Source organism: Anoxybacillus sp. FSL W8-0104, assembly GCF_038004465.1.
In the GTDB taxonomy this organism is placed as follows: Bacteria; Bacillota; Bacilli; order Bacillales; family Anoxybacillaceae; genus Anoxybacillus; species Anoxybacillus flavithermus_G.
This window is the reverse complement of record NZ_JBBOQU010000001.1, coordinates 1,632,911-1,748,253: the sequence shown is the minus strand read 5'-3', so window position 1 is coordinate 1,748,253 and position 115,343 is coordinate 1,632,911. Positions and strand designations below refer to the sequence as shown.

The following is a 115,343-nucleotide window of genomic DNA, read 5'->3' as shown; positions in this document are numbered from 1 at the left end:
AATGGATTTCTCATCTCATTACATTTATTTTGCTAGCCGTTGTCATTGAATTGATTTTACCAAACGGTTCGTTTCAAAAGTATGTAAAAATGGTCGTCGGCCTATTGTTTATTTTCATTTTATTTTCTCCGCTTCTTCATTTGTTTCACGGGAACGTAGATACGTGGTTTGCTTCCATTCAGCGACAACAAAACGAAACGATTGAAAATGACATTGAAAGAAAGAAAAAAGAAATACAAGCCTCGCAACGTGCATATATTTTAGAACAAATGGCTGTCCAGCTAAAGAACACAGCGGCTGAGGAGTTGATGCGCACATATGGGTTAACGGTGACGGACGTTTCATTAACGATTGGGGAATCAGACCAAATCCCACCTCCGATTGAGGCAATTACGGTAGAGTTGGCAGAAGAAGCGACTTCTGTTGTCAAGCCCATTCGCATTCAATCATCACCATCAACAACGGAACAACATGACGACATTGCCCGCTTTTTAGCGCATATGTGGGAAGTGGATCCAGAGATGATTACGATTCATCTAGAAAGGAGGGAGTAGGGAGGGGTGAAACAATGGATTGAAAAAAACGGATTGATCGTCATCCTTTTCGTTTTCGGCTTATCGTTTATGATTTTTGGCAACGTGTTCAACTTTTCTTCTTCCAAACAAGTTCAGCAAGAAGCAACTCAAGCTGTATTTCGCCAATCAGATGAAGAAAAAAAATTAAAGCAAATTGCCGACTATGAAGAACGATACGAACAACAACTAAAAGAAGCGCTTGAAGCGATTGTTGGCGTTGGTGAAGTAAAAGTGATCGTAAATGTTGATGCCACAGAGCGAAACGTACTTGAAAAAAATGCAACCGTTCAAAAAAAGCGAACGATGGAAGAAGATAAAGAAGGAGGAAAGCGTCAAATCGAGGATGAATCAACAGACGAAAAAATTGTGATCGTGCGCAAAGGGGACGAAGAAACACCTCTCGTTTTGCAAACGAAAAAGCCGGAAATTCGTGGTGTGCTTGTTGTTGCGAAAGGAGCCGATCAAGTGCAAGTGAAAAAATGGATTGTCGAAGCAGTGACGCGAACGTTGAACGTTCCAAGCCATCGCGTTGCTGTTTTACCAAAAAAGTAAGGGGGAGAACATATGTTGAAAAAACAAACGGTTTGGTTGTTAACTATGTTTAGTTTAGTTGTCGTTTTATCGGTGTATTATGTAACAAGTCCTCAGCTTACAGAGCAAGTAGCGTTTGAACAAAAGGAAGAGGCAAACAATGAAAAAGGTTTAACACCGACGGATGAAGCGATGAAAGAAGAAGTCGCAAATGAGGAAGACGTGACTGTTGAACAAACGAATACAGGAAGCGACGATCTATTTACGGCGCTTCGACTCGAAATTGAGGATGAGCGAAGCAAGTTACGTCAAGAACTCAATGCCATTGTCGCTTCCAATAACGTATCTGCCGAAGAAAAAAGCAAGGCGATTGATCAGTTGCAACAACTATCGAACATTGCAGAAAAAGAAGCAGTGTTAGAAACGTTAATTAAATCGAAAGGATACGACGATGCGCTCGTTCGCGTTCACGAAAATCAAGTGCATATTACAGTAAAAGCAAAAGAACATTCGAAAAAAGCCGCGAATGAAATCATTCAGCTCGTTCAAAGCGAACTCGGCCGCGTACAAGACGTAGCTGTTCGTTTCCAAAAATAACCGGAAATCCGGTTATTTTTTTTTCGGTTGAAAATAAATTTTATAATACTATATAATAATAATTGTTTTTATGACCAGATATAAATTTTCTAACATTTTCTTATCATTTTATTGAATAATGGAAAAGGTGTGTCGTATCATGGTATTGTATAATCTTTTCTACAAATGATGGGGCGAGGGGTGTAAGTCGATGTTGAAAATTCAAGAAATTCGCGAATTAATCCGATTAGTAAACGAGTCAAACATTGTGGAGTTTGTATACGAGCACGATGGCTCCAAAATTAAAATGAAAAAAGCTGGAGCAGCTGAACAAGTCGTCGTTGCTCCACCGAAAGTAGACGTGCCGCCGGCAGCTGTCGTTCAACAACAGACGCCGGTGACACCAGTCGTTGAAAAGGTGGAAGTGAAAGAAGAAGCGAGACCGGAAAAACAAGTTGTTGCAACAGAAAACTTACATACGATTACCTCGCCGATGGTCGGTACGTTTTATGCAGCGCCATCGCCAGATGCAGCACCGTACGTAAAAGTTGGCGATAAAGTGAAAAAAGATACGATCGTATGTATTGTTGAAGCAATGAAATTGTTTAACGAAATCGAAGCAGAAGTCGATGGAGAAATTGTAGAAGTGCTTGTGAAAAATGGCCAGCTCGTTGAATATGGACAACCTTTATTCCTTGTGAAGCCTGAATAAAGGAGCGATCGAGATGATAAAAAAATTGTTAATCGCCAATCGTGGGGAAATTGCTGTTCGAATTATTCGGGCGTGCAAAGAACTTGGCATCGAGACGGTTGCTGTATTTTCAGAAGCCGATCGTGAAGCGCTTCATGTTCAATTAGCAGACGAAGCATATTGTATCGGTCCAAAAACGTCTAAAGACAGCTATTTGAATTTCACAAACATCATGAGTGTGGCAACGTTAACCCAATGTGATGCCATTCACCCAGGATATGGTTTTTTAGCTGAAAATGCTGATTTTGCTGAGCTATGCCGTGAGTGTAACGTAACGTTTGTCGGACCAAGTCCGGAAGCGATTACAAAAATGGGAACGAAAGATGTTGCACGTGAGACGATGAGACAAGCTGGAGTTCCGATTGTTCCTGGTTCACAAGGAATTATTGAAAGCATTGACGAGGCAATTGCGCTAGCGAACGAAATCGGGTATCCTGTTATTATTAAGGCAACTGCAGGTGGCGGTGGAAAAGGCATTCGAGTCGCTCGAAATGAGCAAGAGCTCATTAAAGGAATTACGATCACACAACAAGAAGCAGCAACAGCGTTTGGAAATCCAGGGGTGTATATTGAAAAATACATCGAAGATTTTCGTCATGTGGAAATTCAAGTGTTAGCCGATTCATATGGAAATGTGATTCATCTTGGTGAGCGCGATTGTACAATTCAACGTCGTTTGCAAAAATTACTAGAAGAAACTCCATCTCCTGTACTTGATGAAGAAATGCGGCAAAAAATGGGGGAAGCAGCTGTCAAAGCAGCGCAAGCCGTTCAATACACAGGAGCAGGAACAGTTGAATTTATTTACGATTATCGCAATCGCCAGTTTTATTTTATGGAAATGAACACGCGCATCCAAGTAGAACATCCTGTGACGGAAATGGTGACAGGTGTCGATTTAATTAAAGAGCAAATTCGCATTGCCTCTGGTGAGAAATTAACGCTGAAACAAGAAGATGTGACGTTTAACGGTTGGTCTATCGAATGCCGTATTAACGCGGAAAACCCTGCGAAAAACTTTATGCCATCGGCTGGGAAAATTCAAATGTACTTGCCTCCAGGGGGATTTGGCGTGCGGGTGGATTCTGCTGCTTATCCAGGTTATACGATTCCGCCGTATTACGATTCGATGATTGCCAAACTGATCGTTCATGCACCGACGCGCGAAGAAGCGATCGCACGTATGAAACGCGCATTGAGTGAGTTTGTTATTGAAGGAGTTCATACAACGATTCCGTTTCATTTGAAATTGCTCGAGCATGAAAAGTTTGTCGAAGGAAACTTTAATACAAAGTTTTTAGAAACATACGATGTAATGAACTCTTAATGATAAAGGAGGGCATTTGTTATGTCTGAACACGTATTGGAAATGGAAAATGGCCACAACGGTCTAGGAAAAGTAGAAATTGCACCGGAAGTGATTGAAGTCATCGCCGGCATTGCGGCATCTGAAATTGAGGGTGTAGCACAAATGCGCGGCAACTTTGCTGCCGGTGTTGTAGAGCGATTAGGGAAAAAAAATCACGGTAAAGGTGTAAAAGTCGACTTAACAGACCGCGGCATTATCATTGATATTTATTGTGTCATGAACTTTGGTGTGTCCATTCCAACCGTCTCACAAAAAATTCAAGAAAACGTTCGTCAAGCATTGTTGACGATGACAGGGCTAGAGACAGCTGAAGTGAACGTTCATATTGTCGGCGTTCAATTCGAGTCATCGAAACAAGAATCGGAAGTCGAATAAAGAAGAGGGGGCAATCTCGTTTACGGGATCGCCCTTTTTCCATAGGTGAGTGTTTTCTTTCGTCGAAATATGTTATGATCATGATATAATTTTCGACAATATGATAGAAAGGGTTTTGGTCATGAAGCGGCATACAGCAAGAGAAAAAGCGTTACAAGCATTGTTTCAAATTGACGTAGGAGGCATTGAGCCACACGAAGCGGTTGCGAACGTCATTGAAGAAGAAACAGATCCGTTTATGGAGATGCTTGTTTTTGGTGTAGTTAAATACCAAAAAGAAATTGATGATTTATTGCGCCAACATTTAGAAAAATGGACGTTAGAGCGTGTCGCAAACGTCGATCGCTCGATTTTACGTATGGCTGTATTCGAAATGAAATATATGGATGATATCCCGTTGAGTGTAAGTATGGATGAAGCTATTGAGTTAGCCAAAGTATTTGGCGATGAAAAATCAAGTCGCTTTATTAACGGCGTGCTTGCAAAAATAAAAGAAACATTGTCTTAAAAGAATAAGGGGGAGAAGGATTTATGGCAGCACAAATCATTAACGGTTTTGAATTAGCAAAAGAAAAGCGAGCGCAGTTAGCAAAAGAAGTCGAACAGTTAAAACGAGAAGGTATTGAGCCAGCGTTAGCTGTTATTCTTGTTGGAGATCATCCTGCTTCACAATCGTACGTAAAAGCGAAGCAAAAGGCATGTGAAGAAATTGGAATTCGTTCTGTTTTGCTGACTTTTCCAAATGACATATCCGAATCGTTTTTGCTAGGGCAAATTGCTCGTCTAAACAAAGACCGCTCAATACACGGCATTTTAGTGCAATTGCCGTTGCCACCACAAATTAATGAGCTACATGTGATTGAAGCCATTGCGCCCGAAAAAGATGTCGATGGTTTCCATCCGTTAAACGTCGGACGAATGATGACGGGGCAACAAACGTTTTTGCCTTGTACACCATATGGTATTTTATATATGGTTCAATCTTTGCAAGTTGATATTACAGGAAAACATGTCGTTGTCGTTGGACGAAGTAATATCGTCGGCAAGCCGGTCGGTCAACTATTTTTGCGCGAACATGCGACAGTCACATATTGCCATTCCCGAACAAACGATTTAGAAGCGATCACACGCCAAGCAGATATTTTAATTGTTGCGGTCGGCAAACCGAAGCTTATTACGTCTTCTTATGTGAAAGAAGGAGCAATTGTAATCGACGTCGGTGTGAATCGACTAGAAAACGGAAAGTTATGCGGAGATGTCGATTTTGATGATGTAAAACAAGTAGCAAGCTATATTACCCCTGTGCCAAAAGGTGTCGGACCGATGACGATTACGATGCTGTTGCACAATACAGTGCAAGCAGCGCGTGAACAACATAAGTAAGCGAGGTTATTTTTGTGGCAGACATGAGGTATGTAACGGTTGCGGCATTAACGAAATACATTAAGCGGAAATTTGAAGTTGATCCTCATTTACAAGATTTATGGATTAAAGGTGAAATTTCTAATTTTACATATCATTCTCGTGGACATATGTACTTTACGTTAAAAGATGAACAAGCGCGCATTCAAGCCGTTATGTTCGCAGGGCATAATCGCCAACTAACATTTAAACCAGAAAACGGAATGACTGTGCTTGTTCGCGGTGAAATCTCCGTATACGAGCCAAGCGGAACGTATCAAGTATACGTAAAAGAGATGCAACCGGATGGTGTTGGTGCGCTTTATTTAGCGTATGAGCAGTTAAAAAAGAAACTAGAGCAGGAAGGGCTATTTGCTAAAGAGCATAAAAAGCCGATTCCGAAATTCCCGCAACATATTGGTGTTGTAACATCGCCAACGGGGGCAGCGATTCGCGATATTTTAACGACGATTCGCCGCCGCTATCCGCTCGCAAAGGTGATTCTATTTCCGACGCTCGTTCAAGGGGAGCAAGCTCCGTTATCGATCGTTCAATCGATTCAAAAAGCAAATGATATCGGATATATTGACGTGCTCATCGTCGGACGCGGTGGAGGTTCGATTGAAGAACTTTGGGCGTTTAATGAAGAAATCGTGGCGCGAGCGATTTTTGCCTCGCGCGTTCCGATTATTTCTGCCGTCGGACATGAAACAGACTATACGATCGCTGATTTTGTTGCGGATTTGCGTGCGCCGACGCCGACGGGGGCGGCGGAACTTGCTGTGCCGCATGTCGCAGATTTGCTTTCGCGTGTATCCGACCAACAAGCTCGTCTCATTCGAGCGACGAAAGAACGGTTAAATGCGGAACAAAAACGGCTTCAATCGTTGCGTTCATCGTATGCGTTTCGCTATCCGAAACGGCTTTACGAACAAAAAGAGCAGCAGTTAGATATACTTGTTGACCGATTGCAACGACAAATGAACGATATGTTAAAACAAAAAGAACATAAACTCCAACAGTTGCAACTGACACTGTTTGCACATCATCCACAATCGCGAATCGAAAAAGCGGCTGATTGCATTCGTACGTTACAACAAACAATTGTTCGTAATATGAACGATGTGATGAAACAAAAAAAATGGTCGCTTGTAACAACGATGACGAAGCTCGATGCGCTCAGCCCATTAAAAATTATGGAACGTGGCTACAGCCTCGCGTATGATGAGCAAGAAACGCTCATTAAGACAGTAAAACAATTGCAAACAGGGGATCGTGTTCAAATCCGCTTTCAAGACGGGCGCGCACATTGTATTGTTTCAAATACTGAGGAGGAGAACGTATGACGTTTGAAGAAGCGATGAACAAACTTGAAGAAATTGTGCAAAAGTTAGAAGAAGGGGACGTTCCGCTTGAAGAAGCGATTCATTTTTTTCAAGAGGGCATGAAATTATCGAAGTTTTGTCACGACAAACTACAACAAGTGGAAAAACAAATGGAATTTATTTTACGGGAAGATGGACAGCTTGAACCGTTTACAGTGCAGGAGGAATAAACGTGGAACGGTTATTGCGACAATATAAAGAGCAAATTGAACAGCAGCTACCGACGTATATTGAATCGTTGCAAGCACCTCAAACAATTAAAGAAGCGATGCTCTACTCGTTGCGAGCAGGAGGAAAACGGATTCGCCCTCTTTTGTTGCTCTCAACGTTACATGCATTTCGTAAACCAATTGGCATCGGTATGTCTGTTGCCTGTGCGCTTGAAATGATTCATACGTATTCACTTATTCATGACGATTTGCCGAGCATGGATAACGATGATTTACGGCGGGGTAAACCGACAAATCATAAAGTATTTGGTGAAGCGAATGCGATTTTAGCAGGCGACGCGTTACTGACATACGCTTTTCAAGTAGTTGCAGATGACAAAACCATTTCATCGGATGTAAAAGTTCGTCTTATTTCTGAATTAGCAAAAGCAGCTGGACCCGAAGGAATGGTTGGCGGACAAGTAGCCGACCTTGAAGGAGAAGGAAAAACAATTAGTTTGCAACAATTAGAATACATTCACCGCCATAAAACTGGAAAGTTGTTGCAATATAGCGTTCGAGCAGGTGCGATATTAGGTGAAGCAACAGAACAACAATTAACGTTGTTAACATTATTTGCTGGCCATCTCGGTTTAGCGTTTCAAATTCGCGATGACATTTTAGACATTGAAGGAGACGAACAAAAGATCGGAAAAAAAGTAGGAAGCGATATTGAAAACGATAAATCGACGTATCCTTCTCTTTTGACGCTTGATGGGGCAAAGAAAAAACTTTGCGATCATATGAAAGAAGCGCGCAAACTTCTTGATGAAGCAAAAATTGATGCGTCGCTATTACATTATATTTGTGATATTGTCGAAACACGCGATCATTAAGAGCATTGAGGAAAGAAGAAACATGTGGTATAGTGGAAAAGAAATGTTAGCCGTTCACACGTTCGTGTAAGCGGCTCTTTTTTGCGTACAAACATGTTTATCTGTATAATTAAAATACATAAAATTGTATGATATCAGGTTTTAGCTTACATGAAAGAGAGTGATCGCGTTGGATGTTACAGCGATTCGAAACCCAAAATTTTTAAAGCAAATGTCAAATGAACAACTCGTTCAATTGAGCGAGCAAATTCGACAATTTTTAATTGAGAAATTATCGAAAACAGGTGGACATATTGGTCCGAATCTCGGAGTCGTTGAATTGACGATTGCGCTTCATAAAGTGTTTGAAAGCCCGAAAGATAAACTCATTTGGGATGTTGGCCATCAGTCGTATGTGCATAAAATTTTAACTGGGCGTGCTAGTCAATTTGATACGTTGCGACAATATAAAGGATTGTGCGGCTTTCCAAAACGTAGCGAAAGCGAACATGACGTATGGGAAACGGGGCATAGCTCGACATCGTTATCTGCTGCAATGGGTATGGCGATTGCACGCGACTTAAAAGGAACGGACGAATATATCGTTCCGATCATTGGGGACGGCGCGCTCACCGGGGGAATGGCGCTAGAAGCGTTAAACCATATCGGACATGAGAAAAAAGATATGATTGTCATTTTAAACGATAACGAAATGTCGATTGCTCCAAACGTCGGGGCGCTTCATAATGTACTTGGTCGCCTGCGAACAGCTGGAAAGTATCATTGGGTAAAAGATGAATTAGAAATGTTGTTAAAGAAAATTCCAGCTGTCGGTGGAAAGCTTGCTACAACAGCGGAACGTGTCAAAGACAGCATTAAATATTTGCTCGTTTCGGGCGTATTTTTTGAAGAACTCGGCTTTACGTACTTTGGACCGGTAGATGGCCATAACTTTGAAGACTTATTTGAAAACTTACATTATGCAAAAAAGGCGAAAGGCCCTGTTCTTGTTCACGTCATCACGAAAAAGGGAAAAGGATATCACCCAGCGGAAAGCGACAAAGTCGGAACGTGGCACGGAACAGGACCGTATAAAATTGAAACGGGTGATTTCATCCAATCAAAGCAATCTGCTCCATCTTGGAGTGCGGTTGTGAGTGAAACAGTGCGCAAATTAGCGCGCGAAGACCGTCGCATTGTTGCCATTACGCCTGCGATGCCTGTTGGTTCAAAATTAGAAGGGTTCGCAAGCGAATTCCCTGAGCGTATGTACGACGTCGGTATTGCTGAGCAACATGCTGCCACGATGGCTGCTGGTTTAGCGACGCAAGGAATGAAACCGTTTTTAGCAATTTATTCAACATTTTTACAACGGGCGTACGACCAAGTTGTTCATGACATTTGTCGCCAAAACTTAAACGTGTTTCTTGGTATTGACCGTGCAGGGCTCGTCGGTGCGGACGGCGAAACGCATCAAGGTGTGTTTGACATCGCCTTTTTACGCCACATTCCAAACATCGTATTAATGATGCCAAAAGATGAAAATGAAGGGCAACATATGGTATATACGGCCATTCAATACGATGACGGCCCGATTGCGATGCGTTTTCCGCGTGGCAACGGTCTTGGTGTGCCGATGGATGAGCAATTGAAAAAAATTCCGATCGGTACGTGGGAAGTGTTGCGTGAAGGAATAGACGTTGCCATTCTAACGTTCGGTACGACGATTCCGATGGCGCTCCAAGCAGCTGAACGTCTTGCAAATGAAGGCGTTTCTGTACAAGTCGTCAACGCCCGTTTTATTAAGCCACTTGATGAAGCGATGTTGCATACGCTACTGCAACAAAACATGCCGTTACTTACAATTGAAGAAGCGGTACTTCAAGGTGGATTTGGTAGTGCTGTAATTGAATTTGCTCATGATCACGGGTATCATGGGGCGATTATTGATCGAATGGGCATTCCGGACCGTTTTATTGAACATGGCGGTGTGTCGCAACTTCTTGAAGAAATTGGACTAACGACAGAACATGTAATGGAACGAATTTGTTTATTGACTCCGAAAAAAAGAAAAAGGGCATGAGAGATGAAAGGGAAGAAAGAACGTTTAGATGTATTACTTGTCGAACGCGGATTGGCTGAAACGCGCGAAAAGGCGAAGCGAACAATTATGGCTGGCCTTGTGTATTCAAACGAAATGCGGCTTGACAAACCAGGGGAAAAAGTTCCCGTGGACATTCCGCTAACGGTGAAAGGAAATGCGCTACCGTATGTGAGTCGCGGTGGGCTAAAACTTGAAAAAGCGTTACAAATGTTCGCGCTTGAAGTAAAAGATAAGATTATGGTTGACATTGGTGCATCGACAGGCGGATTTACGGACTGTGCGTTGCAAAATGGAGTGAAGTTGTCGTACGCTCTTGATGTGGGATACAATCAGCTCGCATGGAAACTGCGCCAAGATGAACGTGTTGTAGTCATGGAGCGGACGAACTTTCGTTATGTGACGCCGAGTGATTTTCAACACGGCTTACCAAACTTTGCAACGATCGATGTGTCGTTTATTTCATTAAAATTAATTTTACCCGTCTTAAAAACGATTTTAGTGCCGCATAGCGATATCGTTGCTTTAGTCAAACCGCAATTTGAAGCGGGAAAAGAGTTTGTCGGAAAAAAGGGGATTGTCCGCGATGCACGTGTTCATGTGCACGTACTTGAAACAATTACTGCATTTGCGCAACAAGAAGGGTACGACATTATTGGGCTAACCCACTCGCCGATTACAGGCGGTGACGGAAATATTGAATTTTTGCTTCATTTACGTTGGGAAGGCAAAGAAGTAGGAGAAAATCGCTTGACTGTTTCTCCAGAAGAAGTAGTTGCCAGGGCACACAGCGAGTTGAAAGAAAATAAAGAACATGCGGGGGAATAACGATCGGTTATTCCCTCTTGTTTGCTCGTCTGTCGTTCGGTAACATAGAAGTATAAATATGCATATGTTATACACACGAAAGAGGTGTTTTCGTTGAATAAAGGACAACGTCATATTAAAATTCGTGAAATTATTTCAAATCATGATATTGAAACACAAGATGAGCTTGTTGATATGTTGCGCAAAGAAGGTTTTAACGTCACGCAAGCAACGGTGTCTCGTGACATTAAAGAACTTCATTTAGTAAAAGTGCCGATGATGGATGGGCGATATAAATATAGCTTACCTGCCGATCAACGATTTAATCCGCTCCAAAAGTTAAAACGAGCGCTCATGGATGCATTTGTAAAAATTGATGGAGCAGGTCACCTGCTCGTTATGAAAACGCTGCCGGGAAATGCGCATGCTATCGGTGTACTGCTCGATCATTTAGAATGGGATGAAATTGTTGGCACGATTTGTGGTGATGATACTTGCTTAATTATTTGCCGCACGCCAGAAGATACAGAAGTTATTTCAAAACGATTGTTGGACATGCTGTAATAAAGGTGTGAGCGTAAGATGTTAGCGGAGTTATCTATCAAAAATTTTGCCATTATTGAATCCCTTTCGCTTTCGTTTGAAAAAGGATTAACCGTTTTAACTGGAGAAACGGGAGCGGGAAAATCCATTATTATTGATGCCATTCATTTGTTAATTGGCGGACGCGGCTCAGCAGAATTTGTTCGATACGGCGAAACAAAAGCAGAAATCGAAGGTCTTTTTTTGCTTGAACAAGATGATCACCCGTGTTACAGCAAATGTGCCGAGCTTGGCATCGATATAAGCGATGGGATGATTGTGCTTCGTCGAGAGCTAACGATAAACGGAAAAAGCGTCTGTCGCGTAAACGGAAAATTAGTCACGATCGCGACATTGCGTGAAATTGGCTCCACACTTGTAGATATTCACGGACAACATGAGCATCAAGAATTGCTTGATGAAAATAAGCATTTATATTTATTAGATGAATATGGAGGCGAGCGTATTCGTGACGCATTAAAGGAATATAAAGCTTTATATGCGGCATACGAGCGAGTCAAGCGTCAACTGCAAAAGTTAAATGAGAATGAGCAACAAATGGCGCATCGTTTAGATTTATTAACTTTTCAGTTAGATGAAATTCAAAAAGCAGAGCTACAGTTAGATGAAGATGAACAGCTAATGGAAGAGCGGCGAAAAATCGTTAACTTTCAGAAAATATACGAGGCGTTACAAAGTAGCTATGAAGCGCTTTACGGGGAGCAACGCGGACTTGATTGGATTGGATTAGTGATGAATCATTTAGATCATGTGAGCGAAATCGATTCATCGTTGAAACAAGCCCAAGAAGTTGTATCGAACTGTTATTATTTGTTAGAAGAAGTGGCCCATCAACTGCGTGAGCAATTAGATCAATTAGAATACGACCCCCTTCGGCTTGACGAAATTGAAAGTCGCTTAAATGAAATTAACCATTTAAAACGCAAATACGGTCAAACGGTGCGTGACATTTTAGAATATGCGGCGAAAGTGGAAGAAGAAATCGAAACGATTCAACATCGCGACGATCATATTCATAAATTACAAACTGAGCTTCAATCCATTACCGCTGATTTATTAGTTGAAGCGAAACATATAAGCGAATTGCGTATGCAATATGCGAAACAACTGATCGACGACATTCATCAAGAGCTAAAAGATTTATACATGGAAAAAACGACGTTTGATGTTGTTTTTCGAAAACCTCAAGGAACGTACGATGATCCATTGCTTGACGGAACGCCTGTAAAGTTGCAATCAAACGGAATAGATGAAGTTGAATTTTACATTTCGACAAATCCAGGCGAGCCGTTAAAACCGCTTGCGAAAGTTGCATCAGGCGGAGAATTGTCGCGCATGATGCTTGCTTTAAAAAGTATTTTTTCTAAACATCAGGGCGTCACTTCCATCATTTTTGATGAAGTCGATACCGGTGTAAGCGGTCGCGTTGCTCAATCCATTGCGGAAAAAATTTATCGCGTGGCACGCCATTCGCAAGTATTATGCATTTCGCACTTACCACAAGTGGCAGCGATGGCGGATACGCATTTATTTATTGCAAAAGAAACGAAGGATGGACGGACAACAACAACGGTGGAAGCGTTAAACGAACAAGAAAAAATTAACGAAATTAGCCGGATGATCTCTGGAGTGGAAATTACAGAATTGACGAAACAACATGCGCGTGAGTTATTGCAATTGGCGGCAAAAACGAAAAACGAAACAGCTTAAATGCCAACATTGGCATTGTTTTTTCGTTTCGTCCGGTTATATTTCGATTGTTTCAGGCAACATTAAATAGTGTAGGATTCGGTGTGTACGTAGGAACGAGGAGAGTGAAGACATTTGAATTTTGACAAATTAAGAAAAGGAATAGGTGCATTTCTCCTTGTTTCTTTTATCGTTCTAACTATGGCAACACCATTTCAAAAGTATGTAAATATTCCAAAACAAATTGTATTATTTCAAGGACAAACGGCTCATGTGCCTGCATCTGGCTCTGTCCAAGCTGTAACAACAAACGCTGTTTCTGTTCGACAAAAAGAAAAATTAGCGATTAGTGGAGAACATGTCGGGGAAAGCGATGTCGTTTTACAAATGGCAGGATTTCCAATTAAACAAGTAAATGTAAAAGTATTGCCAGATTTCAAAATCGTTCCAGGTGGCCAATCGATCGGTGTGAAATTAAATACGGTTGGTGTTCTTGTCGTCGGTCACCATTTAGTGGAGACGGAACAAGGAAAACAATCTCCCGGGGAGAAGGCTGGCATTCAAGTAGGGGACGCGATTACCCACATTAACGGACAAAAAATCGAAAAAATGACGGATGTTTCTCCATTCATTGAAGAGGCGGGAAGAACGGGTAAATCTTTACGATTAACCGTTGCTCGTGATCACCATACGTTTGAAACAATACTGACTCCGTTGAAAGATAAGCACGATCAGGCGTATCGTATCGGATTATACATTCGCGACTCAGCAGCAGGAATTGGAACAATGACGTTTTTCGATCCGAAATCAAACATATATGGAGCACTCGGACATGTCATCTCCGACATGGATACGAAGAAGCCAATTATCGTTCGGGATGGAACGATTGTTAAGTCGACAGTGACGGCGATCGATAAAGGAAGAAACGGAAGTCCTGGTGAAAAACTGGCGAGATTTTCGGCCGATAAACAAGTGATTGGCGACATTAAAACGAACAGCCCGTTCGGTATTTTTGGTAAACTCTCAAAACCGATTCAAAATGGTATTTTTGACAAACCGATGCCCATTGCTCTGTCGACAGACGTAAAAAAAGGTCCAGCAAAAATATTAACCGTCGTCGAGCAAGATCGGGTGGAAGCGTTTGATGTTGAAATCGTTAGTGTGACACCGCAAAAATTCCCAGCTACAAAAGGAATGGTCATCAAAGTAACCGATCCACGACTATTAGAAAAAACAGGTGGAATCGTTCAAGGAATGAGTGGAAGTCCGATTATTCAAGATGGAAAACTTGTTGGGGCTGTGACACATGTATTTGTTAACGATCCGACATCCGGCTACGGCGTGCACATTGAATGGATGTTGCATGAAGCTGGAATTAACATTTATGATCGAAACGAACAAAAAGCGAGCTGATATTAGCTTGCTTTTTGTTTTTCCACGCAATTTGTCATGTTTTATCATGACACGACGTAAACATGTAGTATAAAATAAAAGAAACAGCATGCGCGAATGCTTTATGAAAAATATAAATTATTTGACTAATTTCGCAAAAGAAAAAGGATTTTCATCCATTGTGTCGAATTAAGCACGTGTGTGATAAAAGATCATTGCTTTAGGGAGGAAGGGTTTCGTGAGTACAATCAAAGTGTGCATTGTAGATGATAATCGTGAGTTAGTGCATTTGCTTGAAGAATACATTACAAGCCAAGGGGATATGGAAGTCATTGGCGTTGCATATAATGGACAAGATTGTTTGCAACTGTTGCGTGAGCGCGATCCTGATGTTCTTGTTCTCGATATTATTATGCCTCATTTAGACGGCTTGGCTGTATTAGAAAAGTTGCGCATGTTCAAACAGCCATTGCCAAACGTCATTATGTTAACAGCGTTTGGTCAAGAAGATGTAACGAAAAAAGCAGTTGAACTTGGAGCTTCTTACTTTATTTTAAAGCCGTTTGATATTGAACATTTAGTGAATCAAATTCGTCATGTATGCGGCAAAAAGCCAGCTGTATTAAAGCGACCGCTCCTTTCGCCAATTCGTGACGGAAAGCCAAAAAACTTAGATGCAAGCATTACGAACATTATTCACGAAATCGGTGTTCCTGCACACATTAAAGGATATTTATATTTGCGTGAAGCGATTGCGATGGTATACAACGATGTTGAATTGCTTGGATCAATTACAAAAGTGCTTTACCCAGACATTGCGAAAAAATACAATACGACAGCTAGTCGCGTAGAGCGAGCGATTCGTCATGCGATTGAAGTCGCATGGAGCCGTGGCAATTTAGAGTCCATTTCGTCTTTATTTGGTCATACGGTCAGCATGTCGAAAGCGAAACCGACAAATTCCGAATTTATTGCGATGGTTGCTGATCGGCTAAGACTTGAACATAAAGCGAGCTAATAAAAATAAGGTAGTCGAACGGCTACCTTTTTTGTTGTTCCTTTTTTTCGATTTCAAGTAACTTTTGGATTAATATGTGCTGAGGCATGTGCATAATTTGTTCTAGTGGGACATTTAATGCTTTTGCTAGCTTTTGGGCGGTTTCTAACGAAATTTGTAACGGTCGCATACATTTCACTCCTTTCATACGTTAAGTATAAAACATTTTTTAAGGTGGGAAAAGGATGACACATATTTTTGCTCATCGTGGATCAGCAGGAACGCATCCAGAAAATACGATGATTTCGTTTATGGAAGCGGCACGTGTGGAAGCGGACGGAATTGAACTTGATGTACAACTCTCGAGAGACGGTGTGGTTGTCGTCATTCATGATGAAACAGTGAATCGAACGACAGACGGAACAGGATGGGTAGGACAAATGACGTATCGGCAATTACGGAAATTAAATGCTAATTATAAATTTAAAAAATACGGCTTTTGTCCCATTCCATCGTTACAAGAAGTGTTTGAGTGGGCGAAAAACACGTCGTTACTCATCAATATTGAACTAAAAAACAACCTGATCCCTTATGAACGGTTAGAAGAAAAAGTGATTGAACTCGTTGAACGATACGATTTAGCATCGCGTGTCATTTTTTCCTCGTTCAACCACGAAAGTATGGCAACATGTCACCAATTGGCTCCCCATATTGAAACAGCGCTACTATATATGGAAAAGTTGCATCGGCCGTGGAGCTACGCTCATACGTTACAGGCGCTAGCGCTTCATCCGTATCACCCAACTGTAGATCGGGCTTTTGTTGAACTCGCTCACGCTAACGATTTGCTCGTCCGTCCTTTTACGATCAATAAAGAAGCGTTGATGAAAACGATGTTTCAATATGGAGTAGATGGTATATTTACCGATTTTCCAGAAAAAGCGCAAAACGTACGCGAAAAAACGCTTCGATCACTCTGAATCGAAGCGTTTCTTTTTTTGGAAGCGTGGTTGCACTTTATTTCGTTTTCGATCGCGATGCAAAATAAATCCTGCAATAAAGCCAAGACCGACAAGAAAACAAAATAAGCCAAGCAAAAACTGGACAATAAGTGAAGGAATAGGTGCGTGTAAAATATAGAATATTGTATCACGCATCCATTTAATTCCCAATGCTGCTATAAATCCGGGAATAAGTAAAATAAGTAGGGCGATCATTCGTTGCATAAAACAAAACCCTTTCCGTTTGTTCTGTTTTCATCATAAATGTTTTTGATGGTTTGTCAAGAAGAGAAAAACAATGTATGATGAAAGCGTCTGCAAAAAATTGCAAACGAATAGGTGATGGGAATGAAAAAAGTATTAATTGTCGGAGCAGGCAAAGGTGGGAGTGCGCTATTAAAAATGTTTCATGAAACAAAACTGATGGATGTTGTGGCGATTGTCGATCGAAACGACGATGCGCCAGGGATAAAGGCTGCGCGTGACATGGGTATTCAAACGAGCAACCATTGGCGTGATGTGTTAACGGACGACATCGACATCATTGTTGAAGTCACAGGAGACGACGAAGTGTTTACTACGTTGCGTAAAGCAAGCGCTGCGCATACGGTCGTCATTCCGGGTGATATTGCCTATATTATTGCACAACTTGTCGAAGAAAAAGAACAACTTATTGCTACGTTAAAAACAGCAACAACGAAGCATGATTTAATTTTTAACTCTACACATGATGGAATGATTGTTATTGATGAACGTGGTTTTGTAACGCATATGAATCCAAGTGCAGAGAAGATGATTGGAAAAAAGAAAAAGGAAGTTATAGGATCACATATTTTGCATGTCATTCCAGCTAGCGGACTACCACGTGTATTACAGACGAGAGAAGTCGAGTTGAATCAAGAATTGTTATTAGAAAACGGAAAAAAAATGATTACGACACGTATTCCGTTAATCGACGAAAACGGCGAATTATTCGGCGCTTTTGCGGTATTTAAAGATATTACAGAAGTTGTTCATTTAGCGGAAGAAGTAACAAATTTAAAAGAAATTCGCACGATGTTAGAAGCCATTATTCATTCCTCAGAAGAAGCCATTTCTGTTGTTGATGAATACGGAAAAGGTATTTTAATTAATCCGGCGTACACAAAGTTAACGGGCTTATCAGAAGAAGAAGTGATCGGAAAACCAGCGACAGCAGATATTTCAGAAGGGGAAAGCATGCATATGAAAGTGTTAAAAACACGGCGGCCAGTAAGAGGTGTGCGCATGAAAGTCGGACCGAAAAAGCGAGATGTCGTCGTGAATGTAGCCCCGATTATCGTTGATGGGGTATTAAAAGGGAGCGTCGGTGTCATCCACGATGTATCTGAAATTGAACAGTTGACCTCTGAGTTACAACGCGCTCGTCAAATTATTCGTACGTTAGAAGCGAAATATTCATTTGATGATATCGTCGGCACGTCTGAGGAAATGATGTTAGCGATTGAACAGGCGAAATTGGCAGCGAAAACACCAGCAACCATTTTGCTTCGTGGTGAATCCGGGACAGGAAAAGAATTGTTTGCACATGCTATTCATAATGCGAGTGATCGAAAATATCACAAATTCGTTCGTGTCAATTGCGCTGCCATTTCTGAATCACTACTTGAAAGCGAATTGTTTGGTTATGAGGAAGGAGCGTTTTCTGGTGCAAGACGCGGAGGAAAAAAGGGACTATTTGAAGAGGCAAACAACGGAAGCATTTTTTTAGATGAGATTGGCGAGTTATCAGCTAATATGCAAGCCAAACTATTACGGGTGCTGCAAGAAAAAGAAATTGTGCGCGTAGGTGGCACAAAGCCGATTCCGATTAATGTACGTGTCATTGCGGCAACAAATGTTCACCTCGAAAAAGCGATTGCCGATGGGACTTTTCGTGAAGACTTATACTATCGGTTAAATCGCATGCCGATTTACATCCCGCCGCTACGTGCTCGAAAGCAAGATATTCCAGCTTTATGTGAACGACTCATACAAAAACTAAATCAAGACTATGGACGTAATGTGGAAGGGATTACAGATGATGCGCTCGCTTATTTACTCTCTTACGATTGGCCAGGCAATGTGCGTGAGTTAGAAAACGTATTAGGGCGCGCCATGATTTTTATGAAATATAACGAAGTCATCATTGAGCGTAAACATATTTCATTGTTGCATAAGCCGAAGGAGCAAGAACATCTTTCTTCTCCCGAATGGTCCAATGACCATAAGCCGTTAGCAAAGCTAGTCGAGCAGTATGAAGCGAAAGTGATTGAAAGCGTGTTACATGCATGCCAAGGAAATAAAACCGCAGCCGCCAAGCAACTCGGTATTTCGATACGAAATTTATATTACAAACTTGAAAAGTATGGACTTGATAAAAAGAGCATGCAATAATGTTCATAGTATGCAAAAATCTGCAATAAAAAATAAATAAAAGTAAAGCGTTTTCAATAAAAAAGAAGTTGGCACGCCCTTTGCAAGAATATAAAGCGACGAAAAAACAAAGGGGTTGAGCAGATGAGATGAAGCTACAATCGTTGGTCACCAAAGCAACCCAATTTCCTAAAGCAACGGTAGCTGTTGCGGCAGCAGAAGACGAAGAAGTGTTAAAAGCGGTCGCACAAACGCTACAAGCAGGATTCGGGCGATTTATCTTATATGGCGATGAATCCGTTTTATCACGCCTCGTTGCTGAACACGTCCAAGATGTCGGTCACGACGCTATCCGCATCGTTCACGCTTCGACAAACGAAGAAGCAGCCCATATGGCTGTGAAAGCGGTGCATGAAAAGGAAGCAAGTGTCTTGATGAAAGGGAACGTACCGACAGCAACGATTTTAAAGGCGGTGCTAAATAAAGAATATGGACTTCGTACAGGCCGTGTTTTATCGCATGTTGCTGTATTTGATGTGCCGAATTATGAACGTCCTATTCTTGTTACTGACGCAGCGATGAATATCGCACCTGATTTACAACAAAAAGCAGAAATTATTATGAACGCAGTACAAGTGGCAAAAGCAATTGGCATCCATACGCCGAAAGTTGCACCACTCGCCGCTGTTGAAGTTGTCAATCCAGCGATGCCGGCAACGATTGATGCAGCCGCATTGTCCCTTATGAATCAACGAGGACAGTTGAAAGATTGCATCGTCGATGGACCGCTCGCTTTAGATAACGCCATTTCCGTTGAATCAGCGCAACATAAAGGCATTCAAAGTTCGGTAGCAGGACATGCGGATATTTTAGTTGTGCCGAACATTGAAACGGGAAATGTGCTATATAAATCGCTCGTGTACTTTGCCCGCGCACAAGTTGGAGGGATCATTGCTGGTGCAAAAGCACCCATTGTATTAACATCTCGCGCGGATTCAGCAGAAAGTAAATTATACTCGCTAGCACTAGCCATTTGTGCAACGGACAAATAACAAGGGGGGAACGAAAGATGGAGATTTTTAAATATATGGAACAATACGACTATGAGCAATTAGTATTTTGCCAAGATAAAGAATCAGGATTAAAAGCGATCATTGCGATTCACGATACAACGCTTGGACCAGCGTTAGGCGGTACGCGCATGTGGATGTATGAATCAGAAGATGCAGCCATTGAAGATGCGCTTCGTTTAGCGCGTGGGATGACATACAAAAACGCAGCAGCTGGATTAAATCTTGGCGGTGGAAAAGCGGTTATCATTGGGGATCCGCGTAAAGATAAAAACGAAGCGATGTTCCGTGCGTTCGGTCGCTTCATTCAAGGGTTAAATGGCCGTTATATTACAGCGGAAGACGTTGGTACAACGGTTGCTGATATGGATATTATTTATGAAGAAACAGACTATGTGACAGGTATTTCACCAGCGTTCGGTTCATCTGGAAATCCTTCTCCGATTACTGCATACGGCGTGTATCGCGGTATGAAAGCAGCGGCAAAAGAAGCATTTGGTAGCGATTCGCTTGAAGGAAAAGTGATCGCGGTACAAGGTGTTGGTAATGTTGCTTACAATTTATGCCGTCATCTTCATGAAGAAGGAGCGAGGCTGATCGTTACAGACATTAATAAAGAGGCGGTGCAACGCGTTGTTGAAGAATTTGGGGCGCAAGCGGTAGACCCGAACGATATTTATAGTGTGCAATGCGACATTTTCGCTCCATGTGCGCTTGGAGGAATTATTAACGACCAAACAATTCCACAATTGAAAGCAAAAGTTATTGCCGGTGCTGCGAACAATCAATTGCGTGAAGCAAGACATGGAGACATCATTCATGAAATGGGTATCGTTTATGCGCCAGACTACGTCATTAACGCGGGTGGCGTCATTAACGTAGCGGATGAGTTATATGGATACAACCGCGAACGTGCGCTGAAAAAAGTTGAGCAAATTTACAACAATATTGAAAAAGTCATCGAAATTGCGAAACGTGACGGCATTCCAACATACCAAGCAGCCGACCGTTTAGCTGAAGAACGCATTGCGAAAATGCGTCAATCACGTAGCCAATTTTTACAAAACGGTCAACACATTTTAAGCCGTCGCCGTACGCGCTAAAAATATGCAATGAAGCGAGGACGTATGTTCTCGCTTCGTCGATGATAAAAATGGAGGGTTACACATTGCAGGAACATTCATTTCGCATCTTAGTCATTAATCCGGGATCGACGTCAACGAAAATTGGCGTCTTTGATAACGAGCGCTCCATTTTAGAAAAAACGATTCGTCATGATACAGAAGCGTTACGAGCGTATAAAAAAATTATTGACCAATACGAATTTCGCAAACAAACGATTTTAGAAACGCTTGACCATGAAGGAATTAATATTTCTAAGCTCGATGCAGTATGCGGACGCGGTGGCTTACTTCGTCCGATTGAAGGTGGCACATATGCTGTCAATGAGGCGATGCTGCAAGATTTAAAGCGCGGATACTCAGGCCCGCACGCTTCGAATCTCGGTGGAATTTTAGCGCACGAAATTGCTTCAGCATTAAACATTCCAGCGTTTATCGTCGATCCAGTCGTTGTAGATGAACTTGACCCGATTGCTCGCGTTTCTGGCTTTTCATTAATTGAGCGTCGCAGCATTTTCCACGCGTTAAATCAAAAAGCAGTCGCTCGCCGCGTCGCCAAGCAAATGGGAAAAACATATGAGGAGGTCAATTTCATCGTCGCGCATATGGGCGGAGGTATTACAGTTGGTGCACATCAACGCGGACGCGTTATTGATGTCAACAACGGATTGGACGGAGAAGGTCCGTTTAGCCCTGAACGTGCCGGTACTGTGCCAGCGGGTGATCTCGTTTCTCTCTGTTTCTCTGGTGAATATTATCGAGAAGAAATTATGCGCATGCTCGTTGGAGGCGGAGGTCTCGTTGGTTACTTAGGGACGAATGATGCAGTGAAAGTCGAAAAAATGATTGAAAATGGCGACGAAAAGGCGAAGCTCATTTATAGTGCGATGGCGTATCAAGTAGCGAAAGAAATTGGAGCAGCAAGCGCAGTATTATCAGGAAAAGTTGATGCCATTATTTTAACGGGCGGTTTAGCATACGGAAAACAGTTTGTAAAAGAAATTGCTGATCGCGTACAATGGATTGCCGATGTCATCGTGCAGCCAGGAGAGAATGAACTGCAGGCACTCGCTGAAGGAGCGCTTCGCGTATTGCGTGGAGAAGAAGAAGCGAAACAATATCCACAAGCGGTCAAAACAACGGTTTAAGGGGATGAAATGATGGCAAAAGAATACGATGTAGTCATACTTGGAGGCGGAACAGGCGGATACGTCGCTGCGATTCGTGCTGCTCAGCTCGGTTTAAAAACAGCGGTTGTCGAAAAAGGAAAACTTGGAGGAACGTGTTTGCATGCGGGATGTATTCCAAGCAAAGCATTATTACGGAGCGCGGAAGTGTATGCACAAACGAAAGAAAGTGAAACGTTTGGTGTAGTAGCTAGCGAGGTACGATTAGATTTTGCGAAAGTGCAAGCGCGTAAGCAAGCGATTATTGATCAACTGCATAAAGGCATCCACATGTTAATGAAAAAAGGGAAAATCGATGTATATGAAGGAACGGGACGCATTTTAGGACCTTCGATTTTTTCACCGATGCCAGGTACGATTTCGGTCGAGATGAATGACGGAACAGAAAATGAAATGCTTGTACCAAAATACGTTGTTATCGCAACAGGATCTCGTCCGCGCACACTACCGGGGTTAACAATTGACGGTCAATTTGTCATGACTTCAGATGAAGCGTTGCGCATGGGGACGTTGCCATCTTCGATCATTATTGTCGGTGGTGGCGTCATTGGCATCGAATGGGCATCGATGTTGAATGACTTTGGCGTGGATGTTACAGTCATTGAATATGCAGATCGTATTTTGCCAACAGAAGATCGCGATGTCTCCAAAGAAATTGAAAAAATATTAAAACAACGTGGTGTACGCATCGTTACAAAAGCAAAAGTATTGCCTGACACACTCGTTGTTGAAAATGGTGTCCGCATTCAAGCAGAAATCAACGGACAAAATGAAACGTTTACAGCAGACAAAATGCTCGTTTCCGTTGGACGTCAAGCAAATATTGAAGGTATTGGATTAGAAAATACTGACATTGTCATTGAAAAAGGCTTTATTCAAACGAATGAATACTATCAAACAAAAGAAAAACATATTTACGCCATTGGGGATGTGATCGGTGGCTTACAGCTTGCTCATGTCGCTTCACATGAAGGGATTATTGCGATTGAGCATCTTGCTGGAAAAGAAGTTCATCCGCTTGATTATGCGATGGTGCCAAAATGTATTTATAGTCGTCCGGAGGCAGCAAGTGTAGGTTTGACAGAAGAAGAGGCGAAGGCAAAAGGATATGACGTGAAAGTCGGCAAATTCCCATTTAAAGCGATTGGAAAGGCACTTGTATACGGAGAAGCTGAAGGGTTTGTAAAAATTGTTGCTGATGCAAAAACAGACGATTTGCTCGGCGTACATATGGTTGGTCCGCACGTCACAGATATGATTTCTGAAGCTGGATTAGCACGTGTGCTTGATGCGACACCGTGGGAAATTGCTCACACCATTCATCCGCATCCGACGCTGTCAGAGGCGATGATGGAAGCGGCGCTTGCTGTTGATGGAAAAGCGATTCATTTTTAAAGGAGGAATGAATGATGGCGGAAAATCGTCATAAACAACTCGGTTTAAGCGATGAAACCGTTTTACAAATGTATGAAACGATGGTGTTAGCACGTAAAATTGACGAACGGATGTGGTTATTAAACCGCGCAGGTAAAATTCCGTTCGTGATCTCTTGTCAAGGGCAAGAAGCGGCGCAAGTAGGAGCGGCATTCGCTTTGGATCGTACGAAAGATTATGTGTTGCCATATTATCGCGATATGGGCGTCGTATTAACGTTTGGGATGACGCCGACAGAATTGATGCTTTCCGCATTTGCAAAAGCGGAAGATCCAAACTCTGGCGGTCGCCAAATGCCAGGGCATTTCGGGAAAAAGAAAAACCGCATCGTCACAGGTTCTTCTCCAGTTACAACACAAGTACCACATGCTGTTGGGATCGCTTTAGCAGCGAAAATGGAGAAAAAAGATTTCGTATCGTTCGTTACATTTGGGGAAGGGTCTTCGAACCAAGGTGACTTCCATGAAGGGGCTAACTTTGCAGGAGTTCATAAGCTGCCGGTCATTTTTATGTGCGAAAACAATAAATATGCGATCTCTGTTCCAATTGAAAAACAATTAGCATGCGAAAAGGTGTCAGATCGTGCCATCGGCTATGGCATGCCAGGGTATACAGTGGATGGTACAGATCCGCTTGAAGTATATCGCGTTGTCAAAGAAGCAGCCGATCGTGCGCGCCGTGGTGAAGGACCAACATTAATTGAAACGGTTGCTTATCGCTTAACAGCGCATTCGTCGGATGATGACGATCGTGCATATCGTACGCCAGAAGAAATTGCAGAGGCAAAGTCAAAAGATCCAATTTATTTATTTGCAAACTACTTAAAAGAAGTAGGCGTATTAACAGATGAGTTGGAAAAAGAAATTCTCGATCGCGTCATGAAACAAGTGAACGAAGCAACAGACTACGCAGAAAAAGCACCATATGCACAACCAGAACATGCGTTGAAATACGTATACGCAGAGGAGGAATAAATATGCCTGTCATTTCATATATCGATGCCGTTACGATGGCGATTCGCGAAGAAATGGAACGTGACCCACGCGTATTCGTACTCGGGGAAGACGTTGGGAAAAAAGGGGGGGTATTTAAAGCAACGCAAGGGCTTTACGATCAATTTGGTGAAGAACGCGTCATTGATACGCCGCTAGCGGAATCTGCAATTGTTGGCGTCGGCATTGGCGCCGCGATGTACGGATTGCGTCCAATTGCAGAAATTCAATTTGCGGACTTTATTATGCCCGCTGTAAACCAAATTATTTCTGAAGCAGCGCGCATTCGTTATCGCTCCAATAACGATTGGAACTGTCCGATTGTCATTCGTGCCCCATATGGCGGTGGAGTTCATGGAGCATTATACCATTCACAATCGGTCGAAGCGATTTTTGCAAACCAGCCGGGGTTAAAAATTGTTATGCCATCTACACCATACGACGTAAAAGGATTATTAAAAGCGGCCATCCGTGACGAAGACCCTGTGCTGTTCTTTGAACATAAACGAGCGTATCGTCTCATTAAAGGGGAAGTACCAACGGATGATTATGTATTACCGATTGGTAAAGCGGATGTAAAACGCGAAGGAGAAGATATTACAGTTATTACGTACGGTTTATGTGTTCATTTCGCATTACAAGCTGCTGAAAAATTAGCGCAAGAAGGCATTTCTGCTCACATTTTAGATTTGCGTACTGTATATCCGCTTGATAAAGAAGCGATCATTGAAGCAGCAAGCAAAACAGGAAAAGTGTTGCTTGTGACAGAAGACAATAAAGAGGGAAGCGTCATGAGCGAAGTCGCTGCCATTATTGCAGAACATTGTTTATTTGATTTAGATGCTCCAATTATGCGACTTGCTGGTCCAGACGTTCCAGCGATGCCATATGCGCCAACGATGGAAAAATTCTTTATGGTCAACCCAGATAAAGTCGAAAAGGCAATGCGCGAATTGGCGCAGTTTTAAGGAGGAGTGACGATGGCGATTGAGAAAATTACGATGCCACAGCTTGGTGAAAGCGTAACGGAAGGAACGATTAGCCAATGGCTCGTATCGGTTGGCGATCGCGTCAATAAATACGATCCGCTCGCTGAAGTGATGACAGATAAGGTGAATGCGGAAATTCCTTCTTCATTTGCAGGAGTCATTAAGGAAATTATCGCAAAAGAAGGAGAAACATTGCCTGTTGGTGCTGTCATTTGTACGATTGAAGTCGAAGGAGAAGAACAAGTAGAAGAAAAGCAAATGAGCGTGGAAAACGAATTGCCGCCGACGAATGAACAAGCGAATAAACAACCGATGAAAAAGCAAGGCGGTGAGCGCGGACGCTATTCGCCAGCTGTTCTTCGTCTCGCGCAAGAACATAACATCGATTTAACACAAGTGACAGGAACGGGCATGGGCGGACGCATTACGCGCAAGGATTTACTCAAATTCATTGAGTTTGGTAACGTACCGAAAGCGGATGCGCCAGAACAAGCCGTCGAGCCGATCCAACAAGTAGAAGTATCGAAACAGGAAGTCGCACCAAAAGTGGAATTACCAAAACAGCAAGCACCGAGCGTTTCTGTGCAAGCGGGCGACATCGAAATTCCTGTCACACCAGTGCGTAAAGCCATTGCGACAAACATGCTTCGCAGTAAACATGAAGCACCGCACGCATGGACGATGGTTGAAGTCGATGTGACGAACTTAGTCGCTTACCGCGATTCCATTAAAGACGAATTTAAAAAGCGCGAAGGGTTTAACTTAACGTATTTTGCGTTTTTTGTAAAAGCGGTGGCTCAAGCGTTAAAAGAATTCCCACAAATGAACTCGATGTGGGCAGGAGACAAAATTGTTCAAAAGAAAGATATTAACATTTCAATTGCCGTAGCGACAGATGACGCACTTTTTGTCCCAGTTATTAAACATGCGGATGAAAAATCGATTAAAGGGATTGCACGTGAGATTGCGGAATTAGCCGCAAAAGTGCGCGCAGGCAAGCTCCGTCCGGAAGATATGCAAGGTGGTACGTTTACGGTTAACAATACAGGTTCGTTTGGCTCCGTTCAATCCATGGGAATCATCAACTATCCACAAGCGGCGATTTTACAAGTGGAATCGATCGTGAAACGACCTGTTGTAAAAGACGGCATGATTGCTGTTCGCGATATGGTTAACCTTTGCTTATCGCTAGATCATCGCGTGCTCGATGGCTTAATTTGCGGTCGCTTCTTAGCGCGTGTGAAAGACATTTTAGAAAACATATCGAAAGACAATACGCCAATTTATTAAATGAAAAGAGGGTGTCCACTTAGGACCCCTCTTTCATCATATTATCCATTTTACACTTGTTCGTTGCCCAAGCAGTCTATATATACTACAATAAATATGTAATGAATGTTTCAAAAATTGAAAAGAAAGCGCTTTAAATGTCTTCAAAGGGGAGGGGTTGTTAATGGCGGATTTGTTAACGATGAAAAACGCCTCGTTTCCTATTCCGAAATATGACGAATGGGAACAAGAAGCAGAAAAATCGCTTAAAGGAAAACCGCTTGAAAAGTTAGTGACAACAACGTATGAGCAACTACAAATAAAACCGATCTATATACGAAGCGACATAGAGACAACTCCTGAGCAATATCCGGGGTTTCCTAGCTATGTGCGCGGGACGGAGCCGGATGGGTATATGAAAAAGCCATGGGCAGTCAGTCAAGCCATTTCTACCAAAAGTCCTAAGGAATGGAACGAAATCGCAACATACGATATCGCAAGAGGACAGACGGAAATTCATCTTATTTTAGACGAGCTCGGATTTTCTATCACGTCGCTAGAGGATGTCGAAACGATGTTTTCTGGCATTTCGCTTTCCGACTATTCGATTCGTCTCGATGCAGGGGCATGTTCGTTGTCAGTTTTGGCGCTGTTTATCGCTTATTTTCATAAGCAACAACTTCCGCTCGATTCATTGCGCGGAACAATCGGCATGGACCCGCTTTCGGCATTAGCGATAAAAGGAGAACTTCCTACGTCGCTTTCGACGCTGTATGACGTGATGGCGGATGTGACGAGATGGGCGAAAGAACAGCTGCCTTTGATAAAAACGATCATCGTTCACGGAGAACCGTATCATCACGGTGGGGCCAATGCGGTGCAAGAGTTAGCGTTTTCGTTTGCGACTGCCGTCGAATATATCAACGAATGTTTAAAGCGCGGGTTGACGGTCGATGAGGTGGCCGAACGAATGAGTTTTTCGTTCGCGATCGGTGCTGACTTTTTTATGGAAATCGCGAAACTGCGCGCGGCTCGTGCGATGTGGTCGAATATTATTCAAGCGTTTGGCGGCAGCGAACGAGCGCAAAAAATGTCGCTTCATGCGCGAACGTCGTATTTCACGAAAACGGTTTATGACCCGTATGTAAACATGCTTCGGGCATCAGCAGAAGCGTTTGCTGCGATTGTCGGTGGGGCGAATAGTTTACACGTTTCCCCGTTTGACGAAGCGATTCGACCAGCGGATGAGTTTTCACGAAGAATTGCCCGTAATACACAATTGATTTTACTAGAAGAAGCGCACATCGGGAAAGTCATCGACCCGGCTGGCGGTTCGTATTACGTTGAAACGCTAACGGCACAAATTGCAGAAGCTGCATGGAAGCTATTTCAACAAATCGAAGCAAAAGGCGGCATGACAAAAGCGCTCCAAGCAGGAGTGGTGCAAGCAGAAATCGAAAACATCGCCAAGCTGCGCGAACAAAACGTCAAAATGCGCAAAGAACGAATCATCGGTACAAACGTCTATGCGAATGTAGCAGAGCCAAAACCGAACATCCAATCTGTATCGCCGACAAAAGATGAATCGTATGATGGTGAAACGATGGAGCGGACCGGAAATTGGCTAGATAGTGCCATTGCTTTCGTCCGTCGTCGAGCGACCGCTCGAGGAATTGATGCTGCGCTCGCGATGACCGGTCCGTCGATTGCCATTTCCCCAGTTCGCCAATGGCGGCTGTCTGAGCCGTTTGAGCAGCTGCGCCAAGCAGCGGAGCGGCATTTAGAAACGAACGGAAAGCGTCCAACCGTGCATCTCATCAATCTCGGCGCCATCGCCCATCATAAAGCGCGCGCTGATTTTATGAGCGGCTTTTTTGAAGCGGGTGGATTCGCTGTCGTGAAAAATGACGGCTATATGTCGGTTGACGAGGCGATAAAAGGGGCGTTAGAAGCAGACGGAACGCATTATATCATTTGCGGAACAGACGAAAGCTATCCGGAAGCGGTTCCGGCGATTGCGAAAGCGTTAAAGGATGCGAATCCGCCGCGAAACGTCTACGTCGCTGGAAAACAACCGCTGGAAATCGAAACCACTTTTATAGAAGCGGGGGTGGACGGATTTATTCATATCGGTTCTAATTGCTACGAAACGCTTGTGGCGTTTATGAAGGAAATGGGGGTGGCTTTAGATGGAGCGGAAAGTTGATTTTACGAATATTCCTTTCCAACGCAAAGGCGATACGGTGAGCGAACAACAATGGAAGCAGGCAATCGAAGAAAAGCTGCAAACATCGATTGACGACCTTTTTTTCCAAACAAACGAACAAATTACGCTTAAACCACTATATACAAAAAAAGATATTGAAGGTTTTGACTTTCTTGACTATATGCCGGGTATTCCACCATATTTGCGCGGACCGTACCCGACAATGTACGTCGTTCGACCGTGGACGATTCGCCAATATGCAGGTTTTTCTACGGCAGAAGAAAGCAACGCCTTTTACCGCCGCAATTTAGCGATGGGGCAAAAAGGGTTGTCGGTTGCGTTTGACCTTGCCACCCACCGCGGCTATGATTCTGACCATCCACGCGTCGTCGGCGATGTCGGCAAAGCAGGGGTCGCTATCGATTCGGTGCTCGATATGAAAATTTTATTCGATGGCATTCCGCTTGATCAAATGTCCGTATCGATGACGATGAACGGGGCTGTGCTCCCAATCATGGCGTTTTACATCGTTACCGCCGAAGAGCAGGGAGTGACGCAAGACAAACTGTCCGGCACAATCCAAAACGACATTTTAAAAGAATATATGGTGCGCAATACGTATATTTATCCGCCAGAAACGTCGATGCGCATTATCGCCGACATTTTCGCCTATACTGCAAAATATATGCCAAAATTCAATAGCATTAGCATTTCCGGCTATCACATGCAGGAAGCTGGTGCGCCGGCGGATATTGAGCTTGCCTATACACTTGCCGATGGGCTTGAGTATGTGCGTACAGGCTTAAAAGCAGGCATTGACATTGATTCATTTGCTCCACGCCTATCGTTTTTCTGGGCAATCGGCATGAACTATTTTATGGAAGTGGCAAAAATGCGTGCGGCGCGCGTGATTTGGGCGAAAATGATGAAAACATTTAACCCGAAAAATCCGAAGTCGTTAGCGTTGCGAACGCATTCGCAAACATCAGGCTGGAGTTTAACCGAACAAGACCCGTTCAACAACGTTGTCCGTACACTCATTGAAGCGCATGCAGCAGCGATGGGGCATACGCAGTCGCTTCATACGAACGCACTTGATGAAGCAATTGCGTTACCGACCGACTTTTCTGCGCGCATCGCTCGCAATACGCAGCTTTATTTGCAAGAAGAAACGGGCATTTGTCGCGTCATTGACCCGTGGGCAGGCTCGTATTACGTCGAAACGTTGACGAACGAACTAATGAAGCGAGCGTGGAAACATATTGAAGAAATCGAAAATCTCGGTGGTATGGCGAAAGCGATTGAAACAGGATTGCCAAAAATGCGCATTGAAGAAGCAGCAGCAAGACGGCAAGCCAAAATTGATTCTGGTGCGGAGACGATTATCGGTGTGAATAAATATCGTCCAGAAAAAGAAGAGCCGATCGATATTTTAGAAGTCGATAATACGGCTGTGCGCATGCGACAAATCGAAAAATTAAAACAGTTGCGTGCGTCTCGGGATGAAGCGCGTGTGCAACAAACGCTGCAAGCGATTACGAAAGCGACGGAAACAGGCGAAGGAAACTTATTAGAATTGGCGGTAGAAGCCGCTCGTGCGCGCGCGACGTTAGGCGAAATTTCGTATGCAATTGAAAAAGTAGCAGGCCGACATAAAGCAGTCATTCGTTCCGTTAGCGGGGTATATAGCGCAGAGTTTACGAACGAAGAAGAAATTGCACGCGTCAAAAAAATGACGGATGAATTTTATGAGTTAGAAGGAAGACGGCCGCGCATTTTAATCGCCAAAATGGGTCAAGATGGACATGACCGTGGGGCAAAAGTGATCGCCACCGCATTTGCGGATTTAGGTTTTGACGTTGATATCGGTCCGCTCTTTCAAACACCAGAAGAGACAGCGCGGCAAGCGGTTGAAAACGATGTTCACGTCGTTGGGATGAGCTCGCTCGCTGCTGGACATAAAACGTTACTGCCACAGCTTGTGGAAGAGTTACGCAAACTAGGGCGAGAAGATATTATTGTTGTCGTTGGTGGCGTCATACCACCACAAGATTACGAATTTTTATATGAACATGGTGCAGCGGCTATTTTTGGACCAGGTACGATCATCCCGGTCGCAGCTCAAAAAGTGTTGCACGAAATTTATCGACGACTCGGTTACGAGGAAGTGAGCGAATGAGTGAGGAGCGAACATCTCGACCAGAATGGGTGGATGACCACAATATGTTTGCAACGTCGTACGTGAAAGGAAACGATCGTGTTCAGCCGACAAAAGAAAGACGATGGGTAAAAAGAAAAGAGCTTTCGATTGAAGAATATGTCGCAGGTGTATTAAATAATAATCGCACCATTTTAGCACAAGCGATTACACTTATTGAAAGCAATGCAGCAAAACATACAGAAAAGGCACAGCGCATATTGCATGAGCTCCTTCCTTATGTAGGGCGTTCGGTTCGCATTGGCATTACTGGTGTTCCAGGTGCAGGCAAAAGTACATTCATTGAAGCATTCGGACAATTTTTATGCGATAAAGGTCATCGTGTTGCGGTATTAGCGATCGATCCGAGCAGCTCGCTCACAGGTGGAAGCATTCTTGGCGATAAAACGCGCATGGAATATTTAGCTCGTCATCCGCGTGCGTTTATTCGTCCTTCTCCATCGGGTGGCACGCTCGGGGGAGTGCATCGGAAAACACGTGAGACGATGCTGCTTTGTGAAGCAGCGGGATATGATATTATTCTCGTGGAAACGGTCGGTGTTGGTCAAAGTGAAGTGGCAGTACGCGGCATGGTTGATTTTTTTCTATTGCTTGCGCTAACAGGCGCTGGTGATGAACTGCAAGGAATGAAAAAGGGGATGATGGAACTCGTCGACGCGATCGTTATTAATAAAGCAGACGGGGATAATAAACAGAAAGCAGAGTTGGCGAAAGAAGAATATAATCAAATTTTACATTATTTACGCCATGCCACGAAAGGATGGGAGACGAAAGCATACACATGCTCTTCTCTTCACGGAGAAGGAATTGAACAAATTTGGGAAGTAATCGAACGGTTTGTGCAAACGACAAAACAATCCGGCGTGTTTGAGGAAAGAAGAAAGGAACAGATGAAAGATTGGCTGCATGCGATGATTAAAGATTATTTGCATATCCGCTTTTTTCATCATCCGGCTGTACAGCAACAGTTGCCGAACATCGAACAAGATGTGATGGAAGGGAAACAGCCGGTCACAATGGCCGCCCAGCAATTAATTCGTTTATATGAGCAAACGTAAAGGTGTCCGTTATGGGCACCTTTTATTGTTGAATATGTTATAATGAGGGCGGAGTGTGATAGTCATGTTAAAAATTGGTTATCGAACAGTGAAAACAGCGATTGGAACAGCGAGTGCCATTGCGCTTGCCCAATGGTTGCACCTTGAAAATTTTGCTTCTGCCGGCATTATTACAATACTTTGTATTCAAGTGACGAAAAAAAAGTCGTTGCAGACGGCACGTGCTCGCTTTGTTGCCGGTTTAGTTGGCTTATTGTTTTCATTTCTCTTTTTTGAAGGACTTCGCTATCATCCGCTTTCGATCGGTTTATTGCTGCTGTTTTTCATTCCAACGACTGTTGCCTTGAAAGTGACCGAAGGGATTGCGACAAGTGCGGTTATTATTTTACACGTATACATGGCGAAAGCGATGACGTGGTCTCTCGTATATAACGAAGTGATGTTAATGATCATCGGGATCGGTATCGCTTTACTTGTCAATATGTACATGCCAAGCGTGGAAAAAGATTTAAAAGAATATCAACGGATTGTAGAAGATTTATTTCGCATCATTTTTAAAGAAATTGTTCATTATTTACGGACGAACGAAAGCTTGTGGGATGGGAAAGAAATTGCGCTAGCGAGCGATACGTTAAAGCGAGCAAAAGCGCTTGCGTTACAAAACATTGAAAACCATTTTTTACGCAATGAAGATTATTATTACCGATATTTTCGTATGCGCGAACGGCAATTTGAAATTATTGAACGCATGCTGCCGCTCATCAGCTCGATGACGTACACAGTTGAGCAACGAAATATGATTGCCGATTTTATTGATGAATTAAGCGATGCGATTCACCCGGGAAATACAGCAGACCGTTTTATTCGACAACTTGAGGAGATGAAAAAGCAGTTCCAACAAATGCCTTTGCCAAAAACGCGCGAGGAATTTGAAGAGCGAGCTGCTCTTTTGCATTTTGTAAAAGAGATGGAGCAATATTTAATCATTAAAAGTCAGTTATAACGGTATGATCGCTCTTTTTTGATGCATAATAATGAAAAAAGGGTGAGATCATGCCGCTTTTGTTTGCTTTCTTTCTTTTTCTTTCACCGCTTTGGCCGTTTGGAGATCATCCGCGCGTGGGCGATCCGATGATTATTGTCAATAAACAAACGAACCAACTTGCTTTTATTCGCCATGGGAAAATTGAACGTATATATCGAGTGGCGACAGGAAAAACGAATGTACTCACGCCAGAAGGGATATTTACGGTAACTGTTAAGGCAGTAAATCCTTATTATCGGAAAAAAAACATTTCAGGAGGAGCACCGAACAACCCGCTTGGTACGAGATGGATCGGATTTGATGCACGTGGAACGGACGGTCGAACGTACGGCATTCATGGAACGAATCGACCCGAATCGATTGGACGTTATATAACAGAAGGATGCGTACGCATGCATAATCGCGATGTTGAAGCGCTATATCCGAACGTGCCATTAGGAACGAAAGTAGCGATCGTAAAAACGAACGAATCATTTCATCAGCTCGGGAAAAAGTACGGGGCGCTTAAATAGAACAAGCTGGCCGAATACGGTCAGCTTGTTCTATATCCACATGCTTAATCCAGCAAGCAACGATGTTAAAAGCATCGAACCGAGCATTAAATAGACGACGATTTTTTGCACTTTTTTTGAATGCATTTTTTTCACCTCTTGTCACCTCTTGTTACCTATTGTACAAACATGCTGATCGACAAACAAGTATGAAAACATGCAAAAAAAGAAGGAAAAAAGAAAAAAGGTGTCGAAATACATACACGGTTTGCAGCCGAGAACAACAAAGGGGTTGGGGTTATGGAAGTGAAAAAAGTCGATCATATTGGCATCGCTGTGAAATCATTAGATGAGGCGCTTCCGTTTTATACGGATACGCTCGGTTTATCGTGCGTTGGCATGGAAACGGTCGAATCCGAGCAGGTGAGGGTAGCATTTTTAAAAGTCGGCGATGTAAAAATTGAATTGCTTGAGCCGCTTTCTGAACATAGCCCAATTGCTTCTTTTATTGAAAAAAGAGGTGAAGGTATTCATCATGTCGCGCTTGGCGTAGATGATATTGAACTGCGCATTCAGGAGTTAAAAAATAATGGTGTTCGTATGATTCATGAGCAACCGAAACGCGGAGCGGGAGGGGCGCTTATCGCCTTCATGCATCCAAAGTCCGCTCACGGAGTATTGTACGAGCTTTGTGAAAGAGAGGGCGGGCAATAATGGATATGTATGATAAAATTAATGAGCTATATGACCGCCGGCGTGAAATTGAATTAGGTGGCGGTGACGATAAAATTGCTAAACAACATGAAAAAGGGAAATTAACAGCGAGGGAGCGCATTGATCTTTTATTAGATGAAGGGACGTTCGTCGAGTTAAACCCGTTTATTGAACATCGTTGCACCGATTTTGGATTAGCAGGAAAAAAAGGTCCGGGTGACGGAGTTGTCACAGGATACGGGAAAATCGATGGTCGAACAGTGTTTGTATTTTCACAAGATTTTACTGTATTCGGTGGCGCGCTTGGGGAAATGCACGCGAAAAAAATTGCGAATATTATGGACTTAGCAGCAAAAACAGGGGCTCCAATCATCGGATTAAACGATTCCGGTGGTGCACGCATTCAAGAAGGAGTATTGTCCCTCGATGGCTACGGCCATATTTTTTACCGTAATTCCATCTATTCTGGCGTCATTCCGCAAATTTCTGTTATTATGGGTCCGTGTGCAGGAGGGGCTGTCTATTCACCTGCCATTACCGATTTTGTTTTTATGGTCGAAAAAACGAGCCAAATGTTTATTACTGGACCGAAAGTGATTGAAACGGTGACAGGAGAAAAAATTAGTGCGGAAGATTTAGGTGGTGCCCGCGTTCATAATACAATTAGCGGAAACGCTCATTTTTCAGGAGCGACAGAAGAAGGCGTGCTTGCCCAAGTACGACGGCTGTTAAGCTATTTGCCAGCAAACTGCCAAGAAAAGCCACCGATCAAGCCTGTTGCCAATGAAGATGACTACCGTCCTGATTTAGCGGATGCGATTCCAATTGACGCGGTCAGACCGTACGATGTGCGCAACGTTGTGCTACAAGTCGTTGATGAAGGATCGTTTATGGAAGTGCAAAAAGATTTTGCGAAAAATATTGTCATCGGTTTTGCGCGCATGAAGGGAGAAGTTGTCGGACTCGTATGCAACCAGCCGAAGTTTATGGCGGGAGGACTAGATATTGACTCATCGGATAAAGCAGCCCGCTTTATTCGCTTTTGCGATTCATTTAACATTCCGATTATTACATTTGAAGACGTGACAGGCTTTTTCCCAGGAGTCAAACAAGAACATGGCGGCATCATTCGCCATGGGGCGAAAATTTTATATGCGTATTCGGAAGCGACCGTGCCGAAAATTACGGTTATTTTACGGAAAGCATACGGTGGAGCATACGTTGCATTAAACAGTAAATCGATCGGGGCGGATGTTGTGTACGCATGGCCGAATGCAGAAATTGCCGTTATGGGGCCACAAGGGGCGGCGAACATTATTTTTGCAGGCGAAATTGAAAACAGCCCGAATCCAGAAGAAACAAGAGCGCAAAAAATTGAAGAATATCGCGATAAATTCGCCAATCCTTATGTTGCAGCGAAATACGGCATGGTTGATGATGTTATCGACCCACGCGACACGAGAATCAAGCTTATTCAAGCACTCGATATGCTTCGTCATAAGCAGGAAGAGCGCCCAAAAAAGAAACATGGGAATATTCCATTGTAAGTATATACCGCCAGTTGTTTGGCGGTATATGTTTTTCGAAAAATAATCGTACGGTTTCGCAAACGATGTAAAAATCCGTTATACTTAAAGATGAGTTCATACATAGGAGGATGCATGATGGTCAATAAGCAGCGTTTAGTCGAAGAATTTTTAGAGCTTGTGCAAATTGATTCGGAAACGAAATATGAGCGCGAGATTGCGGATGTGTTGAAAGCAAAGTTTGAAGCGCTCGGTTTGCACGTCATTGAAGATGATACGACAGCGCAAACAGGACATGGGGCAGGAAATTTAATTTGCACATTGCCAGCGACAAAAGAAGGAGTCGATCCAATTTACTTTACATCTCATATGGATACCGTTGTGCCGGGAAAAGGGGTAAAACCGTCCATTCAAGACGGTTACATTGTCACAGATGGTACGACGATTTTAGGAGCGGACGATAAAGCAGGACTTGCTGCAATGTTTGAAGCGATCCGCATGTTAAAAGAAAAACAAATCCCTCATGGACTCATTCAATTTATTATTACTGTTGGTGAAGAGTCGGGGCTTGTTGGGGCGAAAGCGCTCGATCCATCGCTCATTCAAGCGAAATTTGGATATGCGTTAGATAGTGATGGAAAAGTCGGACAAATTATCGTTGCTGCTCCGACGCAAGCAAAGTTGAAAGTGACTGTTCACGGAAAGACAGCTCATGCGGGTGTTGCCCCAGAGCGTGGTGTATCAGCCATTACGATCGCCGCAAAAGCAATTGCGCAAATGCCGCTTGGGCGCATTGACGAAGAAACAACCGCAAACATCGGCCGTTTTGAAGGGGGAACACAAACGAACATCGTATGTGATCGCGTGGACATTTTAGCTGAGGCACGTTCCCTTGTGCCAGAAAAAATGGAAGCACAAGTCGCAAAAATGAAAGAAGCGTTTGAGCGCGTAGCGGAAGAAATGGGCGGTCGTGCAGATGTTCATGTGGAAGTGATGTATCCAGGATTTAAATTTGGCGACGGCGATTATGTTGTTGAAATCGCAAAACGAGCAGCAGAAAAAATTGGTCGTCCACATGAGTTGTTACGCAGCGGTGGCGGTAGCGATGCGAACGTCATTGCCGGATTTGGCATTCCAACGGTCAATTTAGCGATCGGTTATGAAGATATTCACACAACAAATGAACGAATGCCAATTGAAGAACTTGTTAAAACAACGGAAATGGTCATCGCTATTATTGAGGAAGTGGCTGCGAGGGGGTGAAACGATGAATAAAGTCGTCGTTTTCCAATTGTCTAACGAACAATACGCCATTCCGGTCGAACATGTTGTTTCCATCGAAAAAATGAGCCAGCCGACGCTCATCCCGAGCATGCCTTCGTATATGCTTGGCGTTGTGCGCATTCGCGGTGAACTTGTTCCCGTGCTTGATACGTCGCAAATTTTATATCGTCATCCATATACGGAAACAGAAAAAACACGGCTCATCGTCGTCCATATGGGGGATATGCATGTAGCATTTATCGTAGACGATGCAAAAGAGATTATTGATATTCCACCACATATGATGAAGCAAGTGAATATGCTTGCTTATCAACAGACGCCATATTTCATCGGGATTGCCAACTTGCCTGATCGGCTCATTACTGTTATCGATCCGACGATATTGTTTGACAATTTAGAAGGAGCAAGCACCATTAAAGAACATATGAGGAATGAGAAACAGAACACTTGAACGAGAAAAGAAGATTATGGTATGTTCTTTTTTGAACAATCAAAAATAGAAAGGAACGTTTACTATGGCGAAACAACAAATTGGTGTGATCGGTTTAGCGGTCATGGGAAAAAACTTGGCGCTCAACATTGAAAGTCGCGGGTATTCGGTAGCCGTATATAACCGTTCACGCGAAAAAACAGACGAGTTTTTACAAGAAGCGGAAGGGAAAAACATCGTCGGTACATACAGCATCGAAGAGTTTGTTAACGCGCTTGAGAAGCCGCGCAAAATTTTATTAATGGTGAAGGCAGGCGCGGCAACAGACGCAACAATTGAGCAATTAAAGCCGTATTTAGAAAAAGGCGATATCGTCATCGACGGCGGCAATACGTATTTTAAAGATACACAACGTCGCAATAAAGAACTTGCGGAACTCGGCATTCATTTTATCGGTACAGGCGTTTCCGGCGGAGAAGAAGGGGCGTTGAAAGGTCCTTCCATCATGCCGGGCGGACAAAAAGAAGCGCACGAACTCGTTCGTCCGATTTTTGAAGCGATCGCGGCAAAAGTCGATGGGGAGCCGTGTACAACGTACATCGGTCCAGACGGTGCGGGCCATTACGTAAAAATGGTGCATAACGGCATCGAATACGGCGATATGCAATTAATTGCTGAAGCGTACTTTTTATTAAAACATGTGCTCGGCTTAAACGCACAAGAGCTTCATGAAGTGTTTGCCGAGTGGAATAAAGGGGAATTAGACAGCTATTTAATCGAAATTACGGCAGATATTTTCACGAAAATTGATGAAGAAACAGGAAAGCCGCTTGTCGATGTCATTTTAGACAAAGCAGGACAAAAAGGAACAGGGAAATGGACGAGCCAAAACGCGCTCGATTTAGGCGTCCCGCTTCCGATTATTACGGAATCGGTATTTGCTCGCTTCATTTCAGCGATGAAAGAAGAGCGCGTGAAAGCAAGCAAGCTATTAGCTGGTCCTGCCGTGAAGCCGTATGAAGGAGATCGTGCGCACTTTATTGAAGCGGTACGCCGCGCGCTTTACATGAGCAAAATTTGCTCGTACGCCCAAGGCTTTGCACAAATGAAGGCCGCATCTGAAGAGTACAACTGGAATTTACAATACGGTAATATCGCGATGATTTTCCGCGGCGGCTGCATCATTCGTGCACAATTTTTACAAAAAATTAAAGAAGCGTACGACCGTGATCCAGCGTTGCCAAACTTATTGCTTGACCCATACTTTAAAGACATCGTCGAAAACTATCAACAATCGCTCCGTGAAATCGTCGCAACAGCAGCGATGCGCGGCATCCCGGTTCCGGCATTTGCCAGCGCTTTAGCATACTACGACAGCTACCGGATGGAAACATTGCCAGCGAACCTGATTCAAGCTCAACGCGACTACTTCGGTGCGCACACATACGAACGCATCGACAAAGAAGGCGTGTTCCATACGGAATGGTTGAAATAAACGAACCCCCTAGGGCAAATGGCTCTAGGGGGTTCGTTTATTGTTCAAACAACAATACACGCGCTGGGGCGGCGTCGGTGCCGACGAGTTTAAGCGGAGCGGCAACCATCCAATATTCGCCTGCTGGTACGTCTTTTAATCGAAGCCCTTCGATGACGATAATACCGTGACCGAACAGCGTTTTGTGTGTTGGGTGTCCCGCTTGGTTGCGTTCGACACCGAGGGCATCAATGCCGACGCCGCGAATGCGTTTTTCGGCTAAATATGTTGCCGCATCTTCAGCAACGTAAATAAATTCAAAGTTAAAAGCGTCGTCAAACGAGTTTTTTGTTTTGAATAAGAGAAAATCGTTTTCTTGAATATCAAAATGAATGAGATCTTCTTTTGTAATGCGATCATCGACGTTTGTGACGTCTAATACTTTGCAGTAGCCGACGAGTTTTTCAAGCGGAATCGTTTCAAACGTTTCTCCGTTTTTTACCATATGGAGCGGCGCATCAATGTGCGTGCCTGTATGCACATCCATGTCGATGCGCGATTCAGTGACGTAATCGTTCGTGACGGTCGTTAGTTTCGGTTGTTTTTCCGGTTTGTTTTTATACACAGGCATGCCTTCAAAAATTGGAGCGGTGACATCGTACATTTTCATAGGTGTTTCCTCCTTACATTGTTCCGTTTAGTGGCCACCAATGGAAGCCGTCTTTTTGCAATAGTTCATCCGCTTTTTTCGGTCCCATCGAGCCTGCTTCGTAGTTCGGAAAGTCCATAGCTTTCGTGTTTGCCCACACTTCCGAAATCGGGTCGACAAAGCTCCATGAAGCAGCGACTTCATCCCAATGCGTAAAGTTTGTCGCATCGCCGCGCATGCAGTCATATAACAATTTCTCATACGCTTCCGGCGTATTGATGCCATCGATGCAGTTGTTGCAGTAATCGAGCTTAATTGGCGTCGTTTTCATGCTTTCGCCGCTTTTTTTCGCGTTTAAATGAAGGGTAATGCCTTCATCGGGCTGAATATGGATGACGAGCAAGTTCGGATGAACGTGTTCGCTTGTGCGATAATATAAGTTCATCGGCACATCTTTAAATTGCACAACGATTTTCGTCGATTTTTCCGTCATTCGTTTTCCTGTTCGTATGTAAAACGGCACACCTGCCCAGCGGAAGTTGTCGATCATTAATTTCCCTGCAACAAATGTTTCCGTATTGGAGTTTGGATCGACACTATGTTCTTCACGATACCCGACGACTTGTTGCCCGCGCACGATGCCGCGTCCGTATTGCCCACGCACGAAATATGTCTCGACGTCATCGTGTGTCATCGGGCGAAGCGCACGAAGCACTTTTACTTTTTCGCTACGAATATCGTCTGTCGTTAACTTAATTGGCGGTTCCATTGCCAAAAGGGCAACCATTTGCAACATATGGTTTTGTACCATATCGCGAAGCGCGCCGGAATGGTCGTAGTAACGACCGCGATCTTCCACTCCAAGCGTTTCGCTTGATGTAATTTGAATATTAGCAATAAAGCGGTTGTTCCAAAGCGGCTCGAAAATGGCGTTCGCAAAGCGAATGACTTCGATGTTTTGCACCATTTCTTTGCCGAGATAATGGTCAATCCGGAAAATTTGCTCCTCCGAAAACGATTGGCGAATTTCTTCATTTAATCTTTGTGCACTTTGTAAATCGTGACCGAACGGTTTTTCAATGACTAATCGCGTCCAGCCGTTTGTGGCCGTCAGCCCCTCGGATTTCAAGTGCGATGTAATCGTTCCGAAAAATTCCGGTGCCATCGCCAAGTAAAAAATGCGGTTGCCTGGAATATGAAATTGTTCTTCCACACGAGTTAATAATTCATTTAATTGTTCATATGATTGCGTATTTGTCGCATCTAGTGAATGATAGTAAAAATGAGAAATAAACTTTTCATCTATTAATTCTTGTTTCGTCGCTTCTTCAATCGTTTCTTTTACGTAGTGGCGAAACGATTCGTCTGTATGTGGACGACGGGCAACACCAACAACCGCAAACTGTTCAGCAAGCTTTCCTTTTTGATAAAGTTTATAAATAGATGGGAATAGTTTACGCTTTGCTAAGTCGCCAGTCGCGCCAAAAATTACAATTGTCGCTTTTGGTTGTACGTCATTCACGGACCATATACCTCGCTTTTATTCATTTTTTGAAAGGTTCATGATAATGTAATTTTAGAGGTTTATTGTGGTAAACGCAAATGTTTTATCCGATTAAAGAAAAGAGAGGAGATCGTAGCGTGGAATTATTGTTTTTAGGGACAGGCTCTGGCGTCCCATCAAAAGGTAGAAACGTATCCGCGATTGCCCTTCAGTTGTTAGAAGAAAGAGGAGCAACATGGCTATTCGATTGCGGAGAAGCAACGCAACATCAAATTTTACATACGTCTATTCGTCCAAGACGCATTGAACGTATTTTTATTACTCACTTACACGGCGATCACATTTTTGGTTTACCTGGATTGCTTGGTAGCCGTTCGTTTCAAGGTGGAGAAACACCTCTTTTTGTTTACGGCCCAGCAGGTATTCGTTCGTTTATTGAAACTGCATTAACGGTCAGCGGCACGCGACTGAAATATGAGTTGTATATTGAAGAGTTTACAGAAGGAGTCATATTTGAAGACGAACAGTTTGTTGTTACAGCAAAATTGCTTGACCATGGTTTACCTTCATACGGTTTCCGAATTGTTGAAAAAGATTTACCGGGTACGTTGCTCGTTGACGAGTTGCGTGCCCTCGGGGTGAAGCCAGGTCCCATTTATCAACAAATTAAACGTGGAGAGCTTGTTACGTTAGACGATGGAACGGTGATTGATGGACGAAAATTTGTTGCCCCGCCAAAAAAAGGACGTATGATTGCGATTATGGGAGATACGCGTTATTGTGAGGCAAGTGTGGAACTTGCCGAAGGAGTGGACGTGCTCGTACATGAAGCAACGTTTAGTGCAAACGAAGCCCATTTAGCGCGAGATTACTATCATTCCACAACGGTGCAAGCGGCTGAGGTGGCGAAGCGGGCTGGGGCGAAGCAGCTTATTTTGACACATATTAGCTCGCGTTATCAAGGGGAAATGTGCAACCAACTTCTGGAAGAGACAAAGACAATTTTTCCGAATGTAGCGATGGCGTCTGATTTTGCCTCGTTTCCGATTATAAGAAAAGGGAATGATGAGAGATGATCGAAGTAAAAGGAAGCGTCACCGACAAACAGACGAGATGCGTACATTACCATAGTCAACAACCCAATGACTAAAGTCATGGGCTTGTAAGCCCCATGTTGACCAGACCAAGGCTTTGAAACAGAGCCTACGTTATAGATGTCATGACACGTTCGGGTGCTTCTCCAGCCCGTTCCTCTGTCGTGCAAGGTTAAACAAGCGTGGTGGGTAGCGCTAGTGTCTTGCACATAACAAGCATCTATAACATGGTCGAGGAGAATATGACCTGCTTTATGCAGAGGAAAGGGGAGAACCCTATGGTTTTTGTGTTAGACACAAACAAACGTCCGCTTGCTCCTTGTCACGAAGCAGTTGCAAGAAAGCTGTTGAAACAAGGGAAGGCGGCGATTTACAGGCGATTTCCATTTACCATCATCTTGAAAAAATCAGTAGACGAATCAGAAATTAAAGCAACATATCGGCTAAAAATCGACTATGGAAGCAGGCATACAGGATTAGCGATTTTGCGAGGACAAGAAGTGGTATGGTTAGGGCAACTTGACCATCGCACAGACATCAAGGAAAGAATAGATAAAAGGCGTGCTTTTCGTCGAGCAAGACGAAATCGAAAAACAAGATACAGAAAACCACGCTTTCTGAACCGCAAGCGAAAGGAGGGGTGGTTGCCGTCATCACTAGAGAGTCGTGTGCAAAATATCCAAACATGGGTTAACCGCCTAAAGAAGTTATGCCCCATTGGGTATATATCATACGAAAATGCCAAATTCGACACGCAACTCATGCGAAATCCTGAAATCAATGGTGTAGAGTATCAACAAGGCACGCTACAAGGATATGAAGTACGGGAGTATTTGCTTGAAAAGTTTGGGCGGAAGTGTTGTTATTGCGGAAAAGAAAATGTTCCACTTGAAGTGGAGCATATCATTCCAAAATCGAGAGGTGGAACAGACCGAGTGGATAACCTATGTCTTGCCTGTCATGACTGTAATCAGCGCAAAGGAAGTAAGACAGCAGAAGAATTCGGGTATCCGCACATTCAAAAGCAAGTCAAAGAATCATTAAAGGATGCAAGTGCTATCAACTCGACAAGATGGAAAGCGTATGAAGTGTTAAAGCAGACAGGATTAGATGTCGAGTGTGGAACAGGTGCACGAACAAAAATGAATCGTATTCGTTTAGACTTGCCGAAAACACATTATTTTGACGCTTGTTGTGTAGGCGAAAGCACAACAAATCACTTATATTTCAAAACAAAAGAAGTGTTATTTATCAAGGCAAAAGGGCGTGGTAGTCGCTCTCGTACAAACCTAGATAGATATGGCTTCCCAAGAGGTTATCTTGCAAGACAAAAATTCTTCTTTGGTTTTCAAACAGGGGACATGGTTAAGGCTGTTGTCCCAAGAGGGAAATATCAAGGCGTTTGGTTTGGCGAAGTCGCATGTAGAAAGACTGGAAGTTTCGATATTAAAGGTAAGGACGGAAAGCGTATCGCACAAGGAATAAATTATAGATATGTCCAAGTCATTCAGCGATTCGACGGATACACATATCGAAGGGAGGGAATGAACATTGCGTAAGGTGCAATTCCTCCCCGTGCCTAAAGGCAGGGGCTTCCTTGCGTAAGTTTCGTGACTTAGATTGGCGAAAATTTAAGTAACCGAGGGGAAAACCTCGGTTACCGATGAGCGGTGAAAATCGTTTGTTTTGTTAGCTGTTTTAATAAAGCCACTTGTTCATCGCTTAATGTCACCGATTGGGCAGCGACGTTTTCGATCAGTTGTGATAATCGGCTTGCGCCGGGAACGACTGTTGCAACGACGTCATGAGCTAAACAAAAACGAAGAGCGATCGCCGTTAAGGTTTCATTTGGTGCAACGGCTTTTAGTTTTGGAATAAGCGCCATTAATTCAGCAAACGAATAATCGACATAGCCGTTTTGTTTTATTTCTTCGCTTGCTTGATCAAGTGGCCGTTCAGTTAATAGTCCTTTCGCTAGCGGTCCGCGTGCAATGACGCTAATGTGATGTTGCTTCAAAAGCGGAAACCATTCTTCAGCGCGGCGATCGAGTAAACTATACGGCATCATAACAGAAACGATGCGCGATCGTTTGACGTATTCACGAATGACGTTCGGACGCATAGAGGAGATACCGTAATAACGAATAACACCTTCTTGTTGCAACTCCTCAAACGCCTCAATTGTCTCATCGATCGGATCATCGATCGTTCCGCCGTGTAATTGATATACATCAATATAATCGGTTTGTAACCGTCGTAAGCTATGTTTAACAGCCTCTTTGATGTATGCTTTTGACGGATCCCACGTCCAACGGTTTCCTTGTTCTGTCCAACGATTCCCTACTTTTGTTGCAATGATGACATCGTGGCGCTTTCCCTTTAACGCTTTTCCAACGATTTCTTCATTCACTCCACGATCATATAAATCGGCTGTATCGAAGTAGTTGACCCCTTTGTCGATCGCTTCATGAATGATGCGAATCGCTTCGCCCTCCGAAGTTCCAAGCGACATGCAACCGAAGCCAATTTCACTTACATATAAGTTCGAATGTCCGAGTTTCCGTTTTTTCATGTGCTCCCTCCTTTTTTAACATTATAACGAATAAGTTTTCCATTTGTCTTTGTAGATGTAGTACAATCGATATGAAACGATGACATGGTGGTGAAATAATGGATCATTTATATGAAAAAACGATGAATCAACAGCGTATTTTTTCCGGAAAAGTGATTGATGTGTATGTTGAAGATGTGTTGTTGCCAAATGGAGAAATGAGCAAGCGAGAAGTTGTAAAACATCCTGGAGCAGTTGCGGTACTTGCGATAACGGAAGAAAATAAAATCGTGCTCGTTCGTCAATATCGAAAAGCGTTGGAGCGAGTGCTTGTTGAAATTCCGGCAGGGAAGCTAGAAAAAGGGGAAGAACCGCTTCAAACAGCGAAACGTGAACTCGAGGAAGAAACGGGATACGTATGCGAGAAAATGGAGCCGCTTCACTCTTTTTACACTTCCCCAGGATTTGCGGATGAATTAGTGCATATATTTCTTGCTAAAGGACTGACGAAAAAAAGCGAAAAGCAAATGCTCGATGACGACGAGTTTGTGGATGTGCTCGAAGTCACGTTAGAAGAAGCGTTGAAAATGGTTGAAGACAAACAAATTTACGATGCAAAAACGATTTACGCGCTTTTATATTGGCAATTGCATGCGTAAAAGCGGTCTGTGTGACCGCTTTTTGTCATATCACGCCCCTTTTCCCATACAATATAGTAACAGAACGTGTAGGGGGATGGGGCGATGAGAAAACGATCATGGACGACAACATGGGGTCAACACGTACAAGAGCATTACACGACATATGTATTTACCGTCGTTCTTTTTGTGATGGGCATTATTTTTGGTGCTATTGTCGTCAATAGCTTAAGCTTTAGCCAAAAAGAAGATTTATATTATTATTTAACGAATTTTTTTGGACAAGTTTCTGCAGGAAACATGGCGAGTGCACATGATGTATGGAAAGAAAGTTTTTTGCAAAATTTGAAATATATCGGCTTGATGTGGATTTTAGCTATGTCGCTTGTGGGGCTACCACTTATTTTAATTTTATTATTTTTAAAAGGCCTCGTTGTTGGATTTACAGTTGGGTTTTTAGTCAGCCAAATGGGTTGGAACGGATTTTTGCTAGCTTTCGTATCTGTCGTTCCGCAAAATATCATTCTCGTTCCGATCTTTATTGTGATGGCGGCTGTATCCATTTCATTTTCTTTAAAAATGATTCGTCACCAATTTGTGAAGCGAACACATGAACCAATTTTTCGTGCGATGCTTCGCTATACGTTTGTTATGTTATCGTTTAGTATCGCTTTAGCGTTAGCTTCTTCTCTTGAGGCATATGTATCCCCGTTGCTCATGAAAGAAGTTGTGCAATGGATAGAAAAATAATTATTATTTAATAATCATTTTATTTATCAGTTTATAATCATTTTATTTTGACACGTTCCTTTCTTTTGTTATAATGAGAATGAGTAACGAGGGAGGGAAAGGAAATGGAAAGTCGGCTTGACCGAATAAAAAAACAACTGCATGCAGCAAGCTATAAATTAACGCCGCAACGTGAAGCGACAGTACGGGTGTTGCTCGAACATGAAGAAGATCATTTAAGCGCGGAAGATGTTTACCTCCTCGTGAAAGAAAAAGCGCCTGAGATTGGGTTAGCTACTGTGTATCGCACGTTGGAGTTATTAACAGAGTTGAAAATTGTCGATAAAATTAACTTCGGGGATGGCGTTTCCCGCTACGATCTTCGTAAAGAAGGTGCGGCGCACTTTCACCATCATTTAGTGTGCATTGAATGTGGCGCGGTCGATGAAATTCAAGAAGATTTATTAGAAGATGTCGAGGCGATTGTGGAACGGGATTGGAATTTTAAAATTAAAGACCATCGTCTAACGTTTCATGGTATTTGTCATCGTTGCCAAGATAAGCATGAGGAGCAGTAAAACCTTTTCGTCTATGAAAAGGTTTTTTCACTTATGTATAAAATGCAATGAAACGGGCATATCCTCTTACTATATGACAGTTAACGGAGGTATGCCATGAAAAGAATGGTGGATGTATTAAAGGTTTTTCTTTTGTTTACGGGATGTACCATTTTATTTTATTATAGTATTGTATGGATGAGCGAAGAATATAACTATTATCGTCGTTACGACGAGCCGATGGGATCGGCGGTGAAAGTATCGACAACGGAGCAGCAAGAAACACATTGGCTCGATCGGCTATTGCTTTTCTATCAAAACGGGGAGTAGGGTGCGCGTGGAAGATCAAGTAAAAGATTTTATTCATTATTTAATTGTTGAGCGCAATTTAGCACATAACACGATCGTATCGTATGAGCGTGACTTAAAAAAATACGTTCAATATTTACAAAAAGTCGAACAACTATGTCATTGGAACGATGTAACCCGTTTTCATATTATGCAATTTTTAAAGTTTTTAAAAGAAAAAGGAAGCTCGCCGAAAACGATTGCTCGTCACTTGGCATCTGTTCGATCGTTTCATCAATTTTTATTGCGTGAAAAAGCGGTTGATCAAGATCCGACCGTTCATATCGAGACACCGCAACTGCCACGAAAATTGCCTAACGTGCTATCGATGGCGGAAGTTGAGGCTTTACTCGAAGCACCGAAACAAAACACGCCGTTTAGCATTCGCGATAAGGCGATGTTAGAACTTTTATATGCGACAGGTATTCGTGTAAGCGAGCTTATTCAATTAAACATATCCGATGTTCATTTGACGATGGGATTCATTCGTTGTTACGGAAAAGGTCGAAAAGAGCGCATCGTTCCAATCGGGAAAATGGCGACAGAAGCATTGAAGCGGTATATAGAGCAAGGTCGACCAGAACTGTTACAAAGAAAAAAGGGCACGACAGACGCGTTGTTTTTAAATCATCATGGTGAGCGTTTAACACGACAAGGATGCTGGAAAATTTTAAAGCGACTCGCTCAAGAAGCGAACATTCAAAAACAATTAACTCCTCATACGTTGCGCCATTCGTTTGCGACTCATTTATTAGAAAATGGGGCCGATTTGCGCGCCGTACAAGAAATGCTCGGACATGCGGATATTTCTACAACGCAAATTTATACGCACGTAACGAAAACGCGTTTAAAAGATGTATACAAACAGTTTCATCCACGAGCGTAACTGTGACGATAATTTGTCACAGTTTTTTTATTGCAATTCATTGTGAAAACGTTTTATAATTTAGTTGTCAGACTTCTGACAAATAGGAACAATGCGTGATTTTGCTTTATAGTGGGCATGTTATGAAGCGAATGAAGCGATTGGGGAGGTAAAACGGTGAAACCTACATATAAACGTGTATTTTTAATTGTCATGGACTCGGTCGGGATTGGCGAGGCACCAGATGCCGAAAAATATAACGACAAAGGTGCGGATACGCTTGGGCATATTGCCGAACATCGCGGTGGCTTAAACATGCCGAATATGGCGAAACTAGGTTTAAGTAACATTCGCGAAATTGAAGGTATTCCAAAAGCGGAAAAGCCGCTTGCTTATTACACGAAAATGCAAGAAGCATCCGCTGGAAAAGATACGATGACAGGTCATTGGGAGTTAATGGGTCTTCGTATCGATACACCGTTTCAAGTATTTCCTGACGGATTTCCAAAAGAGTTAATTGAGGAATTAGAAAAACGAACAGGAAGAAAAGTGATCGGCAATAAACCAGCAAGTGGCACAGCGATTATTGATGAGCTCGGCCCTGAACATATGGAAACAGGTGCGCTTATTGTATATACGTCAGCCGATTCCGTTTTACAAATTGCAGCGCATGAAGAAGTCATTCCATTAGAAGAACTATATCGCATTTGTAAAATTGCGCGTGAATTGACGCTTGATGAAAAATATATGGTCGGTCGCATCATTGCTCGTCCATTTATCGGGAAGCCAGGAAGCTTCCAACGGACAGCGAATCGTCACGATTATGCGTTAAAACCGTTCGGACGGACGGTGATGAACGAACTGCAAGATGCTGGATACGACGTTATTGCGATTGGAAAAATTGCTGACATTTACGATAACGAAGGTGTGACAAAAACGTTGCGCACAAAATCAAATATGGACGGAATGGACAAATTAGTAAATACGTTACAAATGAACTTTACAGGACTCAGCTTTTTGAATCTTGTTGATTTTGATGCACTATACGGTCATCGTCGCGACCCGAAGGGATATGGTGATGCGTTAGAAGAGTTCGATGCACGTTTGCCGGAAGTGTTTGAACGTTTAAAAGAAGACGATTTATTAATCATTACAGCAGACCATGGAAACGACCCTGTTCATCACGGCACAGATCATACACGCGAATACGTACCGCTTCTTGTGTATAGCCCAAGCATGAACGGAGGTAAACAACTTCCATTGCGTGAAACGTTCGCAGATGTAGGTGCAACGATTGCAGAAAACTTTGGTGTGAAGATGCCAAAATACGGAACAAGTTTTTTACAAGAGTTGAAATAAGGAGCGTGAACATATGAATCGAACAGCTATTGAACAAGCGGCACAATTTTTAAAAGAAAAGTTTCCAACTCCACCGCAAATCGGTCTTATTCTTGGCTCCGGTTTAGGTGTTTTGGCGGATGAAATTCAACAAGCCATTAAAATTCCATACAGCGACATTCCGAATTTCCCTGTATCGACGGTTGAAGGGCATGCCGGTCAGCTCGTATACGGTCAGTTAGAAGGGGCAACAGTTGTCGTTATGCAAGGGCGTTTCCATTATTACGAAGGATACAGCTTTGATAAAGTCACGTTTCCTGTCCGCGTGATGAAAGCGCTCGGCGTTGAGCAATTAATTGTGACAAATGCCGCAGGTGGTGTGAATGAATCGTTTGAACCGGGCGATTTAATGATTATTTCAGACCATATTAACAACATGGCTGGCAATCCGCTTATCGGTCCAAACGATCCGTCGCTTGGCGTGCGCTTCCCAGATATGACCGAAGCGTATAGTAAACGACTTCGTCAACTCGCAAAAGATGTTGCGAACGAGATTGGCTTACGTGTGCGCGAAGGTGTGTATGTTGCTAATACCGGTCCTGCGTACGAAACGCCGGCAGAAATTCGTATGATTCGCGTGATGGGCGGCGATGCAGTCGGCATGTCTACCGTACCTGAAGTGATCGTTGCCCGCCATGCCGGAATGGAAGTGCTCGGTATTTCGTGTATTTCGAATATGGCTGCAGGTATTTTAGATCAGCCGCTTACGCATGATGAAGTGATCGAAACGACGGAAAAAGTAAAAGCTGACTTTTTACGATTTGTGAAGGCGATCGTACGCAACATGGCGAAAAATTAAACGAGAAGGTGAACGACGATGAGAATGGTCGATTTGATCGAGAAAAAGCGTGATGGTCATGCGTTAACGAAAGAAGAAATTCAGTTTATTATTGAAGGTTATACAAAAGGTGATATTCCTGATTATCAAATGAGCGCGTTGGCGATGGCGATTTTTTTCCGCGGCATGAATGAAGAAGAGACAGCTGAACTGACGATGGCGATGGTGCATTCAGGCGATACGATCGACCTTTCGCGAATTGAAGGAATTAAAGTAGACAAACATTCAACGGGCGGAGTGGGCGATACAACAACGTTAGTGCTTGGCCCTCTTGTCGCCTCCGTCGGTGTACCGGTTGCGAAAATGTCTGGGCGCGGCCTTGGACATACGGGTGGAACGATCGACAAACTAGAATCGGTGCCAGGTTTTCACGTTGAAATTACGAACGATGAATTTATCGATCTTGTCAATAAAAATAAAATTGCCGTTGTCGGTCAGTCTGGTAATTTGACGCCAGCGGACAAAAAGTTGTATGCGCTTCGTGATGTGACGGCAACGGTCAACAGCATTCCGCTCATCGCTTCATCAATTATGAGTAAAAAAATTGCTGCGGGTGCTGATGCGATCGTGCTTGACGTAAAAACGGGCGCAGGTGCATTTATGAAAGATTTAAACGATGCCAAAGCATTAGCGAAAGCGATGGTCGATATTGGAAACCGTGTTGGACGGAAAACGATGGCGATTATTTCTGATATGAGCCAGCCGCTCGGTTATGCGATCGGAAATGCGCTTGAAGTGAAAGAAGCGATCGATACGTTAAAAGGCGAAGGTCCAGAAGACTTACAAGAGCTTTGCTTAGTGCTAGGAAGTCATATGGTATATTTAGCTGAAAAAGCATCTTCGCTTGAAGAAGCTCGTCATATGTTGGAAAAAGCGATGAAAGACGGTTCAGCCCTTCAAACATTTAAAACGTTCTTAGCTGCGCAAGGTGGCGATGCATCTGTTGTCGATGACCCAAGCAAATTACCGCAAGCGAAATATGTCATTGAACTTGAAGCAAAAGAAGATGGATACGTATCAGAAATTGTCGCGGATGCGGTCGGAACAGCAGCAATGTGGCTCGGTGCGGGGCGTGCGACGAAAGAATCGACAATTGATTTAGCCGTCGGTTTAGTGCTTCGTAAAAAAGTTGGCGATGCGGTGAAAAAAGGCGAATCGCTTGTCGCCATTTACAGCAATCGCGAACAAATTGATGATGTAAAACAAAAACTATATGAAAACATTCGTATTTCAGCAACACCTGTTCAAGCTCCAACATTAATTTACGATAAAATTTCGTAGTCTGAAGGATTTATTCCTTCAGGTTTTTTTATGTATAAAAAAATAAAAAATGGAAAGGATGGCAAGTATAAAGAAATGGAGGGTTGGAGATGAAGCGATTTTTTTACGCACTTGCCATCGTGTTATTATTTCTTCCGATCGTATCCGCGCATGCGGAACAACCGAAAGTTGAGTTAGCAACGGAGGCAAGATCAGCCATTTTAATTGAACGAGATACAGGGGCTATTTTGTATGAAAAAAATGCCCATGAGCCACTTCCACCAGCGAGCATGACGAAAATTATGACGATGCTTCTCATTATGGAAGCAATTGATCAAGGAAAGTTAAAGTTGGACGAACGGGTGCGGGCAAGTGAATACGCTGCATCGATGGGTGGATCGCAAATTTTTCTTGAACCAGGAGAAGAAATGACGGTTGACGATTTGTTAAAAGGTGTTGCGATCGGATCAGGCAATGACGCAGCGGTTGCGTTAGCAGAACGAATTGCTGGTTCAGAAGAAGCGTTCGTCCATATGATGAACGAAAAAGCGAGGAAACTTGGTTTAAAACATACAACATTTGAAAACACGACAGGTTTGCCGGCAAAAAATCATTATAGCACCGCGTACGATATGGCGATGATGGCAAAGGAACTATTGAAATATGATTTAATTACAAAATACACAGGTACGTATGAAGATTATTTACGAGAAAATACTGACAAAAAGTTTTGGCTCGTCAATACAAATCGCCTCGTGAAATTTTATCCGGGTGTTGACGGATTAAAAACAGGTTACACGAGCGAAGCGAAATATTGTTTAACAGCCACAGCGAAAAAAGGCAATATGCGCGTCATTGCCGTCGTTTTTGGAGCACCAACGCCAAAAGCCCGAAATGCGCAAATTACAAAAATGTTAGATTACGCATTTAGTCATTACGAAACGAAACCGCTTTATAAAAAAGGCGAAACGATCACCATGCTTCCTGTCAGTAAAGGAAAGAAAAAGTCGGTCGCCGTTGTGACGTCTGAGCCCATTTCTGTTTTGTTGAAAAAAGGGGAAAAATCTGAAGCAGTAAAAACGACATGGAAGTTGAATAAAAAAGCGAAAGCTCCCGTAAAAAAAGGAGATGTGCTCGGTACGCTCGTTGTGAAAAAAGATGGAGCGGTGATTGTCAAAAGTCCTTTAGTAGCAAAAGAGCAAGTGGAAGAAGCAAATATGTGGGAGTTGTTTAAACGAATGTTTAGCTCATTCTCGCGCACATCTTGACGAAACAGGGCGAATGGCGACTAGTTTTGTCGGGAAGAAGGATTGACGCATAAACAAATCGAATTCTTCCTTAACCCAAGAGGATAAGGAGGAAATGATCGTGAGTTTATCGATTCAATTAGAAGTGAAACAACATGTATTGCTCGTACGATTAGCTGGAGAGCTCGATCATCATACAGCAGAACAGTTGCGTGCAGAAATTACGGATGTATTAGAACGAGAACGAATAAAAGCAATCGTTTTAAACCTAAATGAGTTAACGTTTATGGATAGTTCAGGATTAGGTGTTATTTTAGGAAGATATAAACAAATACAACGCATGGGTGGGGAGATGGTTGTTTGTTCTGTCTCTCCTTCCATTAAGCGTTTATTTGATATGTCAGGGCTGTTTAAAATTATTCGTTTAGAAGTGAATGAACAGTACGCATTACAAACGTTGGGGGTGGCGTAAATGAGAAATGAAATGCACCTTCAGTTTTCCGCCCTCAGCCAAAATGAATCGTTTGCTCGTGTGACGGTTGCAGCGTTTGTTGCGCAACTCGATCCGACGCTCGATGAGTTAACCGAAATTAAAACAGTCGTATCCGAAGCTGTAACAAATGCGATTATTCACGGCTACGAAAATGATCCAAGCGGCGTTGTCTACATTTCTGTCATCATTGAAGGACATACGGTTCATTTAACGATTCGCGACCACGGAAAAGGGATTGAAAATGTGGAAGAAGCGCGACAGCCGTTATTTACGACAAAGCCAGAGCTCGAGCGTTCTGGCATGGGGTTTACGATTATGGAAAATTTCATGGATGAAGTAAACATTTACTCAAAAGTGAATGAAGGAACAACGGTGGAGCTGATTAAGCATTTAACGAAAAGCAAAGCGCTATGTAATTAAGGGAGACGTGCCTATGGATGTCGAGGTACAAGCTGTCAAAGACCATGAGATCAAAGAATTGATTCGGAGGAGCCAGCAAGGTGACCAGCAAGCGCGCGATGAGATTATTGAAAAAAATATGCGGCTTGTTTGGTCGGTTGTGCAGCGGTTTTTAAACCGCGGATACGAGCCTGAAGATTTGTTTCAAATCGGTTGCATCGGTTTAATGAAATCGGTCGATAAATTTGATTTATCTTACGACGTCAAATTTTCAACGTATGCGGTACCGATGATTCTTGGGGAAATTCAACGATTCATTCGCGATGATGGGTCCGTCAAAGTGAGCCGTTCATTAAAAGAAATTGGCAATAAAATTAGAAAGGCAAAAGACGAATTGTCGAAACAAAACGGTCGCGTCCCAACGGTGAATGAAATTGCACAGTTTTTGCAAATTTCACCCGAGGATGTTGTGCTAGCTCAAGAAGCTGTCCGTTCACCGACGTCCATTCATGAAACGGTGTACGAAAACGACGGTGATCCGATTACGTTGCTTGATCAAATTGCGGACGAGCAAGACGTTTGGTTTGACAAAATCGCATTAAAAAAGGCAATGGAAGAGCTAGATGAACGAGAGCGACTCATCGTCTACTTGCGCTATTATAAAGACCAAACCCAATCAGAAGTGGCAGCTAGATTAGGCATCTCTCAAGTACAAGTGTCTCGTTTAGAGAAGAAAATATTGCAACAAATGAAAGCCCGAATGGATGAATAAGTCCGTTCGGGCTTTTTATGCATATGGATGCGAGTCGTATCTCATACTATAGATACAATGATGGAAGCAAGGTGTCGATCATGAAAGAAACCATTTTTTTAAAAATGCGTCATCGTATTCAAGTGAAGCCGAATGCAACGATTCGGGTAGGGGATGTGGCACAAGTTGTCGCAACAAAACGAATCGATGATATTGTACAAACTCCTATTTATACGGTGCAGAAAAAAGATCGCAACATTGTCATTATCGATGTGATGCATGTGATGAAAGCGTTAATGAACGTTGTTCCTCAAGACGATATTCAATCACTTGGACCGTCGCAAACGATCGTTGAAGTCGTTTATGAGGAAAAGCGATGGGGGTATTTGTACGTCCCAATCGTATGGCTTCTTCTATTCATTGGCTCCGGTCTTGCGATTATGAACTTTCATGAAGATGTAAGCATGCAGCAAGTACAACAACGGCTGTATCGGGTAATTACAGGGAAAGAAGTAGAAAAACCGTTATGGTTTCAAATTCCGTATTCACTCGGGCTTGGACTTGGTATGATTTTATTTTTTAATCACTTTTTTAAAAAGCGAATTAACGAAGAACCGAGCCCACTTGAAGTTGAGATGTTTCAATACCAACAATCGCTCGATCAATATGTCATTATGCATGAAAATAAAGAGGTGATGAGGCGAATGGATGATGATTCGTGAGTTTGTTGTAGCTTTTGTTGGATTGGCAGGAGGGCTAGCTGTCGGTTCTGGTTTTGTTGCGTTTTTAACTGTTCTCGGTGTTATTCCACGCTTGACCCAACTCACAAAAACGATGAAATGGATTGCGACGTATGAACGGGGTGTTGTACTTGGTGCGGTTGTAAGTAGCTGGATTAGCTTGCGCGATCCGTTGCTTTCTTTTCCGCCAATTGTGACAAGTGTCATTGGTTTATTGAGCGGTGTGTTCGTCGGTATGCTTGCTGCGGCATTAACGGAAGTGTTAAATGTGTTTCCGATTTTAGCAAAACGGCTTGGTATCGACGAACAAATTGTCATGTTACTCATGGCAATGGTATTTGGTAAAGTGGCGGGCTCTCTTTTCCATTGGATATATTTCGTTGATCGCTAGGAGGAGGCGTATGTTGAAAGCTTTTTTAGTCGGTGGATTCATTGCGGTCGTTGCCCAAGCGCTTCGCGATATGTACATCATATTGTTTCATATGGGTGAAGCGGAAGCCGTTCGCTGGATGAACGGGACGTTGATGGTATGTGCTGCGATATTTACGCCAATCCGATTTTATCGCCGATTGACACAATTTGCAGGGGCGGGAATGATTGTACCGATGATGAGTCTAGCAAACATATGGAGTGCTAGCGCTCTTGAGTATCGCAATGAGGGAATAGCAGAACATATGCTTTCTGTTGGCGGGAGTATCATTGTCACATTAGTTGTTGCATCATACGTTGCAGCGTTGTTTTTATAAGGGGGGGTTCGATGAAAAAAATCGGAGAGCAAACGATTGTATTTGAGAAAAACATTTATATCGAATCGAGCGGTACCGTCGTTGGACCGAAAGAGCGTGAAGGTCCGATCGGTTCATCATTTGATCGTGCTTACGACGATTTATATTGCGGTGAACAAAGTTGGGAGCTCGCGGAACGGCGACTTATGAAAGAAGCGATTATGATTTGTTTAACGAAAGGAAAAGTACAAACGCACGATGTCGATTTATTTATCGCGGGGGATTTACTGAATCAAACGGTTACTGCGAACTATGTTGCAAGTGAATTACATATTCCATTTTTAGGTGTATTTAGCGCTTGTTCAACGATGACGGAAGCCATGCTTGTGGCTAGTACGTTCATTGATGGTGCGTTTGCTCGCCGCGTGCTAGTTGCAACAAGCAGTCACTATGGTGCAGCGGAACGTCAATTTCGTTTCCCGACGACAATTGGCGTTCAAAAGGGGGAAAGCGCATCGTGGACTGTAACAGGAGGAGCAGCAGCGCTATTAAGTACGACACGTTCGCCATTTCGGATTCGCACGGCAACGATCGGACGCGTGATCGATAGCGGTGTGACGGATCCGCTCGATATGGGACGAGCGATGGCACCAGCAGCATTTGCAACGATTAGGCAACACTTGATAGACTGTGGGCTTTCGATCGAAGCGTATGATGTGATTATCACAGGGGATTTAGGAAAAGTTGGGAGTAGTGAATTAAAGTCGTTATGCTATGATGCAGGTATGAACTTAAGTGAGAGATACGATGACTGTGGTGTGCTTATTTACGATACGGAACAACAAGCATTTGCAGGTGGAAGCGGATGTGCATGTTGTGCTGTTGTAACGTACAGTTATTTTCTTGAGAAAATGAGGGAGAGAAAAATAAAGACGATGCTCGTTGTTGCGACGGGAGCATTATTTAATAGTACGATGATGAAGCAAAATCAAACGATTCCGGCGATCGCTCATGCGATTGCGATTGAAGCGGTGACGTGAAAATGGAGTACGTATACGCATTTATCATTGGCGGTATGTTATCGCTTATCGGGCAATTATTGCTTATAAAATGGTCATTCACTCGCCTAGTGACAATATTTTTGCTTATTGGCGTGGCGCTCGAAGCGACAAGTTTATACGACCCTATGCAATCACTGGCGCATGCGGGGATCGAGATGACGCTTGTTCACGTTGGTGCTTCTTGTATACAAGCGGTGAAAACAGGGGACTTTACAAATATCGTTTTTTTTCTTTCTTTTCCGATCGCTATAGCATGGGTGACCGCTGTTGTTTGTAAGCCGAGAGGACGGATGAAATGAAAAAAAGGAAAGTTATTTTAGTGACAGACGGAGATCAACATGTGCAACGTGCACTCGAGAAGCTCGCAAAACAATTTGGCGCTCGTTGCATTAGCCAATCACAAGGCAACCCATCACAGTTGACAGGAAAACAGCTTGTTGAACTTATTTTGCAAACGCCGTATGACCCTGTTTTTGTTATGTTTGATGATAGTGGCATTATCGGTGAAGGAGCGGGAGAACAAGCGCTTCGCTATGTTGCAACACATGAACAGATTGATGTGCTCGGAGCGATAGCGGTGGCGTCTGATACGAACAATCAAGAGTGGACGAAAGTAAATATTTGCATTGATTATGATGGGAACTTCACAACGTACGGTGTCGATAAAGAAGGTATTCGCGAGTGGGAATTCGGTCGGATCAATGGCGATACCGTCTATTGTTTAGATGATTTGCCGATTCCTATCATCGTTGGAATCGGTGACATCGGAAAAATGAGGCGTCGTGACGATATTCGCAACGGTTGTCCGATTACGCGAAAAGCCATTGAATATATTCTTGAAAGGAGCAAACGCGATGAAAACAGAAAATCGCACACCGATTTCTTCGAAGTTGAGTGAAAACGAACAGTTTTTTAAAAACGCCATCGGAGTTGGAACGAGCTTCGATTTAGGTGTTCGCAAGCTACACATTTTAAAAACAGACGTTCATTTATATTATTGTAATGGGCTTTGTGATACACAATATATTATCGAGTTACTTGAAATGCTTGTTCAAGTGAACGATCGCGAGAGACAATCAGTAAAGTTGCCTGAAATTATTGAAAACCGTCTCGTCCATCAACAGGTGAATCCAGTAAAAAGTTTAGATGAAGCGGTCGACTTTTTGTTGACGGGTTTAATTTTATTGTTTATTGATGGAGAGGCGAAAGCGTTTGCTGTTGATGTCCGCAGTTATCCAGGACGTTCGCCTGAGGAACCAGATACAGAAAAAGTGGTGCGCGGGGCACGTGACGGATATGTTGAAAATATTATCATCAATACAGCACTCACTCGCCGACGCATTCGTGATGAACGGCTTCGCTTTGAGATGATGCAAGTGGGTGAGCGTTCAAAAACGGACATTTGTATCGCCTATATTCAGGATGTCGCCAATCCGGGGCTTGTTGAACTCATTAAGAAGGAATTAAACGAAATTAAAATTGATGGGTTAACGATGGCAGATAAAACAATTGAAGAATTTTTAGTGAAACAAGGATACAACCCGTATCCGCTCGTTCGTTATACAGAAAGACCTGACGTCGCAGCGACTCATTTGTTAGAAGGGCATGTGATTATTATGGTTGATACGTCGCCAAGCGTTATCATTACACCAACGACGTATTTCCATCACGTTCAACATGCGGAAGAATATCGGCAATCGCCAGCTGTAGGAACGTTTGTACGATGGGTGCGGTTTTTAGGCATCTTTGCTTCACTTTTCTTACTCCCGCTTTGGTTTGTATTTGTCCTTGACCCTTCGTTATTGCCAGAAAAATTATCATATATCGGTCCGAATGAAAAAACAAATATCCCGATTTTTGTGCAACTTCTCATTGCTGATATTGGTATTGAGTTTTTGCGTATGGCTGCAATCCATACGCCAACACCGCTATCGACAGCGATGGGCTTAATTGCGGCGGCGTTAATTGGACAAATCGCTATTGACGTCGGGCTGTTTGTGCCGGAAGTGATTTTATATGTGTCTGTTGCTGCGATTGGTTCTTTTGCGACACCGAGCTATGAACTAAGCATTGCAAATAAAATTTTCCGTCTTTTATTTTTAGTGGTCATTGCGTTGTTTGGCGTCCCAGGATTTATGATTGGCGTTACGGTGTTTTTACTTTTCCTTGCGAACATTCGCTCGTTGAATACTCCATATTTATGGCCGTTTATTCCCTTTGATCCCGGAGCCTTTATGCAAATTATTGTGCGTCGATCTGTAGCTGGTTCTTCAATTCGCCCAAGCATCGTACATCCGCAAAATAAACAAAAACAATCGACATAAAAAGGTTGAAACGTACCAAAATTTATGGTACGTTTTCTTTAATTATTTCGGAGTCATCAGGAGGATGTATAATTATGCACGGAACGATGGGAATAAACGAACGGGGTCATTTAGAAATTGGCGGCGTAGATACGATTGACTTAGCTCATCTATACGGAACCCCACTCTACATTTATGATGTTGCCCTTATTCGCGAGCGTGCCCGGGCGTTTAAGCGTATGTTTGATAAACATCGTGTACGTGCACAAGTCGCGTATGCAAGCAAAGCGTTTTCGACAATAGCGATCGTGCAATTAATGGAACAAGAAGGATTATCTCTCGATGTCGTCTCGGGCGGTGAGCTGTATACCGCGTTAGCTGCTGGATTTCCGGTCGAACGTATTCATTTTCACGGCAACAATAAAAGCGAAGAAGAGTTACAAATGGCGGTTGAAGCAAAAATCGGTTGTATTGTCGTCGATAATTTTTATGAGTTAGAGATGTTGCAACAACTTTGTCGCACTCATAAATATACGATGCCGATTTTATTACGTGTCACGCCAGGCATTGAGGCCCATACGCACGACTATATTTTAACAGGGCAAGAAGATTCGAAATTTGGATTTGATTTGCATAACGGACAAGCAGATGAAGCGTTACAGCGTGCGCTCGCTTCTTCCCATATTCATGTGCTTGGCATTCATTGTCATATCGGTTCGCAAATTTTTGATGCGACTGGTTTTGTCCTTGCGACGAAAAAATTATTTGAAAAGCTTGCTATATGGCGTGATATGCATCATTTCACTGCGAAAGTTGTCAATCTTGGCGGCGGTTTTGGCATTCGGTACACGAAAGAAGATGATCCGCTCGCACCGGAACAGTACGTCGAACAAATTATTGAAGAAGTGAAACGGAACGTAGCCTCATTTCATTTACCATTCCCAGAAATTTGGATTGAGCCGGGGCGTTCGCTTGTCGGTGATGCTGGAACAACGATTTATACGATTGGCTCGCGTAAAGAGGTGCCAAACGTTCGTCAATATGTTGCGGTAGATGGGGGAATGAGCGACAACATTCGACCTGCGCTATATGAAGCGAAATATGAAGCAGTGCTAGCGAATCGGATGCATGACCATTGTGAAGAAGTTGTGGCGATTGCAGGGAAATGTTGTGAGTCAGGCGATATGCTCATCTGGGATTTACCGCTTCCGAAAGCGCAACCGGGCGATTATTTAGCTGTTTTTTGTACGGGAGCTTACGGCTATGCGATGGCAAATAACTATAATCGCATTCCGCGTCCGGCGGTCGTATTTGTTGAAGACGGTGAAGCACAGCTTGTTGTGAAGCGTGAAACGTATGAAGATTTAATTCGACTCGATTTGCCACTTAAGACAAAAGTAAAAAAATAACCGAGGCGACAACCTCGGTTATTTTTTTATGCCCCAAATGCTCCGCGAAGGGCGTTCCATATTTCTCGTAAAATGTCGACGATACGCTGAATAAACGTTCGACCTTCTTCTGTTTGTAAAAAAGCAGATAGCTTGTCTTTCGTTTGAGCAAGCTGTTCGTTCACTTGATTCCAGTCGATGTTCACATTTTTCATTTTGTTAAATAAAGAAAGCAAACTGTTTATTTCGTCTTCTGTTAACGTAATGCCAAGCTCTTGAGCGATCCGCTCAATGAGCGCACGCATATCTGCATCTGTTTGCGGTGGATTTTTCGCTATTTCTTCTTTAATTTTCGCAAGCAGTGCGACCGCTTTGTCATTTCCGATTGATTCGCCAAGCTGTGCTGTTTTCACCATTTCCTCGTTCGCTACTTTTTTTACTTCGTCCGGGATCGCTTCATTTGATGAAAGTTCGTACGCTTTCATTAACCCTGTTAACGCAGCTGTTCCCGATACAGGAAACGGTGCAGTAATGTAAATGACTGCATCTTTTACTCCAGCAGTAATGAGCGCATTCATATACATCTCTTTTGTTACCCAGTTAATGTTATTCGTTTCGACTTGCAACCCCGAACCAGGTGCCCCAATCGTAATTTTCGAGGATGAAATAGCCTTCGTTCCAATTTGTCCTTTCGGAATAATGCCGCCGAGATATTTATGCTCTTCTTCATTTGTAACCGTAATGATTTCAGCGTTGTCTGGCGCATTCATTTCTTTTAATATTTGTTGTTTTTGCTGTTCTGTTAAATTTTCGCCGAGCGTAATAATGACGTCCCCTTCAATCGCATCTGCTAAACTAACCGATGGGATCATAAACAGCAATAAAATAAATATCGTAAACCACTTCTTCATTTCATAACCTCCTTCAACATCTTCCATACTATTGTACAAACATTTGCGTGAACATAGAAGAGAAATATAGTAAAATGAAGTTACGTTTGTTTTTACGATAGAAAGGTGGAAAAGTTTCATGAAGAAAAAAGGATATATCTTAATGGAAAACGGCGGAAAGGTGGAGTTTGAACTATTCCAAAATGAAGCGCCAACAACGGTTGCGAATTTTGAAAAACTAGCGAATGAAGGATTTTATAACGGGCTGACGTTTCATCGCGTCATTAAGCGATTTGTAAGTCAAGGTGGCTGCCCGATTGGAAACGGAACAGGCGATGCAGGTTATACGATTCCGTGTGAAACAGATAACAATCCGCATAAACATATCGAAGGTGCGATATCGATGGCGCATCGCGGACGTGATACAGGAAGTTGCCAGTTTTTCATTTGCCATGAGCTGCAGCCGCATTTAGATGGTGTGCATACCGTATTCGGTCAAGTCACCGCTGGAATGGATGTTGTAAAGGCGATGAAAAATGGTGATGTCATGAAAGAAGTAAAGGTGTGGGACGAACAATAAAAGGGACGATGAAGCGATGAAAAAAAACTGGGTATTATTTTTCATCCTTTTACTCGTTAGTTTCGTTTGGGGAGCAATGTATTGGCTGTTTATTGCAAAGTAATAGACATTTCGTTTTATTGTGCTATAATGAATAAAAATGGAATAAACGCATCCTTCGGGGCAGGGTGAAATTCCCGACCGGCGGTAATGAAACAGATGTTTCTCAGCCCGCGAGCCGTTAAGGCATGATCCGGTGCGATTCCGGAGCCGACAGTATAGTCTGGATGGGAGAAGGATTGCCAAAACTCACGCCACTTATTGAAAAAATAAGCTTGGCGGTGGGTCATTTTTGCTATGCAAAAAAGGCGATCTTTACATACATCTTGCCCTAGGACGTCGTTCCTAGGGTTTTTATCTTTTATAAAGAAAGAAAGGTGGTGCGAGATGGACGAACAATATATGCGTTTCGCATTACAATTAGCGCAATCAGCTCGCGGACAAACGTCACCGAACCCGCTTGTTGGGGCTGTTGTTGTAAAACATGGTGAAATTGTCGGCTTTGGCGCACACTTAAAAGCAGGAGAGCCACATGCAGAAGTACACGCTTTGCGCATGGCGGGCGAGAAAGCGGAAGGAGCAACCGTTTATGTGACGCTTGAACCATGCAGCCATTACGGAAAAACGCCCCCTTGTGCTGATTTGTTAATTGAAAAAAAGGTGAAGCGCGTCGTTGTGACGACGACGGACCCAAATCCGCTCGTGGCAGGAAAAGGCATTGAAAAATTAAAGCGAGCAGGAATTGACATCACCGTCGGAGTGTTGAAAGAAGAGGCGGATGCGTTAAACGAAATGTTTTTTCATTATATTTCAACGAAAACACCGTATGTGACGTTAAAGTATGCGATGAGCTTAGATGGGAAAATTGCAACAAAAACGGGCGAAAGCAAGTGGATTACGTCGGAAGATGCGCGGCGTGACGTGCATCGCGAGCGACGTATGCACGATGCGATCGTTGTCGGTGTCGGCACAATTTTAGCAGATGATCCAAGCTTAACCGTTCGTTTTGGGTATGAAGGAAAGCAACCAATTCGAATCGTTCTCGATACACATTTACGTACACCGCTTCACGCGAATGTCATCACAGATCAAAAGGCGCCAACATGGATCGTCGTCGGCCAACATGTGACAGAGGAGCAAATGAAGCCATACGAACATGCCGGCGTACACATCATTCGTATGAATGAAAATAAAATTGATATTCCATCACTTTTACATGAACTTGGCAAACGGAACGTCATGTCCATATTTGTTGAAGGTGGAGCGCATGTGCACGGCAGCTTTTTATCTTCGCGTTCCGTTCAACAAGTGATTGCGTATATCGCACCGATGTTGATTGGGGGGAATGAAGCACCTTCAGCAATCGGCGGAGAAGGGTTTGGACGAATGATGGATGCGCTTCGTTTACAAGTGAAACATGTCGAAAGGATCGGACCAGATATAAAAATCGTTGCTAAAGGATGATCGCGATGTTTACAGGAATTATTGAAGAAATCGGCACGATTCAACAAATGAAACAAACAGGGGAAGCGATCGTCTTCACGATCGGGGCACAAAAAGTGTTACAAGACGTGCAGCTCGGTGACAGCATTGCTGTCAATGGCGTTTGTTTAACTGTGACGTCATTTACAGATCGCTTGTTTACTGTCGATGTCATGCCTGAAACGGTGCGAGCAACATCGCTTCGAACGCTTACAGTAGGAGCGAAAGTCAATTTAGAGCGCGCAATGGCAGCAAACGGTCGTTTTGGTGGGCACTTCGTTTCGGGGCATGTTGACGGCATTGGACGCATCATTCGTAAGCAGCCTGTCGCAAACGCTGTTTATTATGATATTGAGGTGCCAAGCCATTTACGTAAATATATGATTTTAAAGGGATCAGTTGCTGTCGATGGCACAAGCTTAACGATTTTCGGTTTAACGGACCGAACGTTTACAATTTCGCTCATTCCGCATACGCGTGAAGCGACGATTTTAGGAGCAAAAAAAGTTGGCGATATTGTCAATATTGAATGTGACATCATTGGAAAATATGTTGAACAGTTCGTTGGTGGAAAGCGTGAAGGATTGACGATGCAATTTTTACAAGAGCACGGATATAAGGGGTGAGCGAAATGTTTCATACAATTGAAGAGGCGATTTATGATTTAATGCAAGGAAAAATTATTATCGTTTGCGATGATGAAGATCGTGAAAATGAAGGGGATTTTGTAGCGCTTGCGGAAAAAGCAACGCCGGAAGTCATTAACTTTATGATTACACACGGTCGTGGTCTTGTGTGTGTCCCGATTACCGAAGAACTGGCTGATCGGCTCGATTTAGCGCCGATGGTTAATCATAATACAGATGCGCATGGTACAGCGTTTACCGTCAGCATTGACCATAAAGCGACAACGACAGGCATTAGCGCGTTTGAGCGCTCGTTGACGATTCAAGAAATGTTAAATCCAGAAGCGAAAGCAAGCGATTTTAAACGCCCAGGTCATATTTTCCCGCTTGTCGCGAAGAAAGGTGGGGTATTGCGTCGCGCCGGACATACGGAAGCTGCGGTCGATTTAGCCCGTCTTTGCGGGGCAAAGCCAGCAGGCGTTATTTGCGAAATTATAAAAGATGACGGAACAATGGCGCGCGTGCCTGATTTAAAGAAAATCGCGGAACAATTCGATATGAAAATGATTACGATTAAAGATTTAATCGCCTATCGCAACCGGAAAGAAAAGCTCGTCAAACGCGAAGTGGAAATTACGTTGCCAACGGACTTTGGTGAATTTAAAGTGATCGGATATTCAAATACGTTAGATGGGAAAGAACATATTGCCATCGTGAAAGGGGAAATCATCCCAGATGAACCTGTGCTCGTACGTGTCCACTCCGAATGTTTGACAGGCGATGTATTCGGCTCTCATCGTTGCGATTGTGGTCCTCAACTTCATGCAGCGTTAGCACAAATTGAAGAAGAAGGTCGAGGGGTATTGTTATATATGCGCCAAGAAGGTCGCGGTATCGGCTTGTTAAACAAATTGCGCGCATATAAGTTGCAAGAGCAAGGCTATGATACGGTCGAGGCAAACGAAAAGCTCGGCTTCGCCCCAGACTTGCGCGACTATGGAATTGGCGCGCAAATTTTAAAAGATTTAGGTGTGACAAAAATGCGTTTGTTGACGAACAATCCGCGGAAAATTACCGGACTGAAAGGATACGGCTTAGAAGTGGTAGAGCGTGTGCCGCTACAAATGCCAGCCAAACGCCATAATGAGCGCTATTTGCGCACAAAATACGAAAAACTAGGACATATGTTGCATTTTTAAGGAGGAGAAAAAATGAACGTATATGAAGGAAATTTAGTCGGAACAGGATTAAAAATAGGCATTGTTGTTGCGCGATTTAATGAGTTTATTACAAGCAAGTTGCTCGGTGGTGCGCTCGATGGCTTGAAACGTCATGGGGTAACGGAACATGATATCGACGTCGCTTGGGTGCCAGGAGCGTTTGAAATTCCGCTTGTCGCGAAAAAAATGGCGGAGTCGAAAAAATATGATGCTGTCATTACGCTTGGTGCTGTGATTCGCGGAGCAACGAGCCATTACGATTACGTATGTAATGAAGTAGCGAAAGGAACGTCTCATGCGGCGCTTTCATCAGGAATCCCTGTTATTTTTGGCGTGCTGACGACAGATACGATTGAACAAGCGATTGAACGCGCTGGGACAAAAGCCGGAAATAAAGGATGGGAAGCAGCGCTCAGCGCCATTGAAATGGCGAATGTGATGCGTACATTTTCTTAATATGCTCGCGATAAAAAATGTTTAAAAAAGCGACAAGACCGTTTATAATAGCAATAGCGAGTAAACAATAAGTCTTGTCGATAATGAGGGATTCATATGCTAGTTCGCTATCGAAAAAACTATGAGAAAATTGCGATGGGTCTTTTGTCGTTTATGCCAAATGAAAAAGACTTAAAGCAGTTGCAACAAACGATGAAAAACTACGAGACAAACGATGATTGGCAGCTGTTTTTATGGAAGCAAGACGAAGATTTTATTGGCATTATCGGTGTGATTGTGCGCGAACATGCGGTTGAAGTGCAACATATTAGCGTTAATCCGTCCCATCGCCACCAAGGGATTGGAAAGCAAATGGTGAAAGCGTTAAAAGAATTGTATCCAAACAAGTCGTTATGTGCCAATGACACGACCGCTCCGTTTTTGGATAAATGTGAACAGTGACAGGGATCAGCGTCCCTGTCTTTTTTGTTTTTGCCGTTCGCGTTCAGCGATGACGTCGCTTCGGTCGCGCAACATATGTTTATGGATGATATATTCGTTTGACATGTCGCTTTTTTTCCCCCATATTAGCCCTTTTTGATCGCACTGTTGTTGACATATATGCAACAAGGAAGCATCAATGATTGGCAAGCAAGTGCTTTCATACGGTTGTCCATGATTGATTCGCTCTACATATGTATGAATAAGCGCAATGAGTTGTTCTACATGTATGCCTAGCGCTTCATATGCTTGCTTTTCTCTTTCGAATGTGTTTAATGCTTTTGTAAACATTCGTTTTGCTCCAATCATATTTCCTCGGCGATAATGATACATCCCGACAGCGAGCTGAATGAGGCCGACCCATACATGTTCGCCTGTTTGTTTCCAATGTTCTTCTAGCACTTCATGGCATTCAAAATAATCGCGCGTAGCGTGAAAATGAAGTAAATATTCGATATATGCCCTTGGATACAAGCGAAAGCCCCCCTTTTTTCATATGCTTACCTGTATTATACTATTACTTATGAATAAAGGTGGGATGAATGTGCATTATCATGTAAAATTAGATCAATTTGAAGGACCGCTTGATTTATTGCTCCATTTAATTCATCGCTATGAAATTGATATTTATGATATTCCTGTGGCACAAATTACAGAGCAATATATGGCTTACATTCACGCGATGAAAGAATTGCAACTTGATGTAGCGAGCGAGTATTTAGTAATGGCGGCAACGCTTATTGAAATGAAAAGTAAAATGTTGTTGCCAAAACATGAAGAAACGCTGGAGGATCAAGAATTATTTATCGAAGAAGACCCGCGTGAGCAATTAATGCAACAGTTAATCGAGTATAAAAAGTTTAAAGAAGCAGCGAAACAGTTGCGCGAGCGAGAAGAAGAGCGAGCGCTTTTATTTACGAAGCCGCCAAGCGATTTAACGGCTTATGCGAAAAACGGTGCACCGCTTGTGCTCGATGTTGATTTGTATGATATGCTTGGGGCGCTCGCGAAATTGTTGCGGCGGAAAAAATTACAAAAACCGCTTCATACGAAAGTAGCGCGTCAAGAAATTCCGATCGGACGACGGATGGAAGAGATTTTACACATATTAAAACATGGAGAGCGAATGAACTTTTACGATTTATTTCCGTATGACGATCGCGAGCAAATTGTCGTGACGTTTTTAGCGTTGCTTGAACTTATGAAACGAAATGAAATTATTGTTGAACAAGAAAATAATTTTGCTGATTTATATATTCGACGAAAAGGTGATCGATATGAATGAACTAGCGATAATGGAAGCGCTATTGTTTGCTGCCGGAGAAGAAGGATTAACATACAAGCAACTGGCTGATGTGCTTGATATTCAAGAAGAACGTGTATATGAACTTGTGCAACAATTAAAGCATATGTATGACGTAGCGGAGCGTGGCATTATGGTCGTCGAGATGGCAGGAACGCTTCAACTTGTGACGAAAAAACAATGTGCTCCATATTTGCAAAAACTTGTTGAGTCACCAACGACGTCATCGTTGTCACAAGCAGCGCTTGAAACGTTAGCGATCATCGCCTATCGCCAACCGATTACGCGCGCAGAAATTGAGCACATTCGCGGTGTTAAAAGCGATAAACCGCTTCAAACCCTATTAGGAAAAGCGTTAATTAAAGAAGTAGGTCGCGCAGAAGGAACAGGTCGCCCGATTTTATATGGAACGACGAAGGAGTTTTTAGACTACTTTGGCTTAAAGACGTTAGACGAACTTCCTCCTCTTCCAGAATGGGACGAGCAAGGGGAAGAACGCGAAGCCGACTTATTTTTCGAACGCCTCAACGAACAACTGCAAGAAGCGAATGAGTAAATCAAAGGTGATGGGGATGAGTTTTCGTTTTTTCTTTGGGCCCCTTTTTATTTTTGTTTTTGTTTTTGGAAGAATGGTTGAAAAGTGCCGTTCTCGCTATTTTTGTTGCTGTTGTGTTTATATTAAGTGGGAAGGTGAGCAAGCGTTACGATCTTTTGGATAAAAAAGTGAAGATGCATATTCGGCTCCCAAGCCTGATCGGTGCGTTATGTTTAGCGATCTTTTTATACGAAATCGGTATTTTGCCTGGAAAGTAAGCAGGTGCCTTTGTGCGCCTGTTTTTTCTTTTTGAGAAGAAAATTTTTTAGATTGCTGGCTCAACTCTAATAATGATTTCTCACGTTGGAGATGAAAAGTATTTTATTTTTAAACTTATTGACAAAAAAAAGAATCAATAGTAACATTATTACGTAATTACGTAATTACGTAATAATGTAATTATGTAATTGTGAGGAGGATAATCAGTGATTGACTTGCGAAGCGATACGTTGACGTTACCGACTCAAGAAATGAGAAATGTTATTGCTCATGCGATAGTTGGTGATGATTGTTATGGAGAAGATGGAAGTGTTATTGAATTGGAGGAATACTGTAAACAATTATTCTGTGTGGAAGACGCTCTATTTGTTCCAACGGGCACAATGGCTAATCAATTAGCTATTAAATCACAAGTAATGGAAGGAAATGAGGTGATTACAGAAGCCAATTATCACATAAACTTTTACGAAAGTTCTTCAATTGCTATGTTAAGTAGAGCTGTTTTGCATACATGTAGAACAGAAGATGGCATTCTAAGAGTCGAACATGTTGACGAATTAATTCATTCTAAGCCTAGAGGTCCTTTTTATGCTTCTCCTCAATTAGTTTCTATCGAGAATACGATTAACTATTATCAGGGAAAAATATTTCCTTTTAAAGAAATCAAACAATTGTATGAGTTCACGAGAGAGAAGAACATATCTTTACATATGGATGGAGCAAGGTTATTTCATGCACATGTAGCGATGAACATTCCATTAAGCGACTATGCAAAATTTGTAGATTCACTTAGTATATGTTTTGCGAAAGGACTTGGTGCTCCGTTTGGATCGATGCTTATGGGTAAAAAAGAAATGATCAGCAAAGCAAGGATTTACAGAAAACAGTTTGGAGCGGGATTTCATCAAATAGGTATGTATGCAGCTGCGGCGTTACATGCTTTAAAGCATCATATATCACATTTGTGTACAGACCATCTGCTTACTAAAAAGTTAGCTATGATGTTATCAGAAATAGAAGGTTTGTCCATTGATCCAGATGCTGTTGAAACAAATATGATCTTTTTTCATGTAAATAATCTTCACACAAACTCATGGCAGTTTGTCGATAGATGTAAGAAAAAGGGGGTGCTTTTATTCCCTTGGTTATCTGACACAGTAAGGATTGTAGTTAGTAGAAATGTTACTGAAAAAGATATATATGAAGCAGCTAATATTATTGAAGCAGTATGCAAAGAGCTGACGAGAGGGGTCACATATGTTTCCTAAGGTTAATGAGGGAGTTTTAACGTTTGGTATTAGGGTGTTCAATTCCATAGGTTTTTTTGTGTATGTTCCACTACTTTCTTTATGGCTAGTGAGAATAAAAAATCTCGATATTACGGAAATGAGTGTGGTAGTAGCGGCATTTACGTTTGTCTCGAAAGCAGGGAATGTATTGGTTGGGGGAGTTGTTAATAAGCTTGGAATTAAAAATAGCCTTATTGTTGGTTTATGGGGATCGGCTTTGTTGCTCACAATGTTAACGTTGATTCAATCTTACACATTCATCTTTGTCATCGTGTTATTATTGGGAATATCGCTCTCGCTTTATAATGTAAGTTTAAAAACACATATTTCCTTATTAGGGGAAGATGAGCGGTTAAGGGCGTTTGCATTGTTAAATATTGCTGTTAACGTTGGTGCTTCTATTGGTCCTCTTCTAGGTGGATGGTTATTGGATTGGAATTCTTTTGGTATCATCATTGCAGCGATTGTTTGTTATGTTTTGGCCGGAGGTGTTTCGTTACTATTACCTCGTATCACCATTGAGGATGCAGAGAAGGGGATTCATATCGTACAATTCGTTAAAAACAGCAAATCAACTCCCGATTTTTTTATCTTTATAAAATTCATTTCTTTTTCCGGGATATTTTGGTTTTTGTACACACAACTATTTACAACTTTTCCTGTTGTCTCTTCACAACATTTTTCAGGAAAAACGATTGGATTGTTTTTTACGGTGAATGCGATGACGATTATCGTTCTCCAAGGGTTGTATCCAAAAATACAGCCTAAATGGAGAATTGAGTATTGGTACGCACTGGCCTTGATGTTTATCACAACATCTTATTTCTTGCTATGGATTTCACATCATTTTTGGATCATCTTTGTCGGTGTGATCTTGTTCAGCATTGCGGAAATTATTTGGGTGCCTACCATTGATCATCAAATTGTAGAAAAAAAGGGGATGTTAAGCTCTTCGTGGGCCTTCGGAGTATCAGGGGTGCTTTGGGGAGTGTGGGAGTCTATCGGTGGATTCGTTGGTCTGAATCTGTATGAGTATGTTGGACAGAAAACCTTTTTCTATCTAGCTATGATAAGTGCCATGATTTTTATTGGCTATATGTTTCATCTATCATATAGAAAAATGTCTTCCTTCATGAATAAAAATCAAGTAGAAAGAAAGGACTGGCGATGATGCACTTGTTATTTGTCGAGACGAATACAACAGGCACTGGTACAAAGGCGATGAAAATCGCTAAAAAACTAGGTTATAAAATCCATTTTTGGACGATGGATTTAGAACAATATGAGTCCATGACAGATGACCATCCGCTGAATTTTGCTGATCAAGTCGTTATTATCGATACGTATGATACGGAGCGGATGAAAGAAGAACTAGTACGGTCTGAGGTGAATTTTTCTGGAATCCTCGCTTTTGATGACTACCACTTGATTCCAGTTGCTGAATTAGCGAGTTATTTGGGAGTGAAGGGACATGATATCGAAGCATTGAAAAGGGCACGTTATAAACATATAACGAGAACTTATCTAGAAAGCCAATGTTTTAGCGAGTTTTTGCAACCTCCTTTCCATATTATCCATCATCCTGACGAAATCATAGATTTGGAGATCTCGTTTCCCTGTGTCATCAAACCTGTCGATGATAGTGGAAGTAATGGTGTGACGATTTGTCAAAATCGTCGCGATTTAGAACTATCCCTGCGTCTTGAATGGCAAAGACAGCGTAATGAGCGTGGATATGAGCTGAAAAGGAAATGGTTGATTGAAGAGTGGATTGAAGGACAAGAATTTTCAGCTGAGATGTTGTACACAATTGATGGATGGAAATTAATATCCGTTACGAAAAAAGAAACGTATGGTTCTCACGCTGTTGAATGTGGACATGTAACGAGTCCGAAATTAAATCCTTTTTATGATTTAGAAGAAAGATGCAAAAGGCTACTGAACTTATTGGGATTGAACTATGGAGCAGCACATATAGAATTTTTTGTTCGTGGAAACAACTTATATTTAGTTGAAGTCAACCCTAGGCTGGCTGGTGACTGTATCCCCGAATTAGTAGAATTGGCTACAGGGGTGGATATGGTTAGGCATGTTGTTTTACAAACTCTCGGGATATCTGAAGAGATAGCGATCACTAGACAACGCTATGCCGCCATTAAGTTTATCCTGCCTGTTGAGCAGGGGATATATCAAACGGTTAGCGGGATGGAGAAAGCGCAAAAAGTAGCGGGAGTAAAAAGGATCAGTATAGGAAAGTTGCCTTTTAAGGCCAATGAAATTAAAAGCAGCTACCAAAGATTAGGGTTTGTCATAGCAGAAGGAGATAGTATGGAAAACACAATCACTTCGATACAAGAAGCGATGGATTTATTAGAATGGGGGATTGTGCATGAATAAATACATCATCATTTTAGGGGCAAGTCGTTACGGGGCGGAAGCAGCGGCTAAATGTGGGTTGAAGCCAATTATTGTGGCGGATCAGCATTCAAGTATTGACAAGGAAATAGCACAGTGGGTCAAAGCCATATTTTATGTTCGTGACATTGCAGAGAAAGCAGAAGTATTTCGTGTTGTTGAGGAAATCATGAATTTATATCAAACAGTGGAGCTTGTCGTAAGTTTTACAGAATTAGGGCTAGAAACAGCTGCTTATATTAGTGAAAGACTACAATTGCCAACGAATTCACTTGAAACGGTCGTGAATACGAGGAATAAGGGATTGATGCGCCAGATTTTGTGGAGGGATCCAGAATTACGATTAGACGTCGTGAGTGGCAAAGTATCTGCTCTTCCTAAAAAGTTCCCATATTCAAGATCGGCCATCATCAAACCGCTTGACGGATTTGGAAGTAAAGAGATTAATTATATTTCCAATCAACAGGAATGGGAAAAATGGTTAAAGAGAAATCAAGATCATCCTCATGAATGGATCTTAGAGCCGTATGTTAAAGGTCCGGAATATAGTGTGGAGACGGTGTCTTGGAGAGGAACCCATTTCATTCTAGGAATAACTGAAAAGCAAACAACTGGAAAGCCTCACTTTATTGAGACTGGGCATATTGTGCCTGCGAGACTGGAACAACAAAAAGTTAAACGAATTGAACAAGTGGTGATGAAAGCATTGCATTTGTTAAATGTCCAATATGGACCGGGGCATATCGAGATCAAATGGGATGTAGAAGAAGATAGACCAGTAGTGATTGAAATGCATACGAGACCTGGGGGAGATTTTATCCCTTATTTGCATCAATTAGCGTCTGGGTTCAATCAGTATGAGTTGGGAATTTTATCTTATATGAACCAAGTGCCATTTGATGTAAAACCAATTTATACAAAGGCAAGCCTTGTCAAATTTTTTATGTTTCCAGAGGGCGCGTTGCGACAGATTTACCTTGCCACAGAAGTTAATCGAGAATATATCCGAGATTGGACCATCTACTATCAAGTAGGGGATCATATAAAGAAAACAGTGGATTCTTATACACGTTCTGCTCATGTGATTATTTGTTCATCGACAGTTGAAGAATGCCAGCGGTTATGCGACAATTTTGTTGAACATCTGAATTATCAAGTTGTTCAAGAATAAAAACAGAAAGTATGGGATGTCAAATGGCTGTATACACAATGGAAGAAGTAAATCAACATTGTAAAGTAGAATTATCGACCTCTTCTTTATTTGAAATGATGGCATGTTTAAGAAAGTGTTACGTTTCATCGGGAAAAATGGGGGATGAGACTCATTTCCCAGTTGCGCGTTTTGAGAAGTTCTTTCAACAACATGAATCATTGTTGAAGAAGTTTTATGGTCGATATGAATATGGGGCGCAGCTGGCGGAATTTTTAGTTGATTTGCCTGCTCCACATACTTTTTCAAAACTCATGGAATATATCGGTCGTGTGTCCCCGTATGAATTTTTGTATTATTTATTCGGTCGTTACTTGTCTGAAAAGGAGATCGAGATTTGTTTAACGCAAACCGATTCTCCCCTTGATGAAGTTCGCTCGAAAATCACATCTTTGGGCGGATTTGTGAATGACGAACAGTTGGAATTCGCACAGAACTATGGGCAGTATTTACAGGAGCTAACCTATCTTTGGGAACAATTTTATCGGCAATGTTACATCCATGTTGAACCCGTTTTGTCTCCTCTTTGGAGTCAGGCGAATGAGCGGTTGAATGCAGAACTCAATGAGTTGGGAATTGAGAAAATCGTTCGAAGACTATTGTACGATTATCCAATTCCAGAACAGTTTCCGACGAAAGAGACGAAGTTAATCAAATTGTATCCCTCGTATTTTGTGTCGCCGAAGTTTATTTTAGTTTGGGGACTTGGAGAACTTCATATTATTTATGATATGAGACATTGTATGAATGAAAAGAAGCTCTCCTTAAGTGGGTACCAGATAGGAATGAAATATGATGAAGGTCGGCTTCAGTATATTGCTGATATCTCCAAATCATTGTCCGAAATCGTTCGTATGAAGATGCTGTCACTTATTGCAAATAAAGAAAAAATGAAGTTGCAAGAGATGGCAAATCAATTAAATATTACGGTCGCTACCGTTTCAAGACATTTAAATCTTTTGAAACAAGTGAATCTCATTATGGAACAAAAAGAAAATGGCTATCATGTTTACGAGATTAATGAAGATGAGATACAAAAATATTGTTCTATGCTAAAAGAAACGCTATGTGTAAAAAAAGAAAGGGAAAGGTAACGGTAACAAAGTGTCGTTTCTATCCTTCTCTTGCGGTTACTCGTTATAAATTTAAACAAAAAACTTTGACTAATGAATAATATTAGACAGGTGCTTTTATGCGCCTGTTTTTTCTTTTTATAGTAATGATAAAATTTTTCGCATGATTCATAATTTATCTCATATTTCGCACCTTGGTAGGGCGGAACAAAAGGATTTTTTATTCAGTTTTTTAGAATAACTTTTAAACCAACACCAAAAGCGATGGTATCCTTTTTTTACCATCGTTGGTCGTTCTTTATCCCATTAGACGTAAATGCTCTCGTCCATCCCTAATCCTTGCAGAATCCTTCGCTGCTCGTACGTGAGCGGTTGACCTAACGCGCGTTGAATTCGTCCATCCGGCAGTTCCAACAGGACGACTCTGACATACCAAAACAATTGAAAAATCGCTTGTCCGGTCGGTCGGGTCAGTTTCCGGCCTCCCGCGCCCTTTAATGGGTGTTCCGGGGTGATGAACTGACGCACCCGGCGCTGGAAGACGCGGTAAATCGCCAAGGCCAACAGAAACAAATAGCCCAATACCGCGACCCGTTCCGGTTTTTTTACGTAAATCTCATCCGTAAAGAACGGGTCTTTCAAGAAAGAGAAGTTCATTTCCACCGAGATTTGGCCTTTATACAACTTCAAGATCTCTTTCGCATCCATCGGTTGACCTTTCCATTCCTCCGGAACTGTCGTGACAAGGACAAACCGGGACGCTTTCCGTCTCGCCTGTTCCCACGCATCTTGGTCGAATTCCACGTTCAAGCGAAGGGCGTACAGCGTTTCCATGTCCGGTTCCGCCCCTTTTTTCGGACGTCCGCGCCGTTTTTTCGGACGCACGATCGCTTCGACCGACGCCTCGACGCGATGGAACCGGAGACGAAGGGACGTCTTTAGAGACGCTAGGGCTTGTTCGGCGTCTTCCCGGCACGAAAACAGACGGCTTTCCCACTGGGTTTGTTTCTGCCGAAGAAGCTCTGCTTCTTGGTTTCGCTCTTTTTCGAGCGTCTTTCCTTTTCGTTGGTCGAGCGCGCTGGATTCAACGACGATCAACCGGACCGAATGACCTTCGTACGTCGATGTCGTTTCCCACACCCGGTAGGTGGCTCCGTTTTTCTCCGCTAAGGAGAACGGATCGCTCCACGGCGTGTCTTGGGCATCAGCTTTAGCCAGCGCGGTTTTGACGATCCGGAGCGAAGAAGGGCCTCTTGTGATCAAAAAGGCGTTGGCGGCCTTCGTTTGCGCCAGTGTGTCTTTCGTCATGGCGGCAGAATCGGCAACATAAATCCATTCATCTTCGATCTTCGCCTGCTTCAGCTGTTTCTGCACACGGGACAACACCTCGGGATTCCACGTCTTATCCGGCAGGTTGCCGTCGTGTACATCGCCATAAAACGGGATGCCATCCTCGTTGCCAATCAGCCCAAATCCGATCTGCTTTTGCCAACGATGATGCCGGTTGTAGCCATGCGTAATCTGCAAGGCATCCGGCGAGGCCGATTCATACGCGCCATAAACGGTCTTGTCCGTCGTATCGGCGTGGAAGACGCGAAGAGAGAGGCCTTCTTTCTTGTAGATCTGCACGAGGCAAGACGAAAGGACTTGATGGATATTCGCCTCATACAGGCGATCCAAATGACGCGCGATGGCATCGTCGTTGAACCAAGACGGCTCCAGCCCTGGCCGAATCAGCTTCGGCAAATCGATGTCATGCGCCCATTGTTCCAAATGAACGAGCGCTTGCCGGCCGCTCAAGATATCCAGAACGATTAGTTTGACGATATCGCTGGCTCGAGTTTGGCATTGCGGATCCACGGGAACGAGACGATCAATCAACTGAGGAAGGTCAAGATCTTTGAACAGGGCGCTTATTATATTCAAATAAGAACTTTCATAAATGGCCCGAATTTGAACGTCCATGATGAGCAAACTCCTTTGCTTTCCTTGTATTCCAAGGTTTTATTCGACAGGAAGATAAAAAAATCCTCCCGATTTTTGTCGAGAGGGTGCGAAATGTGAGATTTATGGTAAAATAAATGTAGCTTCGTTGTTGAAAAAAGGGGTGTATTGTTTGTGAAAATTATTTCTTGTCATGGCTATGAACTGCAAAAAGCACAGCCGAATACGTCGGAAGATTTTTTTAACCGTTCGGAAGTAACGTTTGTTGACGACGATGGAACAGAGCGAACGTTGCGTGTGTTATATGTTCGATATTTCGATGAGCGTTTTTCACAATGGACGCCGTATGAACAAGATCCTGTATTTCAAGCAGGTGGGAAAGACGTATATTTTAAAGACATTGTCGCGCTCGTTTGTTTGCTCGCCGATCCATCACTTCGGACGCGAAAACGTGTATATATAAGTGAGGAAGAAGAGCTTCGTCGCTATTTTTCATCGATCGACTTTGCGAAATTGCCCGAAGTATTTGAGTCGCTTGCGAAACAACAAGCGTACGATGTGAAATCACCGCTTTTATTTATTGCGCAACCGTAAAGGAGGATGGAGATGGGGAATACTGTTGTTTTTAACCAAACGAAGCAAGTCGAGCAATTGTTGAGTCGCATTGTAGAACAAATTACTCGTTATTTAAACGAAACGACGATTGAGCAAATGCAAGAAGAATGCGCAGGAGACCGCCATTATTATGAAGGGGTGCTTGCGGACTTACGCCGTTTAGCTGTATATGGTGAAGAAGGGATTGATGCATGTCGCATCGTCCTTCAAGAAGAACCGTTTCGGAAAGCCGCCGCAGAACAGGCGTTATACAAAATTTATCATTCATGTGTGGCAGAATTTTTTACGCCAAAGCGCGATTTATGGTATGAAGATAGCCGTTCAGCGTATACAGGAAGACATTCAATTAAATTGAGACAACCTGCTCCTCCATCGTTACAACAATTGCTCCATGCGATTGAGGCTGATTTTCAAACGATGCGGGAAGAACTCGAATTTTATGAAACAGACTACCGAACAAAAATGATTCAATCACAATAAGAAGCTGCGTGTGTCAGCTTCTTTTTTTTTATTGCATATGGTGCCGAAGGAGGTGTGTTTGTATGCGACAATATATTCATCACGTGCAAACGTGGCTTGAGCGTGTAAAGCCATTTGTAGATGAAGAGGCGCTTGAGCGATTAAAGATGGAGCTTGAACGTGGAGATGTCGCGCGACGATTTGTAAAAGCAAAAGACCGCGTCATGTAGCGGTCTTTTTGTCATACATCATGTACTTATGCATACACTTGTACAAAACGGACAAAGGGATGAGGGTGTATGCGACGGCAATGGTTCATATGGATGATCGTGCTTTGTTTTTTTTGTTCGCTTTTTCCGAATGAAGCGAAGGCGATGTCGGTTAGTGCGAAAAGCGCGATTTTAATGGAACAAACGACAGGACGAGTGCTATTTGAAAAAGATGCCCATACGAAACGACGCATTGCGAGCATCACAAAAATTATGACCGCCATTTTAGCAATCGAATCGGGAAAATGGGAAGAGCTTGTGACGGTAAGTGAACGGGCGGTTCGCACAGAAGGGTCCTCTATTTATTTGAAACAAGGGGAGAAAATTGCGCTCAAACATTTAGTATATGGGCTTATGCTTCGTTCTGGAAATGATGCAGCGGTGGCAATCGCTGAGCACGTTGGCGGTAGCGTCGAAGGCTTCGTGTTTTTAATGAATGAAAAAGCGGCAGAAATCGGGATGACAAATACACAATTTGCGAACCCACACGGATTAGACGATGCCGAAAATCATTATTCCACTGCATATGATATGGCGCTACTTATGCGGTATGCGATGCACAACGAACAATTTCGCGAAGTATCGGGAACGAAATTGTATCGTGCGCCAAATCCGACAGAAGATTGGGATCGGGTTTGGCGTAACAAAAATAAGCTATTGACGCATTTATATGAATATTGTACAGGTGGAAAAACAGGGTATACGAAGCGAGCGAAGCGTACATTAGTGACAACCGCTTCAAAAGATGGTCTTGAACTGATTGCGGTCACCATTAACGCAGGGGACGATTGGAACGATCATATCGCGATGTATGAGCATGGATTTGCGCATTATGAACTTGTAAAGATTAAAGCAGATACGATTGTGAAAGATATAGACGATCCTTTTTATGATCATCATTTGTTTGTTGCACGCGATTTTATATATCCGGTCACAAAAAAAGAAGAGTCGTTAATTCGTTTAGAGCGAAAATTGCTTCGTCCACAAGAGCGTTGGAAAGAGACAGGCGTGCCGTCTGTCGTTGGAAGGGCTGAGCTATACATCGGAAACGAAAAAGTTGACGACGCCCCTATTTTTTATAAGCAGGAAAAGAAAAAGCGTTCTTTTTTTGATTGGCTGTTAGGGGTGGGCAGCGATGGTTAATCTCATTTGGGTTGCGCTTTTGCTTATTGGACTTCTGTTTGCGGGAATAAACGGAACGATGAAAGATGTGAACGAGGCGATGTTTCAAGGGGCGAAAGAGGCGGTGACGATTAGCATTGGCTTAATTAGCGTGCTCGTTTTTTGGCTCGGTTTAATGAAAATTGCCGAACAGTCTGGGCTACTTTCGTTTTTTGCCCGTTTGTTTCGACCAATTGCGAAAAAAATTTTTCCGGAAGTGCCGCCTGACCACCCTGCGCTCGGGTATATATTATCGAACATGATTGCAAATATGTTTGGGCTCGGCAATGCTGCGACTCCCCTTGGCATTAAAGCGATGGAGCAATTGAAGCAATTAAACGGTCAAACAGACGAACCGAGTCGTTCGATGATTACGTTTGTCGCTTTAAATACCGCAAGCGTTACGCTTATTCCCGCGACGGTCATATCGATTCGCATGACATATCAATCAGCTTCACCTGGAGAAATTATTGGCACGACATTTGTCGCTTCCCTTATTTCGACAATATCAGCGATTATGATTGACCGCGCGTTTTACATACGGAGGCGGAAAAAAGGAGGACTGTGATGCACGTTATTCAATTTTTATCGCTTTGGCTTATTCCTATTTTAATCGCTTGCATTTTGTTGCATGGAACGTACAAGCGTGTGCCGACGTATGAGGCGTTTGTTGAAGGGGGGAAAGAGGGAATTCAAATCGCTTTTTCTCTCATTCCGTATTTAGTTGGTATGCTCGTTGCTGTCTCCGTTTTTCGCGCTTCCGGTGCGCTTGATTTTTTTATTTCATATATAAAACCGTTCATCGTCCCGCTCGGACTGCCGTCTGAAGTCGTTCCGCTTGCGCTCATTCGTCCGATCTCAGGAACCGCTTCGCTCGGCATGGTCACCGACTTAATCGCAACATACGGACCAGATTCATTTATCGGGCGGTTAGCCTCCACGATTCAAGGAAGTACAGAAACGACGTTATACGTGCTCACCGTTTATTTTGGTGCCGTCGGCATTCGCAAAATGGGCGATGCATTAAAAGTCGGCTTACTTGCCGATCTCATTAGCTTTATTGTATCATTTATTATTGTATTATGGATGTTTGGGAAATGAAGCGGTCGATATGCTTGTTGCCCGATGACAGATATATTGTTAACATGATCAGAGTATACGGGCTCGACTGGTTTGAATAATAAAATACAATGTTTAGATTGGTGTGAGTGTGGGGAATGACTGAAAACAAGAGATTGATTCTAAATATTACTGTTTTATCCTTTATTTTAAGTTTTGTATATAGCTTGGTACTTCTGATGATTGAACACCCTCTTTTTTCTAACGAGATGAGTAGTCCGGGAAGTATTGTTGTTTTTACAGCTATATTTTTGATTTTATATATGTTTCATCTGTTTATTTCATGGCTACATTACATGTTTGTAAATAAAACAGTGGGTTCGATGAGAAGGAAAGCTATTGCTTTCTATTTGGTTGGTCTTGTTTTATTATTCGTTTTATATATGTCTTTTCAAGTGAAAATCGTTTGGTTACTGCTTATTTCTTTTGTTATTCTTTCTTTTCCCTTATGCAAGAGAGGCTAGGAGAAAGTCGCATCTCGTGCGTCTTTCTCCTTTCTTATTTTTGAACTCCTGTACCGAATATGGTAAAACTATATAGTGAGGTGAATGAAATGGAACGATTACAGAAAGTAATTGCTCATGCTGGCATCGCATCGCGAAGAAAAGCAGAGCAATTGATCGTCGAAGGAAAAGTGAAAGTAAATGGAAAAGTTGTGACGGAACTTGGGGTGAAAGTTAGTCCACAAGATCGCATTGAAGTGGATGGCATTCCGCTCGAACGCGAAGAGCCGGTATATTATTTGTTATACAAGCCGCGCGGTGTAATTTGTAGCGTAAAAGATGAAAAGGGAAGAAAAGTAGTGACTGACTTTTTCAAACATGTAAACAAGCGCATTTATCCGATCGGACGGTTAGATTACGATACGTCTGGATTGTTGCTGCTGACAAACGATGGGGAGTTTGCTAATTTATTAATGCACCCGCGCTATGAAATTGAAAAAGTGTACATTGCAAAAGTAAAAGGCATCCCAGCACGTGAAAAAGTGAAACGGCTTGAAAAAGGTGTTGCGCTAGAAGATGGGGTAACAGCGCCAGCGAAAGCGAAAGTATTGTCAATTGACAAACGGAAACAGACGGCGATCGTTGAACTTCGCATTCATGAAGGGAGAAATCGTCAAGTGCGCCGCATGTTCGAAGCGATCGGACATCCTGTTTTAAAGTTAAAGCGGGAACGTTATGCGTTTTTAGACTTGAAAGGGATGAATCCGGGAGATTATCGAGAACTGTCGCCGCATGAAGTGAAGCAATTGCGTGCGCTTGCATTAGCTGGTTCGCCGTACGTATCATAATTTTGTCACAATTTGTTCAAATCATTTTCATTATTTGTATAGTAGTAACTTGTATAATGAGGTTGATGAAAACGGTTTATAGGAGAGTTGGCGGTCAACTACCCCCACTTAGCTAACGCTTGAAGTGAGGGCTTGCAACTCCCCAGAAGTGCAAACGGACTTCTTCCTCCTTCCTTGACTTGGGGTTGCATCAGGGGCAGGTTGACGACTACCCAACGACGCAGGTCATGCCTGCATCGTTACCGATTCTCTCGGTGTGTCTGTTGGCAGTACTTGGCTTCCACACACAACAGACGGACCTACGCTCGATGTTTTACGGTTACAACGTTTCCTGTAACCAACTCCATACATCGAGTAGCAGTTATTGGAGTGCCTTTATTGAACGGTTTTCTCCACGCCTTTATTATATCATACACAAAAGAAAGGGGGAACGCGCATTCCTCTCCCACTTACTCCCTTTGGTCGTTGAAGTGGGAGTCTCCTGCGCGAAATAGGATGAAAGAAAGGCGATTTTGGCTTCGAACGGTCATTTTAGCTATCATGCTTGCAGCCATTGGCTATACGATTTATTCCAATGTATTTGTTGACAAAAAGGCGATCCAAGTTGGTGATTCAGCGCCAGACTTCGTACTTACCGACTTAAACGGCAACAAAATTCAACTATCCGATTATCGTGGAAAAGGTGTATTTTTAAACTTTTGGGGAACGTGGTGCAAACCGTGTGAAAAAGAAATGCCATACATTAATAGACAATACGACGTATATAAAAATGAGGGAGTAGAAGTGATTGCGGTCAATGTTGGTGAGGCGAAAGTAACAGTACAAACGTTCGTTGATCGCTTTCAGCTGACGTTTCCAGTCGTCATCGATCAGCAAGATCAAGTCATGAATGCATACAACATCGGTCCGTTGCCAGCGACATTTTTAATTGACAAAGAAGGCAAAATTGTAGATATCATTACAGGGGCGATGACGGAAGAGGATGTAAAAAAATATATGGAACGAATTAAGCCGTAAGGGGTTTTCGACATGGAACAAGTAAAATGTGAATGTGGGCATGTGAATCCGATTGGTACAGTTCTTTGTGAAGCATGTGGTAAACCGTTAGAAGAAGTGCCAATGTTATTGGACATGCGTTATGAAGGAAGCGCTCGCCGTTCGCAAACGTACAACCAAACGATTGTTGATAAAATATGGAACTTCTTTTCGTCTGTTAAAGTTGGGGTTTGGTTTATCGTTATTACGTTAGTCGCTTCGGCCATCGGCACAATTTATCCACAACAGATGTACATTCCGCCAACAGTGTCGCCAGCTGAATATTATGAGGAGCAGTACGGTTGGCTCGGGAAATGGTATTACGCGCTAGGATTTCACGATTTATATAGCTCATGGTGGTATATGTTGCTTATAGCGCTCATTGGTGTATCGCTCGTCATTTGTAGTTTAGACCGTGTCGTGCCACTATATCGGGCGTTAAACAATCAGCGGGTGACGAGAAATGAACAATTTTTACAACGCCAACGTCTATTTAGCCGTTCACAAGTGAAAGACTACGAAAATGCTTTGCCTCGCGTGGTCGATCGGTTAACGAAACGGGGTTATCGTATTCGTGAGGAGAACGGAAGCATTTTAGCAGAAAAAGGGCGTTTTTCCCGTTGGGGACCGTATGTGAATCACATTGGACTTATCATTTTTCTCATCGGTGCGATGCTTCGATTTGTTCCGGGAATGTATGTGGATGAAAACATGTGGATTCGTGAAGGGGAAATAAAAGAAATTCCGGGAACGAAAGGAAAATATTTTTTAGAAAATAAAAAGTTTATTTTTGAAGTGTATGAGAAAGGAAAAGAGAAAGAAGCGTTTCAAGCGGCGATTGATCGCGTCGGTAACGGAATGATGGCGAAAAACTATCAAACGGACGTCGTATTGTACGAGCGTGTTGGTCCAGTTGTTGCAGGGGAAGAGCCGAAGCTAAAGAAAATTAAAAGTTTTTCGATTCGTGTCAACGAACCGTTAAAACATGATCATTACGCGTTATATCAAGTTGATTTTAAGCTAGATGAATTAAAAAGCATGTCGTTTCATTTGACAGATAAACAAACGAACAAATCGTTTGGCACGATTACGATTGATTTAATTCAACCTGAAAAAGAATATGATCTTGGCAACGGCTATAAAGTGCAACTATTAAGCTATTTTCCAGATTTTTATTTTGATGAAAATGGGAAACCAAACACGCGTTCGAAAGTACCGAACAATCCAGCGTTTGTATTTAAAATGTTTGCACCAGACCGTCCAAAAGGGGAAGTGAGTTTCGCCGCCATTCGTCAAACGATTGAACCGCTCGGTGATAACAAATATAAAATGGCGTTTGCCGGTATTGAAACACGAAACGTATCGGCGCTGACGGTGCGTCGTGATTTTACACTTTGGATTTTAGGCGTTGGCGGTGCGATTTTTATGATTGGTCTGATTCAAGGAATGTATTGGAACCATCGCCGCGTATGGATTCGACGGATCAATGACGAAGTGCTTATTGCCGCGCATACGAATAAAAACTGGTTTGGACTGAAAAAAGAGCTTGAGGGCATATTTAACGATACACCGTTTGTCATGCCGATTGATCAATTGGACAAGCGGTCATAAGGGGGGAACATCGTGGTTCAGCTAAGTAGTACGTTACTATATATAGCATTTGTTCTTTATTTAGTTGCAACGTTTTTCTTTGGTGGAGCGATTCGTGTGAAAAAGAAAGAAGGAATGGACCGCTGGGCAACGCTCGGAATTTTTGTAACGATCGTTGGGTTTCTCGCTCAGCTTGGTTATTTCATCACGCGCTGGATCGCAGCCGGACATGCACCTGTCAGCAACTTATTCGAATTTACGACGTTTTTTGGTATGATGCTTGTCGGCGCGTTTATTGTCATTTATTTTATTTATAAAACGAGTTTACTCGGCTTATTTACTTTGCCAATCGCCATTTTAGTGATTGCGTATGCAAGCATGTTTCCAAGGGAAATCTCTCCGCTCATCCCAGCTTTACAAAGCGATTGGTTGCATATTCACGTCACGACGGCCGCAGTTGGCGAGGCCATTTTAGCTATTAGCTTTGCAGCGGGGCTCATTTATCTAATTCGAGTAGTCGATCAGTCGAAAGCGAGCAAACGTACGTTTTGGCTAGAGTTTGTGTTATTTTTCTTAATTAGCACGCTTGGTTTCGTTATCGTGACGACATCGTTTCGCATGGTTGGTTATGAAGCGACATTTGAATGGATTGATAAAAACGGCAAGCAAGACGAAATGGTATATCATATGCCAGCGCTTGTCGGTCCACACGAAGGCGTGTTAAAAACGGAAGGACGGATGGAACCGTTCGTTCATATGCCTGCAATTATTAATGCTCGCAAATTAAATACAGTGATTTGGTCATTGTTTGCAGGTGGTGTATTATATGGATTGCTTCGCCTTTTCTTACGCAAACGTATTGCAGCAGCTTTGCAACCACTTGTGAAGAACGTGAATTTAGATGTTGTTGACGAAATCAGCTATCGTTCTGTAGCGATTGGGTTTCCGATATTTACACTCGGTGCGCTTATTTTTGCGATGATTTGGGCACAAATTGCATGGACGCGCTTTTGGGGTTGGGATCCGAAAGAAGTATGGGCGCTCATCACATGGCTGTTTTATGCAGCGTTTCTACATTTACGATTGTCAAAAGGTTGGCATGGCGAGCGGTCCGCATGGCTTGCGGTCATTGGATTTGCGATCATTATGTTTAACTTAATAGCGGTAAACTTAGTGATTGCAGGCCTACACTCTTATGCTGCGTCTTAACGCCTTCATAAAGAAGGCGTTTTTTTTATGAGGAGTAGAAAAAAGTATGGCAGTTTTGTACAATAGTGAACGAGGAGGGAATGACATCATGGAGAAGGAAATTAAAATTTTAGTTGTCGATGACGAAGAGCGCATTCGTCGTTTGCTTCGTATGTATTTAGAACGTGAGCAATATATGATCGATGAAGCAGAAAACGGTGAAGAAGCGCTAGCATTAGCGCTTGACAATGATTATGACTTGATTTTGCTTGACCTTATGTTACCTGGAAAAGACGGTATTGAAGTGTGCAAACAGTTGCGTGAGAAAAAAGCGACACCCGTCATTATGTTAACAGCGAAGGGGGAGGAAGCTAATCGCGTGCAAGGATTTGAAGCAGGAACGGACGATTATATCGTTAAGCCGTTTAGCCCGCGTGAAGTGGTGCTCCGCGTGAAAGCGCTGCTTCGCCGTACAGCGAACTCTCCATATGTAACAACGGATACGACAACACGAGATGTGCTCGTATTTCCTCATTTAACAATTGACCATGATGCGCATCGGGTGACAGCAGATGGGCATGAAGTTAGCTTAACTCCGAAAGAGTACGAGTTGCTTCATTTTTTAGCGAAGTCACCAGATAAAGTGTTTGATCGCGAGCAATTGTTAAAAGAAGTATGGCATTACGAATTTTTTGGTGATTTACGAACAGTTGATACGCATGTCAAACGGTTGCGCGAAAAGTTGAATAAAGTATCGCCAGCAGCAGCGAAAATGATCGTCACCGTTTGGGGCGTTGGGTACAAATTTGAGGTCGTGAATGAATGATGGCACTATGGCGTAGTGTAGTCGGCAAATTGTGGCTGACAATTTTATTGCTTGTTGCTTTCGTCCTCTTTATTTTAACCGTTTTGTTGCTAAGTTTTTTTGAAAAATATTATTTTGAAAAAACGGGAGAGCAACTCACTCAACAAGCAGTAAAAGTTGCCCGCGTCGTCGCCGAGCATGATGAGCAGTTTGCTCGCTCAATTGCATGGACGATGGTTGATGATGTATCCAGACTAATGATTATTATTGACGATCGTCATTATTGGTACTCACCGAATGAACAGCTCGTTGATTTGCCGCTTTCGTTTGTTCAACAAGATAAGCAGTTGTCGCGCGTATTTGATGGAAAGAAAGTAGTGAAACGGGCGATGATGCCAAACGAAACGATGCGAAATCGGGTTTATAACGAGTTGTTTATTGTTGGTGTGCCGCTTCGCACATCTGATGGAAACGGTGCTGTGTTTGTATATCAATCGCTAAAAGCTGTAGAAGAAACGACAAAACAAACGACGAAGTTTATTTTTCTTGCTGCATTTATTGCTATTGTGTTAACGACGGTATTTGCCTTTTTCTTATCGACAAGAATTACGGCACCGCTTAGAAAAATGAGACAAGTCGCGTTTGAAATGGCGCGCGGGAAATTCGATTCCAAAGTGCCGATCGTCACCCATGATGAAATTGGGGAACTGGCTATGGCGTTTAACCAGATGGGTCGGCAATTGCAATTTCACATTAATGCGTTAAATCAAGAAAAAGAACAACTAGCGAGCATTTTAAGCAGCATGGCGGATGGCGTCATTACGCTCAATCGCAATGGCGAAGTGCTTATTACAAACCCACCTGCCGACCGATTTTTACAAGCATGGTACTACGAACAAGGGCAGCGCGACGATTTATCGCCGCTTCCTCCGCAAGTGAATGAATTGTTTACGAAAGCGGTGGCGGAAGAGAAAGAACAAGCAGCAGAAATTGCTTTACAAGGTCGCAATTGGGTCATTGTGATGACGCCGTTGTACAATGGCAAAGTGATTCGCGGGGCGGTTGCAGTGCTTCGAGATATGACGGAAGAGCGTCGGCTCGATAAGTTGCGCAAAGATTTTATCGCCAACGTCTCGCATGAGTTGCGAACGCCAATCGCCATGTTGCAAGGGTATAGTGAAGCCATTGTCGACGACATCGCGGCGACAGATGAAGAGAAAAAAGAATTGGCAAAAGTCATTTATGATGAATCGTTGCGCATGGGTCGCCTCGTTAACGACTTGCTTGATTTAGCGCGTATGGAAGCAGGACATTTAACGCTTCATAAAGAGCGCGTGCCGCTTCGTTCATACACCGAGCGCATCATTCATAAGTTTCAAGCGTTAGCGAAAGAAAAAGGAGTTCGCTTGCTCGTGGACATAAATGAAGAATTTGTCGTGTTGTTTGACCCTGACCGTATCGAACAAGTGCTGACGAATTTAATTGATAATGCTCTTCGTCACACAGATGACGGTGGGGAAGTTCGTGTCATAGTCGATGGGGACGAAGAGGCGGTGCGCATTTCTGTTCGAGACTCAGGCTCTGGCATTGCTGAAGAAGATTTGCCGTTCGTGTTTGAGCGCTTTTACAAAGCGGATAAAGCACGTACACGCGGTCGCTCTGGCACAGGATTAGGTCTTGCGATTGCGAAAAACATCGTTGAGGCGCATAAAGGAACGATCGCCGTTCATAGTAAGCTCGGCGAAGGAACGACGTTTACATTTACACTTCCATTGAAATAGAAAATTTTTGTTGTCATAAGCGACGTTTTCGGCTATGATAGAAACGTAAAAATTGTTCGACAATTGTATACGTTCGTTGCAAAAAGGTGTCGAATGGGAAACCTAGTAGACTTAATAGGGAATCTGGTGCAAGTCCAGAACTGTCCCCGCAACTGTAAATGCTGACGAAATGAAGGACGCCACTGTACAATTCGTATGGGAAGGCTTCAAAGTAGGATGACGCATAAGTCAGTAGACCTGCCTTTTTGCATCGTCATTCGCGTCTTCGGGGAGTGAGACGGCGAAACGACAAAGGTGACGGTTGTCTTTTGTTGTTTCCAGCTCATTCCATTTGGGATGAGCTTTTTATTTTTATATACAAAGAGGGGGAAAAACGATGAAAAAATGGAAACAGTATGTATGGCTTTTGGTGCTCGTGCTGACGCTCGGATTAGCAGCGTGCGCGAATAACGCAGAGCCAGCAAAAGAGACGAAGCAAGAAGCGAAAACGGAACAAGCCGCATTTCCAGTCACCATAAAAGATGCGGTTGGTGATGTCACGATTGAAAAAGAACCGGAAAAAATTGTTTCGCTTATCCCGAGCAATACAGAAATTGCGTATGCGTTAGGACTTGGTGACAAAATCGTTGGTGTAAGCGATTTTGATAACTATCCGGAAGATGTGAAAAATAAAGAAAAAATCGGCGGCATGGAGTTTAATGTTGAAAAAATTATCGCGCTTCAGCCGGACGTTGTGCTTGCACACGCGTCAAGTGCACATAACTCTGAAGAAGGATTGAAACAATTGAAAGATGCGGGCATTACAGTCATTGTTGTGCCAAATGCTACATCGTTGAATGACGTGTATGCTTCCATTGAACTAATCGGTAAAGCGACAGGGAAAACGAAAGAAGCATCGGACGTTGTGAAACAAATGAAGCAAAAAATCGATGCCATTGCTGAAAAAGCAAAAGAGGTGAAAGAAGAAGCAACCGTTTGGATCGAAGTCTCGCCTGCACCAGAAATTTATACAGCTGGAAAAGGAACATTTATGAATGAGATGTTAACGATCATTCATGCGAAAAATGCGGCAGGTGATCAAGAAGGATGGCCGATGTTTACGGAAGAAGATGCAGTGGCGTTAAACCCGGATGTCATTATTACGACGTACGGTTATTACACGCCGAACGCAGTTGAGCAAGTGCTCGCTCGCCCAGCATGGAAAGACGTTCCGGCTGTCAAAAATAAGCGAGTATATGATGTGAACTCAGATTTAGTTTCTCGTCCAGGACCACGTTTAGCTGAAGGGGTCGAAGAAATTGCCAAAGTCGTTTATCCAGACATTTTTAAATAACTATATGACTGCATCCATCATTGCAATCGTTGCACTATTATTAGGGATATCGATTGGATCACAATCGATTCCCTTTTCTTCTATATGGGACACGTTGTCGCATCATTTGTTTCATACACCGATGGACGTTCCCGCCACCATTTCGCAAATTATTATTGCGATTCGTGTGCCGAGAGTAGTGCTCGCCTTTTTGATTGGGGCGTCCTTAGCACTTGCTGGTGTAGCGTTCCAAGGGCTTTTAAAAAACGTTTTAGCTGATCCGTATACGATTGGAGTATCATCTGGCGCTGCTGTCGGAGCGGTACTCGTCTTCTTTTTTCAACTTCATTTGTCGTTTCTCGGACGCTTTACGTTACCGATCGTGAGCATTATGTGTGCGCTCGTGACATTATTGTTTGTTTTATTATTTGCTCGACTTGCAGAACGCAATATGGGAATTGAAACGATCGTTTTAATCGGCATTATCATGAATGCGTTTTTCGGCTCGGTTATTTCACTTATGGTTGCCCTTAGTGGTGAGGAATTGCGTCAAGTCATTAGCTGGCTCATGGGAAGCGTCGCGATGCGCGGTTGGTCATATGTTTCTTTATTTGTACCGTTTTTTATCATCGGTTCTCTCGGCTTATTTACACATATTCGCGAGTTAAACGCTTTTTCATTTGGCGAGCGAACAGCAGCAAACATTGGCGTACATGTGTTGCGAAAAAAGTTATGGATTTTACTTAGCGCTTCCTTGCTTACAGGCGCAGCGGTAGCTGTATCGGGCACGATCGGCTTTGTTGGGCTTGTCATTCCGCATATGACGCGTTTGATTTGTGGGGCAAATCACCGGAAATTATTGCCACTTTCTTTTTTGTACGGTGGCACGTTTTTAGTGTTAGCAGATGTTGTGGCACGAACGATCGTTGCCCCGCGGGAGTTGCCAATTGGGGTCATCACATCATTTATTGGCGCACCATTGTTTGCAATATTGTTATTTAAAAGTTTAAGACGGAAGACGTGATCGATATGATAGATGTAAAGCACGTTTCGTATCAATATGGGGAAAAAAAAGTGTTGGAAGATGTTTCGTTTACCGTTTATGAAGGGGAGTTTTTCGGTATGTTAGGACCGAACGGAAGCGGGAAAACGACGCTAATGAAACTGATGAGCCGTGAACTTCCTTTGCAACAAGGGGATATGTTTGTTTACGGTCAACCGATTCAGACGTATAAACCGAGACAATATGCAAAGCTCGTTGCGACGTTGCCACAACATACAGATGTTTCATTTGGATATACAGTGAAAGAGATGGTGGAACTTGGACGATATCCTTATCAGTCATCTCTCTTTCCGCAATGGACAGAGAAAGACGAACAAGTGGTCAACGAGTCACTTCATTGTGTGACGTTAGCACATAAACAGCATGTCTTATTAGAACAATTAAGCGGGGGAGAACGTCAGCGAGCAGCACTCGCACGGTCGTTAGCGCAACAACCACGTGTATTGCTTTTAGATGAACCGACGAACCATATGGATGTGGCGCAGCAGTTTAAGTTGCTCAATTTATTAAAACAATCAGGGCTTACCGTTGTAGCTATTTTTCATGATATAAATATTGCCTCGCTTTATTGCGACCGACTTCTTTTATTGAAAGATGGAAAAGCTGTTGCATGCGGAACGCCGCGGGAATTGTTGAGCGAATCAATGATTGAGTGCGTATTTGAAACAAAAATGAAACGTCACGAACACCCGGTTTTACCGAAGCCGCTCGTCACATTCGTTCCATTTTCTATGCCGCATATAAACGAGGGATTATGGCACGTCAAAGAACACGAAACGATGCTCGTCGTAGAGACAGCTAAGCCGTTTAAAGTGCTTTCATCTGCCCTTGTTGGCGGCGGTATACGTTGGGCGACGACGTTCGTCAATCGGCATGTTCCGCTTGATTATCGTTGTGACAATGCCGAGCAGGAGATGATTCAATTTTTGAGGCAACACGGTTTTGATGAGCAATGGACGGTCGGAATGATGACCGCTGTCGATGTGAAAGATGTAGCGTTTTCATTTGTTGATGAAGATATTCGGTTGTTTGTTGCGGTGACCGCTGGAGTTGGAAATGCGGTAGATAGTGCAAATGCTTGGCGGCGTACAGATGTAGTCGCTTCTCCAGGGACGATTAATACGTTCGTTTTTATCGATGGTCATTTATCAGAAGCTGCGTTCGTGCAAGCGCTAATGACTGCAACAGAAGCAAAAGCAAAAGCGTTGTGTGATAAACAAGTCGTCGATCCGCAAACGAATACGATCGCGACAGGAACATCAACCGATTGTACGGCCATCGCTGCGTCCCAACAAGGAACATATTATGCATACGCTGGAACGATTACACCGATCGGTAAACAGCTAGCTCGTCTCGTATATGAAGCAACGCAAACAGCTATTGACCGCTATCGAAAGCGAAAGGGTCAACAACCCAATGACTAAAGTCATGGGCTTGTAAGCCCCATGTTGACCAGACCAAGGCTTGAAACAGAGCCTACGCTATAGATGTCATGACACGTTCGGGTGCTTCTCCAGCCCGTTCCTCTGTCGTGCAAGATTAAACAAGCGTGGTGGGTGGCGCTAGTGTCTTGCACATAACAAGCATCTATAACATGGTCGAGGAGAATATGACCTGCTTTATGCAGAGGAAAGGGGAATACCCTATGGTTTTTGTGTTAGACACAAATAAGTGTCCGCTTGCTCCTTGTCACGAAGCAGTTGCGAGAAAGCTGTTGAAACAAGGGAAGGCAGCGATCTACAAACGCTATCCATTTACGATTATTTTAAAAGAAATTGTCGATAATTTTCGACCGAAAACACCGTATCGGCTCAAAATCGATCACGGAAGCAAACACACAGGACTTGCGATTTTGCGAGGACAAGAAGTGGTATGGTTAGGGCAACTTGACCATCGCACAGACATCAAGGAAAGAATGGATAAAAGGCGTGCTTTCCGTCGAGCAAGACGAAATCGAAAAACTCGATACAGAAAACCACGTTTTCTTAATCGTAGGAGAAAAGACGGGTGGTTGCCGCCATCACTAGAGAGTCGTGTGCAAAATATCCAAACATGGGTTAACCGCCTAAAGAAGTTATGCCCCATTGGGTATATATCATACGAAAATGCCAAATTCGACACGCAACTCATGCGAAATCCTGAAATCAATGGTGTAGAGTATCAACAAGGCACGCTACAAGGATATGAAGTACGGGAGTATTTGCTTGAAAAGTTTGGGCGGAAGTGTTGTTATTGCGGAAAAGAAAATGTTCCACTTGAAGTGGAGCATATCATTCCAAAATCGAGAGGTGGAACAGACCGAGTGGATAACCTATGTCTTGCCTGTCATGACTGTAATCAGCGCAAAGGAAGTAAGACAGCAGAAGAATTCGGGTATCCGCACATTCAAAAGCAAGTCAAAGAATCATTAAAGGATGCAAGTGCTATCAACTCGACAAGATGGAAAGCGTATGAAGTGTTAAAGCAGACAGGATTAGATGTCGAGTGTGGAACAGGTGCACGAACAAAAATGAATCGTATTCGTTTAGACTTGCCGAAAACACATTATTTTGACGCTTGTTGTGTAGGCGAAAGCACAACAAATCACTTATATTTCAAAACAAAAGAAGTGTTATTTATCAAGGCAAAAGGGCGTGGTAGTCGCTCTCGTACAAACCTAGATAGATATGGCTTCCCAAGAGGTTATCTTGCAAGACAAAAATTCTTCTTTGGTTTTCAAACAGGGGACATGGTTAAGGCTGTTGTCCCAAGAGGGAAATATCAAGGCGTTTGGTTTGGCGAAGTCGCATGTAGAAAGACTGGAAGTTTCGATATTAAAGGCAAGGACGGAAAGCGTATCGCACAAGGAATAAATTATAGATATGTCCAAGTCATTCAGCGATTTGACGGATATGCTTATGGAAAGGGGGTGGCGGAACTTGCGTAAGGTGCAATTCCTCCCCGTGCCTAAAGGCAGGGGCTTCCTTGCGTAAGTTTCGTGAAAGTTGATGACGCATATATGGGCGGTATGGCTGGCACTTTTGCTTGATCGTCTGCTCGCCGATCCCCGCCGCTTCCATCCGGTTTGTTGGATTGGGCAAATGATTGCGTATATGGATCGTCGTTTTAATAAAGGAAGATGGCGAAAAGGAAAAGGAGTGTTCACCCTTTTTGTCGTCTGTACGTTCACATTTGTAATGAGTTATGCATTGATTGCAAGCGCATATCGACTTTCTCTTATAGTGGGGGTTTTCGTTGAAGCGATTATCATTTTTACTTCGATTGCGCCAACATCATTAGCAAAAGCCGCATACGATGTACTTGATCCGCTAAAAAGAGACAACATCGATGAAGCGAGAAAAAACGTGGCGATGATCGTTGGACGTGACACAGAGAAGTTACAAGAAGATGGAATTGTGCGTGCATGTGTGGAAACGGTAGCGGAAAATACGAGCGATGGAGTAACGGCGCCCCTTTTTTATGCTTTTCTTGGCGGGGGAGCGTTAGCCATGTTGTATCGGGCGGTAAATACGTGCGATTCGATGCTCGGATATAAAAATGAACGGTATGCCCAATTTGGCTGGGCTTCAGCCCGTTTAGACGACGCGTTCAATTACGTTCCTGCGCGACTGACAGCGTGTGTGATGTTGCTTATTCATCGCGCAAACATACGCATGTGGAAACTATTATTTCGCGATGCTCGCAACCATCCAAGCCCAAATAGCGGATGGTGCGAGGCAGCGATGGCTGCCCTATTAGGTGTTCAACTCGGAGGGGTGAATACATACAACGGGGTCATATCCGTTCGTCCAACGATTGGCGATGCATCCGTTCCGTTGAAATGTGAGCATATTAAGCAAGCGGTGGCGATAATGAGACGTACAACAATAGCTTTTACGATCGGGGGGAGTTTGCTTGCAGTTGCCTGCACATGGGGCTAATCCGCGTCGTTTATACGAAGCGATGCACATGGATATGCCGAGTTCGTATATCGATTTTAGCGTAAATGTGAATCCGTTCCCGCTTCCAGACGAATATATGCCAACCGAACAACAATGGGTTCGCTGGATGAGCGTATACCCTGAAGAGCGAAGCGAAACGCTTCGAGCAATCATTGCCGAACGAGAACATGTAACGCGCTCCAACGTATTTGTCGGCAATGGTGCTGCAGAATGCATTTATTTGCTTGCTGAACAATTTGCAGGAAAACGTATTGGCATCATTGAGCCAACGTTTTCAGAATATCGTCAGGCATGTGAAGCTTACGGTTGTACCGTTCACTCGTTTATGTTAGATGAACATTGGCAACCACCGCTAGACCAAATGGTTGCGAACTTGCCGTCTTTACACGCACTATTTGTTTGTCATCCGAACAATCCGACCGGTACCGCATGGTCAGAAGAAACGATGCATACGTTGTTAAATGCGGCGCATGATGAAGGAGTATATGTTGTCGTTGACGAAGCATTTTATGACTTCTGGATTGACGGTTATTCCGTTTCTTCTTTTTTACGTACGTTTGATCGTTTAATTGTGTTGCGGTCGTTAACGAAAATGTATCGACTGGCAGGTGTACGGCTCGGCTATGTGCTCGCACACGAACACGTCGTAAAAAAGTTAATGAAAAAACAGCCACCGTGGAGCGTCAATACGATTGCTCAACAAATAGCGAAACAATTATTAAAAGACGATGCATTTGTGGAGCGAACGAAAGTGTACATTGCATCGGAGCGAAAACGAGTATTTGAACAATTGAATGAACTTGGCTACAAATATTCACCGTCTGTCGTCAATTTTTATATGTTATACGACGAAACGATCACGCTTTTTCCTTTTCTTTTACAACATGGTATTGTCGCGCGGCATACGTTTAATTTTCGAGGGCTGGACGGAAAATATGTCCGTTTTGCGGTTCGAACGAAAGAGGAAAACGATCACCTCCTCTTTTATTTAAGAAGGTGGAAGCAATGATTGTATTTATTAGCGGAGGGGTGCGTAGCGGAAAGTCTTCATTCGCAGAACGATGCGCGAAAATGATCGCCGAACCGACTGATTCCCTTCATTATATTGCCACGGCGCTGCGGACAGACGAAGAAATGGAAGCGCGCATTGCTCACCACCAAGCACAACGGAAACATGACGGCTGGCAAACGTGGGAACAACCGTATGATCTCGATTGTATCATGCCGATGTTTGGTGGGTGTGATGTTGTTTTACTTGATTGTTTAACGAATTTATGGGCAAATGAGTTATTTCGCGATGACGAATGGAACGTACATGTAAAAGTGCCGCGCATCGCCCAGCAAATAAAACAATTAGGCGAAAAAGTGAAAGCGCTCATTGTTGTGAGCAACGAACTATTTTGCGATGGTGTGCCGCATGAGCGAGGAACGTATACGTATATGCACGGTCTCGGTTTATTGCATCAACAGATTGTTGCGTGTAGCGATGTAGCCATTTTGATGCGTTACGGCTTGCCCATTGTGAAGAAAGGAAGATGGCCATGTGGCGCGGAATCATATTAGCGGTACAGTTTTTAACTGTTCTCCCGCTACGAATGCAAGTGGACTGGAATGAACGAACAGGTCGCATAGCTGTGTTGTCGTTTCCGCTCGTCGGTGCAATCATCGGACTTTTTCTTGTTGCCATACATGTGGTACTGTCCGATCACATTTCTTCGCTTGTTTTGTCGTTTTTATTATTATTTTCCTCTATCTTTCTTTCAGGAGGATTGCACGCGGACGGCTGGATGGATTGTAGCGATGCATATTTTTCGTATCGCGATCAACAACGACGTCTCGAAATTATGAGCGATCCGCGCGTCGGGTCGTTTGCGGTGCTCTCGCTTTTCTTTTTGCTCGGCTTTCGTTTCATTTTTATGTTTGAAACGATCGCACATTTCTCGCTATTTTCTCTTTTTTGCCTTCCGCTCCTTTCGCGTCTCGGGATGGCGTTGCTTTTATTGACTGCGCCGCTTGCGAAACAAACGGGTATGGCGGCTGCATTTCGCCAATATGTCGATCACCGATATGTGCCGATTATTGTTATGTATGGGCTTATTGCTTTCTTATCGCGTGAGACGCTCGTTTTGTTTTTGGCGCTTATGTTGTTTTATGTGATAGCGAAAGCGTTTGTCGTAAAACAGTTTGGTGGAGTAACTGGCGATGTGTTAGGAGCGTTTATTGAAGGGAGCGAAACGTTTTTATGGTTCGTCATGTGGCTATTACATGCATTCGCCATTTTGTAACGAAGGAAAATGAGGAGAAACGATATATCGGATGGACGAATGTACCGATTGTGAAAAAGCCGAATGTGTCGCACTCGCTACATGCCGATGTCGTGATTACAAGCGACTTGCTTCGTTGTCGGCAAACGGCGTATGTTTTGTTTCCAAATCACGTCATTGAATGTTCCTATCGTTGGCGTGAACTCCATTTTGGCGATTTTGAAGGAAAAACGTACGCCGAGTTACAGACGGTCGAGTCATATCGGCGATGGATAGATGATCCCATTCACCATTCACCACCAAATGGCGAATCGTTTCGCCATTTTCAAGGGCGTATCGAACGAGCGATCGATGATCTCATTAGCCGCTCGGCTTCTCATACTGTCGTTGTGACGCATGGGGGAGTCATACGTTACTTATTGTCGCAGTACGCTCCTAAAACACGTCCGTTTTGGGAGTGGCACGTCCCTTTTGGTGAAGGAGTAACACTTTACAATACGAGAGAACGTTGGAAGGAGAGAAAACGATGCATTTCGTTAGCGGCGGTGCGTTTCAAGGAAAGCGAAAATGGGTAAACGCATATTATTCACTCACGCATACCCCGCATATTTGGCATTGCGCATATGAACGACCACTTCCGCCTCCCCATGATGAAAAAACGGCATCTGTTGTTGTGCTAGAAGGAATAGAACAATGGATTCGCGAAAGGTTTCTTCCTTACACAGATGAGCAAAAAAAAGCGATGATGTCGTATATGAATGCATGGGAGCAATGGGAAAAAGAGAAAGAACGGACGGTCGTTTGGATTGGCTGCGATATCGGACAAGGGATCGTCCCGATTGAGGCACATGAACGAGCGTGGCGAGATGCGGTCGGTTGGTCGTATCAACAATTGGCGCGCATATGCAGCCGTGTTGATTACGTATGGTGTGGGATAAATGAACAAATAAAATAGGGGTGGTTCATATGAAATTGTACACAAAAACAGGAGATCAAGGGCAAACAAGTTTAGTTGGTGGGAGAGTCGATAAAAATCATGTGCGTGTCGAGGCGTATGGAACGATTGACGAAGCAAATTCGGTCATCGGTTGGGCGATGACATTATTACAAGATGAACGGTTTCGCGATATTTATCAAGAATTACAGCGCATTCAACATGAATTGTTTGATTGTGGCGGCGATTTAGCCATCGTTGGCGAGAAAATGCCATACAAAGTAAAGCCCGATATGGTCGCGTTTTTAGAGGAACGTATCGATGTATATATTCAGCAAGCACCGCCGCTTGAACGGTTTATTTTGCCAGGGGGGTCTCCACAAGCTGCTGCGTTACATATGGCACGGACGGTGACACGAAGAGCAGAACGTTATGTTGTAGCGTTAATGAAGCAACAACAAACGAATGAAGTCGTTTTACAATATATGAATCGTTTATCAGACTATTTATTTGCCGTTGCGCGCGTCGTCAACGCTCGCTTGCAAGTAAAAGATGTAGAATATGAACGAAGCGCCATTGTGTTTCGTGATAAAAATGAAAAAGAAGGTGAATTGGAATGAGGCGTTTCACGTTGCTTGTTATGTTTATTAGTCTATCCGTCATTGGTTCGCTTATCAAAATCCCATTTACAATCGGAAGTATTGCGCTCGATAGCGCACCTGCGGTTGTAGCAGCTGTTTTTCTCGGGCCAACAGCTGCTGCGGTTGTGGCAAGTGTTGGACATGTTGTATCTGCTTTATTTGGCGGATTTCCGCTTGGTCCATTTCATATACTTGTGGCTATTGAAATGGCCGCTCTTTTATACATTGTCGGTTTGTTGATAAGACGAGGATGGTTCATTTTTAGTTATGTATGTTTTTTTATCGGTAATGCACTACTTGCACCGTTACCTTTTGCATGGATCATGAGCCCGGCGTTTGTACTTTCTATCATTCCGTCTCTTGCATTAGCTACGGGCGTCAATTTAGCAATTGCTGTTGTCGTGTCGAAAGCGTTGCAACGCGCGTGGGGGAAGCAGCATGCGTGACGTATTATGTGTGCCATTTGATGAACAACATGAGCTCGTTTTTGCCGCTGACTGTTCAGGTGGAATTGGCTTAAAGCAATATGATGTTGTTCAAGCGCCATATGATGTTGTTAGTTACTATGGAGCTCGCGTTTCGCTTATGGAACTGATGAGCATTGGAGCAACGCCAAAAGCTTTTGTACTACAAAACTTTGTCGATGATGGATCATGGGATAAACTTGTCGCAGGCATCCAACAAACGATGGTGGAGTTACAGTTGTCGCTTCCTATAACAGGAAGTAGCGAATCAAACATGCCGCTTATGCAATCAGCTGTTGGAGTTGTTGCTGTCGGAACGGTAAGGAAAGAGGAAAAGAGAATAAATATTACACCAATGGATGCACGTTGGGCTGTCATCGGAGAACCACTCGTTGGTGAAGCGGTCATACATAAGAAAGATCGAATCATTCCGCTTTCTTTATTTCGCATGTTGCTGCAGGTAGATGGAGTGTATGAAATAATCCCAGTTGGTTCAAAAGGGATATCGCATGAGTGGAAGCTTATGCATGGGGAACGCCCACTTCGTTGTTCCCTTCCGTCACATGCTTCTGCTGGCCCAGCGACATGTGTGCTTGTAAGTTATCATCAAAAGCAAGAGCCGTTATTGCAGTCACTTGCTGGAACGCTTTTTTATCCGATTGTAAATGAATTGTAAAATGTCATGTTTTATCGTTCTAACCGTTCATTTTTTCGCATACAACATATATGGTCATTGGTGAACGGGGGGAATAAACGATGGAAGATATGATGAAACGAGTGCTCGTTGTTGTTGGGATGGCTGCATGCATTCATTTATTGTTTCTTGTTGGATTAAACAACTAGAAAAAGAGAACGTTGTGCTATATAATGAAAAACAATACGAGAGAGGGGGAGAAAGCAATGTTAACAGATTACCATAATCATTTAGAGCGCGGCACGTTAACGCTCGATTATTTAAAGCAATTTACGGATGAAGCTGCACGGAAAGGAATTGAACATTTCGGTATTTCCGAACATGCGTATCATTTTTATCAGACGAAAAACATTTTGTCGAATCCGTGGATTGAAGAGCGTCGCTACTATGATATGGCCGATTACGTTCGTTTGTTTCACGAAGCGTGGGATGCTGGAATTGATGTGAAAATGTCGATTGAAATGGACTACACGCCAGGCAAACATGAAGAAATGGCACAATTCATTCGCGCTTACGATTTCGATTATGTCATCGGCTCGATTCATTGGGTTGATGATTTTGGCATTGATTTAGCTGAGTTTCGGAAAGAGTGGGATCGTCGTGATATATACGATACATATCGAAAATATTTCGATCAAGTTGTCACGTTAGCTGAGTCGAACTTATTTGACATTATCGGTCATTTAGATTTAGTGAAAATTTTTAAATACGTGCCAGAAGATGAGGAATTTTTGTTAGAACAGTACGATCGTGCCACGACGGCACTAGCCAACTCGAAAACATGCGTAGAAATTAGTACAGCAGGATTGCGTAAACCGGTCGGTGAACTGTATCCTGATCCTCGCTTATTACAAATGTGCTACGACAAGGGCGTTCCGATCGTGTTGTCGTCCGATGCGCATGTGCCACAAGATGTCGGTGCCGATTATGACAAAGCGATTGCTTTGGCCAAAACAGTCGGTTACACCGAAATTATGACATTTTCGAAAGGGGAACGAAAAGCGGTTCCACTTGGATAAAAAAGGTTCAGCCAAGAGGCTGAACCTTTTATACTTCCAACTTTTTCACAGCATCAATATCGCTAATTTGCTCAAGCGTTTCAACAAGCGCATCATCAAGCGGTTTATCGAGCGAAAGCATCATAATCGCCTTTCCGCCTACTTCTTGACGGCCAACTTGCATCGTTGCGATGTTTACTTGATGGGCACCTAAAATGTTTCCGACTTTTCCGATCATTCCCGGTTTATCATGATGTTGAATATACAACAAATGTCCTTCTGGAGCAAAATCGATTGCAAAACCGTTGAAATGAACGATCCGATCACCATAGTGAGCGATATGCGTGCCTTTCATCGTAAACGTTTTATTTTCACCATATACCGTTAATGTAATGGTGTTGTTGTAGTCGTTTCCATTTGCTGAAAATTTTTCACTAAAGGCGATGCCGCGCTCTTTTGCGATCATTGCTGCATTTACTTCATTGACCGTTGAAGCGACGCGAGGCTTTAAAAATCCAGCAAGCAAGCTACGTGTAATAAATGTCGTTTCTAAGTCGGCAACAGAGCCTGAATACGTAATCGCAATTTCTTGGACGGGTTCGCTCATATATTGGGAGGCGAGGATTCCCATTTTTCGAGCTAATGTATAAAATGCTTGAATTTTTTCATATACATCTTTTGAAAGTGTCGGCAAGTTAATCGACGATGTGACCGGTTTTCCTTGTAAAAACTTTAATACTTCCTCAGCTACTTGTGTCGCTACGTTCACTTGTGCTTCGACTGTCGATGCCCCAAGATGTGGAGTGACAACGACGTTATCAAAAGAGAGAAGCGGATGGTCTCCCGGCGGCTCTTGTTCAAATACATCGAGCGCAACGCCTGCCACATGTCCGTTTTCTAAAAACGGAATAAGTGCTTGTTCGTCGATGATTCCACCGCGGGCGCAGTTAATTAAATATACCCCTTTTTTCGTTTTTGCCAAGTTTTTTGGACCGAGAAGCCCTTTCGTTTCTTTTGTTAGCGGCGTATGTACAGTAATGATATCCGCTTGTGCAAGCAACTCATCAAGTGTACAAACATCGACACCGATTTTTTCTGCTCGCGCTTTCGTTAAAAATGGATCGTATACGTGAACGTGCATACCGAATGCGCGCGCACGCTTTGCTACTTCAGAACCGATGCGACCAAATCCAATAATACCTAAATGTTTTCCGAATAACTCGACACCGACGAAAGCGGAACGATTCCATTCACGTGATTTGACTGAAATGTGCGCTTGTGGAATACGGCGCACTAATGAAGCCATCATCGCAAATGTATGTTCCGCTGTCGAAATTGTATTGCCGTTTGGAGCGTTAATGACGACGACACCGTATCGTGTAGCTGCATCGACATCAATATTGTCCACCCCGACGCCAGCGCGTCCTACAATTTTTAAATTCGTCATTTTTTGCAGTAATTGTTCAGTCACTTTTGTCGCGCTACGGACGAGCAGCGCATCGAACTGATCAAGTTCGCCCTCCACCTCGCTTACCTTTTTTTGCACGACTTCGATCGTTGGATCAGCAAGAAGTGGGGCAAGTCCTTCTTCGCTCATTGCATCAGCTACTAAAATGCGAATCACAAACATTCGCTCCTTTCAATTAATAAGTTTTTAAATTTCTGATAATTTAACATACCCGTATGCACGTGTCAATAACTTTCGGAAAGGTCATACAAATGAAAGCGTTTTTATATATGAATGTTCGGAAAAAAGACAAAAAGCTGGACAAAAGCCAGCTTAAAACACGGAATGTATTTATTTTTGTTCATTGTAACGAGCGATGCATTCGTCAATGAGTTTTGCAGCCGCTTCTGGGCCTTCCCACGTACCGATTTCTGTTTTCTTTCCTTCTAAGTCTTTATAACGTTCAAAGAAATGAGCGATTTCTTTTAATTTATGTTGTGGAAGATCTTCAAGGCTACGCACATCAGCAAAGCGAGGATCGTCAACAGGTACACCGATTAATTTTGCATCTTCTTCGCCACCGTCTACCATGTTTAAGTAGCCAAGGACACGCGTTTCAATAACGCAGCCAGGGAATGTCGGATTTGTCACGATAACTAAAATATCGAGCGGGTCGCCATCTAATGCAAGTGTATTTTCTAAATAGCCATATTCTGCAGGATAAAACATTGGCGAATATAAGACGCGATCAAGTTTAAATATGCCGCGCTCTTTGTCATATTCATATTTGTTTTGGCTACCTGTTGGAATTTCAATAAATGCTTCAACAATTTTGTTTTCAAACGCCATGCCAAATTCCTCCTTTTTGTTATGTATACTTTTTTATTATAGTCGATTGGACAAGCGGTGACAATGACTGAACGAAAGAAAAGGGCAAGCTTCACGTGAAGTTTGCCCTTAGACGTTTTTATTCAAATTTGTTTGGATCGCCATCAAATGGCTCGTCCGCGACTTTGATCGAGTCTGTTGGACAGCCTTCAAACGCATCCATCATATCGTCAATTAATACGTCTGGTACTTCGACAATGCCTTGGTTGTCGTCTAATGTCACGTAAGCGATACCTTCATCATCGTAATCGTAAATATCAGGTGCAGCTGCTCCACATGCACCACAGGCAATACATGTTTCTTTGTCAACAATCGTGTACTTCGGCATACAATGACCCTCCTTAATTATATGGAACCAATCGTTTCATATGAAACGTTGGAAACGTATTCCTCACACTTTTATAATAAATGTGTTGCGGTAACTTTTCAATAAAAAACTCCAATGAAAATGCTTATCAGTACACAGTTTTCCCTCACATTGCTTCGCTTAATCTGGTAAAATGAAAGGGAAAATGGAGTGAATGTCGCATGTTACAACACATCGTTTTATTTTGTATCGACCGATTTCGGGGAGAACGGTCGCTCGCTGCGATCGATCATTTACTGAATGGCAAAAAAACAGCACAAACGTTACAAGATAGTAAATGGTATGATGTTAGTCGTCTATTTGGGACGGTACCAATTGACCGTACTCGTTTATTTGACGTCACACGAGCATTAGAGATGGATGGACTGATTTCCCAAGTGGACGAACACATATATTGCACAACCGCAAGTGGAAAAGAGAAACTTCGGCGCTTTATCCTTCCTCCTTACATTGATGGATGGAAGTATATGAATGAATCTTCTTTGTTTTGGAAAAGGTTGTCTTTACTTATTCAAACGATTGCAAATATCATTCATCGTACATCATTTGAGCCTGTACATCGCGATGAACACATTCAATCGTTTGTGAAGCGATGGTTGTTGCAACACAAACATATACAAGCGCTCGCTCGTTTATTATATGAAGAAATGTACGAGCTACTTCGTTGTGTAGAGGAAAAAGATGCTAATATTTTCGTTTGGCGGTTGACAAGTCATGAGCGTATCGGATGGACGAACGAACAAATTGCCTATGCCATAAAGGAAGAAGATGTGGCGGTTTTGTTATCGTTTCAAAATGTTCTTCATTTTATGCTTGACATGACGGAAAAAGAAAAGGAAAAATTTCCGCTTCTTTTTTCACTGCGGGAACAGAAACGTGTCCAATTAACGAATTCCGCTCAAAAAACATGGGAATTGCTAAAGGAAGGATATTCACTTGAACAAATTGTCGAGTTGCGTGGATTGAAAAAAGGAACGATTGAAGATCATATTGTCGAAATCGCTACATATATTCCAACGTTTGTGACGACGCCGTTTTTAGAGGAGAATAAACGCGAGCGCATTATTCAACAAGCACAAAAATTACAAACGAAAAAATTACGGGCGATAAAAGAAGTGTTACAAGACGTTTCTTATTTTGAAATTCGGCTTGCGTTGGCAAGGTGGGAGGGGGAAGATGCTTAACATATTAAAGGAACGATTTGGTTACGATTCGTTTCGCATGGGGCAAAGAGAAATTATTGAAGATGTGCTGAATGGACGAAATTGTGTTGCTATGCTTCCGACCGGTGGTGGAAAGTCGCTTTGTTATCAGCTCCCGGGTTATATATTAAACGGCAGTGTGTTAATTACTTCCCCACTCATTTCGCTTATGGAAGATCAAGTACAGCAGCTTAGAAATCGTGGTGAAAAACGTGTTGTAGCGCTCAATCGTTTTCTGTCTTATCGCGAAAAACGAGATGTGTTGCGTGAGTTAGCATCGTATCGTTTTATTTATGCTTCGCCTGAAATTTTACAATCCCCTTTACTTATCGAAGCGTTAACACGCATAAACATTTCGTTGTTTGTCGTAGATGAAGCACATTGTATTTCACAATGGGGACATGATTTTCGCCCTGACTTTTTAAAGCTCGGTCTTCTTCGCCAAACGCTCGGCAATCCGCCATGTTTAGCGTTAACGGCTACAGCTACACGTCAAGTTATCGCTGATATTGTAACGACGCTTAAACTCGACGACGTGAAGCAACATATATACCCGCTCGATCGCCCAAATATTTGTTTATACGTGCAATATGTTCAAACGGTAGAAGAAAAAATCAAGGCGTTAAAACAGCTTGTCGCCACGTTACCTAAACCGGGAATTGTGTATGTAGCTAGTCGACAATGGGCAGAAACATTAGCAGAAGTGCTTCGTGAGGATCATCGCGTAAGCTATTATCATGGAGGGATGGATGGTGAACAGCGACTTCTTATTCAACAACAGTTCGTTTATGATCAGTTAGACGTCATTTGTTGTACAAATGCGTTTGGAATGGGTGTTGATAAACCGAACGTTCGCTTTGTTATCCATTTTCACTTGCCGACACAACCAGAAGCATATTGGCAAGAAGTTGGGCGCGCTGGGCGCGATGGAAACGAAAGTATTGCCATATTATTGTATGCCTCAGGCGATGAACAAATGGGACAATTGATGATCGATATGGAATTTCCAACAAAAGAACAAATTGTCTATGCATTGGACGCTCTACGCCATGGGCGGAAGGAAATGGGGTTAACAGACGTGCAACAACGTCTTTTATTGTATTGGCTAGAACAAATGAATATGCAAGAAGATATACACACTTTAGCTAATCAACTATACGCCCATATAGAACAAAGAAAACAAGAAAAAATAAAAAAATGGGTATTTATGCAACGATGGATAAACGAACAAACTTGTCGTCGGCGTACGATGCTTTCATATTTTGAGCAACAACCACTTCTGAATGAGCGTTGTTGTGACCGGTGTGGCGCTGATATATACGTAAACGCTCCTGTAAAACATATTCAACAAATACATTTGCGCCCGTGGCAGGAAGAGCTCTGTTCCATGTTTGCAATAAAGGTGAGGACAAATGATTAAAAAACAAATGGAGATAGCTAGTCAAATGAACGATGAAGAAATCGTTTATCATCTATATGTAACACAAGCGCTTATTTTTCTTATTGCGCTCATTTTAAGTGTATTTTTATTTACGCCTGCGACCTTCTTTTCGATGTGGCAGTGGGATATACGGGAAATACTATTGTACGGTAGCGGTTGTGCGGCGCTCGTTCTTTTTGTAGATTTTTTACTTATTCAGTATGCACCTGAACAATGGTATGATGATGGTGGAATCAATGAAAAATTATTTCGTTCACGTTCGGTACCGCACATTTTTATCATGACTATGGTCATTGCATTTTGTGAAGAGCTATTGTTTCGTGGTGTCATTCAGACGCATGTCGGCCTATTTTTCGCAAGCATCATTTTCTCTCTATTGCATATTCGTTATTGGCGAAAATGGCTCCTTCTTCTGGCTGTCGTTAGTTTAAGCTTTTGGATTGGACTTATCTATGAATGGACAAGCAATTTATGGGTCACGATTTTTGCCCACTTTCTCATTGATTTTATTTTAGCGTTACACATCCGGTATCGTACAAAGGAGGTGACAAACGATGCGTGAAGATCAAGCAGAAAATTTACGTAAAAAAATGGAGAATATAAGTGAGCAACAAGAAGATGAGCTTCAGTTGCCACCGCGCAGCGAAGTGCATAAAAAGAAAAAAACGAAATGGAAAGTTAAACATCCACTCGTTCGCATTCTTGCGCTCTTTTTCGTTTTATTGCCGATTTCCATTTACAGCATATATCACTTAGTTGAGAAGCGTCCCGTCCAAGTCGTGACGATTGATGATGAAAGCTATGAGACTATTGATGTCGATCAACAAAAAGGGCATAAGCCACAACAAAAACCGCTTGAAAACGAAGCAAAAGAAGAGGAACAAGAATCGAATGAAACAGAATCATCTTTTATTTATCATACCGTACAAGAAAATGAAACGTTATATAGCATTGCGATGAAATATTACGGAAATGAAAAAGGAATGGACCTCATTAAAGAATGGAATCATTTAACGAGCATGAAACTACAAAAAGGACAAGTGTTAAAAATTCCAAATATGAATGGAAAATAAGGTATACCACTTTGTCGATGGACATACAATCGTAGTAAAACACGATCGGCAGGGGTGGCTATGATTTTCCCAATTGAATTAGATGAAGTGACAAAGGCGATTTTACAACGAATGATAACGCATAAAAGAGAATGGGAAGACATGAAAAAAAGAATGAAGTGGTCGTTCATTTTGTTTTTGTTTTCACTCGCTTTATTTGGATTGTATATATACCAAACGGTTGTTATTCCAAATCATTCGTCTACAGAACGAATGATTGTAGCAGCGATTGATGATGAACGCATTCTTTGGTTTACTGCATTCGTTGGATCGCTTGGTTGGTTTGTTTCATTTTGTAAAAAGAAAAGTGATAAAGCGGAGCAAGATTTCCATGCACTCCGCTGTGAGTTCATTCAAAAAAGTAGCGAATTACTTGAAAAACGAACGTGGGAAAAAAGGCATGTTCTTTACGAATGGATGAAAGAAACATATGATATCACGCTTTATCATGAAAATAAGTGACCACACACTCTCTCGCTTCATATGTTGAAAAAGGGAGGGGGCAACATGTGGTTTCTTTTTATTGTTGGATTGTTATGTGGCTATTTTATGATCGCTTGGACGCCAGCGGTCGAGCCGTTCGTGTTAGTTACATTTTTAACGGATATGATTTTTGATCCAATGAAAACATTTTTTGCGCTCGTCAGTTTTTTTATCGGTTTTATTGCCAACGCCGTGTTAATTCGTACGGCGACTTGGAATACGTTACAAGCATGGCGAAAGGAACCGACGAATCGAAAAGAGCAATTTCTTTCGTATAGCGTATTACTGACGTTTTTTATATTGGCGATGATTGATGTAAAAAAGACGACGATTTTTTTTCTCTTTTCTCTCATATATGGTATGATGTCAATGAGTGTATACAAAGAGAGGGAAAATTGAAATGGTGTATATTGTAGCAATATTTGTAGCACTTATGTTATACATGTGGATCGAAGCACATCGGAATCGTGTTATTTTTCATTCATTGCCATTTTCAACGTTTCCAGAAAGCTTTTCTCGCTTTCGTATTTTTTTTATTTCAGATATTCATCGTCGACGTGTATCGAAAACGTTAATTGGCTCATTAAAAGGAAAAGTCGATCTTGTTATTATCGGCGGCGATTTAACTGAAAAAGGGGTTCCGTTTTCGCGTGTTAAACGAAATATTGCGTTGTTGAAAAAGCTCGGTCCCGTTTATTTTGTTTGGGGAAATAACGATTACGAAGTAGATTACCATGAGTTAGATGCACTATTGCTTGAAAATGGCGTGAAAATATTAGACAATACGGCAGTTACGTTTGAAAGTGAGCAAGGTGATCGCATCGCTTTGCTCGGTGTCGATGATATGAACAAAAGGCGAGATCGGCTCGAGCTTGCGTTAAGCGATGCCGAACAGACAACTTTTCGCATCCTTGTTAGCCACGATCCGCGCATCATTGAAAAAATTAAGCCACAACATGAAATTGCGCTCGTTTTAAGCGGACATACGCATGGCGGACAAATTCGTCTCGGACCGTTTGGGCTATATGAAAAAGGATGTTTGCGAAATATAAATGGGACGATGCTACTTGTGAGCAACGGATACGGGACAACGACGCTTCCATTTCGTTTCGGTGCACGTGCGGAAACGCATCTGATCGAGTTAAAACATAAGAGAAGTTAAGCAAAACTTATACAAAATTTACACACCTCCGTCATGTTCGCTATAATGTTGACAGAATGATGCGAAAGATGGAGGATTTTATATGTCAACGCAAGAAGGAAAATATAATGTGAAAGCAGTGTCAAACATGTTAGGTATTCAGCCTGGGACGTTGCGAGCGTGGGAGCGCCGTTATCAAATTATCGCCCCACCGCGCAATGAAGCGGGACATCGTCTATATACAGAGGAACAAGTGCAAATATTGAAATGGCTAGTTGATAAAGTGAATCAAGGATTTACGATTAGTCAAGCCGTTTCTTTGTTAGAACAACGTCCTGCAGAAGTGCGCATGCAAGCAGAAGATCACATTACTACGCTTCGCGAACGGTTGTTGCAGGCGCTTTTATCGTTTGAAGAATGGAAAGCACATGAATTGCTCAATGAGGCGTTTAGTTTATATACGGTTGACAAAGTCGCGCTTGACTTGTTAAGCCCGCTTCTTGTACGGATCGGAGATTTATGGGGAAACGGAAAAATTACGAGCGCTCATGAACATTTTGCTTCCGCTTTTTTACGTTCACGGCTTGGGATGGCGTTTTCCATGCTCCCGGTTCATCGCTTGCTTCCAAAAACGATTTCCGTTTGCGGGCCAAACGAATGGCATGAACTAGGGTTACTTATTTTTACGTTATATTTGCGCAGAAAAGGATACGAGACTATTTATTTAGGTGCAACTATTGACCATCATGATTTACTGATTGTCATTAATGAAGTGAAACCATGTTATATTTTTTTATCGTGCACGTTACAACAAAACGTACAAGCGACGCTAAAACTCGTCGATCAATTGAAACAAACATACCCAGCGATTCGTATTGGAATTGGGGGACGAGCGTTTGATGAAGTCGATGAACAAATGAAAAGTAAATATGGCGATCATCTTCTCGGGCAGTCAAAAGAGCAATGGGATGAATGGTTAAAATCCAATGAAAAATACTTGTCTAAAAGGGAGAAAACGATGTAAACTCATTAGTAATATGACGAACATTTCTACATGTTCGTCATATGCTAACAGTAGAGTCTGTGTAGGTAAGGAGGGATGTTTATGCGGCTTGAACGCTTAAACTACAATAAAATTAAAATATTCCTCACATTTGACGATTTAGTCGAGCGCGGTTTAACGAAAGAAGATTTATGGAAAGATACGTTCAAAGTGCATGAGCTATTTCGTGATATGATTGAGGAAGCAAGTGAGGAGCTCGGCTTTGAAATTAATGGGTCGGTCGCTGTTGAAGTGTACTCTTTACCAGCACAGGGCATGGTCGTGATCGTAACGAGCGAAGGTGAGATGGCAGATGAGGAAGACGAGTTTAGCGACGATTATATTGAAATGCAAGTCACGCTAGATGAAAGCGATGATATATTTTTCGAATTTCAAACGTTTGAAGATGTCATTCAATTAGCGACGCGTCTTTATTCGCTCGGTTGTCATGGCGGCTCGCTTTACAGTTATGAAGGACGCTTTTATTTACATTTTGCAGAATCTGTCATTCCAACAGATGATTTTGTTGCTATTTTAGCTGAATATGGAAGCCCATCGACATTGACGATTTATCGTGTCGAAGAGTACGGCAAAAAATTGATCGCCAACGAAGCGATTGACCAAATATATAAATACTTTGTAAAAAAATAACCTTCGCTTATTGCGAAGGTTATTTTTTTAAAATGGGTAAGGTGGTTCATCTTCTTTTGTCCATGCACGTATAAAGAATTCCTTATTTTGAAATTTATGAAATGAGTCACGATGGACAGTTGGAAATACACGTTCAACGGATAAATGTTGTGTACGATGGGCAAGTAAAGCTTTGCGCACTTTTTTTGCTTCTTCATCTGTGAATGTGAAGACGATATCGATGTTTTCAATTGGGTCACCGTAACGATCCGGGCGACCAACGACAGTTACATAATACAACTGCTCTACAATATGATCCATCGATGTTACCGCTTGATATGTGGCGCGTTGAATCGCTTGATGGTCACGATGTCCCGAAATACCATGCGGCGGGAACGTTACGACAACGGTCGGCTTGTATTGTTCAATGATATGACGAATCGTATCGACAAGCTGTTTTTCATGTTCGGGTAATTTTCCATCAGGATATGTATCGGTAATGACATGATCAACACCTAAAATAGCCGCTGCTTGTTCCAATTCCTTTTTACGTACGTAGGGGAGCTCTTCTTTCGTACAAACTGGAGGGTTCCCACACTTTCCGGCATCGCCAAGCGTTGCGCTGTATACGATCGTTTCGACATCCTCACGCTTCGCTAATGTCGCAAGCAATCCTCCGACCGTAAACGTCTCGTCATCAGGATGTGCAAAACAAAACAAAATTCGTTTTTTCATCTTTCTCGCCCCTTTCTCTCGTACGTTCATTATATCGCTTTCGTATCGCGATGTGAATGATCGGTTTTTCTGAAAGCGATTACAAAAAACGATAAAAACTTCTTTGCATATGCGCATAGAAGGTGTATACTATGACATGAAAGGTGGACAATATTTTACAAAAGGTCATGGGAGGTTTACAAATGGTAGCCGAAAAGCATACCAACGAGGAAAAACATGATGTCCTACGAGCAACACAAATCGTCATACATAGAGCGCTCGAAAAGCTCGGATATCCTGAAGAGGTGTATGAGCTATTAAAAGAGCCGTTGCGCATGTTAACGGTGAAAATTCCGGTGCGCATGGATGATGGCTCAGTAAAAGTGTTTACTGGCTACCGTGCACAGCATAATGATGCGGTCGGTCCAACTAAAGGGGGTATTCGCTTTCACCCGAACGTCACGGAGCGTGAAGTGAAAGCACTTTCTATTTGGATGAGTTTAAAATGTGGGATTGTTGATTTACCGTATGGCGGCGGAAAGGGTGGAATTGTATGTGATCCGCGTACCATGTCGTTCCGTGAATTAGAGCGATTAAGTCGCGGTTACGTTCGCGCCATTAGCCAAATCGTCGGTCCATCGAAAGATATTCCTGCGCCTGATGTGTTTACAAATTCACAAATTATGGCGTGGATGATGGATGAATATAGCCGAATTGACGAATTTAACTCGCCGGGATTCATTACAGGAAAACCGCTTGTACTCGGTGGTTCACACGGTCGTGAAACGGCAACAGCGAAAGGGGTTACCATTTGCATTCGTGAAGCAGCGAAAAAGCGCGGCATCGACTTAAAAGGCGCGCGTGTTGTTGTGCAAGGATTCGGTAACGCAGGAAGCTATTTAGCAAAATTTATGCACGATGCGGGAGCGAAAGTGATCGGCATTTCTGATGCATACGGCGGTTTGTACGATCCGAACGGTCTTGACATTGATTACTTATTAGATCGTCGCGACAGCTTTGGTACGGTAACAAAGTTGTTTAAAAATACAATTACAAACAAAGAATTGCTTGAACTAGAGTGCGACATTTTAGTGCCAGCTGCGATCGAGAACCAAATTACAGAAGAAAATGCCCACAACATTAAAGCAAAAATCATCGTCGAAGCTGCAAACGGTCCGACGACGTTAGAAGCGACAGAAATTTTAACGGAGCGCGACATTTTAATCGTTCCTGACGTCCTAGCGAGCGCTGGTGGGGTAACAGTTTCTTACTTCGAGTGGGTGCAGAACAATCAAGGATACTACTGGACGGAAGAAGAAGTGGAAGAAAAGCTGGAAAAAGTGATGGTGAAAGCGTTTAATAACGTATACGAAACAGCGCAAACACGCCGTGTTGACATGCGTTTAGCGGCATATATGGTCGGTGTACGTAAGATGGCGGAAGCATGCCGTTTCCGTGGTTGGATTTAATGTTTGCATCAATACAAAAAATCTCCTATCATTATATGATAGGAGATTTTTTAATTGGAGTGAGCGTCAAGTGAAAAAAGAACAAATCATTATTGTTGGTGGAGGACCATGTGGGTTAGCAGCTGCGATTGCTTTACAAAACGCAAACTTTTCCCCGCTTGTCATTGAAAAAGGAAACATCGTCAATTCACTATATCATTATCCGACACATCAAACATTTTTTAGCTCGAGCGACCGCTTGGAAATTGGTGGTGTTCCGTTTATTACTGAAAATCGAAAGCCGAAGCGCAATCAAGCGCTCGTTTATTACCGGGAAGTTGTCACTCGAAAAAACATTCGCGTTCATGCATTTGAAAAAGTCGAACGCGTAACGAAGCAAGCGAATGGCTCGTTTATTGTTGAAACGAGCAAAGGTACGTATGAAGCAACATACGTCATTATTGCGACGGGATATTACGACAACCCAAATTATATGAACGTGCCTGGCGAACATTTGCCGAAAGTGACGCATTATTTTAAAGAAGCACATCCGTACTACAATACAGATTGTGTCGTGATCGGTGGGAAAAACTCGAGCGTTGACGCCGCGTTAGAACTCGTTAAAGCAGGGGCGCGCGTCACCGTTTTATATCGCGGTTCCCAATATTCTTCAAGCATTAAACCATGGATTTTGCCTGAATTTGACTCCCTTGTGCGCCAAGGGGTTATCACGATGGAATTCAATGCACATGTGAAAGAAATTACAGAAGACGCCGTCATTTATACAGTAAATGGCGAAGAAAAGAAAATAAAAAACGATTTCGTGTTTGCGATGACAGGATATCATCCAGATCATGATTTTTTAAAAAACATGGGCGTTCACATTGATGAGGAAACAGGGCGACCGATGTACAATCCAGAAACGATGGAAACAAATGTGGAAGGTATTTTCATCGCAGGCGTCATTGCGGCCGGAAATAACGCGAATGAAATTTTTATTGAAAACGGTCGTTTTCACGGTGACTTGATTGCTACATGCATCGTAGAAAGAGAGAAAAAAGCGTCCAAATAACGTTTGGACGCTTTTATTAGCACGAAAAAGGGGGGAATGTTTAGTCCCCTATATTTCACCATAAACCGGTTCAGGATTTTGAAGTTTTTCTACCTTTTCTTCAATTCCATTTTGTGCATTAATAAAAATGCGATATGTGTCATCTCCGAGCGTTCCTAAAAATTCATAGCAAAGCACTTCTTCATTCATGTTGTTCATAATAATCGCCTTTCTTTCTTCCATAATGGTAACATTCGGATTCATTTTTTTGCGCGCTTGCTCAATTGAAATTGCTGGTTTTGGAATCGTTCGTTCACGTTTTGACGATAAGTAATCGCGAGCGGAAAAGCCGATAATGTTTCCGTCGTCTAGTGCGATTTTCATTTTAATTGATTCAGGGTAAATACGAACACCATCTTTTGCTGTGACGAACGTGAGCATAGCAACGTGATCGTATTGAGTGCTTTCGTACAATTCAAAGTTGTTAAATTTATGTTGCTTTAAAAACTGAAGCCCGCGCATCGTCGCTTCGTTTAAACTGATGTTTTGTTTATTAACAGGACGATTTTCAATGACCCAAATCGGATATCCTCCTTTTTCGGTAATATCCATATACGTTTCACTCTTCGTTTTCGGATTTTTAATCGTCACACTATAAAATGCATCACTTGCACCTTCTCCGCTATGAACGACTTCGATTTTTTCATTCCCTTTTAAACCGAGAAACGTTTTTGCAATTTGTTTCGCTTCTTCTTTTGTAATCTTTTTCCCAGAAATATGTTTAAATCCTTTTTCTCTTTTTTCTACGCTTGTAAATGAAGGACCGAAATCAGTTTCATTATAAGATTGTACGTTTTTCTCAACCGTCTTAAATCCATCTATAATGGTGTTGTCGTTTGGATGATTGTTTGTCGCAAGTGCCAACTCGACATCCATCCAGCGCAAGTTGTTTTCTAATACAAGATGCTGGACGTTTCGTAACTCTTGTTGAATATCAGCAGATTTTTTGTATAGTTGTTGCAATGTTTTATATTCCTCTGCATTTAACGGCTGTTTATCTAAATCGCGAATGGCTGCACGATAGCTGAATGAACCAATATTCGATAAAAATTCTTCTGTTTTATTGAACGGCAAAAGAGAAAGTGGGAGCTGTCCAACGGTTGCGTGTGCTTCAGAAGCAAGGCGCCATACTTCTGCAAGCGCTGGCGACAACGATTGACGTGAGTTCATTGCAAGCGTTGTCCCAATTTGATCGTGAAGTAAGTCGATTTGATACGTTAAATCATGAAAGGCACGTTGATAATTGTTTTCAGCATGAATCAAAATGGCATTTTTTTGTTGATGCTCCTGATATCCCCAATAGGCTGTCCCTACAACGCCGATCGATAGTGCTCCAATGAGTAAAATTCGTAGCAAAAAGCTCCCCTCCTATTTACAAAAAATATGTTTTCCAATTCGTTTAATTTGTGGCCTACTCCAAATCCAACCGTTTGTCGCCGTATTTGGATTAAAATAATATAACGCTCCGCCTGACGGATCCCAGCCGTTTAACGCATCAAGCACAGCTTTGCGAGCTGTTTCGTTCGGAGTAAGCCAAATTTGCCCGTCTGCTACGGCTGTAAACGCTCCGGGTTCAAAAATGACGCCAGCTACTGTTTTTGGAAACGAAGGGCTATTGATACGATTTAAAATGACTGCTGCAACAGCCACTTGGCCGATATATGGTTCACCGCGTGCTTCCCCGTGTACAGCATTGGCCATCAATTGTATATCATTTTGGGAAAACCCGTTTGGCACATTTACCGCAGCTGCTTTGACACGTTTTACGGCTCTTTGTTTAGAGTTGCTACGTGTATTTGTCGTTTTTTTCGCAGTTGTTTGATTTTTGGCTTTCGTTTGCCGGACTTTTACTTGT

124 protein-coding genes and 2 riboswitches (2 of these 126 running past the window's edge) are annotated in these 115,343 nt (G+C 42.7%); of the genes, 109 read left to right on the top strand and 15 right to left on the bottom strand.

Features of this window, described 5'->3' with window-relative positions; all coding sequences use genetic code 11:
• From spoIIIAF to spo0A, 17 genes are all read left to right on the top strand, one after another.
• A protein-coding gene (gene spoIIIAF, locus NST18_RS09230; protein ID WP_004889593.1) for a stage III sporulation protein AF crosses the window boundary here: on the top strand, window positions 1-554 show its 3' portion. 25 nt of this gene lie to the left of the window's left edge; 554 of the gene's 579 nt are visible here — the last part of the coding sequence; its start codon lies beyond the left edge, outside the window; it ends in the stop codon at window positions 552-554.
• Between the two features lie 6 nt (window positions 555-560).
• Entirely contained in the window at window positions 561-1,127 is a 567-nt protein-coding gene (spoIIIAG, locus tag NST18_RS09225; protein WP_004889594.1) for a stage III sporulation protein AG, read from the top strand.
• A gap of 12 nt (window positions 1,128-1,139) precedes the next feature.
• Complete coding sequence (locus NST18_RS09220) at window positions 1,140-1,703, top strand: SpoIIIAH-like family protein (protein WP_004889595.1); 564 nt, start codon at window positions 1,140-1,142, stop codon at window positions 1,701-1,703.
• A gap of 190 nt (window positions 1,704-1,893) precedes the next feature.
• On the top strand, window positions 1,894-2,394 hold the full coding sequence (accB, locus tag NST18_RS09215) for an acetyl-CoA carboxylase biotin carboxyl carrier protein (protein WP_004889596.1): 501 nt from the start codon (window positions 1,894-1,896) through the stop codon (window positions 2,392-2,394).
• A 13-nt stretch (window positions 2,395-2,407) separates the two neighbouring features.
• Window positions 2,408-3,760 (top strand): acetyl-CoA carboxylase biotin carboxylase subunit, encoded by a 1,353-nt coding sequence (gene accC / locus NST18_RS09210; protein WP_064214086.1) that lies wholly within the window; start codon window positions 2,408-2,410, stop codon window positions 3,758-3,760.
• A 21-nt stretch (window positions 3,761-3,781) separates the two neighbouring features.
• Window positions 3,782-4,177: an Asp23/Gls24 family envelope stress response protein gene (locus NST18_RS09205; protein ID WP_004889598.1), complete on the top strand. Its 396-nt coding sequence runs from the start codon at window positions 3,782-3,784 to the stop codon at window positions 4,175-4,177.
• A gap of 121 nt (window positions 4,178-4,298) precedes the next feature.
• A complete protein-coding gene (gene nusB, locus NST18_RS09200) occupies window positions 4,299-4,685 on the top strand; it encodes a transcription antitermination factor NusB (protein ID WP_004889599.1) in 387 nt (128 codons plus the stop codon).
• Window positions 4,686-4,708: 23 nt separating this feature from the next.
• Entirely contained in the window at window positions 4,709-5,560 is an 852-nt protein-coding gene (gene folD, locus NST18_RS09195) for a bifunctional methylenetetrahydrofolate dehydrogenase/methenyltetrahydrofolate cyclohydrolase FolD (protein WP_004889600.1), read from the top strand.
• 23 nt (window positions 5,561-5,583) lie between these two features.
• Window positions 5,584-6,924 (top strand): exodeoxyribonuclease VII large subunit, encoded by a 1,341-nt coding sequence (gene xseA / locus NST18_RS09190; RefSeq protein WP_192949112.1) that lies wholly within the window; start codon window positions 5,584-5,586, stop codon window positions 6,922-6,924.
• Window positions 6,921-7,133, top strand: coding sequence for an exodeoxyribonuclease VII small subunit (locus NST18_RS09185; RefSeq protein ID WP_004889602.1), 213 nt, complete (start codon window positions 6,921-6,923; stop codon window positions 7,131-7,133). Before xseA ends, NST18_RS09185 begins: the two co-directional genes overlap by 4 nt.
• Before the next feature lie 2 nt (window positions 7,134-7,135).
• Window positions 7,136-8,008 carry a polyprenyl synthetase family protein gene (locus NST18_RS09180; RefSeq protein ID WP_064214088.1) on the top strand — a complete coding sequence of 291 codons (873 nt, stop codon included), beginning with the start codon at window positions 7,136-7,138 and terminating at the stop codon, window positions 8,006-8,008.
• A 169-nt stretch (window positions 8,009-8,177) separates the two neighbouring features.
• Window positions 8,178-10,070 carry a 1-deoxy-D-xylulose-5-phosphate synthase gene (gene dxs, locus NST18_RS09175; RefSeq protein ID WP_064214089.1) on the top strand — a complete coding sequence of 631 codons (1,893 nt, stop codon included), beginning with the start codon at window positions 8,178-8,180 and terminating at the stop codon, window positions 10,068-10,070.
• A gap of 3 nt (window positions 10,071-10,073) precedes the next feature.
• Window positions 10,074-10,916, top strand: a complete 843-nt coding sequence (locus NST18_RS09170) for a TlyA family RNA methyltransferase (protein WP_064214090.1) — start codon at window positions 10,074-10,076, stop codon at window positions 10,914-10,916.
• Between the two features lie 93 nt (window positions 10,917-11,009).
• The gene (ahrC, locus tag NST18_RS09165; RefSeq protein ID WP_004889608.1) at window positions 11,010-11,459 is read left to right on the top strand and encodes a transcriptional regulator AhrC/ArgR; all 450 of its coding nucleotides are present in this window, start codon (window positions 11,010-11,012) and stop codon (window positions 11,457-11,459) included.
• Between the two features lie 18 nt (window positions 11,460-11,477).
• Window positions 11,478-13,208 (top strand): DNA repair protein RecN, encoded by a 1,731-nt coding sequence (gene recN / locus NST18_RS09160; protein WP_340721377.1) that lies wholly within the window; start codon window positions 11,478-11,480, stop codon window positions 13,206-13,208.
• Between the two features lie 114 nt (window positions 13,209-13,322).
• Complete coding sequence (spoIVB, locus tag NST18_RS09155) at window positions 13,323-14,600, top strand: SpoIVB peptidase (protein ID WP_004889610.1); 1,278 nt, start codon at window positions 13,323-13,325, stop codon at window positions 14,598-14,600.
• 217 nt (window positions 14,601-14,817) lie between these two features.
• Window positions 14,818-15,597, top strand: coding sequence for a sporulation transcription factor Spo0A (gene spo0A, locus NST18_RS09150; protein WP_064214093.1), 780 nt, complete (start codon window positions 14,818-14,820; stop codon window positions 15,595-15,597).
• A 22-nt stretch (window positions 15,598-15,619) separates the two neighbouring features.
• On the opposite strand, the gene NST18_RS09145 is transcribed toward spo0A, so the two are convergent.
• Window positions 15,620-15,766, bottom strand: coding sequence for a YycC family protein (locus tag NST18_RS09145; RefSeq protein ID WP_064498956.1), 147 nt, complete (start codon window positions 15,764-15,766; stop codon window positions 15,620-15,622).
• Between the two features lie 55 nt (window positions 15,767-15,821).
• Between NST18_RS09145 and NST18_RS09140 the strand changes: the two genes are divergently transcribed.
• Window positions 15,822-16,556: a glycerophosphodiester phosphodiesterase gene (locus NST18_RS09140; protein ID WP_064214094.1), complete on the top strand. Its 735-nt coding sequence runs from the start codon at window positions 15,822-15,824 to the stop codon at window positions 16,554-16,556.
• Here the strand turns inward: NST18_RS09140 and NST18_RS09135 are convergent.
• Window positions 16,548-16,802: a DUF2627 domain-containing protein gene (locus tag NST18_RS09135; protein WP_004889615.1), complete on the bottom strand. Its 255-nt coding sequence runs from the start codon at window positions 16,800-16,802 to the stop codon at window positions 16,548-16,550. The genes NST18_RS09140 and NST18_RS09135 overlap by 9 nt on opposite strands.
• Window positions 16,803-16,925: 123 nt before the next feature.
• On the opposite strand from NST18_RS09135, the gene NST18_RS09130 reads away from it, so the two are divergent.
• From NST18_RS09130 to NST18_RS09070, 13 genes are all read left to right on the top strand, one after another.
• On the top strand, window positions 16,926-18,992 hold the full coding sequence (locus tag NST18_RS09130) for a sigma 54-interacting transcriptional regulator (protein WP_064220649.1): 2,067 nt from the start codon (window positions 16,926-16,928) through the stop codon (window positions 18,990-18,992).
• Window positions 18,993-19,120: 128 nt separating this feature from the next.
• Window positions 19,121-20,023 (top strand): phosphate butyryltransferase, encoded by a 903-nt coding sequence (gene yqiS, locus NST18_RS09125; protein WP_004889618.1) that lies wholly within the window; start codon window positions 19,121-19,123, stop codon window positions 20,021-20,023.
• Between the two features lie 17 nt (window positions 20,024-20,040).
• Window positions 20,041-21,144: a branched-chain amino acid dehydrogenase gene (bcd, locus tag NST18_RS09120; RefSeq protein ID WP_004889619.1), complete on the top strand. Its 1,104-nt coding sequence runs from the start codon at window positions 20,041-20,043 to the stop codon at window positions 21,142-21,144.
• Window positions 21,145-21,209: 65 nt separating this feature from the next.
• Window positions 21,210-22,310, top strand: a complete 1,101-nt coding sequence (buk, locus tag NST18_RS09115) for a butyrate kinase (RefSeq protein ID WP_004889621.1) — start codon at window positions 21,210-21,212, stop codon at window positions 22,308-22,310.
• A gap of 12 nt (window positions 22,311-22,322) precedes the next feature.
• The gene (lpdA, locus tag NST18_RS09110; protein WP_004889622.1) at window positions 22,323-23,744 is read left to right on the top strand and encodes a dihydrolipoyl dehydrogenase; all 1,422 of its coding nucleotides are present in this window, start codon (window positions 22,323-22,325) and stop codon (window positions 23,742-23,744) included.
• A 14-nt stretch (window positions 23,745-23,758) separates the two neighbouring features.
• The gene (locus NST18_RS09105; protein WP_004889623.1) at window positions 23,759-24,757 is read left to right on the top strand and encodes a thiamine pyrophosphate-dependent dehydrogenase E1 component subunit alpha; all 999 of its coding nucleotides are present in this window, start codon (window positions 23,759-23,761) and stop codon (window positions 24,755-24,757) included.
• 2 nt (window positions 24,758-24,759) lie between these two features.
• The gene (locus tag NST18_RS09100) at window positions 24,760-25,743 is read left to right on the top strand and encodes an alpha-ketoacid dehydrogenase subunit beta (protein ID WP_003394199.1); all 984 of its coding nucleotides are present in this window, start codon (window positions 24,760-24,762) and stop codon (window positions 25,741-25,743) included.
• Window positions 25,744-25,755: 12 nt separating this feature from the next.
• The gene (locus tag NST18_RS09095; protein WP_004889625.1) at window positions 25,756-27,054 is read left to right on the top strand and encodes a dihydrolipoamide acetyltransferase family protein; all 1,299 of its coding nucleotides are present in this window, start codon (window positions 25,756-25,758) and stop codon (window positions 27,052-27,054) included.
• 163 nt (window positions 27,055-27,217) lie between these two features.
• Window positions 27,218-29,239: a methylmalonyl-CoA mutase family protein gene (locus tag NST18_RS09090; protein ID WP_340721375.1), complete on the top strand. Its 2,022-nt coding sequence runs from the start codon at window positions 27,218-27,220 to the stop codon at window positions 29,237-29,239.
• On the top strand, window positions 29,223-31,418 hold the full coding sequence (scpA, locus tag NST18_RS09085; RefSeq protein ID WP_088223209.1) for a methylmalonyl-CoA mutase: 2,196 nt from the start codon (window positions 29,223-29,225) through the stop codon (window positions 31,416-31,418). Before NST18_RS09090 ends, scpA begins: the two co-directional genes overlap by 17 nt.
• On the top strand, window positions 31,415-32,515 hold the full coding sequence (meaB, locus tag NST18_RS09080; protein WP_004889629.1) for a methylmalonyl Co-A mutase-associated GTPase MeaB: 1,101 nt from the start codon (window positions 31,415-31,417) through the stop codon (window positions 32,513-32,515). Before scpA ends, meaB begins: the two co-directional genes overlap by 4 nt.
• 64 nt (window positions 32,516-32,579) lie before the next feature.
• The gene (locus NST18_RS09075; protein ID WP_004889630.1) at window positions 32,580-33,518 is read left to right on the top strand and encodes an aromatic acid exporter family protein; all 939 of its coding nucleotides are present in this window, start codon (window positions 32,580-32,582) and stop codon (window positions 33,516-33,518) included.
• A gap of 50 nt (window positions 33,519-33,568) precedes the next feature.
• The gene (locus tag NST18_RS09070; protein WP_340721374.1) at window positions 33,569-34,072 is read left to right on the top strand and encodes a L,D-transpeptidase; all 504 of its coding nucleotides are present in this window, start codon (window positions 33,569-33,571) and stop codon (window positions 34,070-34,072) included.
• A gap of 30 nt (window positions 34,073-34,102) precedes the next feature.
• On the opposite strand, the gene prli42 is transcribed toward NST18_RS09070, so the two are convergent.
• Window positions 34,103-34,198, bottom strand: coding sequence for a stressosome-associated protein Prli42 (gene prli42 / locus NST18_RS09065; protein ID WP_009373849.1), 96 nt, complete (start codon window positions 34,196-34,198; stop codon window positions 34,103-34,105).
• Between the two features lie 153 nt (window positions 34,199-34,351).
• On the opposite strand from prli42, the gene mce reads away from it, so the two are divergent.
• The 5 genes from mce to gndA all read left to right on the top strand — a co-directional run bounded on the left by mce (window position 34,352) and on the right by gndA (window position 39,500).
• The gene (mce, locus tag NST18_RS09060) at window positions 34,352-34,765 is read left to right on the top strand and encodes a methylmalonyl-CoA epimerase (RefSeq protein WP_004889633.1); all 414 of its coding nucleotides are present in this window, start codon (window positions 34,352-34,354) and stop codon (window positions 34,763-34,765) included.
• On the top strand, window positions 34,762-36,312 hold the full coding sequence (locus NST18_RS09055; RefSeq protein ID WP_035018549.1) for an acyl-CoA carboxylase subunit beta: 1,551 nt from the start codon (window positions 34,762-34,764) through the stop codon (window positions 36,310-36,312). The genes mce and NST18_RS09055 overlap by 4 nt, the downstream gene beginning before the upstream one ends.
• 117 nt (window positions 36,313-36,429) lie before the next feature.
• Window positions 36,430-37,554, top strand: coding sequence for a tripeptidase T (locus tag NST18_RS09050; protein ID WP_004889638.1), 1,125 nt, complete (start codon window positions 36,430-36,432; stop codon window positions 37,552-37,554).
• A gap of 4 nt (window positions 37,555-37,558) precedes the next feature.
• Window positions 37,559-38,026 carry a chemotaxis protein CheW gene (locus NST18_RS09045; protein WP_004889640.1) on the top strand — a complete coding sequence of 156 codons (468 nt, stop codon included), beginning with the start codon at window positions 37,559-37,561 and terminating at the stop codon, window positions 38,024-38,026.
• A gap of 64 nt (window positions 38,027-38,090) precedes the next feature.
• The gene (gene gndA, locus NST18_RS09040) at window positions 38,091-39,500 is read left to right on the top strand and encodes an NADP-dependent phosphogluconate dehydrogenase (protein ID WP_340721372.1); all 1,410 of its coding nucleotides are present in this window, start codon (window positions 38,091-38,093) and stop codon (window positions 39,498-39,500) included.
• Between the two features lie 37 nt (window positions 39,501-39,537).
• On the opposite strand, the gene NST18_RS09035 is transcribed toward gndA, so the two are convergent.
• Complete coding sequence (locus NST18_RS09035) at window positions 39,538-40,149, bottom strand: cyclase family protein (RefSeq protein WP_340721371.1); 612 nt, start codon at window positions 40,147-40,149, stop codon at window positions 39,538-39,540.
• 13 nt (window positions 40,150-40,162) lie between these two features.
• Window positions 40,163-41,650 carry a glucose-6-phosphate dehydrogenase gene (zwf, locus tag NST18_RS09030; RefSeq protein ID WP_192948281.1) on the bottom strand — a complete coding sequence of 496 codons (1,488 nt, stop codon included), beginning with the start codon at window positions 41,648-41,650 and terminating at the stop codon, window positions 40,163-40,165.
• Between the two features lie 119 nt (window positions 41,651-41,769).
• Here zwf and rnz point away from each other — a divergent pair, with 119 nt between their 5' ends.
• Together rnz and iscB (NST18_RS09020) are read left to right on the top strand one after the other, a co-directional pair.
• Window positions 41,770-42,708, top strand: coding sequence for a ribonuclease Z (gene rnz, locus NST18_RS09025; protein ID WP_004889645.1), 939 nt, complete (start codon window positions 41,770-41,772; stop codon window positions 42,706-42,708).
• Window positions 42,709-43,004: 296 nt separating this feature from the next.
• Window positions 43,005-44,285, top strand: coding sequence for an RNA-guided endonuclease IscB (gene iscB / locus NST18_RS09020; RefSeq protein ID WP_340721631.1), 1,281 nt, complete (start codon window positions 43,005-43,007; stop codon window positions 44,283-44,285).
• Between the two features lie 98 nt (window positions 44,286-44,383).
• Here the strand turns inward: iscB (NST18_RS09020) and NST18_RS09015 are convergent, their stop codons facing one another.
• Window positions 44,384-45,298, bottom strand: coding sequence for an aldo/keto reductase (locus NST18_RS09015; RefSeq protein WP_004889694.1), 915 nt, complete (start codon window positions 45,296-45,298; stop codon window positions 44,384-44,386).
• A gap of 98 nt (window positions 45,299-45,396) precedes the next feature.
• Here NST18_RS09015 and NST18_RS09010 point away from each other — a divergent pair, with 98 nt between their 5' ends.
• From NST18_RS09010 to lysA, 20 genes are all read left to right on the top strand, one after another.
• Entirely contained in the window at window positions 45,397-45,936 is a 540-nt protein-coding gene (locus NST18_RS09010) for an NUDIX hydrolase (RefSeq protein WP_004889695.1), read from the top strand.
• Window positions 45,937-46,020: 84 nt separating this feature from the next.
• Window positions 46,021-46,665, top strand: a complete 645-nt coding sequence (gene spoIIM / locus NST18_RS09005; protein WP_004889696.1) for a stage II sporulation protein M — start codon at window positions 46,021-46,023, stop codon at window positions 46,663-46,665.
• Between the two features lie 104 nt (window positions 46,666-46,769).
• Window positions 46,770-47,222, top strand: coding sequence for a ferric iron uptake transcriptional regulator (fur, locus tag NST18_RS09000; RefSeq protein WP_004889697.1), 453 nt, complete (start codon window positions 46,770-46,772; stop codon window positions 47,220-47,222).
• 96 nt (window positions 47,223-47,318) lie between these two features.
• A complete protein-coding gene (locus tag NST18_RS08995) occupies window positions 47,319-47,531 on the top strand; it encodes a YqzK family protein (protein WP_004889698.1) in 213 nt (70 codons plus the stop codon).
• Between the two features lie 7 nt (window positions 47,532-47,538).
• Window positions 47,539-48,435, top strand: a complete 897-nt coding sequence (xerD, locus tag NST18_RS08990) for a site-specific tyrosine recombinase XerD (RefSeq protein WP_004889699.1) — start codon at window positions 47,539-47,541, stop codon at window positions 48,433-48,435.
• 156 nt (window positions 48,436-48,591) lie between these two features.
• Complete coding sequence (deoB, locus tag NST18_RS08985) at window positions 48,592-49,773, top strand: phosphopentomutase (RefSeq protein WP_004889700.1); 1,182 nt, start codon at window positions 48,592-48,594, stop codon at window positions 49,771-49,773.
• A gap of 13 nt (window positions 49,774-49,786) precedes the next feature.
• On the top strand, window positions 49,787-50,611 hold the full coding sequence (locus NST18_RS08980) for a purine-nucleoside phosphorylase (RefSeq protein WP_004889701.1): 825 nt from the start codon (window positions 49,787-49,789) through the stop codon (window positions 50,609-50,611).
• Window positions 50,612-50,629: 18 nt separating this feature from the next.
• A complete protein-coding gene (locus tag NST18_RS08975; RefSeq protein WP_004889704.1) occupies window positions 50,630-51,931 on the top strand; it encodes a pyrimidine-nucleoside phosphorylase in 1,302 nt (433 codons plus the stop codon).
• Window positions 51,932-52,020: 89 nt separating this feature from the next.
• Window positions 52,021-53,178 carry a D-alanyl-D-alanine carboxypeptidase family protein gene (locus NST18_RS08970; RefSeq protein ID WP_004889705.1) on the top strand — a complete coding sequence of 386 codons (1,158 nt, stop codon included), beginning with the start codon at window positions 52,021-52,023 and terminating at the stop codon, window positions 53,176-53,178.
• Window positions 53,179-53,278: 100 nt separating this feature from the next.
• Window positions 53,279-53,629 (top strand): anti-sigma F factor antagonist, encoded by a 351-nt coding sequence (gene spoIIAA / locus NST18_RS08965; protein ID WP_035018571.1) that lies wholly within the window; start codon window positions 53,279-53,281, stop codon window positions 53,627-53,629.
• A complete protein-coding gene (gene spoIIAB, locus NST18_RS08960) occupies window positions 53,630-54,070 on the top strand; it encodes an anti-sigma F factor (protein ID WP_004889709.1) in 441 nt (146 codons plus the stop codon). It abuts the gene before it with no gap.
• 13 nt (window positions 54,071-54,083) lie between these two features.
• Window positions 54,084-54,821 (top strand): RNA polymerase sporulation sigma factor SigF, encoded by a 738-nt coding sequence (gene sigF, locus NST18_RS08955; RefSeq protein ID WP_004889712.1) that lies wholly within the window; start codon window positions 54,084-54,086, stop codon window positions 54,819-54,821.
• 80 nt (window positions 54,822-54,901) lie between these two features.
• Window positions 54,902-55,522, top strand: coding sequence for a stage V sporulation protein AA (locus tag NST18_RS08950; protein ID WP_004889715.1), 621 nt, complete (start codon window positions 54,902-54,904; stop codon window positions 55,520-55,522).
• Window positions 55,512-55,931 carry a stage V sporulation protein AB gene (locus NST18_RS08945; protein WP_004889717.1) on the top strand — a complete coding sequence of 140 codons (420 nt, stop codon included), beginning with the start codon at window positions 55,512-55,514 and terminating at the stop codon, window positions 55,929-55,931. Before NST18_RS08950 ends, NST18_RS08945 begins: the two co-directional genes overlap by 11 nt.
• Window positions 55,932-55,941: 10 nt before the next feature.
• Window positions 55,942-56,286 carry a SpoVA/SpoVAEb family sporulation membrane protein gene (locus NST18_RS08940; protein WP_004889719.1) on the top strand — a complete coding sequence of 115 codons (345 nt, stop codon included), beginning with the start codon at window positions 55,942-55,944 and terminating at the stop codon, window positions 56,284-56,286.
• A gap of 11 nt (window positions 56,287-56,297) precedes the next feature.
• Window positions 56,298-57,305: a stage V sporulation protein AD gene (gene spoVAD / locus NST18_RS08935; RefSeq protein ID WP_004889720.1), complete on the top strand. Its 1,008-nt coding sequence runs from the start codon at window positions 56,298-56,300 to the stop codon at window positions 57,303-57,305.
• A 2-nt stretch (window positions 57,306-57,307) separates the two neighbouring features.
• Window positions 57,308-57,625 (top strand): SpoVA/SpoVAEb family sporulation membrane protein, encoded by a 318-nt coding sequence (locus NST18_RS08930; RefSeq protein WP_004889722.1) that lies wholly within the window; start codon window positions 57,308-57,310, stop codon window positions 57,623-57,625.
• Complete coding sequence (locus tag NST18_RS08925; protein WP_004889723.1) at window positions 57,622-58,224, top strand: stage V sporulation protein AE; 603 nt, start codon at window positions 57,622-57,624, stop codon at window positions 58,222-58,224. The genes NST18_RS08930 and NST18_RS08925 overlap by 4 nt, the downstream gene beginning before the upstream one ends.
• Window positions 58,181-59,650: a spore germination protein gene (locus NST18_RS08920; protein WP_004889725.1), complete on the top strand. Its 1,470-nt coding sequence runs from the start codon at window positions 58,181-58,183 to the stop codon at window positions 59,648-59,650. Before NST18_RS08925 ends, NST18_RS08920 begins: the two co-directional genes overlap by 44 nt.
• A 68-nt stretch (window positions 59,651-59,718) precedes the next feature.
• Window positions 59,719-61,038 carry a diaminopimelate decarboxylase gene (gene lysA / locus NST18_RS08915; RefSeq protein WP_088223718.1) on the top strand — a complete coding sequence of 440 codons (1,320 nt, stop codon included), beginning with the start codon at window positions 59,719-59,721 and terminating at the stop codon, window positions 61,036-61,038.
• Window positions 61,039-61,064: 26 nt separating this feature from the next.
• Here lysA and NST18_RS08910 read toward each other — a convergent pair whose 3' ends face one another.
• Complete coding sequence (locus NST18_RS08910) at window positions 61,065-61,928, bottom strand: DUF1002 domain-containing protein (protein WP_004889727.1); 864 nt, start codon at window positions 61,926-61,928, stop codon at window positions 61,065-61,067.
• A gap of 118 nt (window positions 61,929-62,046) precedes the next feature.
• Between NST18_RS08910 and NST18_RS08905 the strand changes: the two genes are divergently transcribed.
• From NST18_RS08905 to NST18_RS08880, 6 genes are all read left to right on the top strand, one after another.
• A complete protein-coding gene (locus NST18_RS08905) occupies window positions 62,047-62,487 on the top strand; it encodes a peptidylprolyl isomerase (RefSeq protein WP_004889729.1) in 441 nt (146 codons plus the stop codon).
• A gap of 149 nt (window positions 62,488-62,636) precedes the next feature.
• Window positions 62,637-62,769: riboswitch (FMN riboswitch) on the top strand.
• 144 nt (window positions 62,770-62,913) lie between these two features.
• Window positions 62,914-63,990, top strand: coding sequence for a bifunctional diaminohydroxyphosphoribosylaminopyrimidine deaminase/5-amino-6-(5-phosphoribosylamino)uracil reductase RibD (gene ribD / locus NST18_RS08900; RefSeq protein WP_004889730.1), 1,077 nt, complete (start codon window positions 62,914-62,916; stop codon window positions 63,988-63,990).
• 5 nt (window positions 63,991-63,995) lie between these two features.
• Window positions 63,996-64,634, top strand: coding sequence for a riboflavin synthase (ribE, locus tag NST18_RS08895; protein ID WP_004889733.1), 639 nt, complete (start codon window positions 63,996-63,998; stop codon window positions 64,632-64,634).
• Window positions 64,635-64,639: 5 nt separating this feature from the next.
• Window positions 64,640-65,833, top strand: coding sequence for a bifunctional 3,4-dihydroxy-2-butanone-4-phosphate synthase/GTP cyclohydrolase II (locus NST18_RS08890; RefSeq protein WP_004889735.1), 1,194 nt, complete (start codon window positions 64,640-64,642; stop codon window positions 65,831-65,833).
• 12 nt (window positions 65,834-65,845) lie between these two features.
• Window positions 65,846-66,310: a 6,7-dimethyl-8-ribityllumazine synthase gene (gene ribH / locus NST18_RS08885; protein WP_004889736.1), complete on the top strand. Its 465-nt coding sequence runs from the start codon at window positions 65,846-65,848 to the stop codon at window positions 66,308-66,310.
• A gap of 96 nt (window positions 66,311-66,406) precedes the next feature.
• Complete coding sequence (locus NST18_RS08880; protein WP_004889738.1) at window positions 66,407-66,751, top strand: GNAT family N-acetyltransferase; 345 nt, start codon at window positions 66,407-66,409, stop codon at window positions 66,749-66,751.
• Between the two features lie 6 nt (window positions 66,752-66,757).
• On the opposite strand, the gene NST18_RS08875 is transcribed toward NST18_RS08880, so the two are convergent.
• Window positions 66,758-67,264 carry a DUF309 domain-containing protein gene (locus NST18_RS08875; RefSeq protein ID WP_004889739.1) on the bottom strand — a complete coding sequence of 169 codons (507 nt, stop codon included), beginning with the start codon at window positions 67,262-67,264 and terminating at the stop codon, window positions 66,758-66,760.
• A 49-nt stretch (window positions 67,265-67,313) separates the two neighbouring features.
• Here NST18_RS08875 and NST18_RS08870 point away from each other — a divergent pair, with 49 nt between their 5' ends.
• From NST18_RS08870 to NST18_RS08835, 8 genes are all read left to right on the top strand, one after another.
• Entirely contained in the window at window positions 67,314-68,075 is a 762-nt protein-coding gene (locus tag NST18_RS08870; protein ID WP_064214343.1) for a segregation/condensation protein A, read from the top strand.
• A complete protein-coding gene (gene scpB / locus NST18_RS08865; protein ID WP_340721367.1) occupies window positions 68,068-68,649 on the top strand; it encodes an SMC-Scp complex subunit ScpB in 582 nt (193 codons plus the stop codon). Before NST18_RS08870 ends, scpB begins: the two co-directional genes overlap by 8 nt.
• Window positions 68,650-68,714: 65 nt before the next feature.
• Window positions 68,715-68,906 carry a hypothetical protein gene (locus NST18_RS08860; RefSeq protein ID WP_340721366.1) on the top strand — a complete coding sequence of 64 codons (192 nt, stop codon included), beginning with the start codon at window positions 68,715-68,717 and terminating at the stop codon, window positions 68,904-68,906.
• Window positions 68,907-69,113: 207 nt separating this feature from the next.
• The gene (locus NST18_RS08855) at window positions 69,114-70,175 is read left to right on the top strand and encodes a threonine aldolase family protein (protein ID WP_088223233.1); all 1,062 of its coding nucleotides are present in this window, start codon (window positions 69,114-69,116) and stop codon (window positions 70,173-70,175) included.
• The gene (locus NST18_RS08850) at window positions 70,165-71,367 is read left to right on the top strand and encodes an MFS transporter (RefSeq protein WP_088223234.1); all 1,203 of its coding nucleotides are present in this window, start codon (window positions 70,165-70,167) and stop codon (window positions 71,365-71,367) included. The genes NST18_RS08855 and NST18_RS08850 overlap by 11 nt, the downstream gene beginning before the upstream one ends.
• Window positions 71,364-72,593 (top strand): ATP-grasp domain-containing protein, encoded by a 1,230-nt coding sequence (locus NST18_RS08845; RefSeq protein ID WP_340721365.1) that lies wholly within the window; start codon window positions 71,364-71,366, stop codon window positions 72,591-72,593. Before NST18_RS08850 ends, NST18_RS08845 begins: the two co-directional genes overlap by 4 nt.
• Window positions 72,586-73,782, top strand: a complete 1,197-nt coding sequence (locus NST18_RS08840; RefSeq protein ID WP_088223236.1) for an ATP-grasp domain-containing protein — start codon at window positions 72,586-72,588, stop codon at window positions 73,780-73,782. Before NST18_RS08845 ends, NST18_RS08840 begins: the two co-directional genes overlap by 8 nt.
• A gap of 23 nt (window positions 73,783-73,805) precedes the next feature.
• Window positions 73,806-74,915, top strand: coding sequence for an ArsR/SmtB family transcription factor (locus NST18_RS08835; RefSeq protein WP_340721364.1), 1,110 nt, complete (start codon window positions 73,806-73,808; stop codon window positions 74,913-74,915).
• Window positions 74,916-75,200: 285 nt separating this feature from the next.
• On the opposite strand, the gene NST18_RS08830 is transcribed toward NST18_RS08835, so the two are convergent.
• Entirely contained in the window at window positions 75,201-76,859 is a 1,659-nt protein-coding gene (locus NST18_RS08830; RefSeq protein ID WP_340721135.1) for an IS1634 family transposase, read from the bottom strand.
• Between the two features lie 153 nt (window positions 76,860-77,012).
• Here NST18_RS08830 and NST18_RS08825 point away from each other — a divergent pair, with 153 nt between their 5' ends.
• The 26 genes from NST18_RS08825 to NST18_RS08700 all read left to right on the top strand — a co-directional run bounded on the left by NST18_RS08825 (window position 77,013) and on the right by NST18_RS08700 (window position 100,483).
• A complete protein-coding gene (locus tag NST18_RS08825; RefSeq protein WP_004889744.1) occupies window positions 77,013-77,432 on the top strand; it encodes a hypothetical protein in 420 nt (139 codons plus the stop codon).
• A 12-nt stretch (window positions 77,433-77,444) separates the two neighbouring features.
• Window positions 77,445-77,933 (top strand): YpuI family protein, encoded by a 489-nt coding sequence (locus NST18_RS08820; protein ID WP_192948312.1) that lies wholly within the window; start codon window positions 77,445-77,447, stop codon window positions 77,931-77,933.
• 62 nt (window positions 77,934-77,995) lie between these two features.
• Complete coding sequence (locus NST18_RS08815; RefSeq protein WP_004889746.1) at window positions 77,996-78,142, top strand: hypothetical protein; 147 nt, start codon at window positions 77,996-77,998, stop codon at window positions 78,140-78,142.
• Window positions 78,143-78,211: 69 nt separating this feature from the next.
• A complete protein-coding gene (locus tag NST18_RS08810; protein WP_004889747.1) occupies window positions 78,212-79,324 on the top strand; it encodes a D-alanyl-D-alanine carboxypeptidase family protein in 1,113 nt (370 codons plus the stop codon).
• The gene (locus NST18_RS08805) at window positions 79,317-79,910 is read left to right on the top strand and encodes a nucleoside recognition domain-containing protein (RefSeq protein WP_004889748.1); all 594 of its coding nucleotides are present in this window, start codon (window positions 79,317-79,319) and stop codon (window positions 79,908-79,910) included. Before NST18_RS08810 ends, NST18_RS08805 begins: the two co-directional genes overlap by 8 nt.
• Window positions 79,910-80,443 carry a spore maturation protein gene (locus NST18_RS08800; RefSeq protein ID WP_004889749.1) on the top strand — a complete coding sequence of 178 codons (534 nt, stop codon included), beginning with the start codon at window positions 79,910-79,912 and terminating at the stop codon, window positions 80,441-80,443. The genes NST18_RS08805 and NST18_RS08800 overlap by 1 nt, the downstream gene beginning before the upstream one ends.
• Before the next feature lie 571 nt (window positions 80,444-81,014).
• Window positions 81,015-81,752 carry a 23S rRNA pseudouridine(2605) synthase RluB gene (rluB, locus tag NST18_RS08795; RefSeq protein WP_004889751.1) on the top strand — a complete coding sequence of 246 codons (738 nt, stop codon included), beginning with the start codon at window positions 81,015-81,017 and terminating at the stop codon, window positions 81,750-81,752.
• A 495-nt stretch (window positions 81,753-82,247) separates the two neighbouring features.
• Window positions 82,248-82,769, top strand: a complete 522-nt coding sequence (gene resA, locus NST18_RS08790) for a thiol-disulfide oxidoreductase ResA (protein WP_004889752.1) — start codon at window positions 82,248-82,250, stop codon at window positions 82,767-82,769.
• Between the two features lie 12 nt (window positions 82,770-82,781).
• Window positions 82,782-84,398: a cytochrome c biogenesis protein ResB gene (gene resB / locus NST18_RS08785; protein WP_340721363.1), complete on the top strand. Its 1,617-nt coding sequence runs from the start codon at window positions 82,782-82,784 to the stop codon at window positions 84,396-84,398.
• 12 nt (window positions 84,399-84,410) lie between these two features.
• Complete coding sequence (gene ccsB / locus NST18_RS08780) at window positions 84,411-85,586, top strand: c-type cytochrome biogenesis protein CcsB (protein WP_340721362.1); 1,176 nt, start codon at window positions 84,411-84,413, stop codon at window positions 85,584-85,586.
• Between the two features lie 88 nt (window positions 85,587-85,674).
• On the top strand, window positions 85,675-86,391 hold the full coding sequence (locus tag NST18_RS08775; RefSeq protein WP_064220912.1) for a response regulator transcription factor: 717 nt from the start codon (window positions 85,675-85,677) through the stop codon (window positions 86,389-86,391).
• The gene (locus NST18_RS08770; RefSeq protein ID WP_064220911.1) at window positions 86,388-88,151 is read left to right on the top strand and encodes an ATP-binding protein; all 1,764 of its coding nucleotides are present in this window, start codon (window positions 86,388-86,390) and stop codon (window positions 88,149-88,151) included. Before NST18_RS08775 ends, NST18_RS08770 begins: the two co-directional genes overlap by 4 nt.
• A gap of 67 nt (window positions 88,152-88,218) precedes the next feature.
• A riboswitch (cobalamin riboswitch) is annotated at window positions 88,219-88,410 on the top strand.
• Between the two features lie 117 nt (window positions 88,411-88,527).
• Window positions 88,528-89,484 carry an ABC transporter substrate-binding protein gene (locus tag NST18_RS08765; protein ID WP_128356667.1) on the top strand — a complete coding sequence of 319 codons (957 nt, stop codon included), beginning with the start codon at window positions 88,528-88,530 and terminating at the stop codon, window positions 89,482-89,484.
• The gene (locus NST18_RS08760; protein WP_004889764.1) at window positions 89,450-90,487 is read left to right on the top strand and encodes a FecCD family ABC transporter permease; all 1,038 of its coding nucleotides are present in this window, start codon (window positions 89,450-89,452) and stop codon (window positions 90,485-90,487) included. The genes NST18_RS08765 and NST18_RS08760 overlap by 35 nt, the downstream gene beginning before the upstream one ends.
• A 5-nt stretch (window positions 90,488-90,492) precedes the next feature.
• Complete coding sequence (locus NST18_RS08755; protein WP_088223247.1) at window positions 90,493-91,950, top strand: adenosylcobinamide amidohydrolase; 1,458 nt, start codon at window positions 90,493-90,495, stop codon at window positions 91,948-91,950.
• Between the two features lie 221 nt (window positions 91,951-92,171).
• Entirely contained in the window at window positions 92,172-93,452 is a 1,281-nt protein-coding gene (gene iscB / locus NST18_RS08750) for an RNA-guided endonuclease IscB (protein WP_340721629.1), read from the top strand.
• A gap of 61 nt (window positions 93,453-93,513) precedes the next feature.
• On the top strand, window positions 93,514-94,446 hold the full coding sequence (cbiB, locus tag NST18_RS08745) for an adenosylcobinamide-phosphate synthase CbiB (protein ID WP_004889768.1): 933 nt from the start codon (window positions 93,514-93,516) through the stop codon (window positions 94,444-94,446).
• Window positions 94,421-95,476 carry a threonine-phosphate decarboxylase CobD gene (gene cobD, locus NST18_RS08740; RefSeq protein WP_035018574.1) on the top strand — a complete coding sequence of 352 codons (1,056 nt, stop codon included), beginning with the start codon at window positions 94,421-94,423 and terminating at the stop codon, window positions 95,474-95,476. Before cbiB ends, cobD begins: the two co-directional genes overlap by 26 nt.
• Window positions 95,473-96,030 (top strand): bifunctional adenosylcobinamide kinase/adenosylcobinamide-phosphate guanylyltransferase, encoded by a 558-nt coding sequence (locus tag NST18_RS08735; protein WP_004889770.1) that lies wholly within the window; start codon window positions 95,473-95,475, stop codon window positions 96,028-96,030. Before cobD ends, NST18_RS08735 begins: the two co-directional genes overlap by 4 nt.
• A complete protein-coding gene (locus NST18_RS08730; RefSeq protein WP_064214475.1) occupies window positions 96,003-96,752 on the top strand; it encodes an adenosylcobinamide-GDP ribazoletransferase in 750 nt (249 codons plus the stop codon). Before NST18_RS08735 ends, NST18_RS08730 begins: the two co-directional genes overlap by 28 nt.
• Complete coding sequence (locus tag NST18_RS08725; protein ID WP_064214474.1) at window positions 96,710-97,306, top strand: histidine phosphatase family protein; 597 nt, start codon at window positions 96,710-96,712, stop codon at window positions 97,304-97,306. Before NST18_RS08730 ends, NST18_RS08725 begins: the two co-directional genes overlap by 43 nt.
• A complete protein-coding gene (locus tag NST18_RS08720) occupies window positions 97,258-97,686 on the top strand; it encodes a bifunctional adenosylcobinamide kinase/adenosylcobinamide-phosphate guanylyltransferase (protein WP_004889775.1) in 429 nt (142 codons plus the stop codon). Before NST18_RS08725 ends, NST18_RS08720 begins: the two co-directional genes overlap by 49 nt.
• An 11-nt stretch (window positions 97,687-97,697) precedes the next feature.
• Window positions 97,698-98,285, top strand: a complete 588-nt coding sequence (locus tag NST18_RS08715; RefSeq protein ID WP_004889777.1) for a cob(I)yrinic acid a,c-diamide adenosyltransferase — start codon at window positions 97,698-97,700, stop codon at window positions 98,283-98,285.
• Window positions 98,282-98,752, top strand: a complete 471-nt coding sequence (locus NST18_RS08710) for an ECF transporter S component (protein WP_004889779.1) — start codon at window positions 98,282-98,284, stop codon at window positions 98,750-98,752. Before NST18_RS08715 ends, NST18_RS08710 begins: the two co-directional genes overlap by 4 nt.
• Entirely contained in the window at window positions 98,745-99,446 is a 702-nt protein-coding gene (locus NST18_RS08705; protein ID WP_004889780.1) for a hypothetical protein, read from the top strand. Before NST18_RS08710 ends, NST18_RS08705 begins: the two co-directional genes overlap by 8 nt.
• 224 nt (window positions 99,447-99,670) lie before the next feature.
• Window positions 99,671-100,483, top strand: coding sequence for a histidinol-phosphatase (locus NST18_RS08700; RefSeq protein ID WP_064214473.1), 813 nt, complete (start codon window positions 99,671-99,673; stop codon window positions 100,481-100,483).
• A gap of 28 nt (window positions 100,484-100,511) precedes the next feature.
• On the opposite strand, the gene serA is transcribed toward NST18_RS08700, so the two are convergent.
• The 3 genes from serA to NST18_RS08685 form a co-directional block, all read right to left on the bottom strand.
• Window positions 100,512-102,086 (bottom strand): phosphoglycerate dehydrogenase, encoded by a 1,575-nt coding sequence (gene serA, locus NST18_RS08695; RefSeq protein WP_004889782.1) that lies wholly within the window; start codon window positions 102,084-102,086, stop codon window positions 100,512-100,514.
• 174 nt (window positions 102,087-102,260) lie between these two features.
• Window positions 102,261-102,758 (bottom strand): inorganic diphosphatase, encoded by a 498-nt coding sequence (locus NST18_RS08690; protein WP_004889784.1) that lies wholly within the window; start codon window positions 102,756-102,758, stop codon window positions 102,261-102,263.
• 118 nt (window positions 102,759-102,876) lie between these two features.
• The gene (locus tag NST18_RS08685; RefSeq protein ID WP_003394452.1) at window positions 102,877-103,125 is read right to left on the bottom strand and encodes a ferredoxin; all 249 of its coding nucleotides are present in this window, start codon (window positions 103,123-103,125) and stop codon (window positions 102,877-102,879) included.
• Between the two features lie 200 nt (window positions 103,126-103,325).
• Here NST18_RS08685 and NST18_RS08680 point away from each other — a divergent pair, with 200 nt between their 5' ends.
• The 9 genes from NST18_RS08680 to NST18_RS08640 all read left to right on the top strand — a co-directional run bounded on the left by NST18_RS08680 (window position 103,326) and on the right by NST18_RS08640 (window position 110,236).
• Window positions 103,326-104,348, top strand: a complete 1,023-nt coding sequence (locus tag NST18_RS08680; RefSeq protein WP_004889786.1) for a helix-turn-helix domain-containing protein — start codon at window positions 103,326-103,328, stop codon at window positions 104,346-104,348.
• A complete protein-coding gene (locus tag NST18_RS08675) occupies window positions 104,341-105,786 on the top strand; it encodes a RecQ family ATP-dependent DNA helicase (RefSeq protein WP_004889787.1) in 1,446 nt (481 codons plus the stop codon). The genes NST18_RS08680 and NST18_RS08675 overlap by 8 nt, the downstream gene beginning before the upstream one ends.
• Window positions 105,779-106,369 carry a CPBP family intramembrane glutamic endopeptidase gene (locus tag NST18_RS08670; RefSeq protein ID WP_004889789.1) on the top strand — a complete coding sequence of 197 codons (591 nt, stop codon included), beginning with the start codon at window positions 105,779-105,781 and terminating at the stop codon, window positions 106,367-106,369. The genes NST18_RS08675 and NST18_RS08670 overlap by 8 nt, the downstream gene beginning before the upstream one ends.
• Complete coding sequence (locus tag NST18_RS08665) at window positions 106,362-106,880, top strand: LysM peptidoglycan-binding domain-containing protein (protein ID WP_004889790.1); 519 nt, start codon at window positions 106,362-106,364, stop codon at window positions 106,878-106,880. Before NST18_RS08670 ends, NST18_RS08665 begins: the two co-directional genes overlap by 8 nt.
• Before the next feature lie 60 nt (window positions 106,881-106,940).
• Window positions 106,941-107,381 (top strand): YpbF family protein, encoded by a 441-nt coding sequence (locus tag NST18_RS08660; RefSeq protein ID WP_004889791.1) that lies wholly within the window; start codon window positions 106,941-106,943, stop codon window positions 107,379-107,381.
• Window positions 107,382-107,426: 45 nt separating this feature from the next.
• Entirely contained in the window at window positions 107,427-107,801 is a 375-nt protein-coding gene (locus NST18_RS08655; RefSeq protein WP_192948307.1) for a hypothetical protein, read from the top strand.
• A 1-nt stretch (window position 107,802) separates the two neighbouring features.
• Window positions 107,803-108,564, top strand: coding sequence for a metallophosphoesterase (locus NST18_RS08650; RefSeq protein ID WP_004889794.1), 762 nt, complete (start codon window positions 107,803-107,805; stop codon window positions 108,562-108,564).
• An 82-nt stretch (window positions 108,565-108,646) separates the two neighbouring features.
• Complete coding sequence (locus NST18_RS08645) at window positions 108,647-109,567, top strand: MerR family transcriptional regulator (RefSeq protein ID WP_004889795.1); 921 nt, start codon at window positions 108,647-108,649, stop codon at window positions 109,565-109,567.
• Between the two features lie 81 nt (window positions 109,568-109,648).
• Window positions 109,649-110,236, top strand: coding sequence for a genetic competence negative regulator (locus tag NST18_RS08640; RefSeq protein WP_004889797.1), 588 nt, complete (start codon window positions 109,649-109,651; stop codon window positions 110,234-110,236).
• 27 nt (window positions 110,237-110,263) lie between these two features.
• Here NST18_RS08640 and NST18_RS08635 read toward each other — a convergent pair whose 3' ends face one another.
• A complete protein-coding gene (locus NST18_RS08635; protein WP_035018575.1) occupies window positions 110,264-110,950 on the bottom strand; it encodes a PIG-L deacetylase family protein in 687 nt (228 codons plus the stop codon).
• Window positions 110,951-111,132: 182 nt separating this feature from the next.
• Between NST18_RS08635 and NST18_RS08630 the strand changes: the two genes are divergently transcribed.
• A complete protein-coding gene (locus NST18_RS08630; protein WP_340721360.1) occupies window positions 111,133-112,398 on the top strand; it encodes a Glu/Leu/Phe/Val family dehydrogenase in 1,266 nt (421 codons plus the stop codon).
• Between the two features lie 70 nt (window positions 112,399-112,468).
• Window positions 112,469-113,449, top strand: coding sequence for a YpdA family putative bacillithiol disulfide reductase (locus tag NST18_RS08625; protein ID WP_004889803.1), 981 nt, complete (start codon window positions 112,469-112,471; stop codon window positions 113,447-113,449).
• A gap of 48 nt (window positions 113,450-113,497) precedes the next feature.
• On the opposite strand, the gene ypeB is transcribed toward NST18_RS08625, so the two are convergent.
• Window positions 113,498-114,844, bottom strand: coding sequence for a germination protein YpeB (gene ypeB, locus NST18_RS08620; RefSeq protein WP_064214470.1), 1,347 nt, complete (start codon window positions 114,842-114,844; stop codon window positions 113,498-113,500).
• 12 nt (window positions 114,845-114,856) lie between these two features.
• Window positions 114,857-115,343, bottom strand: the 3' portion of a protein-coding gene (gene sleB / locus NST18_RS08615; RefSeq protein WP_035018577.1) for a spore cortex-lytic enzyme. 359 nt of this gene lie beyond the right edge of the window; the window shows 487 of its 846 coding nt (coding positions 360-846); the start codon falls outside the window, past its right edge; its stop codon occupies window positions 114,857-114,859.

What these genes read in the sequence shown, in the direction of transcription:
- NST18_RS09220 (WP_004889595.1), top strand. Translation starts at nt 1,140, where the DNA reads ATGTTGAAAAAACAAACGGTTTGGTTGTTAACTATGTTTAGTTTAGTT.
- accB (WP_004889596.1), top strand. Translation starts at nt 1,894, where the DNA reads ATGTTGAAAATTCAAGAAATTCGCGAATTAATCCGATTAGTAAACGAG.
- accC (WP_064214086.1), top strand. Translation starts at nt 2,408, where the DNA reads ATGATAAAAAAATTGTTAATCGCCAATCGTGGGGAAATTGCTGTTCGA.
- NST18_RS09205 (WP_004889598.1), top strand. Translation starts at nt 3,782, where the DNA reads ATGTCTGAACACGTATTGGAAATGGAAAATGGCCACAACGGTCTAGGA.
- nusB (WP_004889599.1), top strand. Translation starts at nt 4,299, where the DNA reads ATGAAGCGGCATACAGCAAGAGAAAAAGCGTTACAAGCATTGTTTCAA.
- folD (WP_004889600.1), top strand. Translation starts at nt 4,709, where the DNA reads ATGGCAGCACAAATCATTAACGGTTTTGAATTAGCAAAAGAAAAGCGA.
- xseA (WP_192949112.1), top strand. Translation starts at nt 5,584, where the DNA reads ATGAGGTATGTAACGGTTGCGGCATTAACGAAATACATTAAGCGGAAA.
- NST18_RS09185 (WP_004889602.1), top strand. Translation starts at nt 6,921, where the DNA reads ATGACGTTTGAAGAAGCGATGAACAAACTTGAAGAAATTGTGCAAAAG.
- NST18_RS09170 (WP_064214090.1), top strand. Translation starts at nt 10,074, where the DNA reads ATGAAAGGGAAGAAAGAACGTTTAGATGTATTACTTGTCGAACGCGGA.
- recN (WP_340721377.1), top strand. Translation starts at nt 11,478, where the DNA reads ATGTTAGCGGAGTTATCTATCAAAAATTTTGCCATTATTGAATCCCTT.
- NST18_RS09145 (WP_064498956.1), bottom strand. Translation starts at nt 15,766, where the DNA reads ATGCGACCGTTACAAATTTCGTTAGAAACCGCCCAAAAGCTAGCAAAA.
- NST18_RS09140 (WP_064214094.1), top strand. Translation starts at nt 15,822, where the DNA reads ATGACACATATTTTTGCTCATCGTGGATCAGCAGGAACGCATCCAGAA.
- NST18_RS09135 (WP_004889615.1), bottom strand. Translation starts at nt 16,802, where the DNA reads ATGCAACGAATGATCGCCCTACTTATTTTACTTATTCCCGGATTTATA.
- NST18_RS09130 (WP_064220649.1), top strand. Translation starts at nt 16,926, where the DNA reads ATGAAAAAAGTATTAATTGTCGGAGCAGGCAAAGGTGGGAGTGCGCTA.
- yqiS (WP_004889618.1), top strand. Translation starts at nt 19,121, where the DNA reads ATGAAGCTACAATCGTTGGTCACCAAAGCAACCCAATTTCCTAAAGCA.
- bcd (WP_004889619.1), top strand. Translation starts at nt 20,041, where the DNA reads ATGGAGATTTTTAAATATATGGAACAATACGACTATGAGCAATTAGTA.
- lpdA (WP_004889622.1), top strand. Translation starts at nt 22,323, where the DNA reads ATGGCAAAAGAATACGATGTAGTCATACTTGGAGGCGGAACAGGCGGA.
- NST18_RS09105 (WP_004889623.1), top strand. Translation starts at nt 23,759, where the DNA reads ATGGCGGAAAATCGTCATAAACAACTCGGTTTAAGCGATGAAACCGTT.
- NST18_RS09100 (WP_003394199.1), top strand. Translation starts at nt 24,760, where the DNA reads ATGCCTGTCATTTCATATATCGATGCCGTTACGATGGCGATTCGCGAA.
- NST18_RS09095 (WP_004889625.1), top strand. Translation starts at nt 25,756, where the DNA reads ATGGCGATTGAGAAAATTACGATGCCACAGCTTGGTGAAAGCGTAACG.
- NST18_RS09090 (WP_340721375.1), top strand. Translation starts at nt 27,218, where the DNA reads ATGGCGGATTTGTTAACGATGAAAAACGCCTCGTTTCCTATTCCGAAA.
- scpA (WP_088223209.1), top strand. Translation starts at nt 29,223, where the DNA reads ATGGAGCGGAAAGTTGATTTTACGAATATTCCTTTCCAACGCAAAGGC.
- meaB (WP_004889629.1), top strand. Translation starts at nt 31,415, where the DNA reads ATGAGTGAGGAGCGAACATCTCGACCAGAATGGGTGGATGACCACAAT.
- NST18_RS09075 (WP_004889630.1), top strand. Translation starts at nt 32,580, where the DNA reads ATGTTAAAAATTGGTTATCGAACAGTGAAAACAGCGATTGGAACAGCG.
- NST18_RS09070 (WP_340721374.1), top strand. Translation starts at nt 33,569, where the DNA reads ATGCCGCTTTTGTTTGCTTTCTTTCTTTTTCTTTCACCGCTTTGGCCG.
- prli42 (WP_009373849.1), bottom strand. Translation starts at nt 34,198, where the DNA reads ATGCATTCAAAAAAAGTGCAAAAAATCGTCGTCTATTTAATGCTCGGT.
- mce (WP_004889633.1), top strand. Translation starts at nt 34,352, where the DNA reads ATGGAAGTGAAAAAAGTCGATCATATTGGCATCGCTGTGAAATCATTA.
- NST18_RS09050 (WP_004889638.1), top strand. Translation starts at nt 36,430, where the DNA reads ATGGTCAATAAGCAGCGTTTAGTCGAAGAATTTTTAGAGCTTGTGCAA.
- NST18_RS09045 (WP_004889640.1), top strand. Translation starts at nt 37,559, where the DNA reads ATGAATAAAGTCGTCGTTTTCCAATTGTCTAACGAACAATACGCCATT.
- gndA (WP_340721372.1), top strand. Translation starts at nt 38,091, where the DNA reads ATGGCGAAACAACAAATTGGTGTGATCGGTTTAGCGGTCATGGGAAAA.
- NST18_RS09035 (WP_340721371.1), bottom strand. Translation starts at nt 40,149, where the DNA reads ATGAAAATGTACGATGTCACCGCTCCAATTTTTGAAGGCATGCCTGTG.
- iscB (WP_340721631.1), top strand. Translation starts at nt 43,005, where the DNA reads ATGGTTTTTGTGTTAGACACAAACAAACGTCCGCTTGCTCCTTGTCAC.
- NST18_RS09015 (WP_004889694.1), bottom strand. Translation starts at nt 45,298, where the DNA reads ATGAAAAAACGGAAACTCGGACATTCGAACTTATATGTAAGTGAAATT.
- NST18_RS09010 (WP_004889695.1), top strand. Translation starts at nt 45,397, where the DNA reads ATGGATCATTTATATGAAAAAACGATGAATCAACAGCGTATTTTTTCC.
- spoIIM (WP_004889696.1), top strand. Translation starts at nt 46,021, where the DNA reads ATGAGAAAACGATCATGGACGACAACATGGGGTCAACACGTACAAGAG.
- fur (WP_004889697.1), top strand. Translation starts at nt 46,770, where the DNA reads ATGGAAAGTCGGCTTGACCGAATAAAAAAACAACTGCATGCAGCAAGC.
- NST18_RS08995 (WP_004889698.1), top strand. Translation starts at nt 47,319, where the DNA reads ATGAAAAGAATGGTGGATGTATTAAAGGTTTTTCTTTTGTTTACGGGA.
- NST18_RS08980 (WP_004889701.1), top strand. Translation starts at nt 49,787, where the DNA reads ATGAATCGAACAGCTATTGAACAAGCGGCACAATTTTTAAAAGAAAAG.
- NST18_RS08975 (WP_004889704.1), top strand. Translation starts at nt 50,630, where the DNA reads ATGAGAATGGTCGATTTGATCGAGAAAAAGCGTGATGGTCATGCGTTA.
- NST18_RS08970 (WP_004889705.1), top strand. Translation starts at nt 52,021, where the DNA reads ATGAAGCGATTTTTTTACGCACTTGCCATCGTGTTATTATTTCTTCCG.
- spoIIAB (WP_004889709.1), top strand. Translation starts at nt 53,630, where the DNA reads ATGAGAAATGAAATGCACCTTCAGTTTTCCGCCCTCAGCCAAAATGAA.
- sigF (WP_004889712.1), top strand. Translation starts at nt 54,084, where the DNA reads ATGGATGTCGAGGTACAAGCTGTCAAAGACCATGAGATCAAAGAATTG.
- NST18_RS08950 (WP_004889715.1), top strand. Translation starts at nt 54,902, where the DNA reads ATGAAAGAAACCATTTTTTTAAAAATGCGTCATCGTATTCAAGTGAAG.
- NST18_RS08945 (WP_004889717.1), top strand. Translation starts at nt 55,512, where the DNA reads ATGATTCGTGAGTTTGTTGTAGCTTTTGTTGGATTGGCAGGAGGGCTA.
- NST18_RS08940 (WP_004889719.1), top strand. Translation starts at nt 55,942, where the DNA reads ATGTTGAAAGCTTTTTTAGTCGGTGGATTCATTGCGGTCGTTGCCCAA.
- spoVAD (WP_004889720.1), top strand. Translation starts at nt 56,298, where the DNA reads ATGAAAAAAATCGGAGAGCAAACGATTGTATTTGAGAAAAACATTTAT.
- NST18_RS08930 (WP_004889722.1), top strand. Translation starts at nt 57,308, where the DNA reads ATGGAGTACGTATACGCATTTATCATTGGCGGTATGTTATCGCTTATC.
- NST18_RS08925 (WP_004889723.1), top strand. Translation starts at nt 57,622, where the DNA reads ATGAAAAAAAGGAAAGTTATTTTAGTGACAGACGGAGATCAACATGTG.
- NST18_RS08920 (WP_004889725.1), top strand. Translation starts at nt 58,181, where the DNA reads ATGAAAACAGAAAATCGCACACCGATTTCTTCGAAGTTGAGTGAAAAC.
- NST18_RS08910 (WP_004889727.1), bottom strand. Translation starts at nt 61,928, where the DNA reads ATGAAGAAGTGGTTTACGATATTTATTTTATTGCTGTTTATGATCCCA.
- NST18_RS08905 (WP_004889729.1), top strand. Translation starts at nt 62,047, where the DNA reads ATGAAGAAAAAAGGATATATCTTAATGGAAAACGGCGGAAAGGTGGAG.
- ribD (WP_004889730.1), top strand. Translation starts at nt 62,914, where the DNA reads ATGGACGAACAATATATGCGTTTCGCATTACAATTAGCGCAATCAGCT.
- ribE (WP_004889733.1), top strand. Translation starts at nt 63,996, where the DNA reads ATGTTTACAGGAATTATTGAAGAAATCGGCACGATTCAACAAATGAAA.
- NST18_RS08890 (WP_004889735.1), top strand. Translation starts at nt 64,640, where the DNA reads ATGTTTCATACAATTGAAGAGGCGATTTATGATTTAATGCAAGGAAAA.
- ribH (WP_004889736.1), top strand. Translation starts at nt 65,846, where the DNA reads ATGAACGTATATGAAGGAAATTTAGTCGGAACAGGATTAAAAATAGGC.
- NST18_RS08880 (WP_004889738.1), top strand. Translation starts at nt 66,407, where the DNA reads ATGCTAGTTCGCTATCGAAAAAACTATGAGAAAATTGCGATGGGTCTT.
- NST18_RS08870 (WP_064214343.1), top strand. Translation starts at nt 67,314, where the DNA reads ATGAATAAAGGTGGGATGAATGTGCATTATCATGTAAAATTAGATCAA.
- scpB (WP_340721367.1), top strand. Translation starts at nt 68,068, where the DNA reads ATGAATGAACTAGCGATAATGGAAGCGCTATTGTTTGCTGCCGGAGAA.
- NST18_RS08850 (WP_088223234.1), top strand. Translation starts at nt 70,165, where the DNA reads ATGTTTCCTAAGGTTAATGAGGGAGTTTTAACGTTTGGTATTAGGGTG.
- NST18_RS08845 (WP_340721365.1), top strand. Translation starts at nt 71,364, where the DNA reads ATGATGCACTTGTTATTTGTCGAGACGAATACAACAGGCACTGGTACA.
- NST18_RS08840 (WP_088223236.1), top strand. Translation starts at nt 72,586, where the DNA reads ATGAATAAATACATCATCATTTTAGGGGCAAGTCGTTACGGGGCGGAA.
- NST18_RS08835 (WP_340721364.1), top strand. Translation starts at nt 73,806, where the DNA reads ATGGCTGTATACACAATGGAAGAAGTAAATCAACATTGTAAAGTAGAA.
- NST18_RS08830 (WP_340721135.1), bottom strand. Translation starts at nt 76,859, where the DNA reads ATGGACGTTCAAATTCGGGCCATTTATGAAAGTTCTTATTTGAATATA.
- NST18_RS08820 (WP_192948312.1), top strand. Translation starts at nt 77,445, where the DNA reads ATGGGGAATACTGTTGTTTTTAACCAAACGAAGCAAGTCGAGCAATTG.
- NST18_RS08815 (WP_004889746.1), top strand. Translation starts at nt 77,996, where the DNA reads ATGCGACAATATATTCATCACGTGCAAACGTGGCTTGAGCGTGTAAAG.
- NST18_RS08810 (WP_004889747.1), top strand. Translation starts at nt 78,212, where the DNA reads ATGCGACGGCAATGGTTCATATGGATGATCGTGCTTTGTTTTTTTTGT.
- NST18_RS08805 (WP_004889748.1), top strand. Translation starts at nt 79,317, where the DNA reads ATGGTTAATCTCATTTGGGTTGCGCTTTTGCTTATTGGACTTCTGTTT.
- NST18_RS08800 (WP_004889749.1), top strand. Translation starts at nt 79,910, where the DNA reads ATGCACGTTATTCAATTTTTATCGCTTTGGCTTATTCCTATTTTAATC.
- rluB (WP_004889751.1), top strand. Translation starts at nt 81,015, where the DNA reads ATGGAACGATTACAGAAAGTAATTGCTCATGCTGGCATCGCATCGCGA.
- resA (WP_004889752.1), top strand. Translation starts at nt 82,248, where the DNA reads ATGAAAGAAAGGCGATTTTGGCTTCGAACGGTCATTTTAGCTATCATG.
- resB (WP_340721363.1), top strand. Translation starts at nt 82,782, where the DNA reads ATGGAACAAGTAAAATGTGAATGTGGGCATGTGAATCCGATTGGTACA.
- NST18_RS08775 (WP_064220912.1), top strand. Translation starts at nt 85,675, where the DNA reads ATGGAGAAGGAAATTAAAATTTTAGTTGTCGATGACGAAGAGCGCATT.
- NST18_RS08770 (WP_064220911.1), top strand. Translation starts at nt 86,388, where the DNA reads ATGATGGCACTATGGCGTAGTGTAGTCGGCAAATTGTGGCTGACAATT.
- NST18_RS08765 (WP_128356667.1), top strand. Translation starts at nt 88,528, where the DNA reads ATGAAAAAATGGAAACAGTATGTATGGCTTTTGGTGCTCGTGCTGACG.
- NST18_RS08755 (WP_088223247.1), top strand. Translation starts at nt 90,493, where the DNA reads ATGATAGATGTAAAGCACGTTTCGTATCAATATGGGGAAAAAAAAGTG.
- iscB (WP_340721629.1), top strand. Translation starts at nt 92,172, where the DNA reads ATGGTTTTTGTGTTAGACACAAATAAGTGTCCGCTTGCTCCTTGTCAC.
- cbiB (WP_004889768.1), top strand. Translation starts at nt 93,514, where the DNA reads ATGACGCATATATGGGCGGTATGGCTGGCACTTTTGCTTGATCGTCTG.
- NST18_RS08735 (WP_004889770.1), top strand. Translation starts at nt 95,473, where the DNA reads ATGATTGTATTTATTAGCGGAGGGGTGCGTAGCGGAAAGTCTTCATTC.
- NST18_RS08730 (WP_064214475.1), top strand. Translation starts at nt 96,003, where the DNA reads ATGGCCATGTGGCGCGGAATCATATTAGCGGTACAGTTTTTAACTGTT.
- NST18_RS08725 (WP_064214474.1), top strand. Translation starts at nt 96,710, where the DNA reads ATGGTTCGTCATGTGGCTATTACATGCATTCGCCATTTTGTAACGAAG.
- NST18_RS08720 (WP_004889775.1), top strand. Translation starts at nt 97,258, where the DNA reads ATGCATTTCGTTAGCGGCGGTGCGTTTCAAGGAAAGCGAAAATGGGTA.
- NST18_RS08715 (WP_004889777.1), top strand. Translation starts at nt 97,698, where the DNA reads ATGAAATTGTACACAAAAACAGGAGATCAAGGGCAAACAAGTTTAGTT.
- NST18_RS08710 (WP_004889779.1), top strand. Translation starts at nt 98,282, where the DNA reads ATGAGGCGTTTCACGTTGCTTGTTATGTTTATTAGTCTATCCGTCATT.
- NST18_RS08705 (WP_004889780.1), top strand. Translation starts at nt 98,745, where the DNA reads ATGCGTGACGTATTATGTGTGCCATTTGATGAACAACATGAGCTCGTT.
- NST18_RS08700 (WP_064214473.1), top strand. Translation starts at nt 99,671, where the DNA reads ATGTTAACAGATTACCATAATCATTTAGAGCGCGGCACGTTAACGCTC.
- NST18_RS08690 (WP_004889784.1), bottom strand. Translation starts at nt 102,758, where the DNA reads ATGGCGTTTGAAAACAAAATTGTTGAAGCATTTATTGAAATTCCAACA.
- NST18_RS08685 (WP_003394452.1), bottom strand. Translation starts at nt 103,125, where the DNA reads ATGCCGAAGTACACGATTGTTGACAAAGAAACATGTATTGCCTGTGGT.
- NST18_RS08680 (WP_004889786.1), top strand. Translation starts at nt 103,326, where the DNA reads ATGTTACAACACATCGTTTTATTTTGTATCGACCGATTTCGGGGAGAA.
- NST18_RS08675 (WP_004889787.1), top strand. Translation starts at nt 104,341, where the DNA reads ATGCTTAACATATTAAAGGAACGATTTGGTTACGATTCGTTTCGCATG.
- NST18_RS08670 (WP_004889789.1), top strand. Translation starts at nt 105,779, where the DNA reads ATGATTAAAAAACAAATGGAGATAGCTAGTCAAATGAACGATGAAGAA.
- NST18_RS08665 (WP_004889790.1), top strand. Translation starts at nt 106,362, where the DNA reads ATGCGTGAAGATCAAGCAGAAAATTTACGTAAAAAAATGGAGAATATA.
- NST18_RS08660 (WP_004889791.1), top strand. Translation starts at nt 106,941, where the DNA reads ATGATTTTCCCAATTGAATTAGATGAAGTGACAAAGGCGATTTTACAA.
- NST18_RS08655 (WP_192948307.1), top strand. Translation starts at nt 107,427, where the DNA reads ATGTGGTTTCTTTTTATTGTTGGATTGTTATGTGGCTATTTTATGATC.
- NST18_RS08650 (WP_004889794.1), top strand. Translation starts at nt 107,803, where the DNA reads ATGGTGTATATTGTAGCAATATTTGTAGCACTTATGTTATACATGTGG.
- NST18_RS08645 (WP_004889795.1), top strand. Translation starts at nt 108,647, where the DNA reads ATGTCAACGCAAGAAGGAAAATATAATGTGAAAGCAGTGTCAAACATG.
- NST18_RS08640 (WP_004889797.1), top strand. Translation starts at nt 109,649, where the DNA reads ATGCGGCTTGAACGCTTAAACTACAATAAAATTAAAATATTCCTCACA.
- NST18_RS08635 (WP_035018575.1), bottom strand. Translation starts at nt 110,950, where the DNA reads ATGAAAAAACGAATTTTGTTTTGTTTTGCACATCCTGATGACGAGACG.
- NST18_RS08630 (WP_340721360.1), top strand. Translation starts at nt 111,133, where the DNA reads ATGGTAGCCGAAAAGCATACCAACGAGGAAAAACATGATGTCCTACGA.